The following is a 115343-nucleotide window of genomic DNA, read 5'->3' on the forward strand; positions in this document are numbered from 1 at the left end:
GCTTTCCGCTTCCACGGTGATGGTGGCACCAGTCGCTGGTGGTGGCGGTGGTGTGCTGTCATCCTCGGTTTTGGTAAAGCGTATTTCATCGCCGTTCCACTGCCAGGCACTGCCACCAGCGCTTTGTACACGGATGGTGTGGTTGCCTGCTGAAGCAATATAAATCGTGCTCGGCAGGGTAAATGTGTTGTACAGCTCCCAGTCACCGGTACTGCTCAGGGGAATGGTACCTACGTAGCTGCCGTCCACCTGCACATCCGCTGCGATGCCGGACGTGGTGGGGGAGGCGGCGAGCAATTCCACGTTGTAGTTACCCGCTTCCGGGAAGTTTACGGTGTAGTCGCCCCAATCCCCGAGGGTGTTGTAGTTGATGTTGTCGCCATTGGCGTTGAAGCCAGTAACGGTGTCGCCGGCAACGGCAGCGCCTGCTTTACCGGTAGCGGAGAAGCTGCCCATTTCAACGCGAATGGTTTCGCCGCTTCCCGGGTTGCCCCCATTACCTGGATCACCGCCATTGCCTGGGTCGCCGCCCCCGTTGTTGTCTGCCACTGGCTTGTAGAAGCGTACCCAGTCCACCAGGAACTTGTTGCGGCTTGGGTCAGCGAGCTCTTCATCGGTGGGTGGCAAGGTTCCCTGCGCATCGCGCCAGGGCTGGTGCTCCGCATCAAAGATGACCTGCATCGGCTTGCTGAGGCCATTGCCGTTGGTGTAGCCATAGGGGTCAATCATTTCAACACCGGAGACGGTGCGCACGTGCTCACCATTTACGTAGTACTCCAGTGTCCACGGGTCGATCCAGTAAACGCCAATACGGAAGAACTGGTCACGCCAGTGGCCGCCATCGGGGTTCGGATACCAGCTCCCCGCATCTTTCGGCTGGTAGTCCTGAAACGGCTCGCGGATAAATACGTGATGGCTGAGGTGCAGGCGCTCGTCAAACCAGGTCTCGCTGGGGCGGTCACTGCCGTAGGACTCCAGTACATCGATCTCTTCCGTGGAATCCGAGCTCAGCAGCCAGAACGCATTGGCCAGCGTGAGGTTGGTGATTTTTACCCGCGCTTCCATAAACAGCGGATAGGTCATGCTCTCCTTCGAGTGGATGGCGCCTGTATGCACTTTGATGGTGCCGGGCTTGCGGCTGGCCTTGATGACCAGGTTACCGCCTTCCACATAGGAGTTGGGGGCGTAGTACTCGGTTTCACCCGGGCCTAGCCAGGGGTTGATAAAGCCTTCGCTCCAGCGCTCAAAAAAGGTCGCACTCTTGCCGACGGGTGGTGCGGCGTAGTTGAAATCGTCAGAAAGGTTGTGGAGTTCCCAGGTATTTCCGGCTCCGGCATCGGCAGGAACAGGAATATTGTCCCAGTCCGCAGCCAGCGCGGAGGATGACAGCGCAAGGGCCGCCAAAGTGAGAGAGGTGGTTTTCATCGCGTCTCCTTGTGCCCCCGGTTTGAGGGGCGGTTATTGTTATGCCGAGGAGAGTAATGTAAATTGTTAACAATTGTAAGGGGCGACCTTGTTCTCGTGATGGTGTAGCCAGCGATTGCTCGATCACGTCACAAAATAATAAGAGTGTTGATAAGCGCATTAACAAGAGTAACCAGGCAGATGAGCGGCGGGACCAAAGGACGGAGCGGCAGTGCTAGCGTAAAGAGCGGCAAGTTTGGTGTGCTCGCACTGATTTTCATCAGTGTGGTGATCAACTACATGGACCGTACCAATATTTCGGTTGCGGCCAATGCGATCTCACAGGACCTGGAGCTCTCTCCGGTACAAATGGGGATTATTTTTTCGGCGTTCGCCTGGACCTATTCCATCATGCAGATTCCCGGCGGCATGATCGTCGATGCGGTGCGTGTACGGATCCTGTACCCCTTTATCCTGATCGCCTGGTCGTTGGCGACGGTTGTGCAGGGGTTGGTTAGCTCCCTCGCGGCCCTGGTGGGCTGCCGTATGGCGATCGGGCTGTTTGAAGCGCCCTCGTATCCTGCGAACAATAAAATTGTTACCCATTGGTTCCCTGAGCGTGAGCGCGCCAGTGCTATTGCGGTGTATACCTCTGGGCAATTTATTGGATTGGCCTTTCTGATGCCCGTGCTGGCGGTGATTCAGGAGTGGTTTGGTTGGCGTGGGCTGTTTATCGTGTCGGGCCTTATCGGCATCGTCTGGGCGGTGGTTTGGTATTTCCTGTATCGCGAATCGGGAGAATCCCAAGACGTCGTCAAGGAGCGGGAAGAGGATGCCGGGCAAGCAGAAACCCATTCAGTGGCGGCGAAACCTGTACGTGGGGCCCCGCAACAGGCGGCAATTAATTGGCAGAGCCTGCGCCTGGCGTTTTCTAGCCGCAAACTGTGGGGAATTTACATCGGCCAGTTTTGCCTTGGCAGTACCCTGATTTTCTTTTTAACCTGGTTTCCTACCTATCTTGCGGAGTACCGCGGTATGGGTGACCTCAAAACCGGCTTTCTTGCTTCCATTCCTTTTCTCGCTGCTTTTTGCGGTGTCTTGCTCTCCGGCTTCACCTCCGATTGGCTGGTGCGGCGTGGGTTCTCCAATGAATTTTCACGTAAAACCCCGGTCATCATTGGGCTTATGCTCTCCTGCTCGATGATTGGGGCAAATTATGTGGAGTCTACGGCCGCGGTGACATTTTTCCTCTCTCTTGCCTTTTTTGGCAATGGCCTTGCCTCTATCACCTGGGTATTTGTCTCCTTGATTGCGCCCAAGAATATGGTCGGTCTTGTAGGGGGTTGTTTTAATTTTGTTGGTGGCATGTCCGCCGTAATTATCCCGGTCGCAATCGGGGCGCTCGCACACGATGGTGATTTTCGTCCTGCCCTGGCATTGATTGGTGCGCTTGCCATGGTGGGGCTTTGTTCCTATTTATTTCTCGTTGGAAAAATCGAGCAAATTGCGCTGCACGAAGGCGAAAAAGGCTCCACGGTCGAGCCCCAGACTGCGTAAACACCCAAATTTTCATAATCAATCAGGTGGGGACCCACAATGCGGTATCGAATCTTGTTGCTGGTTTTAACTTGCCTTGCGGGAGCGCTGCTAGCTGCCTGTAGCGAGCGTTTGGATGGACAGCAGCAGACCAGTGCGGCGCAATTGGATAAGCATCCGATTGGCGAAGCTCTATGGGATTTCGAAGACACTGCGGTACCGCCAGAGATCAAATTACATAACGCGGTGGCCACGTTGGTTGGAGGCACAACTGAGAATAGTGGGCAGGCACTGAATATCAAGCTGCACACGGAAAACCACTACACCGCCGGCTTTTCCTTTTCACCCCAATCGCCATGGGACTGGAGTGAACTGGGTACATTTGCATTTGCACTGGATATCGCCAATCAACAGCCATCTTCCGTGCATTTTTATGTGAAAGCCCACGATCAACAGGGTAAGACCCATAACCGCAGTTTTGTCGTGCCAGAACGCTCGGATAACACCTACTTCTTTGAGCTGAAAGGTCCGGATCTTGGGGTAGAGACCGGCATCCGGTCCAACCCGCCTTCGTGGGATAGTGAGTACCAAGACATCATCTTTCGCTACGGCGCGAAAGATTTGGATGTGAGCGCAATTGCGCGTATCGAATTCAACGTTGTCGGAGTGCTGGAAGACAAAGAGATTCGCATCGACAATGTTCGTTTGATTCAACCGCAATCGTTGGATCAGGACTACCTGAAAGGTTTGGTTGATGCCTTCGGGCAAAGTGCCAAGCGCGAATTCGCAGACAAGGTAGATTCGGTTGCAACTTTACGCCAGCAAGCTGAGGCAGAAGGTTCCATCCTGCGTAAGCAACCACTGGAGGGGCGCTCTCGCTTCGGTGGTTGGACCCAGGGGCCAAAGCTTGATGCCACCGGCTTCTTTCGCACACAAAAGGTCGATGGAAAATGGACGCTGGTGGACCCAGAAGGCTATCCCTTTTTCTCTACCGGTATCGCCAATGTGCGCCTTGCCAATACCTCCACCATTACCGGCTACGACTTTGATCAGGGTGCGGTTCCCCAGCGTGCACCGGGTGATTTAACCCCTGAAGATTCCCTTGGGCTTAACCCAGTGCCGGACGCTGCGCTTCCTTCGCGCCATATCAGTTCTTCCCTGCGCGCAGAAATGTTCACCTGGCTACCGGATTACGGCGATCCACTGGGCGAGAATTTTGGCTATCGTCGGGAAGTGCATACCGGCGCGATTCCGCGCGGTGAGACCTTCAGCTTCTATCGCGCAAATCTACAGCGCAAGTACCAGGTTGCCGACGACGAACAGCTGATGGCGAAATGGCGCGAAGTCACCATTGATCGCATGCTCAGTTGGGGCTTTACGTCTTTTGGTAACTGGATTGATCCCGATTACTACCAGATGGATCGCATTCCCTATTTTGCCAATGGCTGGATCATCGGCAACTTCAAGACCGTCAGTAGTGGCAATGATTACTGGAGTCCACTGCCCGATCCCTTCGATCCATTGTTTAAGGAGCGCGCATTCATTACGGCCGAGCAGGTCGCAAGGGAAGTGCAGGGCAGCCCCTGGTGCGTTGGGGTTTTTATCGATAATGAAAAGAGCTGGGGCCAGGAAGGTTCTACCGAAACCCGCTTTGGTATCGTCATCAACACCCTGTCGCGGGATGCCGTCGAGAGCCCGACTAAAGCCGAATTCGTGCGGTTGATGCAGGAGAAATATACCTCCATAGAACAGCTCAATAGCGCGTGGGATACCCAGATCTCTTCCTGGGAGCAGTTTTCTGGCGGCGTGGCATTGGCGAGTTTTAACCCTGCGATGGTGGAGGACTTTTCCGCACTGCTTGAACACTACACCGGCCAGTACTTCAAAGTAGTGCGTGCAGCAGTGAAGCACTTTATGCCCAATCACTTGTACCTGGGCGCGCGCTTTGCAGATTGGGGCATGACCCCGGAGGTGCGTCGCGCTGCAGCCAAACATGCCGATGTGGTGAGCTACAACTACTACAAGGAAGGCGTTAGTGACAAGTTCTGGCATTTCCTTGAGACATTGGACAAGCCGAGCATCATCGGTGAGTTTCATAATGGCGCGCTGGACTCCGGTTTACTTAATCCCGGTTTGATTCACGCGAGTTCGCAAGTGGATCGAGGGAAGAAGTACACCGAGTACGTGCACAGTGTGATCGACAACCCCTGGTTTGTGGGAGCCCACTGGTTCCAGTACATCGACTCCCCGCTGACCGGCCGCGCATACGATGGGGAGAACTACAACGTGGGTTTTGTGAGCGTTACCGATACGCCTTACGCGCCCTTGGTTGATGCCGTCACCCGCGTGAACAAAAGCCTTTACCAGCGCCGCTTTACCAGTGGCAAACAAGCTGTCGAAGAGGGTGGAAATCCGTGAGTAAAGCGTTGCCAGTCATTGCAGTACTTGCCGGGTGGATATTGCCAATCACCGTTAGTGCGGGTGGCTCTGCAGAAATTTTTGACCCGCAGGTATTGTCACTACTGGATCCCAAAGCGGAAGTAGAAGTGGTCAGCGAGGGCTATGCGTGGGCGGAAGGGCCTGTGTGGGTGCCGCCGGCATCTCGAGTTAGCCGGGGGCAGGGGGCGCGCGGAACCAGTACAGATGGAAGCACGAACACCGCAGCCACCGGCTATTTGCTGTTTTCGGATATTCCCACGCATCGTGTGTACCGTTATGTCCCGGGCGAGGGTGCAAGCGTTTATCTCGAAGACAGCGGTTACGCCAACGGCCTGTTACTGGACCGGGACAATAGCTTATTGCTCCTGCAGTCCCGATCGCGGCGCGTGGCCAAACTCACTGCGCCGCTCGACACACCACAACCAAGGTATACAACTCTCGCCGAGTCATTTGAAGGCCAACGCCTGAATAGCCCGAACGATGGTGTGCTGCACCACACCGGTATCCTCTACTTTACCGACCCGCCATACGGGTTGCCCGCACAACTGGAAGACCCGGCTAAGGAACTGGATTTCCAGGGTATTTATGCGCTTGCACCATCCGGGGAACTGACCTTGCTGGATGACAGCATCTACCTGCCCAATGGCATCGCACTTTCTCCCGATCAGCGCCGCCTATATGTTGCGGCTTCCGATCCCAATACACCGGCGTGGTACCTATATGAGCTTGACGCCCACGGCGTGCCGGGTCCGCGTCGCGTATTCCACAAACTGGATAGTAAAGGCCTTGGCGCCCATGGAAGCGGTTTGCCGGATGGGTTGAAGGTACACAGTTCCGGTGCGGTGTTTGCCACCGGCCCCGGTGGTGTGTGGGTGCTGGATGAGGAGGGGAAGCACCTCGCTACTATCCCGACACCGAGTGTTGCGGCTAACCTGGCATTTAATGCCGACGAATCGGCAATCTATATCACTGCGCACAAAACCCTGTTGCGCTACCAACTGCGATCCCAACCCGTGCGCTTCACGGATGTTTCCGCAGCCCGCGGCCTGGTTACAGAACCCACGTGGAAATATGGCGGTCCCGCGGTTGCCGACTTGAATGGCGACGGGCGCTACGAGCTGCTTCTGGGTAACCACGATAAGGTCCCTGCACAGCTTGTTTGGGCCACCGGTGAGAATCACTATGCATTGGATCCCGCACCCTTGATGCGCTGGGATGTCCACGGCATTGCCGCTGGTGACTACGACCTGGATGGTGATCAGGATGTGGTGGTCGCACTCGGTGGTGGCAACGGCAGTAGCCCCCAGCCACCACGAATTTTAAAAAACGACGATGGGAGTTTTGTCGATATCACCGAAGGCAGTGGTATCGAGCACATGGGCGCGCGGGGCCGCTCTGTGCGTTGGATTGACATGGATCTCGATGGTGACCTGGATCTGTTGCAGATCAACGCCATGATGATTCCCGGAGAAACAGGACCGCGCAATATCCTGTTCGAAAATATCGGCCAGGACCAATTTCGCTACCGCAGCCATCCGCAGTTCGAATCACTCGACGCCGAACGCGTACTGGTTACCGATTTTAATGGCGACAATGTGAGTGACCTGATCACCTTCGCACCGCTTGGCTTATGGGCAGGGGACGGTGAATTTGGGTTTGAAGATGTCACAGGTGAGTGGTTGCCGAAATCGGTGGAGCAGGACTTTGTGATGGCGGTGGCAGAGGCAGACATCGACAACGATGGTGACCTTGATTATTACCTTGCCCGCGGTAAAACCTATTATCAAATTGCTAACAATGCCGTCGCCTTCGATGCGCGGTCACGGCGATTGGACTTGCGCGATGAAGGTAATAGCGGGCAAGACGGTATTAGCTTCACCGCGGATGGGGAGCTCCAGCTCAATCATTTTTTCCACTGGCACCGCGGTGTAAAGGTGACACTACCTGTGTACCTCGGTGAAGCGGGGGTGGCACTGGACACACCTGCAGGTGCTGACCGCGTTTCGGTGAGCCGGGAACAGGCTATAGGTTTCCCGGCGGACCTAACGAAAAACGGCTGGTATCTGGGCCACGTGGGTGACGGCCAATGGCGGCTTGAGTGGCGCCTCAATGACAACCTGGCGTGGGATCTCCGCGCAAGTATTCACGGGGTAACTTCCGTAACACCGGATTGGCAGCCGCAGGAGCTCGGAGTCCCAGACCTGCTGTTGCGCAATGAGGGAGACCGGTTTAGCGATGCAAGCCAGCTGCTGCCCGTGCAAACCATCGATAATAATTGGGGTGTGGCAACCGGTGACTTTGATAACGATGGCTTTGAAGACTTTTTCGTATATCGGTTTGGCGCGCTGCACCAGCGCAAGGTTGACTTGCTACTGCGCAATCGCCAAGGCAAGGACTTTGGGCTGCAATTAATGCATGGCGCCACTGCCGTGTCGCAGTCCGGGCATGGCGATATGGGGGCCGCGTTCGACTACGACCTCGACGGAGATGTCGACCTGCTAAGTGGCGACGACGATCAGGGTCGTTGGCACTTGTTTGAAAACCAGCTACAACAACAAAAAGCATCGCCCGCGAATGACTTTTTATTGGTCAACGTAGGTTATTCACCAAAGGGGGCGGATGCTTCTGCGGCAACCGTGCGCCTGACAGTTACCCACGGGGAAACTGAGCTCACCCGACTCAAGCGCGTTGGTTCTGGCAGTGCCACGCACTCGCAAAGCCAACTGAATCTTGTGCACTTTGGTCTCGGCCAGGGAATGCTGCCGACTCGTCTGGAAGTGGTATGGCGAGACGGTTCCCAGCAGCAACTTGAACATCCCGTACCTGGTTCCACCATTGCTCTTGGCGAACGCCGCCAGTGAGCTTCCGCCAGATATTATTGCAGGAAATACCGTGAAAACTTCAGTCTCAATTCCGTCGTTTGTCCTTGTTACATCGGTCCTTTTTTTGTCCGGCCTAGTATCAACCGCGCTCGCTAACCCCTCTGCATCGAGTAGCACTTCAATACATGGCGGGGAGGTTGGGCCTGTACGCTCCACCGATTTTAATTTCGGTTGGAAGTTCAAGCTGGAAGACAGTAGCGACTTTAGGCGCGCTGATTACGATGATAATGGATGGCGAGCGCTGCGCTTGCCACACGACTGGAGTATCGAACAGGATTTTGACCCATCGCTAGACGGCGCCACTGCATATTTACCCGGAGGCATTGGCTGGTACCGGAAGTCTTTCGTTATCCCGAAAAGTGCAGGTAAGAAACGCTCTTTTCTATATTTTGATGGCATTTATAACCATTCAGAAATTTGGCTGAATGGGACCCGCGTCGGTGGCCGCATCAACGGCTATACCCCGTTTTACATCGATATCACGGATCATCTGCTTGATCCGGGTAAGCAGAACCTAGTGGCCGTGCGCGTCGACCGCAGTCGCTACATCGATAGCCGCTGGTACCCCGGTGCAGGTATTTATCGCGATGTGAAGCTGGTTTCTGTGGACCCATTGCATATCCCCATCTGGGGGGTATTTATCAAAACACCAGTAGTCACGGAAGAGCGTGCCGAAGTAACACTGGATGTTGAGGTTGCCAACCAGCGCGATGAATCTGCGCAATTTACCATTCACTCGGTGATTCTGGATGGGCAGGGACGTGAGGTTGCAAGAGCGGATTCCAGTAGCAAACTTGCGGCGGATCAATCTGGCACCTTCATGCAGGCTTTGTCGATTAAGTCGCCCAATCTTTGGAGCCCTGACACACCCAACCTGTATCGTGCGCAAACCACGATCTCGTTGGGCGATGTGGTAGTGGACCGCCTGGAAACGCGCTTTGGCGTGCGCGAAATTCGTTTTGACCCGAATACCGGCTTTTACCTGAATGGTGTGAACACTGAAATCAAAGGCGTAAACCTGCACCACGATGCCGGAGCTGTCGGTGTCGCGGTGCCAAAAGACGTCTGGCGGCGCAGGCTGGAAAGTTTGAAGCGGGCGGGTACCAATGCCATCCGCACCGCACACAACCCAGCCTCTCAGGAATTTCTCGACCTGTGTGACGAAATGGGTTTTCTGGTCCAGGCCGAAATTTTTGATGAATGGGATAACCCCAAGGACAAGCGGCTCAACCAATGGGAGCGCCATGACGACCGGATCAGCCGGGGCTACGCCGACTATTTCCAGCAGGAAGCCGAATCCGACCTCAAGCTCTCGGTAAAGCGCGATCGCAACCACCCGTCGGTGATTATGTGGAGTATTGGCAATGAGATCGAGTGGACCTACCCGCGTTACAAGGATGCCACCGGATACTTCGATATGAACGCATCCGGCAATTACTTCTACAACCCGCCGTTTATCACCGAGCAGGAAATCAAGGATCGTTTTCACGGCAGCGAAGCCGGGCAATACGTGTTGGCGAAAACGGCGGCCAAACTCTCGGGCTGGGTTAAGGAACTCGACACCAGCCGTCCGGTAACCGCGAACCTGATTCTGCCTTCGGTGAGTCATATCTCCGGTTACACCGATGCGCTGGATATTGTCGGCTACAGCTACCGTCGCGTGATCTATGACTATGGGCACGAGAAATACCCCGAGAAAATGATCATGGGTACCGAAAATGTGGTGCAGTGGCACGAGTGGAAGGCCATCGAGGAACGCGACTTTATTCCCGGCACGTTCTTATGGACCGGTACCGACTACCTGGGCGAAGCCCATGGCGCTTGGCCGCGCAAGGCGGTGCGCAGTGGCCTGCTGGACCTTGCAGGTTTTGAGACCCCCGCCTATGACCTTTACCGCACCCTGTGGAATCCAGCTCCCTATGTGGCAATCACTTCCCAGGTAGAAGAAAAATCCCTGTATCGCCGCGATACAGACGGCAAGGTGGTAGAAAAAGCGCCGGGTGCGTGGGAGCAGCGTGTGTGGGGGTGGCAGGATATTAACCGACATTGGAATTACGCCAATGGCGAGCCAGTGATTGTCGAGGTGCTGAGCAACTGCCCGCAAGTAGAACTGTTCCTGAATGGAAACTCGCTGGGCGCTCGGGCTCTTGCTGACAACCCTGACCGTCTCCTCAAGTGGGCAGTCCCGTTTGCTGGGGGCAAACTATCCGCCCGCGGTATCGATGGTTGTGCAGCGACTTCTGAGGTACAGACGGCAACGCAACCGGTGTCTATCGAACTCTCCTTTGATCGCCACCTGCTGTCGGGAGATAAAGACAGCGTGGCGCATGTGGAAGCACAACTGGTGGATAACAAGGGCCGCCCGGTGCGACATCTGGATGCGAATATTGAATTTGTGCTGCCGGAAGGGTTGGAACTACTCGGTACCGACAACGGCCGTTCGGCGTTTATGGAACGCTACAAAAGCGAACGCTTGCGGACCAGTGAAGGCCGGGCACTGCTGATTGTGCGTGCCGCTCAGCATTCGAAGCCTATTGCCCTGGATGATGAGGTGGTGTCGGCGAAGATAATCAGCCTGCTGCAAACACCGTAATTTTTGCGCCGTGCAAAAGACAAGTAGTTTGAGAATTTGAGGAATACACGTGAGCGATCAACTGCTGAATTCAGCGACTAGGGAACAGGGCGGGGAAACTGTTGCCGCCGAGGTTTTCGATGAACGGATATGCAGCCTCGGCGAGGGTCCGCTGTGGCATCCACTGCGCAAGACCCTGTATTGGGTGGACCTGTTGAATAACAAGGTGTTGGCCAAGGGCCCCGATGGCACGCAAGCCTGGGATATGGGCGAAATGCCTTCTGCCATTGGCTGGGTGGATCGCGACCGTGCACTGGTTGCCTGCGAGAGTGGTTTGCACCTGATGGATTTAAATTCCGGCGAGAAGAGCCTGCTGTGCGAATTGGAACCTGATATGCCGGGCAATCGCAGCAACGATGGCCGCGCCGACCCCTGGGGTGGTTTCTGGATCGGTACCATGGGCGTCAATGGTGAGCCGGACCAGGGGAATCTTTATCGCTGGTACAAAGGCGAACTGCGTCGCCTCTGTTCAGGAATGACTGTACCCAATGGCATCTGCTTTGACCGCGAACGCTGTTATGGCTACTACGCAGACTCCGCAAAAAATACCGTTTACCGCGTACTGCTGAATACCGCTGATGGCTGGCCCATGGGTGAACCCGAAGTCTTCCTGGACCTGAGTACACAGGGGCTGATTCCCGACGGCGCAGTAATGGATGGGCAGGGCAATATGTGGTCTTCACTGTGGGACAGTGCGCGCACCCAGTGCTTTGACCCGAGCGGCCGGGAAATCGCGGCGTTGGAAGCGCCAGTGATTCGCACCACTTGCCCGGCGTTTGGCGGTGAGGACTTTACCGATATGTATGTGACCACCGCTGCGGTTGGCTTGGAAGACCGCCCCAGGGCGGAAGTCGCCAACGGCGTCACGCTGGTCTACCGCAATGCGGTGCAGGGACAAGCTGAACCCGCGGTTATTGTCTAGATCCACTCGGTTACTCCTTGGCTATAGTTGAGCAAAGCCCTCAGACCGTCAATGGAGTGACGCACATGACAACAAGCAAATGTCCTTTTGGCCATGCAGCCGGTGGTGGTACGACGAACGAGGATTGGTGGCCGAATCATTTGCGGCTGGACATTCTGCGTCAGCATGCGGACAAATCGAACCCGCTGGATAAGGACTTTGATTACGCCGAAGCATTCCAGCAGCTCGATTACGAGGCGGTAAAGAAGGACCTGCACGCGTTAATGACGGATTCGCAGGACTGGTGGCCGGCAGATTTCGGCCACTACGGGCCTCTGTTTATTCGCATGGCATGGCATAGCGCCGGTACTTATCGGGTACGTGATGGGCGCGGTGGCGCCAGCACTGGCAACCAGCGTTTCGCGCCACTGAACAGTTGGCCGGACAACGTCAACCTCGACAAGGCGCGTCGCCTGTTGTGGCCCATCAAGCAAAAATATGGTCGCAACATTTCCTGGGCGGACCTGATGATTCTCACCGGTAATGTGGCGTTGGAATCCATGGGGTTCAAAACCTTTGGTTTTGCCGGTGGCCGGGAGGATGTGTGGGAGTCGGAGAAAGATGTCTACTGGGGTGATGAGAAAGCCTGGTTGACGGACGCCCGCTATAGCGGCGATCGCAACCTGGAAAATCCATTGGCCGCAGTGGAGATGGGTTTGATTTATGTAAATCCCGAGGGCCCCAATGGCAATCCCGACCCATTGGCTGCAGCCAAGGACATTCGTGACACCTTTGGCCGTATGGCAATGAATGACGAAGAGACGGTGGCGCTGATTGCCGGCGGCCACACATTTGGTAAAACCCACGGAGCCGGTGACGCTGCATTGGTTGGCCCCGAGCCGGAGGCCGCGGGACTGGAAGAGCAGGGGTTGGGTTGGCACAGCAGCTTCGGTTCGGGCAAAGGCGATGACACCATCACCAGTGGATTGGAGGTTATCTGGACCAGCACGCCTACCAAGTGGAGCAGTAACTACTTCTGGAATCTGTTTGGGTACGACTGGGAACTCACCAAAAGCCCGGCAGGCGCGCACCAGTGGCAGCCCAAGCATGGTGCGGGGGCCGACTCGGTGCCCGATGCCCACGACCCGAACAAGCGCCATGCGCCCATGATGCTCACCACGGACATCGCGCTGCGCGCAGACCCGGATTACGAAAAAATTTCCCGGCGCTTCTACGAACACCCCGATGAATTTGCCGATGCATTCGCCCGCGCCTGGTTTAAATTAACCCATCGCGATCTCGGGCCCAGAGCGCGCTACCTGGGTCCCGAAGTACCGGATGAAGCGCTAATTTGGCAGGACCCGGTACCGGCGGCAGACTACTCGCCCGTTGACGACCGGGATGTTGCCGAGCTGAAAAAGAAAGTGCTGGCCTCCGGGCTCGCCATTGGCGATCTGGTGAGCACCGCCTGGGCTTCCGCCTCGACCTTCCGTGGTTCTGACCGGCGCGGTGGGGCCAACGGAGCCCGTGTCCGCTTGGCACCGCAAAAGGATTGGGCTGTCAACAAACCGCAAACACTTGCCAAAGTATTGGCGGCGCTGGAGTCGATTCAGGTTGACTTCAATTCCGGCGCCAGTGGCGGCAAACAGGTTTCATTGGCGGACCTGATCGTGCTCGCCGGTTGCACCGCTATTGAGAAAGCAGCAGCGGATGCGGGGCATCCCGCCAGTGTTCCCTTTACCCCAGGTCGCACCGATGCCATTCAAGAACAAACGGAAGAGCACTCATTTGATGACCTCGAACCCATCGCAGATGGCTTCCGTAATTACCTGCGGGGTGATATCGAGATTCCCGCAGAGCAGTTACTCATTGACCGCGCGCAGCTACTGACATTGTCGCCACCGGAGCTGGTGGTGCTGGTTGGTGGCATGCGGGTGCTCGGGACCAACTTTGATGACAGCCAACACGGCGTATTCACAGATCGGGCGGGTGCCCTAACCAACGATTTCTTCGTCAACCTGCTGGACATGTCCACGGTCTGGGCACCCATGACCGAAGGTAATGGACTCTATCAGGGGGTAGCGCGGGATAGCGGCGAGCCCCGCTGGACCGGCACTCGGGTTGACCTTTTGTTTGGCTCCAATGCTGAGCTTCGCGCCCTCGCCGAGGTCTATGCCAGTGACGATGGGAGGGAGAAGTTTCAGCAGGACTTTATTGCCGCCTGGAATAAAGTCATGCAATTGGACCGCTTTGACCTGCATCGTTAAGTAAACGGGTAAGGCGATCTATAAGCGAGTAACAGTCGGGTTAAATCGGTCAACGGGTGGGGTGGTGTTGGCAATGCCTTATTGAATGCGTGTTGTTTTATAGGGTCTGGATGATGAGTGAAGCGGTATACTGCCCGGGCTTTTATTCATCTAATTTTCCAGAGCCGCAGCATTCGTATGAAATATATACTAGGCGCTTATGCCACCGCCCCGGTAACCGACTCCTGGCAACCTGAAGTTCAGGAACAATACCTGAACCGTATTAAGCAGCTGGATAATGTGCGGGGGCTGGAACATCCGTTTACCGGCAGCTTGCACGGCCACGATGATGACTGGTTTTTGCGCAACATCGATCCCCAGTGGAATTACGTGTTTACCGGTGTACCGGGTGTAATGGGAAGCCTGGCTAAAAACCCGGCTTTTGGTATTGCGTCCGACGATGAGGATGGCCGTGCAGCCGGCATCGAGTTTTACCGGCAAATGCATGCTGCGGTGCTGAAGCTGAATGCCCACCTGGGGCGCAAAGCGGTGGACTATGTGCAGCTGCACACCAGCCCAAATCGCACCAAATCCAATTCTTCTACAGACTCGCTCAATGGTTCCCTGCAAGAGATTGTTTCTTGGGATTGGGATGGTGCCGGTTTGGTGATCGAGCATTGCGATGCGTTTATTGATGGCTCTGAGCCGGAGAAAGGCTTCCTGACCCTGCAGGAAGAAATCGCAACTATCCAAGCCGTGAATGCCGCGAGTGGTAGCAAACTCGGCATTTCCATCAACTGGGGACGCTCGGCACTTGAGACCCGCAGTGTTGAGGGGCCATTGGAGCACCTGCGTCTCGCCCGCGAAGCGGGGCTGCTGCGTGGCTTGATGTTCTCTGGTATCTCCGATGTGGAAACGCCCTATGGCGTTTGGCGCGATACCCATATGCCGCCAGCAGAAATCTTTGCTGAAGGTTATTTCGCGGAGGGCTCCCTGCTGACCCGCGAACAAATGGCGCTCACCCTTGAGACCGCAGGTTGGCAAGACCTCGATTTTGTCGGTGCCAAACTTGGCGTACGCCCGAGAGATCTCGACGTCGATTCCCGTGTTGCGTACAACCGCGATTGCCTGAACGCCATCGACTTGCTGACTGCCTGAGGCGGTACATAATTGGCTCGGTTCTAGTTGTTCACGCAGTTTTTACAAAGGCTATCTGGGACTTTTCGTCGCCATTTTTCCATCCATGTGGGGTGTTGGGTTTAAAGGTAATGAAGTCCCCAGCCCGATAGTCCACGCCTTGCGTGCGATTTCCATTTGCGTCGCCCGCATACAGGGTGCCGTGGCCGCTTACCACGTAGGCGAGCCACGCCTCATCCGAAGTGTGAACCGGGTATTCGACGGCGTTGGGTTCGATTGCAAACTGAAACATAAAAATACCGGCGTCTTCTACTGCCCGGGCTTTCCAGCCGGACATATTTTCATGACTGGTGAAGGAGGGGGCTTCCGCAACTTCGATCGTGCTGGCGCCCTGGTGTTCGAACATCGTCAGGTGTCTGGACATTTTATTTTCTCGAATTTTTATATTTGGAAAGTTATAGGAGCTAGCGGTTCGCTGTGCTTGTTCATGCTTGCGGTCAGGGATTGCTTTTATGGAAACGGGGGCTGGGCCCCCGTTCTGCTATTTTTTGTCGCATTAGTTATAGTTCAGGTACACCGCGCGTTTTTGCAGGTATCCCTCGATGCCGTAGATACCATCTTCGCCGCCGATACCACTGCGCTTGTGGCCGGAATGGTAACCTTGGATGTAGCCGACAATTTGCTTGTTCACAAACACCGTGCCTACTTCCAGTCGGGCAATGCCATCCATAATGATGCGGTAGTCGTTGCTCCACAGGTAGCAGCTCAGGCCGTCGTTGCGGCGGTTGGTGATGGCAACCGCTTCGTCAAAGGACGAAATTTTGACGATGGGCAATACCGGGCCAAAGATCTCTTCGCGGGCCGCCGCCATGTCTGCCGTCACCTCGGTGAGTACGGTGGGTTGGTACCAGTTGCCGTTTTCAAACTCGCTACCTTGTGGGCGGCCACCACCACAGGCGACATTCGCGCCGGCATTAATGGTTTCCTGCACAATGGATTCCACCCGGTCCAACCCCTGTGCGGTCACCGATGGACCCATGCTGGGGTTGTCCATGGGGTTGCCCACGGTAAGTGCTTTTACTTTCTCCAGTACCTTGCGGGTGAATTCGTCAGCAACCTTTTCGTGTACCAGCACCAGTTCTGCACAGATACACACTTGTCCGCAGTTTGCGTAGCGGGAGATCACCACCGCATCCACGGCTTTGTCGATGTCGGCATCGTCCAGCACGATAAAGGACGCTTTACCGCCCAGTTCCAGGGATACCGCGGTTACGTTTTCTGCCACCGCACGACAGATCGCCTGGCCCGCGCGGATACTCCCGGTGAGTGTCACAAGCTGGGTAATCGGGCTTTTTACCAGGTGCTCGCCAACCGCAATGCCGCTGCCGCTAATGATGTTGATCACACCTTTTGGAATACCAGCTTCCTCGACAACCTTGGCAAACTCCATGGCGGTAATCGGTGTCGCTTCGTGGGGTTTGACGATCATGGTGTTACCGGTTACCAGCGCCGGGCCCACTTTGCGGCCGATCAGGGCGAGCGGGTAGTTAAACGCGCACAGCCCGACGGTTACGCCGTAGGGTACCTTCTGAATCCACAGCTGTTCACCTGCGTTATCGGAGGGGAAGATATTACCTTCGATGCGGCGCGCAGCCTCTGCGGAGTAGGTGAGGTAATTCAGTGTGTCGTCGAACTCGCCGTAGGCTTCGTTCAGGGTTTTGCCCTGCTCTAGTACCAGCAGGCGGGCAAACAGATCGCGCTTTGGTTGCAGTGCTTCAATCAGGCGAAACAGATGGCGGCCACGTTCGATTGCCGGCAACATTTTCCAGCTTTGCAGTGCAGCCTGAGAGGATGCCAGTGCAGCGTCTGCGTGTTCCAGAGTACAGTCGGGTACGCTGCTGAATACTTCGCCGGTCGCGGGGTTTTCCACCGACAGCTTTTGTGCGCTGTCTACCCAATTGCCGTCGATATAGCACTGGTAATGGGTTTGCGCGGTAGTACTCGATGTACTCATCATCTTCTCCTTGTATTTTTTATATCTGGGTCTGATCGATTGATTTGGGACTGATTGTCTCTACGGATTACGTTTATTGATTAAACACGGGCGAACGCTTTTCCAGAAAGGCTTGTAAGCCCTCTACGGCGTCAGGTGTTTCATAGAGCGCATCTGCCAACTCAGCTTCCAGCGCCAGCCCCTGGGCGAGTGGCAGTGAGCTGCCTTCACGCAAGGTACGCTTGGTGGCGGCGATGGCGCGGCCCGGGCCGCGTGCAATTTCGTTCGCGAACTCACGCGTTCCCTCGGTCAGGGAATCGCGGCTGTAGATACCGTCCAGCAAGCCCAGTTCTTGCGCCTGGCTCACCCCAAAAGTATCGCCGGTAAGCAGGAGTTCCATGGCTGCCCGTCGGCCAATACGGCGCACCAGACGCTGGGTACCGCCATTGCCGGGGATCAATCCAAGCTTGATTTCCGGCAGGCCAAACCGGTAGTTGCCCTCCGCCGCGAAGATAAAATCGCAGGCCATCGCGATTTCCAGGCCGCCACCGAGACAGTGCCCGGAAATCTCGGCGATATAGACTTTGCTGCTGTTTTCAATCGCATCCGCGTTGATCCGTGCGGCGGTAACCAGTGCGAGATTTTGCTGTACGCTATTACTCGCGAATACCTTGATGTCCGCGCCCGCACAAAAGAACTTTTCCAACCCACTTTTGATCACCACCACGCGCACGCTATTGTCTTGCTCCAGTGTGCGAATGACCACGCCAATTTCCCGTAGAAATGCTTCGTAGTAGGCGTTTGCGGGGGCCAGGTTCAGTGAAATGTACGCAACGCCTTCCGCAGACTTGGTGAGTGCTACTCGAGCTGGCGTGGCCGTTGTCTTTACCGTTGTCTTTATCGTTGTCTCGCCGAGCGGTGTGTGACCTTCACTCATGGCTCTTTCCTTTCAATGCGTTGTGGAAACTTTGTATTTCCTGGTTAATTGTTGCTTGGTGTTGCCCCAGTTGTGGCGCAGGTTGGCTCCCCCAAAGGCACTGTTCATCAATCCGGATGGGGCAGCGGCTGGTGGTTAACGCGTTGCCTCCGGGCATGGGGAGTGACTGCAACATGTCGAGGGTTTTGAATCCCTCGTGTGCCAGTAACTGCTCCCAATCGAGTACCTCGGCACACCAGATGTCTGCGGGCTCTAGCAGTGACAGCCAGTGCGCAGTGGTCTGGCAGGGCAGGTGGTCGGCGAGAATTTGCTTGATGGCATCGCGCTCTGCGAAGGCGAGTGCTGGGTCGGAAAAGGGCAGTAATGCGGGGCAGTCGAGCAGGCGCGCGAGATCCTCCACCCGTCCCATCGACAGCGCTATATAGCCGTCCTGGGTGCGGTAAAAACCGTAGGCGCCGGCAACCAGCGCATGGGCGCCATTGACGGCCGCGCGCTCGATGGATTGCTCCGGGTCGTGCAGGGCAATGGTGAGTGGCTCGAACTGAAAATCCAGCATCGCTTCCAGCATGCTGATCTGCACATGGCTGCCTTCACCGGAAAATTCCCGCGCAAAGACGGCGGCGAGAATACCCTGTACCAGTTGCGCGCCGGTAAAGATGTCGGCAACGGGGACACCCATGGCGACGGGGCCGTCTGCCCGGCTGCCGGACAGCCAGGTGAGGCCGGAGAGTGCCTGTAGCAATAGATCCTGCCCGGGGCGCTCCGCCCACGGACCAACGAGGCCGTAGCCACTGATTTCCCCGTAGACGATTCCCGGGTTCAGGCTTTTTACGGATTGGTAATCGAGGCCCAGCCGGTGCATCACCCCGGGTCGGAAATTTGCGATGAGGATATCCGCCTGCTTAATCAGTGTATTCAGCGCATCCCGTTGGGTGGGGTCCTTCAGGTTCACACAAAAGCTTTCCTTGTCGCGGTTGATTGCGTGGAACAGCGTGGACTCACCTTCCAAAACACAATCCGACAGGTAGAGGTTGCGGCCGTCTTCACCGCGCTCCGGGCGTTCGATCTTGATCACCCGGGCGCCCAAGTCGGCTAGCCTCAGTGCGGCGGAGGGGCCAGATAGAAACTGGGAGAAGTCGAGTACGAGTAAGCCATCAAGCGGTCGCTGCAGTTCACTCATTGTGCAACCTCCTGCTTTGCCAGCAGTGTTTGCCGGATGTGTGCGGTATCGGCACCCAGTACCGGAGCAGCTCTGTGACTGGCAAAGCGCTGCCCGTTAATCTGTAGCGGGCAGCGGGTTGTTGTCACGGTGACTTCGTTGCCGCGCGCATTTTGCGCGGGTCGCGAGACCTGTAGCTCCATGGCTACTGCCTTGAACGCGGGGTGCTGCAGCAGGGTGTCGTAGTCCACGACTTCTGATGCCCAGATGGCGGCGGCGTTGAGGCGCTGCATCCAGTAGTCGGTTGACTGGGTGCGCAGGTGCTCTGCGAGTGTGGCCTTGATGGTATCGCGCTGACTGAACGCTTCCTTGTCAATATCGTTTCGGTTGAGCGCCGGGCACACCAGTGCTTCTGCCAGTGGTCCCAGCGGGCCCATGGAAATTGCGATCCAGTGGTCTTTGGTCTGGTAGATCCCGTAAGGGGCGCCGAGGAATGCGTGGGCGTTGGCGATTTCACTGCGGCTTGGCGACTGCTGGCCGTTGTTCAGGTAGGTAGTAAGCCCTTCAAACTGAAAGTCGATCATAGACTCGAGCAGGCTTACCTGTACTTTTGCACCGGTATTTCCCGTTTCTATTTCTTCTGCCCCTTTGTTCACAGAGTCATTTCCAGAGCGCTTTGTGGCGCGCTGCCGGCGCACCAGGGCGGCGAGAATACCTTGTGCCAAATGGGTACCGCACAGCATGTCGGCAATGGCGAGGCCCAGCGGCACCGGCCCTTGGTCGCGATTGCCCGAGAGCCAGCCGAGTCCGGACACCGCTTGCGCCAGTAGGTCCTGGCCGGGCTTGTGTACCCAGGGACCTTCGTTGCCGTAACCGGATACTTCCCCATAAATAATGCGCGGGTTAATTGCCTGCACACTGGTGTAGTCGAGCCCGATTTTTTCCATTACCCCTGGACGGAAGTTGTGGGTCATCACATCCGCCTGACGGATCAGTTGGCGGACCGCCGCCAGGTCACCCGGGTTTTTCAGGTCTGCACAAAAGGACTCTTTATTGCGGTTGATGGTGTGGAACAGCAAGCTGTCACCATCCACCCATAAATCCTTGGTGGCGAGATTGCGGCAGGCATCGCCGCTGCCCGGGCGTTCTATTTTGATTACCCGCGCACCGAGGTCTGCCAGGCGCAGGCCCGCATAGGGGCCTGCCAGGTACTGGCTGAATTCGAGAACGGTGATGCCTTTGAGTGGTTGCGTCATGAATTAACCCTGACGAGATTTCACATACAGTGCATTGAGTTGGTCGAGCAGTGCGTTGGCGTCGCCGCCGTGCATCAGGTAGTTGCGAATAGGTGCGCCCGAGTTGTCCTGGAAGAACATATGCCCGTGGTAGCGCGGCCGCAGGAAGGCGCGGTCGAGTGTGGGCAGGGTGTTGGCGAAATAGTCGTTGGTGAGCTGGTTCGCCGGCTCGGCTTGCCAGGCGGCGCGGTGCCCTGGTTGGCCGCCGTACTGGATATAGAAAGACCCCTGAAAGTCCGGGTTGCCGGCAAACTCCACAAATTGTGCGGCCACTTCTGCGTGTTTGGTCTGGGCGGAAATTGCCAGGCCGGTGCCACCGAGGGTGGTTTTCAGGTGTTCTGCCTTGGGCCCTGCAGTGACCGTATCGCGGAATGCCAAGCGCTTGCGTGCATAACCCGGCTGCGCGTAATTCGCATAGCCATAAGCAAATGGGCAGTACGCGAAGTCGTCGCTGAGGGTCATTGCCTCGTAGACCTTGATCGGGTTCCAGTCGAAGCAGCGGCGGTCGAGGTTATCGGACAGGGCCTTCAGCATACCCAGCGCTTCCAGGCCCACCGCACTACTGACCACTTCCTCTTCGCCCACACAGGGGTCTTCACCCATGGCCGAACACAACATGTAGAAGTTCATCAGGGTGTCTTGGGGAATGCTCGGCACAGCCACCAGGCCTTTCTCGGCCAGAGCCATTAAGTCTTCCCAGGTTTTTGGCTCGTCCAGCCCCTTCTGTTGCAGCAGGTCGGGACGCAGGGAAGCGACGGGCGTGGCGGCATCCAGGGCGAGGGCCCACTGCTGGCCGTCGTAGTTGTAGGAGTTATGGGACTGGCCCACGGCATTGTCTGCCTGATCCTGCAGGAAAGCGGCTGGCAGGTAATCATCCAAAGGCAGAATCACTTTTTCCCGTGCAGCAAACCCGGTCCAGGGGTGATCGATCACCAGCAGGTCGTAACGGCCAGCAAGGTCATCGATGGGGTGGTCGGCGAAAGCCTGCAGTGAGCGCTTGTCCCACTCGATGGTGACGTGCGGATTCAATTCTTCAAAACGCTGGGCGGCCGCCACCATGGGGGTGAAACCCCGGGTGTGGTTCCAGGTCATACCGCGCAGAACAATTTGTTCCGGGCTGCTGTTGCTTGTGGAGCTGCTCATGATTTTCTCTCGGTAACTCCCGTCGGTGTTGGTCGACAGGTTGCGGGCTGTGTTTGCCCGCTGGTTGGCGGCTCATCAGGATTTTTATATATAAAATTATTGTTCAAGTATAAAAATCGTTTTTTGCCGGTGTCAACCTGTGCTTAAATGCGCGAATCATCAAAAAGGTTTGCAGAAGCCCGGACAGCAATGGCTTGAATGCAACCGGTTGATTGTTTTGGGTTGATCGGAACGGGTTTAAGGGGAAAGCGGTGCCCGCAAAAGACAAAGACAAGAGTGCAGGCCAGAAGAGCGATAACGGCAGTAAATATGCGGTTCCGGCGCTGGATAAGGCGCTGGAAATACTCGAATTTCTGGCGGCGGAGTCATTACCGCTGTCGCAGTCCGATATAGCCCAGGGTATTGGGCGTACTAACAGTGAGATCTTTCGTGTTTTGGTTGGTCTCGAGGCCCGTGGGTACCTGTTGCGGGAGGAGGTGTCCGGCAAATACCGGGTCTCCCTCAAATTACTGGAACTGACGCGCACACTTTCCCCTGTCTCCCAGTTGCGCTTTGCCGCACAGCCGGAGATGGAGGCACTGGCGGCGCGACTCGGGCAGTCCTGCCATTTGAGCGTGATCCACCAGGGGCAATTGATGGTGGTGCTGCAGGTACAGAGCCCGGGGCCTGTATCCCTGTCGTTCAATGAAGGTACTCTGTTCCCGCTGCTGCAGACGGTTTCCGGCCGGGTGCTTCTGGCTAATTGCGATCCTGGGCGTCGTGCGGATTTGCTGCGCGGCGTGCATAAACTGAGGGAGGCTGCCGAAGTGGAGCAGTCGTTGTTGGCAGTGCGTGAGGCGGGGTTCGAGCTGCGTACCAGTGAACTAACCGATGGCGTTACCGACTGCGCGGCGCTGGTGGGTCGGCCCGAAGGCGCGACTATTGCTGCGTTGGCGGTGTCCAGCCTCACTTCGGTGGTTGGCAAGAAACTGGAGCGTGAAGAATTGATTCGCGCGGTACGGGAGTCTGCCGGCCGTATCAGTGCGTCGCTCGGGCTTTGATGGTGTTTGAGTGCGTTGAACTTTGGGGTGTGCAGACCTAGCGGGCCTAGAAGGCTTACTAGAAGATTTAAACGGCGCGCTCTTTCCAGATATAAAAAAAGCGCCCCAAAAGAGGCGCTGAAGCGAGAGAAAATGCCCTGTATGCCACAAATGGCGTTGTGGCAGGGCAAAGATTGCGAAGAGTCAATCGCAACTGACAACGTGTATTGATGCTTGGTCAGGGCCGCCGAGGTTAAGGCCACGGTTGCATAACCACACATCGATACGGGGAGAAACTAGTCGCCGAGCGCCTGGGCGCGCTTGGCTGCATCGACCATGATGCGCGCCTTGTCAGCAATCTGGCTGGCGTTATCGCCCGCCGCATAAATGTTGGACCCCAGGCCAAAGCCGCGGGCACCAGCCTGCCAGTACTCATCCATATTGGTGTCGGTGATGCCGCCTACCGCCAGGGTAAGCACATCTTTTGGTACCACCGCGCCGAGGGAGGTCAGGTACTGTGCTGGGAAATCTGCCACCGGGAACATCTTCAGCACCCGGGCACCGGCCTTGAGTGCGCTGAAGGCCTCCGTGGGGGTGAGGCAACCGGGAACGGAAATCAGGTCACGGTCGATGGTGGCCCGGATAATTTCCGGGTCGCAATTTGGCGAAACAATGATCTTTCCGCCGGCATTTTGTACACTCTGGACCTGCTCTTCGGTGAGCACGGTACCAGCACCACAAATGGTGGTTTCGCCGAAGTTGTTCATGATGTTGGCCAGCCGCTCGATGCTTTTGAGCGGTTCCACAGGGGAGTTCAGCGGAATCTCGATAGCGCGTACACCGGCGTCTAGCAGGGTGTTGGCGATCATGTCGACTTCATCTGGGGTAACGCCGCGAATAATGGCGATCAGTGGGCAGGCTTCCAACGCCTGATGAAACTGCTGGCTCAGCATGTTGTATTCCTGTTGTTCTTACTGGTCTTTTCCCGCAGGGGGTCAGGATGGAGCCAGTATAAGGGGCTACAGGAATATTTGTATATAGTTAATTGTTAACAAAAAGGGAATGGGGTTGTATGATGGGCCTACATCAAGTGGTGCCCGTTCCAGCAACCTGCGGTCGGAGTACCCATAACAATAAAGAGGGTCGTCCGATGAGAGGATTTCAATTAACCGCCTTCAAATTTGCCGCAATTGTGGCGTTTGGCGGTTTCATCTTTGGTCTCGACGCGGCGCTGATTTCCGGCACCGTGCGCTTTATTACCGCTGAGTTTACCCTGTCTGACCTGCAAGTGGGTACCGTGGTAAGTGCGCCGGGTTTTGGGGTGATCTTTGCCCTGCTGGTTACCGGGCGTATCTGCGATGCCTGGGGCCGCAAGACGGCTTTGCTGATCATCGCTGCCTTATACCTGTTATCGGCGATTGGCTCGGTCCTCGCGCCCAACTTTGAAATGCTGGTGGCCGCGCGATTCCTCGGTGGTTTGGCATTTACCTCTCTGTCCCTGGCCTCCATGTATATTGGTGAGATAGCGCCGGCGAATATGCGCGGCAAGCTGGTCTCGATGAACCAGATCACCACAGTGGTGGGGCTGTCTGCCGCGTACTTCGCCAACTACCTGATCCTACAAGCTTCCAATGCCGACGCCGCCTGGGTAACCACCTTGGGTATCGATCAGTACACTTGGCGCTGGATGCTGGGGGTGGAAGTGGTGCCGGCGCTGATCTGGTTACTGATGCTTCTGATTATTCCGGAGAGCCCGCGCTGGCTGGTGCTGAAAGGTCGACTTAATGAAGCGCGCGCAGTCATGGGTAAGCTGATGCCTGCGGGTCATATTGAGCCGCAGATTCAGGAGATTCAGGAGAGCGCTGCCGCTGCGCCTAGCGGTAGTTTCCGGCAGCAAGTTGCCGAGATTTTCAAACCGCGCTTGCGCACCGCCTTCTGGGTAGGCCTCGTCATTGCGGTGGCCCAGCCGATTACCGGCATTAACGCGATTATGTTCTATGCGCCCACTGTATTTGAGCAGGTGGGTATTGGTACCGATGCGGCCTTCCTGCAGGCGGTCGTTGTGGGGGTGGTGAGTGTGATGTTTACCATTCTGGCGTTGCTGCTGATCGACCGCCTCGGCCGTCGCCCGCTGGTGCTGTTTGGCTTGGCTTGGGGTGGTGCCAGCCTGTTCCTGTGTAGCTGGGCGTTCAACCAGGCGAGCTACGAATTAACTGCGGCCTCGCTGCTGGCGCTGGCAGATGCGAATATTGATGTGTCGGCAATGCAGGCGCTGGTGGGCACTGTGTTCGAAACGGACGTGGCCTTCAAGCAGGCGATGTATCAAGCATTGGGTGAGGCCACAGCCCGTGCCAATGAAGGCCTGTTGATCCAGCAGGCAATTCAAATTGATGCCACGCTGGTGCTTGCGGGAATCATGTGTTTTATCGCGTCCTTTAACCTGTCTATCGGGCCGGTTATGTGGGTGTTGTTCTCGGAAATCTTCCCCACCCATGTGCGCGGTGTGGCCATTCCATTCTTCGCGCTGATTGTGAGCACCGTCAGTTACTTCGTGCAGCAGTTCTTCCCCTGGCAGTTGAACAATATGGGTGCTGCGGAAATCTTCCTGTTTTATGCCGCTTGCATCACCGTGAGCCTGGCGCTGTTGTTCCGCTTGCTGCCGGAAACCAAGAATAAATCCATCGAAGAGATTGAAGCCACCATGGTGCGCGCGTAAGCGCGCACCGTAAACGGCGATAAGCGACGATTAAATAAGTGAGTAGTCTTCATGTCTAAAGCCTTGCTGGATCAGAAGGTAGTTGTAATCACGGGCGCTGCCGCGGGCATCGGCTGGGGTATCGCACAGGTGTGTGCCGAGGCAGGTGCCACTGTTGTTCTGGCGGATATCAACGATGCTGGCAATCGCGTTGAAACACTGCGGGACCGAGGTTTTGAGAGTGCTTATTTTCCGTTGAATGTGGGCGATGCCTCGGCGATAGACCCATTTATTGAGTCGGTGGTAGCGCGCTTTGGACGTATCGATGGTCTGGTCAATAACGCTGGTGTGACCATCGAAGGCGACTTTCTCGATTTTGATTTGGACAAGCTGGACTGCTTGTGGGAAGTCAATCAGCGTTCCGTATTTCTGTTGTGCCAGGCTGCGGCGCGGCGTATGCAGGCCGGTGGGGCGATTGTAAACATCGCTTCCAATCACGCCGGTGCCAGTGTGGCTGGCTACGAAATGTATGCCGCAACCAAAGGCGCCATTGTGGCAATGACCCGCGCAATGGCCTGGAGCCTGGGCAAGAAAGGTATTCGCGTAAACAGCTTGTGCCCGGGCCTGACGAAAACCGAGGCGGTTGCCAAGGTCGCAGATGAGAGCCCTGCGCTGGCCGCATCCTTTGACAAGATGCACGCGGACAACAAGTACAACACGGTCGAGGAAGTGGGGCATATCGCCGCCTTCCTGCTGTCTTCCTGTTCCGGGGCCATGACTGGCTCCAACATCACTGCAGACCATGGCCTCAGTGCCAGTCTGTGTCCCACCGACGACCTGAAGTAATGGCTTCAAAGAAGGGCTGGCTGCGATGAAGATTTCCGATATCAAGGTATACCCGGTTTGGGTTGGGCACCGTAACTTGTGCCTGGTAAAGGTGGAGACCGATGAGGGCGTTTACGGTTGGGGTGAATCCGGCCTTTCCAGTCGTGAGTTGGCGGTTGCGGGTGCGGTTAAACACTATCGTGACTTTCTGATTGGCCGCGACGCGCGCAATATTGGCGCGCTGTGGCAAGAGATGTACCGCAGTCAGTATTTCGAGGGCGGCCGCGTGCTGACCGCTGCAATTTCCGCGATTGATATCGCTTTGTGGGATATCGCCGGCAAGGCGCTGAACGTGCCGACCTATCAATTGCTGGGTGGCAAGCAGCGCAACGAAATTCCGTTGTTCGTTACGTCTACCAAGCCCATGGGGCAGGCGCTGATGGATGACTTCCGTGCATTGCGCGAGCAGGGTTGGGAAGTGATTCGTGCGACTACCGGTGAGCACGGCAGCCCTACCGAGCCCACCACATTCGATGTGCGCAAATCGATTGCGGCAGCGGCCGGTAGCTTGAAAGAAATTCGTCAGGAACTCGGCGAAGAACTGGTGCTGGGCATTGACTACCACCACCGGCTCTCCGTGGCGGAAACCGCAAGTTTTTGCCAGAAGTTGGGAGAAGGGGTGCTCGACTTTCTTGAAGAGCCCATTCGCGACCAGTCGGTGACTGCCTACCAAGGGCTGCGCAAACTGACGAATGTGCCGTTTGCAATTGGTGAAGAGTTTGCCAGCAAGTGGGACTTCATGCCCTACATCGAGAATGACCTCACCAATTTTGCCCGTATTGATGTATGCAATGTCGGCGGCTTGACCGAGGCCATGAAGGTGGCGGCAATGGCGGAGAGTCATTACATCGACATTATGCCGCACGACCCGTTGGGCCCGGTGTGCACCGCCGCAACCATCCAGATGTGTGCCGCGGTGCCGAATCTAGCGTGGTGCGAAATCGCTCCCTACGATAGCAACAAGTCTGATCACGACAAGTACTTTATCAACCGGCCACAAGAAGTGAATCGGGTTTACCAGGTGGGTGACGCGCCCGGTCTCGGTATCGACGTAAACGAAGAATTGATTGCCGAGCAGTCGTTTAAATTTTGGGAGGCACCGCGCCTCTACAAACCTGACGGTAGCTATACCAATTGGTAAGAAATCGTTTATTGGCTTTTTTCAATTGAAAAGAGTAATCGCGATGCGAACGACGATTTCTTTAGGAAATAAATATCAATAATTAGACGTGGAAAAGACGATGGAAACCAAAAAAGCAGCCGCTAAAGCGTCGGCCGCCGTGTCACATTCAACACCCTTGATTCGTTCGGTACCTTTAATTCGCTCAGTACTGGCCCTCGCCATAACCGCGGCGACATTGGGCGGTTTGGTCGCCTGTTCCGCGGAGCAGGGCGATAGTGCGCAAAAAGATGGTGCGCAAAAAGATGGTGCGCAAAAAGATGGTGCAGTGTCTGGTGCGGATTCCAACCTGCTGGCAGAGGACTTTGTGCTGGAAGGATTTGATAAGAGTGATGTGCCCGCGTCGGTGCAGGTGAACAACGGTACCGCGGCTCTGGTGGATGATGGTGTCGGTGGCAAAGCGCTGCAGGTCAAGCTGAAACTTGCCGAGCACAACAACGCGGGGCTTGTCATTAAACCGGCAGAGGCCTGGGACTGGAGTGAGTTTTCCGATTTTAACCTGGCCTTTGATGTTTCCAACGATGGCAAAGAGTCTGTCCAAATCGACGTCACCATGGCTGACAAAAACGGGGATTTCTACACCCGTGGATTGGTTGTCCCAGCGGACGGCGTAGCGCGCACTTACTACGCGAAGTTGCACGGGCACGATCAGGAAGACCCCAAGGCCGCAGCACAGAATGAATTCAACTTTGCCTCCGGCCTCCGATCCAACCCGCCCACTTGGCAGTCTGATGACATCATGCTGCATTCCTTCTGGGGCAAAAAACTGTTGGATTTGAGCGGAATTACCCAAATTTCCTTTGGCTCCGATGGCAGCCTGAGCGACCGCCAGTACACCATTGATAACCTGCGCCTGCGTGCGAACCCGGAAATGGATAAGAATTTCCTGAGCGGGCTGCTGGATCAATATGGTCAGAATGCCAAGGTGGATTACGTCGGAAAGATTCACTCTGATGAGCAATTGCAGCAGGTTGTTGAAGCGGAACTGGCAGGCTTGTCCGGTGAGCCGAACGTAGATCGCTCAAAGTTCAGCGGCTGGAAAAATGGGCCAAAGCTCGAAGCGACTGGTTACTTCCGTACCGAAAAGGTCAATGGCAAGTGGGCGCTGGTAGACCCGGAAGGCTATCTCTATTTCTCCACCGGTATCGATATTATCCGCCTGTCGAATTCCTCCACCATTACTGGTTATGACTACGACCAGGCGCTGATCCCAAAGCGCAGCGCAGAAGACGTTATTGCCGAAGATGACCAGCCGCTGAATCGTGTGGATGAGAAGGCCTGGGCCACCCGCGAGCTGATCTCCCAGACCCGCTCGGATATGTTCGAATGGCTGCCGGGCTATGACGACCCACTGGGGAATCACTACGGTTACCGCCGCGAAACCCAGTCTGGGCCACTGAAGCACGGGGAAACCTTTAGCTTCTACAGTGCCAACCTGGAGCGTCGTTACGGCGAGACATATCCCGAGTCTTACCTGGATACCTGGCAGAAAGTTACCATCGATCGCATGCTGGACTGGGGCTTTACATCCCTGGGTAACTGGGCGGCGGATTCCTACTACAAGGAAGAGCGTATTCCGTTCGTTGCGTTTGCAGACATCATCGGTGAATTCAGCACGCTTTCTAGCGGCTTTGATTTTTGGCATCCGGTACCGGACCCTTACGATCCGCGTTTTTATGCCCGCGCAGTGGTTGCGGCGGAATCCGTCAGCGAGCAGATTAATGCCAGCCCATGGTGTATGGGTATTTTCTTCGACAATGAGCAGAGCTTTGGCCGTCTGGAAACCAATGAGCTGCATTACGGCATTGTGATCAATGCACTGTCGCGGGACGCGGCAGATACGCCGGCCAAGGTTGCCTTCAGTAAAGTTCTCAAAGAAAAGTACGGAAACATTGACGCGCTGAACAAGGCCTGGAACAAGCAGGTCGCTTCGTGGGAGGCGTTCGACAAGGGCATGGACTCCAGTGTGAGCACCGATGCGCAGCTGGAAGATTACGCCACTCTGTTGTTCGAATACGGCAATCAGTACTTCGGCACGATCAACAAGGCGATGAAGTCTGTGCTGCCCAACCACCTGTACCTGGGCTCCCGTTTGCCAAGCTGGGGCATGCCTCCGGAAATCGTCAAGGCGGCGGGTAAAAACGTCGACATTATCAGCTACAACCTCTACGAAGAGGGTCTGGTCCCGTCCAAGTGGGCGTTCCTGGCGGAGATCGACAAGCCGAGCCTAATTGGCGAGTTCAGCTTCGGCTCCGATGATCAGGGCCACTTCCACCCGGGTATCGTTATCTCCGCGGATCAGAAAGATCGCGGCCGCATGTTCAAGAACTATATGCATTCGTTTATCGACAACCCCTGGTTCGTCGGTGTGCACATGTTCCAGTACATGGACTCGCCGATTACTGGCCGCGCTTACGACGGTGAGAACTATGCCAACGGTTTTGTGTCGGTTGCGGATGTCCCATATGTGGAAATGGTCAAGGCGGCCAAAGAAGTCCATGAGGGGCTTTATGAGCGTCGCTTCGGAGATGCGCAGCCGGAAGACTAGTCCCACTGGTTCGATCGGGTAGGACGATCTGTTCCTAACCGTGTGTCCTTTGAGAGCGCGCTGCCCGCCGGGTAGCGCGCTTTTTTTGTTTCAAAACAAGCAGTTATGCCTGAGAGGGCCAACAATAACGTTTACATTTCAGGTGGATGACTGTAGATTGTTGACAAAATAACTGTATGCCAGCCTCGAGTAGCCCTATGGCCAGAAAGCTCTTCTCCGCCCAGTTCCGATCACACAAGGCGCGCTCCTTCGCCCTTTGCGTGTGCGCGGTTTCTGTGCTGTTGGTGGGGTGTGGCGCCCCCAAGGGGCAGCAGGTGATTGATGACGGCGGGGTGAAGCTCGCAGGAATCCCGAACCTGGCCGAAGGGCGGGAGATCCCCTCCGGCGTGAAGGGGGTTGGTGTTTCCTTGTCCCGGGTGGTGGATGGAGAGGCTGCATCTTTATCTGCTGCCTTCTCCAGTAGTTCTTACGAGCCTCGGCTGGAGTTCAATCCCGAGTCTGGGCAGGTTTGGGACTGGAGCGCAGCGGGAGAGAACATAGGCCTGGCGCTACGCGTCACTAACCCGGGCGATCATTCCGCACAGTTATTTGTCTCGGTCTACGATGCGAAAACGTTTGGTACTCGTTCCTTCAACCTACCTGCCGGTAGCAGCGGGAACTTCTATTTTGACCTGAACGGTCCCGCGCTGGCGCTGGATACCGGCATGCGCGATGCGCCCGCCCTGTATGACAATGCCGCCACTGCCATGACCTGGATGTGGGGCAATAAAGCGTTGGACCTGACCAGTATTCGTCGCATTGAGCTGAATATGAAAAGTATCCTCAGTGACCGCACCCTGGTGTTTGAGGATATTCGGCTTGCCGCGAACGGCGCATTTCAGGCGCAAAACCTGCAAGGCATTTTTGACCAGTATGGTCAGTACGCACCGCAAGAGTACCCGGACAAGATTCACAGTGATGATGCGCTTCGTGCAAGCGCTGCAGCGGAAGCGGAAAAGTTTGCTGAACAATCCGGTTTTCCCGACCGCTCGACCTTTGGTGGGTGGTTAAACGGACCAAGGTATGAAGCCACGGGCTTCTTCCGTACCGAAAAAATTGATGGGCAGTGGGCACTGATTGATCCCGAGGGTTATCTGTTTTTTGCCACCGGTGTCGACAACATGCGAATGGATAATACGGTCACCATGACGGGTATTGATTTCGCAGAGCCGGGTGAGCGCGATGGTGCGGTGGTGGCTTCAGAGCTACGCAAGCAACTGTTTCAGTGGTTGCCTGACGAGCAGCACCCTCTGTCAAGTCATTATGTATACCGCCCTGTAGTGCATACCGGCCCCGTGGCAAAAGGTGAGGCCTTCAGTTTTTATCGCGCAAATCTAGAAAGGAAATACGGTGCGGATTATTTGCAGCGTTGGCGTGAAGTGACGATTGATCGCCAGCTGGACTGGGGGTTCACCACCCTGGGGAACTGGGCAGATCCATCCCTGTATGACAATGGCAAAGTTGCGTATGTAGCGAACGGTTGGATTCGCGGTGAGCATAAGCGCGTGAGTAGCGGTGATGATTACTGGGGGCCGCTGCACGACCCATTCGACCCTGTCTTTATTGAATCGGTAAAACGCACCGTCGCTCAGGTCTCCACGGAAGTGCAGGACGACCCCTGGTGCATGGGCGTATATATTGAAAATGAGCTGAGTTGGGGTAACACCAAGTCTGATGCCGGACATTTTGGTCTGATTATTCACACCCTCTCCCGCAACTCGAATGAGAGCCCGGCCAAGTCGGCGTTTGTCGAAATCCTAAAAAACAAATATTCCACGGCGGAACAGTTGTCCCAGGCATGGTCTCTGCCGGTGGCATCCTGGGATGCGTTCGCGACTGGGTTTGCAATGCCTGAACCGGGCGAGGGCAGTCTGCAAATCGAGGGCGCATTGCGGGAAGATTTTTCTCTATTGTTGGAATCTCTCTCTGCGCGCTTTTTCTCGGTAGTGCAACAGGAGCTCGCGGCCGTGATGCCCAACCACTTGTTCCTTGGTGCCCGTTTCGCAGACTGGGGCATGACGCCCGAAGTTATTCGCGGTGCCGCTGCACATGTGGATGTGGTGAGTTACAACCTCTATACCGAGGGGTTGGCTGCAGACAATTGGGCGTTTTTGTCCGAGATCGACAAGCCGTCGATTATCGGGGAGTTTCATATGGGGGCGACCGATTCCGGCAGCTTCCATGCGGGGTTGGTGTCTGCTGCGGATCAGCAGGAGCGCGGTGAGATGTTCCGTGACTATATGCACACCATTATCGATAACCCCTCGTTTGTGGGTGCCCAGTGGTTCCAGTACATCGATTCGCCCGCGTCGGGCCGTGCCTGGGATGGGGAGAATTACAACGTGGGCTTTGTCACCGTTGCTGACGAGCCTTATGGCGCGCTGGTCGCAGCAGCCCGGAAATTGAATGCCGAGCTGTACCCGCGGCGTTATGGGCAAAAAAATGATTGACGTCAATTGTTAACAATCTACAATGGTCATCATTGTATCAATGAAGTTCTAATAACAAGACACGGATTTTGGGGTTCCTCCATGCTGATGGAAGTGCAAGAGCAGGCGTCCGCGCTGCTATCCGCGAGCACGATTGCCGCTACAAAAGTCGAGTACTACCAGATACCTCTGGCCGAGGTGCTCACTGACGCCCGTCATGGTGATCACACCCATTTCGAGCTGCTGGTATTCCGTGTGCGCTGTAACGATGGACTGGAAGGGGTTGGCTATACCTACACGGGCGGGCGCGGTGGCCGTGCCATTTATTCCCTGTTGCAAGACGATATTCAGCCCTTGCTAGAAGGCAAGGATGCCAACGAAATCGGTGCTGTCTGGGAAGAAATCCAGTCGCACCTGCACTACGTGGGTCGCGGTGGTCTGCTGAGCTTTGCACTGTCTGCCGTGGATATCGCCCTTTGGGACCTGCGCTGCAAACGCCTGGGCATGCCGCTGTGGAAGGTGGCCGGTGGTGCGGACAACACCACCAAGTGTTACGCCGGCGGCATCGACCTGAATTTCAGTGAAGCCAAACTACTCGACAATATTTCCAGCTATCTTGCGCGCGGTTTTAACGCGGTCAAGATCAAGGTCGGTAAGGATGATTACCGGGAAGATGTGGCACGGGTGGAAGCGGTACGCAAGCTGATCGGCGACGATGCCATTTTTATGGTGGATGCCAATTACTCCATGACCGTGGAGCAGGCCGTTCGTTTCGGGCGCGCCATCGACCACTGCGATATTACCTGGTTTGAAGAGCCCACCATCCCCGATGACTATCTAGGTTATGGCCGTATTGCCGAGGCGATCAATATTCCGTTGGCAATGGGCGAAAACCTGCACACCATCCACGAATTTACTTACGCGATTGCGCAGTCGAAGCTCGGCTTCCTGCAGCCGGACGCATCGAATATCGGCGGTATCACCGGTTGGCTGAAAGTTGCCGAGTTGGCCTACGCCCACAACCTGCCAGTGTGCAGCCACGGTATGCACGAGCTGCATGTGTCACTGATGGCGAGCCAACCGCACGCAGGCTACCTGGAAGTTCACTCTTTCCCAATTGATGAATACACCACCCGTCCCATCGTGTTGCAGGACGGCCGTGCTGTCGCCTCCAATGAGCCCGGCACCGGCGTGGTGTTTGATGATGCACTGCTGCGACCACATCTGGTCAAGTACACATAACAGGTAATTTTCATGCAAGTTCAAGCCGCTCAGTATGTTGGCAACAAATCCTTTGAAGTTGTGGAAGGGCGCTGCGAAGCGCCTGCAGCCGGCGAGGTGCGCCTTAAAGTGGGTTATGTCGGTATCTGCGGAACCGATATGCACATCTATCACGGTGTGATGGACCAGCGTGTACAGCCGCCTCAAGTCGTTGGCCACGAGATGTCTGGGGTGGTCGACGCTGTTGGCGAAGGCGTGGAAGGGTACTCTGCCGGAGACCGCGTAGTAGTGCGCCCACTCGACTTTTGCGGTGATTGCCCGGCCTGTAATGAGGGCCACAGCCACGTTTGCCACAATCTGAAATTCATGGGTATCGACTCTGTCGGTGCGTTCCAGAGCTTCTGGAATGTAAAAGCCCGCACCCTGCACAAGTTGCCGGAAAACGTTTCGTTAAAGCAGGGCGCGCTGATCGAGCCGCTGGCCGTTGCGTGCCACGATATTTCCCGTGCACGCCTCAAGGCGGGTGAGAAAGCGGTCATTCTAGGCGGTGGCCCTATCGGGCAATTGGTGGCGCAGGTTGCTTTGGGTATTGGCGCTGAGGTGATGGTGTCCGAGCCGAGTCCAGAACGTCGCGCATTTGCGGAGCAGACCGGTGCACTGGCGGTTAACCCGCTGGAACAGGACCTCACCGCCGCGGTGGAAGACTGGACCCAAGGCAAGGGCGCCGATGTGGTGTTCGAGGTCTCTGGTGTGCAGCCGGCAATTGACGCCATGACCGAAATTGCCGCCGTGCGCGGGCGAATTTGCATGGTTGCGATCCACAGTCAAAAGCCGCAGCTGGACCTGTTCAAGTTCTTTTGGCGTGAGCTGGAGCTGGTGGGTGCACGTGTGTACGAAGCGCAGGATTTTGAACAGGCGATCGACATGGTTGCCAAGGGCAAGATTGACCTGGTGCCGTTTATCAGCAAAGTGGCGCAACTAAACGATATTGGCAGCGCCTTCGCTAGTATGGATGGTAATCCATCTGGCATGAAAGCTCTGGTTGCGTGTGGTGCTGAGGACTGATCCTCCAGAAATAATTTAGAGAGTAAAACGATGTTGCAGCAATTTAGCCTCGCCGGTAAAAAAGCCCTGGTTACCGGTTGTAATCGCGGTATTGGTAAAGCCATGGCGGTCGCTCTGGCAGAAGCGGGTGCGGACGTGATCGGCGTATCTGCCAACCTGGATTTGAGTGACTCTGAAGTGGGTCGCGAGGTGGCAGCCGCAGGTCAGCAGTTCTTTCCCTACCAGTGCGATTTTTCAGACCGCAACTCGCTGTATGGTTTTATCGACAAGGTTAAAAGCGAACACCCGCAAATCGATATCCTGGTAAACAATGCCGGTACGATTTTGCGCGCCCCGGCGGCAGAGCACGGGGACGACCTGTGGGATAAGGTGATCGAAGTTAACCTGAACGCACAGTTTATTTTGAGCCGCGAAATCGGCAAGGAAATGGTCGCACGCGGCGCTGGGAAAATTATTTTCACCGCGTCGCTGCTGACCTTCCAGGGTGGTATTACTGTTCCGGGGTACGCCGCGAGTAAAGGTGCGATTGGGCAAATCGCCATGGCGCTGTCCAATGAATGGGCTTCCAAGGGCGTTAACGTGAATGCGATTGCCCCGGGATATATCGCCACCGATAACACCCAGGCGCTACGCGAAGACAGTGAGCGCGCAGCGAGTATCCTCGCCCGTATCCCGCAGGGGCGCTGGGGCGAACCCGCAGACTTCAAGGGGCCGGTAGTCTTCCTGGCCTCCGAAGCCTCTAACTACATGAATGGCAGCGTCCTGTTGGTGGACGGTGGCTGGATGGGGAGATAAGCCCATGTCGGTAGAACTGAAAAACAATGTGAACTTTATCAATGGCGAATACGTTGCCTCCGAGACAGATGGCGTCATTGAAGTATTAAACCCGAGCACCGGTGAGGTACTGGGTAGTATCCCCAAGGGCTGTGCTGAAGATGCCGAGCGCGCACTTAGCAATGCCAAGCAGGCGCAAAAGGCTTGGGCCAAGCGCACGGCGCGCGACCGTGCAGCGCTGCTGCGCAAGTTTGCTGCGGCAATTCGCGCAGAGGCCGAAGGCCTCGCCGAGCTGCTGGTGAAAGAGCAGGGCAAGCTGATTGGCGTTGCCCGCGACGAGGTGAATGCTACCGCGACGTTTATAGAGTACGCCTGTGACAACGCGCTGACGCTGGAAGGCGATATTCTGCCTTCCGACAACGAAGACGAAAAAATCTATATCCACAAGGTACCTCGCGGCGTTGTGGTCGCGATTACTGCTTGGAACTTCCCATTGGCGTTGGCAGGCCGGAAAATTGGCCCGGCATTGATTACCGGTAACAGCATCGTTATCAAGCCTACGCAGGAAACACCGCTCACCACCATGGAGCTGGGGCGTATCGCTAACGACGTGGGTATTCCCGCCGGTGTGTTGAATATTGTTAATGGCCAGGGCTCCGTTGTTGGCCAGGCGCTCTGCGAAAGTCCGCTCACCGCCATGATCACCATGACCGGCAGTACCCGCGCCGGCCAGGTGATCCATCAGGCCAGCGGCAAGCACATGATTCCCGTTATGCTGGAACTGGGTGGCAAGGCGCCGTTTATCGTGATGGAAGATGCGGACCTGGAGAAAGCTGCGGAAGCGGCGCTGTGGACCCGTTATGCCAACTGTGGCCAGGTGTGTACCTGTGCCGAGCGTTTGTATGTCCACGAAAGCGTGTACGACGCGTTTATGGACAAATTCCTGCCGAAAGTAAAAGCACTGAAAGTCGGCAACCCGCTGGATGAAGCGACGCAGATGGGACCGAAGGTCAATGCGCGTGAAATCGAGCATATCCACGAGCTGGTGCAGCAAAGTATTGCTCAGGGTGCGGAGCTATTGATCGGTGGCAAACCTGCGGATGTCGCTGGTTTCGAAGGCGGCAACTGGTATGAGCCGACGGTATTGACTAATGTGCAGCAGGACAACGTGCTGGTACACGAGGAAACCTTCGGCCCGATTCTGCCGATCGTAAAGATCTCCAGTATCGAGGAAGCCATCAACCATACCAACGACAGTGAATACGGCCTATCCGCATACTTGTTTACCGAAAACCTGCGTTACATCCATCAGGCCGTGGCCGAGATGGAAGTTGGTGAGGTTTACGTGAATCGCGGTATTGGTGAGCAACACCAGGGTTTCCATAATGGTTGGAAGCTTTCCGGCATCGGTGGCGAAGACGGCCGCTACGGGCTTGAACAGTACGTTGACAAGAAAACGGTTTACTTGTCAGAGGCGTGAGCGCCTCTGTTCTCTTCCTTTCATCTCATCAGGATGAACATCTTTGCGCGAAGTTTTGCTTCGCGCTTTTTTTGCCCTGAAAAAACGTTGTGGGGTGTTGGAAACATAAACTGTTGGTAATAAAAAAGCCCGGCACTAGGCCGGGCTTTTGCGAATCAAACGATATCAATCGACCGTAGTGGGTCGCGAGACACTTATTTGATATTGCTTAACATTACTTGATATTGGCGCGCAGTGCGGTGGTGGCCACGTTGATCTTGTTGGCCTTCAGCGCTTCCAGGATTGCGCGGTGCTCGTCCACACAATCTTTTGGTTTGGAGATCCGCTTGTAGTTCATACGCATGCGCAGCACGATGGGGTACCAGAGGTTGATCAGTTCGTCGCCACCGGCCGCGTGCACCAGATAGCGGTGGAAATCGATATCGGCTTTGGTCACCTCATTGAATTCCTGAGCATCAAAGGCATCTTGCAGGCGCACCAGAATATCTTCCAGTTCGGCAAAATCCATTTCGGTCAGTTTGCCCTTCAGCTGTGAGATCGCAAACACCTCGATACGACGGCGAATATCGACCATCAGCTCCTGCATGGACGGATCCAGCACGCTGTTTACGGAAACACCGCAGTTGTTCTTGGCGACCAGCAGGCCTTCTTTGGTGAGCTGCAACAGGACGTCGCGCACGGGACCGCGGGATACGCCGAACCGATTTGCCAGCTGCTGTTCGTTCAGTTTGGTAGTGGGCGCCAGGTCTCCGGAAATGATATCGGAGCGCAACTGATCCGCGATCTGTTCGCGGACTGGAATAATTTTTGTGGCTTCACGCATGATCGATTCTGCTCACCAATTTATCTTTGGGTAGGCGGAGAGGCCCCGCTTACCGTATTTCGTTCAGTTCATTCGCCGCCTCTTGCAGCCCGTCTGGAGTAGAGGAGGGCAAGGACTTCTGGCGGATATGTCCGGGCTATCTTGGTCACCAGCTGTTTCTGCGGTAACGCATGGGTTGCAACAAATTTACAACGGACTCCCGATTTGCCGATAGTACCCCAGACCACAAGAAAAATCCCCAACAAACTGTTAACAATCAACAATTATGCTGGTTAAATTTACCCTTACGAGGGCGATAGTGTGCTGAAAAGCACTATTTATCTGCGATTTTGGCGTGAATTAGCGCCCCCGGTCAACAATTGACCAGTTGTATAAGAATCTGTTTTGGAGTGTCGCAATGGGTGAAATTTTGGTGTGTGACTGGGGAACCAGTAGCTTTCGGTTAATGCGTGTTAGTGCGTCGGGTGAAATCCTCGCTCAGGTGGCTACAGATCAAGGCGTCAAGCAGCTGAATCCCGAAGATATGGAGGCCTATCTCAAGGCACAAATGGCGACGCTCGGCAGCACTACGGCTCCTGTGGTCCTGTGTGGCATGGTGGGGTCCGGTATTGGCTGGTACGAGGTGCCTTATGTAAGCTGCCCAGCCTCCGTCAAGTCACTGTCCGCGGCATTGGTACGCATCCCGCAGACTGACCTGAATGCCTGGTGTGTACCGGGTGTAAAGCTGACGTCTTCGCAAGGTGATGCGGATGTGATGCGCGGCGAAGAGACCCAAATCATTGGCTGGCTTACGCAGGCGAGCGAGCAGGAACGCACCAATAGCACTCTGTGCCTGCCGGGTACACATAGTAAATGGGCGCATGTAGAGGGAGCGGAAATCTGTGAATTCAGTACTGCATTCACCGGCGAGATGTACGCGCTGCTGAATGACCACAGTGTGCTCGTACAGGGCGCCCAAGTAGCTTGTGATAGCGCGTTTGACGCTGGTCTTGCGGCAAGCACAGATGGTGCTGGGCTTATTCATCAGTTGTTCAATGCCCGCAGCAGGTCGGTACTGGGCCTGCAGCCTGCCTCTGCAAGCGCGTCTTACCTTTCTGGTCTATTGATCGGCAGTGAAGTTGCGGGCGTGGCGAAGAAGCTGTCGCCCGGTGCAGTCGTGCACCTGATTTGTGGTGATTACCTGGCGGAGCCTTATCTGAAAGCGCTAACGCATTTTGGACTTAGGGGTATGCACTACTCAGGTAGCACCTATTCCGCACTGGGGCTGCGCGCTATTGCCGAGGCTCGCGGCCTGATGTAGCTAGGTATATTGTAACGAGGCCGATGATAATTTCCCGTCTGTAACAGTTCCTCTATCGCTTTGCCCGATGGCTCCCGCTTTACGTTTTCTTCTCCCTTTGACCAATATCCGCCCATTATGTCAAAGGGTTGGAGGGAGCAATGGTGAGTATTCTGGGCAAGTTACGGAGTTTTTTCGCAGCGGTAATGACGGTCGTCATACTAGTCGGTTGTGGCGGCTCCAGTGAGAGCGAACCGCCCGCACCAGAGGTTACCGAGGATGTTGCCGACGGTGGTTCCGATGGTGGCGGTAATGACGACGGTGACACGAACACCACTGAAGACCCGGTAACCGTTGCAGAAAATAAACTGGGCGCCTGGATTTGGTACATCGACGAGGCCGGACTCGTACGTGGCGATCACGCGAGCATGGCTCAGTACCTCGCTGGCCTCGGCGTGAAGCGTGTGTTCATCAAGATCAGTGATATCAACTACCAGTGGGAAGCCAACAAAATTACCTTCCAGGGTGACGATGTTGATTGCGGTGTATGGCAAGACGCCTGTGAGCCTGAAAACCTCCAATTCTATCGGGATGCGGGCATTGAACCCTGGGCGTGGACCTATAACGATGTACATTCCTTCGCAGAGCAAGCGGATATGCTCGAAGCTGCGGTGCGTGTAGGTTACGCCGGTTACGTATTGGATATTGAAGAAGAATATAACGGTGTCTCCGACGATCTTCACACGCTGCTGTCCGCCCATCGCAATCGTCTGGAAACACTGGGTGATATCGTTTCAGAAAATTTCTTATTGACTGCTACAAGCTGGGGTAACCCGCAATACCACGGTATGCGCATTGATATTATCGATGAGTATGTGGATGCGCACATGCCGCAGACGTATATAGAAAAGTGGGGGAGTGATTTTATTCTGGATATCCCCGGGACCATCGCTCAGGGAGATTGCGAATACCGTGAGCTTGGGGCGACCAAGCCCGTGTGGCATATTGTCTCCCATGAAGACAAACTGCTCACCGCGGACCAGTTAAACGAATTTGTCCGTCATGCCGGCCCGCATGCGTCCGTGTGGCGTATGAGCAGTGATTATCTGCAAGAAGAGATTGAGGCTGTGGACTGGGATATGAAAGAGTTCCAGCCCAATGAATGTACTCAAACGAACTTCGATATCGATTGAAATCGATAACGTAAAAATTAGGGCTGACTACTCGCAGAGGAAAGTACCATGTTTGGAAAACAGTATTTTTTATTTCTATGTGCAGCCTTGTGGGTTTTCACTGCCTCAGCCCAGGTACCACAGAGTAGTCAGCAGTTATTGATAACCTTGACTGATGATTGGGGTGCGACGACCGGAGAACTACGCGCTTTCTCGCGTGGAGAAAAAGGTTGGATCTCAGAGTTTTCCCCGATTCCGGTAAACCTTGGCCGCACTGGGCTGGCTTGGGGAATAGGACTTCATCCACAATCTGTGATTGGCGAAGGTGCCCCTCACAAACGCGAGGGCGATGGCAAGGCGCCGGCGGGTATCTTTCGTTTGGGTGATGCATTTGGCTACCCTGAGACATTGCGCACCGGTCTTGATTACCAGCCCATGAGCTCTTCCCACTACTGTATCGATGTACCCACTTCGGCGCTGTACAACCAAACTGTGGATGCTGCTGTTGTGGGTGAAGAAAAGGTGAAAGGTTCTTCCGAAGGGATGCGCCGGGACATTCACTACGGAGATCAGCAGTATAAAAAGGGGATTTTCGTGGCCCATAACCCGGCCAATGTGCCCGGGGCTGGTAGTTGTATTTTCGTACATCTCTGGAAGGAGCCTGGTAGCCCAACTGCGGGCTGCACGGCGATGGCGGAGCCGCAAATGGATGCTGTTCTCGCATGGCTAAAGTCTGGAGAATTGCCAGTATATGTTGCATTGCCCAAGGCGCAGTACGTTGCGCTACGGCAGCAATGGGGTCTCCCGCCGTTGTAGTCTACGTTGAAAAACCTTATGTATCGGCGTTATCGATAGTTACAAACTGTCACTGACAAATAAGCGCCTTACACTGAGCTCATCGCCCGTCCAATCTAGGCGGGTTTCCAATATGGTTGAGAATGAGCAAGGTTATGAGTAGCAAAAACTGGCAGGCTGATAAGCGCCACTGGATGCATCCCTGGACCCATTTTGATTCCTTCAAAGATGAGGGGTCATTGATGTTGACCCGTGCCAAGGGTGCGCGTCTTTGGGATGAGCAGGGTACGAGCTACTTTGATGCAGTCGGTGGCCTCTGGTGTACCAATATTGGCCTCGGTCGGGAAGAGATGGCTGAAACCATCGCCGAGCAAGTCCGCGAAATGGCTTACGCTAACCCCTTCGTAGACATGTCCAATGTGCCTGCTGCGCAGCTGGCGAAAAAGCTGGCGGAGTTGGCCCCTGGCGATGTGAATCGCGTTTTCTATAGCTGTGGTGGTTCTACGGCAATTGATACTGCCTTTCGTCTGGTGCACTTCTACCAGAACTGCCGTGGTAAGCCGGCGAAAAAGCATATATTAGCCCGGAAGGGCGGCTACCACGGCAGCACCTATGCGGCCATGTCTATCACTGGCAAGTCAGGTGATAAGATTCCCGAATTCGATTATATCCAGGACACCATCCACCATTTGAGTTGCCCGAATCCTTACCGGGCACCAGCAGGGATGGATGAGCAGCAGTTCTGCGATTTCCTCGTTGATGAATTCAAGCAGAAGGTTGCCGAACTTGGAGCGGACAAAATCGGGGCATTTTTTGCCGAACCGATTCTGGGATCCGGCGGCGTGATTGTGCCACCTGAAGGCTACAATCGCCGTATCTGGGAGCTGTGCCAGGAAAATGACATTCTGTTTGTGGCCGATGAAGTGGTTACCGCATTTGGCCGTGTCGGCCACTGGTTTGCATCAGAAGATCTCTTCGGTGTGCAGCCGGATATTATTACCTGTGCCAAGGGACTGACTTCCGGGTATTTGCCGTTGGGTGCCACTCTGTTCTCTGATCGTATTTACGATGTGATCGCTACTGGCGATGCCGATCGCTACTTTGCCGGTGGGTACACTTATTCCGGGCACCCGGTGGCTTGTGCTGCGGCACTGAAGAACATCGAGATCATCGAGCGGGAAAGCTTGTTGTCACGTGTTGTGGAGGTTGGTGCTTACTTTGAGCAACGCCTGCAGACTCTGCGTGAGCTTCCGCTAGTAGGTGACGTTCGTGGCAAGCGGTTTATGATGTGCGTGGAGAATGTTGCCGATAAAAATACCAAGCAACTTTTGCCGGACGAGCTCAATATCGGTAAGTGGATCTCTGATCGCGCTGAACAGAATGGATTGATCGTACGGCCGATCGTGCACCTGAACGTGATGTCGCCACCTCTGACCATGAGTCGCAAGGATGTTGATTTTGTCGTGGACAAGCTAGGCGCGGCGATCGAGCACACCTATCACGACCTGCAAAAGGAGGGGTTGATTGCAGCCCCTCGAAAGCTCACGGCTTAATCAGGGCATATACCGGCCCGACGTTCAGGCGGGCTCCGGCGCTGTCGCAGAGAGAATATTTGAAATTTCGTCGATCAACCTTTGACCGGCAGGGCCGAGTGTTTTGCGGCGAGACCAGATCAGGTCGGTACAGTAAGGGTAGGGCGTGAGCTGGAAGTCGGTGTTCAGCACGGTAATTGCCCCGCTTTCGATATGCGGGCGTGCAATATGCAGCGGGGTAAATGCCCAGCCGAGCCCTTCCGTCAGCATCGTCATAAACAGCGAATAGCTTTCCAGGTACCAAACCCGGTCACTAAGGTCGTTCTCCGGCAGGGAGGCCGGGTCACTGCTCGCGCTGATGCGTAGGTGCAGATGGTTATGCAGGTCCTGGATACTCACCTTGTCCAGCTCAGTAAGCGGGTGATTGGCACCGGCAACGAGCATAAAGGAGCAGTTGCCCACGCCACGAAAATCAAAGTCTTCGGGGTAGTCCCCCTGGCTCAACACAATACCAATATCCGCTTTGCCTTCTCGAACCAGCGATGCGGCAGTGTCCCCGGATGCGTGCAACAGGCTTACTGTCACGGTGCCGAACTCCGCATAGAACTTTTCTAGTCCCTGCGCCAGCGCGCTCAAATTGATTGCCGATTCATCCACCGCAATGGTTAGCGACTCCTCGAGCCCAGCATTCAGGCTGCGGCTTTTTGCCTCAAAGCGGGAGTAAGAGCTGAGCAGAGAGCGTACGTCGTGCAGTAGCGAACGGCCTTGTGCGGTGAGCTTGGGTTCGCGACCAGAACGGTCGAATAGAGTCAGACCTGTATCGATCTCAAGGTTGCTGATTAGCCCCGAAATCGTTGATTGCGCCTTTCCCAGGGACCTTGCGGCCGCAGAAAAGGATCCACTACGTGCGGCAGCCTCGAAGGCTTCCAGCTGTTCTGGAGCAATAAAGAAGCGTGATTCCATAAATCCCCCGTCAGGCAGTGATCGCCATTGTTGTTATTGGGTGTTGTCAGCGTTGCATCTGGTTCGGATATAGCTCTGTGGGGCCATTGTGCCCTCGAATACCCGTTGAGCGGCGAATACCTTGTATCGGTTTGGCCTATGGAAATCACTTTATCAGAGTCCACTCTACTGTAAAGTGGTGCCATCCATGTTTAGTGTCGTGGTCTTATTTTAACCGGTTTTGTGGCCGCTATTGACCGAGTTGCCCGGAACGTAATACGCATTATTTATCGGTAACTCGATCTCGGCTCGCCAAAAAGTTGGCTGTTTGACCTTTAGGCCGCAGTATTTTCTGCAATCATCATCCGATATGCCGGTAAGCTCGGCGAAAAGATTTTGCACCCATCTGGTGCAAGTGGCTGAAATTAGTTCGGTTTGCGAATACTTTTGGCGCAGATTCGGCGAGTAAGCCTCTCTTCGGCGACTAATTTTGTTTTGTCTCCCATCTATCGTCATTACCGATGGTTGATATTTTCCATTTAGTGGTGGAAAGCGAGATGCTGATCGCAGGGTGGATGAGTTCGCGCGCCCACGAACAGAGTCTCAGTTAAATAATAAGGATCTAGGGTATGTTCCAATTTAAGAAAAAACCGCTGGCTTATCTTGTGCCGATGTTTGCACTGAGCCTGGCTCCTGCGGCCTTTGCACAGGACAGCGTTGAAGACAATAAAGAACTAGCGAATGAGGGTAGTCAGGAAGTCCAGGCGCTAGAGAATGTGGTTGTTACCGCAACGCGCCGTGAAGCCACTGTTCAGGATATTCCAATTAATATCTCCGCTATCGGAGAAGCGGAAATGCGCAAGCGCGCCATCACTGATCTGAAAGACTTGATCAGTGATTCCGTTACTATCAGCGCGCCTGGAAACTCTGCGCGCTTCGCGGACTCAGTCACCGTTCGTGGTCTCAACGTATCCCCGGTAAACCAGAACAATCTGGAGTTCTTTGTGCGCTCTACTCTGGCGTATTACCTGGATGAGACACCGCTGCCGCATATTGGTTACCGCATTAAAGATATTGCACGGGTAGAAACCCTGCTAGGTCCACAAGGTACTCTCTACGGCTCCGGGAGCCTTGGTGGTACCGTTCGCTACATTACCAACCAGCCGAACTTTGATGAGTCTACGGTTCGCCTCAACACCGGCATGTATCAGACCCAAGGTGGTGGCCTGAGCACTGATACCGATGTAGTGATTAACCAGCCATTGAGTGAGAATGTTGCTATTCGCGCATCTCTCGCCTACTTGGATGAGGCGGGATATACCGATCGTGAAATTTCTCCATCCTTCCGCTCCGAGAATCCTTGGACTAATGTGGATGGCTCCAATAAAACCCGCTACGAAAATGATGACTATCAGTATGTGACCACTGGCAAGGTCGCCCTGGCTTGGCAGATGAATCCAGATGCGAAGCTCACATTGACCCATGCCCAGCAAAGCCAGCTGGCAAACGGCTCTGGTGGTAGCACCATTGATCCCACGCAGGATGGTGATGTACTGCAGTATGGTCAGGATGTTGTTGTTGGGCGTTATCGCGAATTTTCCGATCGCTCGTTCATGCTCGACTCCGTCGATCTTGAGTGGGATTTTGATGCGTTCTCGATGAAGTCCAGCACTTCTTACTTCGAGGATACCCGCGAAGGTCAAGCCAACTACGGTATTGGCTACTTATATTACGGTGACTGGGGGTGGAGCGCTCTTACTCCGGATAATACCGATGAAACCCCGTATATGGTGTTTGACAACACCTATTCTGGTTTGAGTCATGAAACCCGCTTTGTATCCGAAGGTGATAGTGCGTTGAGCTGGATCGGTGGTATCTACTACACCCAGCAAGAGCGCGCTCTAACCTTCTCCGAGATCTTCCCGACTCTGGATTCTGTTGGTGGCATCGATCGATCTGTGACTGGCGGGGCTTTAGACGCTGGCTACTCCGAGGATATCAACTCTGACTACAGCGAGCTGGCTCTATTCGGTGAGCTCACTTACGCTGTGACCGATCGGTGGGATGTAACTCTGGGGGCGCGTGTCTTTAACTTTTCAGATGAAGCGGATCCTCAGATTACTGACTATGCATTTGGTGCGGTTGATACCAAAGGTGCAACTGACACCTCCGAGTCTGGCGAAAAGTTCTTCAAACTCAATACTTCCTATGATCTGACAGATGATCTGCTAGTTTATGCGACCGCATCGCAAGGTTTCCGTCGTGGTGGTGTGAATGGCTTTAAGAATCTGGGCGATCAGCAAGTTGCTGATAGCACTCAAAATTACTCGCCTGATTCGGTTGATAACTTTGAGCTCGGTTTGAAGGGTACTTTCTTTGATGATGTGCTCTACGTTGAGACAAACGTTTATCAGATTGCTTGGGAGAACACTCAGACTTATTACTCCCAGAGCATTAATTTCTTTCCCTTGAATGGTACTGCGAATGGTCCTGCAGCAGAGTCCCGTGGCTTTGATTTCAGCAGCCGTTTGAAGCTTACCGACAACATCAACCTGAAGTATGCGACGGCAACTACTGAGGCGAAATGGGCAGAGACTAAAGAGGTTTGCCTGTATACAGATGGTTCTAGCTGTCGTACCTGGGAGAAGGGAGGTCTTCTCGGTGGTGCGCCAGAATGGCGTCACAATTTGGGAGCGGACTTCTTCTATGATCTCAGTAATGGTCTGAACCTGTCCGCGAATGTGCGTGGTTCCTATACAAGTGAGATTCAAAGTAACCGTGCTGATTCTCCGGATGAGGAGCCTCCTCGCTACGATTCTTACACTCTTTACAGTGCCAACCTGGCTCTATCAGGTGACGATTGGACTGCGGGGCTTTGGGCTCGAAACTTGACCAATGAGCGTGCCGAAGTGTCATATCAGTCAGAGCACTACGTAGGTGAGCGCAAGATCTACACTGCGCCTCGAACCATTGGCTTGAATGTCTCTTACGATTTCTAAATAGATCGTTTCATTGTGGATTGATGGGGGCGTTTTTCGCCCCCTTTTTTTTCTGATCGAAAACTTCCGGTTGCGTTACCGCGCTAAATGTGAAGAATAAATTATTCGCCAATTTCAATTATCTAATAATTGGTTATTATTTATGCTAGTTAAACCGTTGCTCGTAAAAACGCTGAAATCTTGTTCGCTCGCGGCACTTATTGCCACGTTGGGCGCCTGTGGCCAGTCCAGTAACGCCGGTCAGGCATCTGTAGATTCATCGCTGGATCTGCGGCAGAAGATTGCGCAGAAGCTGATGCTGGATATCCGCTACTTCTGCCCCGAACTGCAGCGCCCGGTGGAAGGGCAAACCGGTGCCGCACACTGTGCACAACCGGTAACCTCGTTGCCGCCGGAACTGGCGACGTTGATTTCCGAGAGTGATCTTGGTGGCATTATTTTGTTTGCGGATAACCTCGAAAGCAGCACGCAGATGGTGAAGCTGAATCGAGCCCTGCAGACGGCTGCCGCGCAATCCCGCTCTGGTTTACCTCTGCTCATTGGTATCGACCAGGAGGGTGGCCGGGTTAACCGCTTGCCCCGTGAAGAGGCCGCTGCGTTTGCTGGCAATATGGCGATTGGTGCGACCTATACCCGAGAAGGGGACCGTTTTGCGCGCGCGACCGCCGAGGTAATGTCCGATCAATTGCGTGCGCTTGGTTTTAATGTGAACTTCGCGCCGACACTGGATGTAAATAGCAATCCGGATAACCCGGTTATCAATGTGCGCTCCTACAGTGAAACTCCACAGGTGGTGGCCGATCTTGGAGCAGCGAGCGTCGAGGGGTTTCAGCAGCGCGGCGTTGCGGCCACCGTAAAGCATTTTCCTGGTCACGGTGATACGAGTGTTGATAGCCACACCGGACTTCCCCGCGTAGAGCGCACGGAAGCAGAGGCGCAAGCCGTCGATTTGCTGCCGTTCAAACAGGTGATCGCGCGTGCACAACCTGCGCTCACTATGACGGCGCACATCCAATATCCCTCTCTGGATACCACTATGCTCACATCTCGCTCCGGTGAGCAGATGCTGGCGCCGGCGACTCTTTCCCGCGAGATCCTGACTGGAATTTTGCGCGAAGACATGGGCTATCAAGGGGTCATTGTTACCGATTCTCTGAATATGGCGGGTATCAGTGATTACTTCACCCCGGAAGAGGCGGTGGTAAACACCTTCAAAGCCGGCGCCGATATTGCACTCATGCCGATAAAAATTCGCTACCACGAAGATCTGGTGTTGCTGGATAAGCTGGTAGATCGTGTTGTTTCCGCGGTGGAAGGTGGTGAGCTGTCCCTCGAGGAGCTCGATGCTTCCCTTGCGCGTGTGCAAAAACTTAAGCAGCAGTTTATTGATGACGACTGGGTGGAGCTGGCTGAGGCGGCAGCGATTGCCCAAGCGGAGCAGGTGCTGGCAACGGAAGAACATCGTACCTTGGCGGATGCGCTCGCGAGTGCTGCGCTCACCAATATTTTCACCCCTGATCCTTCCGTGTTGCCAGTCATCGATAGTTCGGTAAAGCGTGTACAAGTGCTCGCGCCACACCCTGCAATTGGTGAAGCCTTCCGTATCGCACTGATGCAGGTTAGTGATGTTGAGGTGGAGGTACTGGATACGGACTCGGCGGTAAATGCAGTTAACGAATCCGATGCCGATGCGCTGGTTGTTGCAAGTATTGTCCCTTCTGAAAGCGCCGTCGAGCTTGGTGGTATGGAGGACTTGGCTGTCCTGCAGCACCGAGTGATTGATTTAGAGCAGCGTTATGAAATCTATGTCGGTGCGCTGAAGGCCGCAAGCGCTCGTGGTGCGAAAACAGTATTTGTAAGCATGCGTTCTCCCTACGAAGCTGCGCGGTTTGAGGCTCTTGCCGATGTCCACCTGGCGAGCTTTGACTACAAAGCGTACCTCGGCGATGGACAGCAGCTGGAGGGGCCAATCTACCACGCGCTTGCTCGGGCATTGTTGAGTCCTGAAATCTCTGCGGGAGCGTTGCCAGTAACGGTGTCTTCTGCGGAAACAATTCATACGGGAAGCGCGACTGTGAACACGGAAGGTTGATGAGTCACGTTGCTATGCCTATCGGTCCTACCTGTGGTTAGTCATTTAATTTCAATCGGTTGGACCGCCACACTAGTGCTTTCGAAGTTAGAAAAATAAAAGGTGCACCATGCGGATGGACGTGTGTTACATGGATGCCTGTGAAGTGCGTGAGCACTATATCCGTCGGGAGTTATCACCGGTGGAGGCGCTCGCGGCACATATCGAGCGATATGAGCAGATTGGCCGTGAAATCAATGCATTTACCCAGTGCCAGTTTGAGCGCGCGATGGACCAGGCACGCTTGGCTGAGCAGGCATATATGCGTGGTGAAGCTCGACCGCTAGAAGGCATTATCACCGCGATTAAGGATGAGACCTACGTTCGCGGTGAGGTGACCACCAATGGTTCCCGGCTGTTGAAAGACAACGTGGCAGAGGTGACCGATCCTGTACCGGAGCGACTGCTCTCGGCGGGTGCGATTTTCCATGCACGTACGGCAACTCCAGAGTTCTCCGTTGCGTCCTATACCTGGTCGGACCTGTGGGGCGTGACGCGTAACCCCTGGAACACAGAGATTACACCCGGCGGTTCCTCCGGTGGCTCTGCTGCAGCGTTGGCCGCAGGTTTTTGCACCATCGCCAATGGTACGGATATGGGGGGATCAGTACGCATCCCCGCATCTCAGTGTGGCCTTGTGGGACTGAAAGCGTCACATGGGCGCATTCCCGAAATTCCTCCGTACAACGTAGACCCCTATGTCCATCACGGCATGCTCTCACGTAGTGCCCGCGACATGGTGTTCCTGTACAACCTGATTTCCGGGCCGCACCCGGTCGACCTCGTATCCCAGATTGCGAAAGAGTCGGTACCGGCGGCGCCACTTAAGTTAAAGGGATTAAAAATCGGCCTGTCACTGGATCTGGGATTTTTTCAACTGGATGAGGATGTGCGCCGCAATACGGTTGCCTATGCAGAGCAGTTGCGCGCGCTGGGTGCGGAAGTTGATCTGGTCACTCTGGGGTGGGATGAGCGCTGCATTCGTACTGCACAGATTCACCAGGGTGCATCCATGGGGCACATGCTGCGGAAGAAATACGATAATCCAGAATGTCGTGACCAATTAAGCAGTTACGTACGTCACTATTTTGATCTCTCATCTGCGGCGTCGCCAGAGCGAATTCAGGAAGCGAACGACTATGCACAGCAAATGTGGCAATCGTTAGAGCAGGTCTTCCGCTCCTATGACTTCCTGCTGTGTCCTACAGTGTGTACTACCCGTGTACCGGCGGATTTCGATTACGCCCGAGATACGCTTGAAGTAAATGGTGTCACTGTGGATCCGGTGAAGGGTTGGTTTATGACCTATCCGTTTAATACCTTGAGTCGTTGTCCTGTGCTCTCGCTACCCAGTGGCCTGGGCGACAACGGCGTGCCTACCGGTGTGCAGCTGGTTGGGCATCCGTATGCCGATGCTGCCTTATTGCAACTAAGCCTCGCTATAGAATTGGAGCTCGGAAAATTCATTCATGCGGACAATATGCCGCTGAACCCTGAGGCACAAGTCGCATGATCAAGCAGTGTCCACGTGTCATTCGCTCAGAGATCCGGGCAGGGCGTTTTTGCGGTCCAACGTCTGGTCTTGCTGCCGGCTATGTACAGGCGAATATCGCGATAGTCCCTGCTGAGTACGCGGATGAATTTGCGCTTTTTTGTGAACAGAACAATCGTGCTTGTGCACTGCTGTATCGCGCGGAACCTGGACAATTTTTAATGTCCGGTTTGGGGCAGGATATTGATATCCGCAGCGATGTGCCCCGCTACCTAGTGCATCGTGCCGGGCAGGCCGAAGAAGAAATCACGGATATCAGCGCCCTGTGGCGAGAAGACCTGGTGACCTTTGCTTTGGGATGTTCGTTTTCATTTGAAGAAGCGTTGATCGCCGCGGGTTTGGAAGTACGGAATATCGTCGAGGGACGCAACGTGCCTATGTACCGCACAGATCGGGAGTGCACGGCGGTGGGACGATTCCACGGAAAATTGGTTGTCAGCATGCGTCCCTTTAATGGCGATGCGACCGAGCGGGCCTGTGAAATTTCCGGCCATTATCCGCTCGTACACGGCGCCCCTATATTTTCTGGTGATGCGGCCGCATTGGGTATCAATGAATTGCATGAACCAGATTTCGGCGACGCTGTGCGTGTTGATGAAGAAGAGGTTCCCTTATTTTGGGCGTGTGGTGTTACAGCGATTGAAGCGCTACGAAATGCAAACTTGCCGTTTTGCATCACCCACGCGCCCGGCCATATGTTGATTGCCGATAGGCTTAATGCTGAACTGGAATTGGTAACCGATATCCAGTCGCTCGATTGGCACTAGGCGGGCGTGATGTTCCAGATCGTGGACTCAGGTGATACAGCGATCACGGTATATCTTGCGGACAGGCCGAGCCAGCATTCGCTTTCTCGTGTGCTCACCTTTGTCGACCGCCTTAAGCAGGTTGTCGGAGACACCTTGCAAGATATCGTTCCTTCTTATTGCGGTGTCACACTGTACTTTGACGTTTTGCGTTGTGATTATTTTCTGCTGCGCAAAAAGATTCGTGATATCGGACAAGCGCTAAATGCAGAGCAATCATTGTTCTCAGCGGATGAGGATACCCAGATCATCTCGCTGCCAGTGTATTACGGTGAAGAGTCAGCGCCTGACCTGGCAAGGGTGGCTCAGGCCTGTAATTTGACTCAAGCCGAAGTTATCCAGCTACATTCCTCCCAGACCTATTGTGTTTTTGCGCTTGGCTTCCGCCCCGGTTTTGCTTTCATGGGCGACGTACCCGAGGTATTGCGGGTTCCGCGTTTAGATTCCCCGCGTAAGCGCGTCCCTGCCGGCTCAGTGGCCATTGCCGGTAACCAGGCAGCGGTGTATCCGTCAGCGAGCCCAGGAGGCTGGAATCTTATTGGCCGTTGTCCAACGCCGTTGTTTTCCTGCAGGGATGGACAGCCAGAAGTATTGCTTTCGGTAGGTGCGCAGGTGCGCTTTGAGGCGATTTCCCGAAGTGAATATATTCAGTTAGGCGGGCGCTTTGATGAATAGCGTGGATTTATTTTCGTCTGGTCCTGCGGTGAATAGCTATCACGCAACCATTCTTAATCCGGGTGCTCTCGCGCTTATTCAGGATCGTGGTCGCATGGGTAGTCAACATCTGGGTATTTGCACCAGTGGGGTGGCTGATAGTCATGCCGCCGGTTGGGCCAATCGACTTTTGGGAAATCCCAGTGACGCGGCAGTGATTGAGCTGTGCCTGGGCAATTTTCGTATGCAATTCGAATCCGAAGGCAGATTTGCGATTACCGGTGCTGAATTAGGTTGGCGGCTGAACGGTAAGCCATTAGAGAACTGGCGTTCCTATCATGCGGATGCCGGCGCGACTTTGGAGGCAGGGATCGCTAGCGATGGGTTGCGAGGATACCTGGCGTTTTCTGGTGGCATCGAGGCGCCGCTTGTCTGTGGAAGCCGTTCGACGAGTCAGGGCGATGGCCTCGGTGGTTTGGATGGGAGTGGCAAGCCTCTTGCAAAGGGGGACGGTCTGACTTTTGAGTGCCCCGCAGTTTCAGAACCCTACCAAACTGCTGTCCGCTTTGTTCCCAATCAGTTTCGACGTACCTATGGCACGGCGGTAACACTGCGCATCGTTCCTTCCAATCAGTTTGATACCTTTTCTAAGGAGTGCGTGTACCGATTTTTTAGTGGTTGCTACACGGTTGCCTCCGATTCCGATCGAATGGGAGTACGTCTTACTGGCGATGCGTTACCTGAACCGCCCGGAAATTTAGTTTCTGAAGCGGTGAGTCCTGGCGCTATCCAGGTCCCCGCCAACGGCCAGCCGATAGTGCTGATGCACGATTGCCAGACCATTGGTGGTTATCCAAAGCTGGGGCATGTTTACCGCGTAGACTTGGATCGCCTGGCTCAGGCCAGGCCAGGTACTGAGGTGCGGTTTGTCTTAGGCAATAGGGCGGAATCACAGCACGAGTGGTTACTGCAATCTCAATTTTTTTCCAGCGCAACTCAAACTCAAGGTTAGGTGCAAATGGACAATCTGGCATTTGAAAAAGGACTTCGTCCCAGTACCGCGCAATTGGCTATGCAATTGGAAGCCTTGATGGTCGCGGGTAACCTGCGAGGTATGGGAACAGTACGCGACAGTGGTTACCGAGGCTTCTTACGCGATTCAGTACAGGCGTTTTTACGTAATGCGGAACGGGTTGCAATTGTGAGCGGTTTTCCCGTGGGCGACCACTTTGAAACCGATGGTCCAGCAGGGGCGGTCGCTCTCGCCAATGGTCTTGAGCAAATGGGGGCGGAGGTCGCCTTGTTGGGCACGGCGCCCTACGCGGAGGCTCTAAGTAAAGCGCTGCCTGCTGCAATTACTAATGGTGATCAACTCGCAGCACGTATTGTCCCTATTCAAAAAACTCAGTGCGAAGCACAACTCAAGGAGTTTGTAGGCAACTTCAAGCCTACACTGGTTATATTTATTGAGGTGCCTGGTGCGGGATCCGATGGCACCCACCGAAATATGCGCTTTGAGGACATCAGTGAGCAAACCCTATCGTGGGAAACATTGCTGCCACTGGTTGCCTGCCCAACCATTGCCATAGCGGATGGCGGTAATGAGCTTGGTATGGGGCTTGTCGGTTCGCATCTGGAGCAGCTACCCATCGCGTGCGCGTCAGCAAGTACCGATCATCTGGTGCTGGCCGATGTTTCTAACTGGGGTGCTTACGCACTACTGGCCCTTGCGTCTGCATGTGTTGGACGGTCGTTGTTGGAAGGGTTTGAACTGGAGACATGTTTGAATTCCCTGGTAGAGGCAGGTTTTGTGGACGGGGTGACCCAATGTAGTGTCGCTACCGAAGATGGACTGCCGCTGGCTCGCAGTGAGTCATTTATCCAGGGCGTACAAGCACTCGCAGCGCCTGTCATCGCCGAGCGGTATGTGAGTGAGCTTATGGGTACAGATAATCTGGCCTCTGGATATGTATGACGCGTCCACTGCAAGCCATCATCAATCTGGATGCCATTCTCAGCAATTATCGGTACGCAAAAACGCTAGCCGGAGGCGCAGTCGTTGCGGTCATCAAGGCCAATGGCTATGGTCATGGCCTGACCAACGTTGGTAAATTCCTCACGCCGCATGTTGATGCGCTGGCCGTCGCAACCCTAGAAGAGGCGGTTGAACTCCGGGCTGCGAATGTCACGACTAGACTCCTCGTTCTGGAAGGCGTGTTTGATGCCGAAGCGCTCGACACAGCCATTCAGCTAAATCTTGATCTGGTTGTACACAGTGATTATCAAGTCGCGCTACTGGAGCAGTACCAGCAGGGTACTATTAATACCGCACTAAATATCTGGCTGAAGATTGATACCGGTATGGGGCGCTTGGGCTTTTGCCCGCGTAGGGCAGCTGAACAGTACAAAAAACTGTATGCATTGAGTGTGGTTAAGTCCGTGACACTGACTAGCCACTTTGCCTGTGCGGACGAACCGGCACGCCAAGAAAATGTGTTTCAGTTGAGCGCCTTTGACGCCGCGGCTCGCAGTGTGCAGCAGGCACACAATGACCTCTGCGATTCTCAATCTGAGACGACATTGGTACCTCAAAGTATTGCGAACTCGGCCGCTATTATCGCGTTGCCAGCGGCACGTCGGCAGTGGAGTAGGGCTGGCATCATGCTGTATGGCAGTGATCCCGTGGTGCGAAGCGCTGATAGTTCAGTCGATAAGCATTCTTTGGCATGCACTATGACATTGCAATCGGGCTTGATTGCCGTTCGTTCTGCGGCCAAGGGTGAGTCGATTGGCTACGGTGCGGATTTTCGATTTGCGCAAGACGGCCGTTATGGGATCGTCGCATGCGGATACGGCGATGGTTACCCTCGTCACGCGGGTACGGGCACGCCAGTGATGGTCGGTGGTGTGCGCACATGCCTGATCGGACGGGTTTCCATGGATATGCTGGCGGTTGATCTTTCCTGCGTTCCGGAAGCGGCTGTGGGTACTGACGTAGAGCTTTGGGGCCCCGGGATACCAGTATCTGAAGTGGCAGATTGCGCAGGCACGATTCCCTACGAACTGTTTACCGGCCTAACCCAGCGTGTTCCTCGTGTGTATTGAACTGTAACCCCATAAACCGGGAAGACACAAAAAAAGCCAGCGGCAATTAAATGCGGCTGGCTTTTTTTGTTTTGCACCATGCGCTTAGTTTGCGGTAGCTGCGATTGCCCCCGTAGGTATCTCGGGGTAGTTACTCAGCTTACTCGGAAAATACTTCTCTAAAAGCGCGAGCATAATGGCCCGAGTCTGGTTGTCTGCTTCGCCGTCGACCTTCCATGGGCGGAAGTGATACTGGAAAGCGCGTGTAAACAAGGAAATTTCTTCTTCGCTCGCCTTTTCCGGATCAATTCCATATCCGTAATCATTCATCCACTGTACAAAGCGCCGGCGTACGCTCTCTCTGTCACTGGTGGTATTGCCGTTCAGGTACTCAAGATGGCGGTTCACAGTCTCGTCGTCGTACCAGGCACCTACACCAGCTTCCGCCAGTTTTTGCCAGGGAAATTTGGGGCCTGGGTCAATTTTGTAATGGGGAATGATGTCACCATGGCCGACCACACGGGTAGGGGTGATAGCGGGGTAGCGCGCCAGGATATCTTTGGATAGCGCGATGACAAGATCAATTTGTTCAGGGTCGAAATCGGGAAAAAAGCATACCTGCTCGGCTTCAATACCGGGCGTTGATTCGCTGGGTGGGCGGCAGTAGCTCTTGTTCACAATTTCGATGCCGATGGAGTGGTCGTTTAGTTGTGAGCGGTCCTCCCACCAGCTTGGGCCTGCATGCCAGGCGCGTCTGTGCTCATCCACCAGCTGATAAACGCGAAGGTCATTGTGGGGGTAGCTGGGATCATCACTTTCCGGAATAAGGTAGTGGGAGCTAACCGGAGATGAACTTGGTTGGGTTAGCACACGCAGGGAAGTGTCAAAATCAATAGCGGTAAAGTGCATCACCAGAAAGCGAACCCGCTCACTGGCATTTTGTGATTCAACAATTTCGATCTTGTAGGCATCACTCTCATGATTTAGGCCTGCACCGGTGGTGCCGCAACCACCGCTGAGAGTGGCTGCGGCTAAAGCTACAGCCATAGCCAGCCGCTTGAAAATAGACAGGTTTACTGAGGTTGGCATAGGAACTCCTTCAGGCGAATACCAGAGTCAAAATCGCCTTGCGGAATCGCTTGGACTTTGACAAAACCATCATTGGAGGTCATACGATGGATATATTTTCCATCCCCCAGTGCGATACCAACGTGAGTCAGTACGCCTTCTGCCCAGTTGCCATAGGTATTTTTTAGGAATACCAGATCGCCAGGTTTTAGTGCTTCTATAGACTCGATTTTTTGTCCAAACTCATCGGCGGCGAGCGAGTCTACATGTTCTGGCAGCAACTTATCGTTAGGTCCCAGCAGGTGCGCGTCCCAGGGGTTCTGCGTTTCAAGTGTTTTAAAATGCTGGCCGCACGCGGCCACAAGAACTTCCCGGGTCCAGTTCATACACTGCTCGGCCTTGCCAACGCGATACTCCTTGTTCTCCCACGGAAGTGCTTCCTTGATGAGCTTGGAGGCCATGGGCTCGATACTTTGCGTACTGGTGTTTACGTTTGATTCACCGCAGGCGGTAAGCGGCAACATTGCAGCCAGGGAGAGTGAGACAATGAGTTTCTTCATGGATTTTCTACTTCCACACAATTATTTTTTCGATTGGTATCCGGGGTAAGCCATAAGGGGTCGACACAGATTGAGACCAGCGGGCTTCCCACCGGTAGCTCCAACTGCACGGCACCATTCTTCGCATTCATCCAGGCGTATGCTGGTATCGTCAAACTCTGGGAAGACGCGTTGTGAAAATCGAGTCGCAACGGAATCGGCAACAAGCCATTCCCATGGTTTTCAATAGTGAGCGTATACCACTGCGTATTCTGTTTCGGATGATCCGATCCCAAAGTGCCTGTGGTTGTATCGAGTAAATCTTGGGGTAATACCGTTGTATAGGTGTCGATCAGTGTGGAATCCTGATCAACTACAAAATCACGTATGTTGCCGACGGTATAGGCCATGGCTGGTGGTGAGCGCATGTCCTTGGGCGAGACGACGAGCGGGCGGTCCTCTAATGCGATCGCACTAATTGCCAGGTCAATGTGTTGGTTTTCATAGAACCAGCTACGCCAGAACCAGCTCAAATCGTTGCCCGAAGCAGATTCAATAGCCCGGAAAAAATCGCCAGGCATCGGACGCTTACCCTCCCAAGCTTTTGCGAAAGCAGAAAGCGCCGGGTCGAACACTTCTGGGCCCAAAACGAGATGTCGCAATGTGTTGAGCATACTCGCAGTTTTGTTGTAAGCATTGTCAATTTTGCGGTGTAAGCTATCTGCACTGCTCATAATTGGCTGGTGCAGAGGGTGGTCAGTGTATCTGGCGATTGTACGTGGCTCACCGTAGATCACATCGAAGCTGGCTTCCCAGCTGTGTTCTGCGCGGTATTCAATAAAGCTCACTAAGCCTTCATCCAACCAGGCCCATTCGCGCTCGTCTGTATTGATTTTCATCGGCAAGTAATTGTGACCAACTTCGTGAATCACACTGCCGATGAAATCGTACTTGGTAAGGCGGTCCCATGCAGGAAGCTCTTCGGTCGCCACTTCGCGCTCTGGGCGAGTAGCGACGGTAGCCAGCCCGGGGTACTCCATACCAATGCCTGCGGCGTTTACGACGCTAATACTCTGCATGTTGAGCGGCATAAGAGCGTCGTCATAGACACTCAAGGTGTGGTCAATTGCAGCAAGGCCAAATCGCTCCCAGAGCGAAGCGGCTTCTTGCGGGTAGAACTGCTGCAATTTTCTACCTTGCGCATCCTCTTTGGCCTGCCAGAGGAAGGCTGGCGAGGCGGCAAATGCGAAATCTCGCATTGCTTCACCGCTGAACGTCCAGCGCAAACGTTTGTCGCTAGAGCCTTTTCTACGTTGGATGGCGTCTTCATGCCCAATAACCGCGACTGCTTCCTGAGACGTGTTTTTCCAGGCGCTGAATTGGTTTTTGTTCAATACATGCTGAGGGTTTTGCAGACCACCGCTGGCGGCCACCGTATAGTTTTCCGGAACGGATATGGTGACGGAATAATCGCCAAATTCGGTAGAAAATTCGCCTTGCTGCAGGAAGGGCTTCAATTGCCATCCCGCATAGTCGGTATAGGCTACAGCGCGGGGAAACCAGTGTGCGGCCACATAGATTCGCGTATTGTCCGTGAGGGTTTCATATCCGCTGCGCACGCCGGTAGCGACCTTATCCGTGAGCGGAAGTGTCCAGGATATCTGCAGCTTTTGATTGTCTCCGGAGCGCAACGGTTTGGGCAGGGTAATTTGCAGGTTGGTGCCTCTCTCGCGCCAACTGAGTTCATTGCCCCGATTGTCTCTGATATCAGTAATGTTAAAGCCACTGGCAGCCTTACGCGCTTCGTTGCGAGAGCGGCTATTTGATTTTCCGGAGGTCAGGAGCTGGAAAGACGCATCTGACTCGGGGCGAAATGCATTGTGATCCAATGCAAAGTAAAGGCGCGATAAGGTGTCCGGGGAGTTGTTCTGGTAGTCAATGGTCGCAGTAGCAGTAATTTCATGGTCAACCGGATTAAGTATCGCGTTGATTTTGTAATCAACGGCTTGTTGCCAGTAGTTAGCTGCTGGCAAACCGTTGGCACTGCGGTATACACCCAGGTTTAAATCGGTTTGGGTTAATTTGAGGAAAGGATCTGCAGACGACTCTCCAGAGGCGGCTGCATTAGCCCCACTGATATTTACCAACAGGGAACAGCCTAGCCCCCAGACAGCCAGGTTTCGCCATGAGTAGCGCTTTGCGCCTATTGCAGAGCCTGCAATTTGATCCTTTGCGCTCATGATATTCATGCGGATTGTGCTACCAGCGGGGTAGATTCAGCTTGTCGCCGTTCGGTGAAAAGCGCCATCACGAGTGTTGCCGCCATACAGGCCATACCAAGCCAGAGTACCGCAGTAAAATCGCTGGCACTGATCAGTGCCGCGGCCAAGGGCGGGCCGGCGATTTCGCCGACTTTGAAAGCACTGGCGCAAAGGACGATAAAGCGCCCCGTGCCATCGACTCGGTTGAACTGGTCCATCAGCAGTGGCAGTGAGAAACTCCAGAAGAACTGGAAAACAATGGAAGTACTTGCGTACAGGGCATAGGCGCCACCGGAGTATTCTCCCGTGAGGACCGCCATGGTGAGAATCTGAATGGTGAATGCAATCAGCAGGGTAAGTGCGCGACCCACAAGCTTGCTAAGCCAGGGTGTCGCCAGGGACCCTAATCCGCTAATGGCAAATCCGATACCCAGCAAGTCGCCAACATCCGCGCTGCTCAAACCTAGATTAATGCCGATGCGCTCGAGGTACGCCCAAACTGAGGATACGCCGCAGTAGTAAACCACTGTGGTAGCAAACACCAGCAGTGCTTTGCCAGAGAGCAGGGTAGTGAAAACATTGCCACTCTCATGGGATGGGGACTTCTGGGATTTGGGGAAGCTGAGGAAGCATAGGAGTAGGGTGGCCAGTAGCCAGCCGTTTAGGTAATGAAAAAATGGGTTAATTTCGGCTTCGCCCATCAATCTGGGCAGCACAAAAAAGCCAATGGTGCCGAACACGACCTGTGCGGTAACCATTAAACCAAAGGCCATTTGAGGGTTTTTGCGATCACCAAGACCAGCCAGAGCAATTGCGTAGGCAGAACCGCAGCCGATACCCGCGATGATACGGATCATCATTAGCGTGGTGAAGTTATCCACGGAAAGACTCGCCAGGTTACCGGCAACGAACAGCCCTAGCCCGGCGAGTACCACCGGCCGCCAGGACAACTTGCGTACCCAGAATATCGCTGACGTAGAACTCAGGAAAATCCCAATTACGTCCGCTGAGGCTAACCAGCCAATCTCCTGGCCGGAAAAGTGTCCCCGATCAGTGAGTGCACCGACCCATAATGGTAATAAGGTCAGGATGGAGGCCCCCATCATTGCAACAAATAGCAGGCTCACAAGATTTTGCAGGGAGTGTGGCTGATCGTATTTTGCGTTCATGTTTTGTTACTTATTCTGCTTTTTGTGCTGATCAAATTATGCCCTGTTACGTACAGGTAATGGCACTTTGATTTTATGTCAGCGGTTTTTCCCGGCGAATGACTGTCAATCGGTCCGGGCGATAGACGGCGAGCCATTATGTAGTCATCTGTTCTCTAAACAGTGCTCCCGCTTTCGGCTATCTAAAGGAATATTTTATTCCATCTGGCGCGTAATTTATCTTGAGTGGCGATTTTCGTCGTGTTCCTTACCTCGTTCTGTCGATTCTACAAATAAATAATTCCTCATTTGTAGTCATTTTGGAATTTTTTAGGTGCTCTAGGCCTAGTTTATTAAAACTGAGACAGTATCCGAAGCCATGTCCGCAGGCGGATAAGGGATATCCCTCTACAAAGCCGCACCGGATACGGCAATGTATATCGTGATCAATTTCTATCAGCAAAGGATGCAGAGCAGGAACTGTGTAATCGGCTTGGTGGATAGATGAATTTCAGTGTCGCTATTTGAAAATACGTGTCGGGCGGGTGACGGAGCACTAGTCGGGAAACTGTCTGGGTGTTGGTCTTTCTCAGGTGTTTATTGAAGCATCGGGGGCGGCCGCGCTGATGCTGGTCCAGTTAACCGTTGAGCAGCTCCCCGCTCGTTGCCCGTGGAGGGTATGGCGAACCCAGATGCCCCAATTACAGGTACTGATTTGGACGTACCTCGTGAGCACTTCAATCGCACGATTAACGAGATGTTTACAGGAGTGCGGGATTATGTTGCTGGGCATTATCTGTTGAATACCCGTGACGATAGTCCCTACTGGAAAGCAGTGCGTGATCAAAGTAAACCACCTGGGCGGTTGTTGAAATTGATGGCGTGTTGGGACAATGGGGGTGATTTCCCCGAGCTATTGGGCGCGTTGGGTGCGGACAGGATTTACTCAATGGCCAGTTGGTATTGTTTGTTTTCCGGTATGGGGCGTTTTCCCACAACTACTGGAGTGCTGTCAGCTGAATCGGAGAAATTGATTCGGGAGCTTAAGTCATTTTGTGGCGGTAACTCTGGACGCTTTAACGAGCATCGTGCCTATTTACAAGCGTTAAAATAAGCCAAAAGAGGCCGGCGGCTAAATCTTCCTTTATGACATCTTCAGCTGTCGCCCGTTATTTCCTGTGTGTTATTTATACAATAATTTATTCTTTTCTATTCTTTCGAAAGCCTGGCCAGCGAATAGTACCAATGATTTAAGTGCCACCATCTGTAACTGCACCCGTTTTTTAAGTTGCCTTACCTGTCTTTTTTATCTTTCAAAGAAATTTTCTTGAATTTTTTATGATTTTTAACTCGCCATAAGCGAATTTTTTTCGCAGAATGGCCGTGGAATATCTTATTCATTGCGCTAGATGCGGAAGGTATATTTTATCGGTTGAACCGATAGAAACTATCGATCAACAAACAATAAATTCGTATCCAGTGGGCGCTGATGGGAAGTTGAGAACACCAACAACTTTTCCTTGTGGGGACACACACAATAAATGCCTGGGAGGCCATCCATGTTTGAAAGAAGTAAGCTGAGCAAGTCGCTCGCTGATATCGCAAAACGACAGTTGCCAGCGGCGACTGCATTAGTTGCAGGTGCACTGTTTTCAGCCTCTGTTGCCGCACAGCAATCAGGAAGCATTGAAGGTACTGCGTATCTTTCCGACGACGTTAAAGCTGCTGGTATTACAGTAACTGCGACAAGTCCCGTGATGCCAAAGAGCCGTACCGTCACTACCAATGCGGAAGGTAAGTTCAGACTTCCAGCGCTCATCCCGGGTACTTACTCTCTGATCTTTACCGGTGAAGATGGTGTTTCTCGTACCGTAAAAACACGTGTTTTGCTTGATCAGGAATCCAATCTCTCTGTGACCCTAGTGTCAGATGAGGAAGGTTTGGAAGAGGTTCTGGTTTATGGCCAGGCCGTTGAGATTGTAGGGGGAGGCGCCTCTGTCTCCAATGCAATTGATGCAGATGTTATTGATGCACTGCCGGTAGGCCAAAGCTATCGCGACCTGATTAAGCTTCTACCAGGCGTACAGTTTTCTCAAGACTCCGTTCGTGGCCCCAATGCAGGTGGTAGTGGTCAGGATAACAATTACGCATTTGATGGGGTAAATGTAACTTTGCCCATGTTCGGTACCCTGTCCGCAGAGCCTTCAAGCCAGGATATCGAGCAAGTAGCTGTTGAACGTGGTGGCGCTAGAGCGATTGGCTTCAACCGCTCTGGTGGTGTGAGTATTGATACCAAATCAAAATCTGGCACCAATGAGTTCCAGGGTAGCGTTAATTACAAGTTTCAGCCTGCGAACTTGCGTGCAGAAACCGTTGAAGGCGTAAGATCCCAAACCGAATATAGCTGGATGACAGCGAACTACAGTGGTCCGCTGATCGAAGATACGCTTTTCTTTTATGGTTCCTACTATGGTCCGACTGAATCTCGTGACAATAAAGAAACTGCTTATGGTCCTACCAAGGACTATTTGAGTGAGCGTGATGAGTACTTCGGTAAATTAACTTATGCGGTTACCGAAGACATTTTGCTGAACGCCAGTTACCGTACATCTGAGCGTACCGGTGAAGGTCTTTCGATCTCTTTTGACGAAGCGGATTCTGTGTCTACTGGCGAAAAGTCCAATCAGGACATCGTTACCTTTGATGGTTCGTGGATTATCAGCGATAGCACTACCTTTACTTTCCAGTACAGTGATTATGCGCTGGAAACACTGGGTGTTCCCGATTACTTCGTTTCAACTCAGGCCGCTTATGGATCGGCACTGGATTTGGCGCAGCTCGACCAGGCGGGATACTTTAATGTGCCCAGCCTCGATCCTGACAACCCCGACTACGATAATGATTTAGCCCAGGCTCTGATCGACCTCTATGGTTACGAGGAAAATGGTGAGCGTATTGGTGGCGGTGGTGTTGGTGGCTATAGCTCAATCAGCGATCAATCTTTCTACCGCGAAGGCTTTGAGATGGCTTTGGAGCACAACTTTGATGTTGGCTCGACCAACCATCAGCTGCATATTGGCTATCAGTGGTCTGAAGGCAAAGAAGACTTGTCGCGTATGTCCAACGGTTGGGGTGCTATCAGTTATGTTGGTGGTGAGGAGCTCACTCCAGATGGTGACCCGATTTATTTCCAGGCTTACACCGAGCAGATGAGTCTTGTAGATGCGGACGGCACTTCTGTTCCGACGATCAAGTCAAGCACGGTCACCCATAACTTTGAGATTAACGACTCTATCGAGTGGAACGACTTCACCTTTAATGTCGGTGTTCTGATTAGTCAGGATACTTATTTCGGTCAGGGGTTGAAGGAGAACTCCAACAATTATTCTGGCTTTGAAACCGCTCCAGGCAATAAGTACGAAATGTATCAAATTGACTGGAAAGATATGATTCAGCCGCGACTGGGTGTTACCTGGGCCTACAACGGTGAAGACACCGTATTTGCCAACTTTGCCCAGTACAATCCTTCTGCTAGCTCATTGGCCCGTGCTGCGTCCTGGGATCGTAACTCTGCTCGACAGCTGGATGTATGGTGGGATGCGGACGGGAATTACCTGGGTAACCAGGGCCGTCGTGGATCCTCCGGTAAGATCTTCCAGGAAGGTCTGACACCTCGTCGCGTTGATGAGCTGACTATTGGTACTACCAAAGGTTGGACTGATAGCCTGAATACACGTGCTCATGTACGTTATCGTGAGGGTTCTCACTTCTGGGAAGATGTGTGGAACTGGGCTCGCTCGGATGAAGGTTGCTACGGTGACTTCGATGGTGACGGTATCAACGAACATTGCGTTCCGGCGGATATTGAAGCCTTGGGTCCCTATATCCCAGATCTTCAGGAATACAGGGACGAGATTGGTGGCTCTTCATATGTCATCGCAGAGATGGATGGCGCTTTCACCAAGTACTGGGAGCTGTCTCTGGAGGCGGAATGGTATGGCGAGCGTAGTTACCTGAATGCTTCATATGTTTACAGTGAGTACACTGGCAACATTGACCAAGACAACACTTCTTTTACCAATGATGCTAACTTGTTCATCGGCTCTTCCAGCTACGCAGATGATTATGGTCAGTACACCTGGGACTTGAAGAAGGGCACTCTGCGCGGTGATAAGCCGCATCAGTTCAAGGTGTTTGGTTACTACACTCTGGACTGGAACGCGAATGTCGGTGCATTCCTGACGTATCAGTCTGGTCAGGCTTGGGAAGCATGGGATGGTTCTATCTATGGACGTAGTTTTGACACCATGCGATTTGCTGAGCCTGCTGGTAGTCGCCGTACCGGTAGCCACTGGCAGATGGATTTGAACTACACGCAAGACTTCAATGTGTTAAGCGATTACACCGTGAAGTTCCGTGCGGATATCTTTAACGTGTTCAATCGTCAGACTGGCTATAACCCGCAACCTTCAGTAGATAGTGAGTTGTTTGGTCAGCCGCGCGACCGCTACGATCCACGTCGCGTACAGCTGTCTCTTGGTGTAGATTTCTAATAAGCTTTCTCTCTTAGATCCTACGACTTGCCCCGGCTTTGCCGGGGCTTTTTTCGTGATGGAGTTGTAAAATTTACAATATAAAAAAATATTCGATAAATAGTCGATCGTCTCAAAATTATTGAATAATTTATTCGTAATTCGTGTGCAAAATTATTATTATCTGTTTTCGTAAATGGAAATAACGACCACAAAAAATCATATGAAGTTTGCCTCTTTCGATTCCAAGACAGTGCGAGATTTTGCTCTCGTAATTGTGACTGGCCTGACATCTTTAGTGCTTGTGTCTTGCGACGCTCACTCAGGAAAAGAGAGTGAGCAAAGTGCGCTTGAGCGGAAGGTAGTCGAGCAGTCCGAATATGTTTCGGATGTACCGAAGCTTACCGAAGCCATGCTGGATGTTGAGTTTTGGCAACAAAAGATCGAACTCGACGCTGAGCGGTTAAATGCTGATGAAATTGTCGCGCTGAACTCTAAGAGCTTCGCGCAGGATTCTTACCTGCATAATCTGGCGGATTTTCCTGAACTACTAACCCGGCAGCAGGTGCTCAAGCTGATCGATCAGGTTAGCCGTCCGGCTTCTACGCCGCGGTATCGATTAGATGGGCGTTTAGTGTCGGAGCAGGACTACGCTTCGCTGGAGGAGGCGGTTCAGCGGGCTGCAGTACCGGAATCGGTCGATGTGCAGTGGGGTATGGTAGTCGCGCGTGCCAGCATGCGGAGCTACCCAACGACTATGCGGGTTTTAAAGAGTAGCGATGATACCGACTTGGATCGCTTTCAAGAGACTGGCGTATTCCCCGGCCAACGCTTAGCAATTCTGCACGAAAGTGCCGACGGCGAGTGGTGGTTTGCGGTGAACTATCACTATGCCGCCTGGCTACCAAAGCGTGGAGTGGCAGTTGGAGAACGACAACAGATTAATACTTGGCACGGGCAGTCGCATCGGGTGACAGTTTCCGGGGCGCAGGTCAGAACTAACTACAACCCGGAAGACCCCAGGACATCCGAGGTTATTCTGGATATGGGCGTATCACTGCCGTTGTTGAGTGCCGCGGAAGTTGGCCACAACGTGAATGGGCAGAATCCGCATGCCAGTTACATCGTTTCGTTGCCGGTACGCGATGCCGAGGGCAGGCTGGAATTTGAGCCGACACTGATCGGTCGTGCGCAGGACGTAACGGTGGGATTACTCGAGTATCGCCCCTCTCTTGTTTTGCAGCAGGCATTCAAGTTTCTCGGGGAGCGCTACGGCTGGGGGCACGATTATAACGGTCGCGATTGCACAGGCTTTGTCGGTGAGGTGTACAAGTCCTTCGGTATCTTGATGCCGCGCAACTCTGGGCAGCAGGGTAAAAGCGATTTTGCTCCAACCAAACGCTTTGCTGCGGATGATCATGTTGCCAGAGCAGAGGCGTTAGGTGAGCTGCAGGTGGGCGACCTGATCTATATTCCGGGGCATGTAATGATGTTTATCGGGGAGGTCGATGGTGAGCCTTATGTCATTCACGATGTGACTGGGTTGAGCTATTACCAGAGTGACGAGTCCTTTTATCGAGGCACTTTGTCCGGGGTGTCAATCACACCGTTGACGCCGCTGTATTTGAATAAAGAAAAAAGTTTTGTGGATGGCATCTACGCCATAAAAACCATAATTTGATCGGTAAAGCCATGAAGATTGTTGACGTAAAGCTGGGCATGCTGCGGGTTCCGCTCATTACTCCATTCAAGACCGCGTTGCGGACCGTTGAGTGTGTAGAGGATGTTGTGGTGATGTTGGAAACCGATACCGGGCATATAGGCTACGGTAACGCGCCTGCTACCGCTGTGATTACCGGGGACACGCACGCGTCTGTGATCGAGGCGGTGCGCAGTGTGTTCACGCCGCTACTGCTGGAGCGCAATGTTGCAGATTTGAACCAGCTTACGCGGCAGATTCAGGGTGCGATGATTAATAACACCAGTGCCAAGGCCGCAGTGGAGATAGCGCTGTTTGACCTGTTTGCGCAGAGTCATCAAACACCTTTGTACAAAATTCTGGGTGGCGGCGAGAGCAGCCTAACCACAGACATCACCATTAGTGTCGACTATATCGACAAAATGGTGGCCGATGCGGAAAGCGCGGTGGAGCGTGGTTTTGAAATCCTCAAGTTGAAAGTTGGCAAAGATATCGGCCTTGATATCGAGCGCATTAAAGCGGTTTATTCTGCGGTGAAGGGGCGCGCCCTGTTGCGCCTGGATGCCAACCAGGGGTGGTCGCCAAAAGAAGCCGTACTCGCGATTCAGGGCCTTGAGGATGCCGGAGTGTTGCTGGAGCTGGTGGAGCAGCCGGTAAAAGCCAATAATCTGGAAGGTATGCGCTATATCGCCGAACGTGTAAGGACGCCGATTATGGCGGACGAAAGCGTGTTTGGTCCGCGTGAAGTGATGCAGGTAATCAATCAGCGCGCAGCGGATATCATTAATATCAAGTTGATGAAAACTGGTGGTATTTCTAACGCACTAAGAATCGCCGACATTGCGGATTTGAATGACTTGGACTGCATGGTGGGTTGCATGCTGGAAACCAGTATCGGAGTGTCGGCTGCAGCACATGTGGCGGCGGCTAAGGCGCCGGTAGTCTCTAAATTGGATCTGGATGTGCCTTCTTTGTGTGAATTTGACCCTGTGGTCGGTGGCGCTACCTATAAGGATGCGGATATCATTCTGAATGAAACCCCGGGCCTGGGTATTGAGAAGATTGAGGGCCTGCAGCTTCTGGCCTGAGTGCCAGTGTGACGCGGAGTAAGTTGGTACCCCCATGAACTGTTTGTTGAAAATGCGCGCCATGCGCGAACAGTTATCGGTAAATGAGCGCAAGCTTGCCGATTTTATTCTGGATAATACGCAGTTATTGCGCGATTACTCGTCTTCGCAATTGGCCGATGCCGTAGGGGTAAGCCAGTCCAGTGTGGTGAAGTTCTCGCAGAAGCTGGGCTATCGTGGCTACCCAAGCCTCAAGCTTGCTGTCTATGAATCCTATGCCGGCGCAAGTATTGCGAATGATGAGGATCAATCTCGTCATCTGGGGCAGGCGAACAGCCCGCTGAGCACTTTGGGGCAGAAGAAGCTCGAGGTGCTTGAGAATACCGTCAATATCAATGAGTCGGAGCAGCTGGCAGCGGCTGTTCAGGCCATTCGCTCTGCCCGCTGTATACAGGTTTCGGCGTGCCCGGGGTCTGTTTCCGTCGCTCGCTACCTTACCCATCAATTGCTTGAATTGGGCTGCTGGGCAGTGTTTGACGAGGGCGGCCAGTTGCAGCACAAGATTGCGGACTCGCTCAGCGACGATGATCTGCTGTGTATTTTGTGTGATTTTGGAGGCGAGGAATCTCTGGTAGAGGTAGCTAATCGGGCCCATGAGCACGGTGTAAAAGTATTGAGCCTTACCCGTTATAACTACAATGCGGCGAGTATTCACTCGGATATTCGACTGTATGTCGTGCCTTCCGAAGATGATGAAGCGCTGCAGCGTTTACTGTTTCGCTCTGCGCAGTTGCATGTTATTGAGGGTTTGATTAGTGGCGTGCTGGAAGGAAATGGATAAGTCGCGTTGTGCGATTTCATCGCAGTTTTAGAGTCTTCAAGTAAACTTTCACACGCTGGATGCAATGCGAAGTTTAAAGAATCTAAAGAGTAAATAGGCTGCCCGGTGTTACCTGGCGGCCTTTTTTGTAGGGTAGGTATATATCTGAATTAGTCGCCGGTGGTTTCGACTGGTTTCCAATCCATGTTGTAACTCCACTGGTCAAAGTAGAGGTTGCCTCCACGCCACTCAACTTCGCCGCGCTGGCTGTCAACGGTCTCTGAGCGGAAATGCTGTTTACTCGGGAAAAATGGTTGGCTGTAATCTGTGTTAAAGATCAGTCGATAGCTATCCAGCCCACCGAGATAGAACCAGCGCTCTGCGTTATTCTCGCTATCCAGTACGCCGTGGGTCACGTCCATTGGCATCCAGCCATACGGCGCCAAATAGAATTCCCCCCAGTCATGCATGGTGTCGAAGCCTTCCGGGGAAAATTCCCAGCCAGACTCCCAGCGCGCGGGTATGCCATTTATGCGCATGAGGGTGATTAGCAGTAAGGTCTGTTGTCCGCAGTCTGCATGGCCTGCCTGCGCAGCGTACTGGCTGATATTACGGATCGTGGAATATTCGCGCGCGCCAGCCCAGGGGATCTGGTCGACGTAGGCAAACAGTTTCTGGGCGATGCGATAGGGGTTAGTCTCGTCCCCTACGATTCGCTCAGAAAGCGCGCGTAGTTCCGGGGTGAACTGGATATGCGGTGCGCGCTCTGCGAGGTGTGTTACGAGGTTTTCGTCGGTTGCGGTGTGATTGCTCAGCGGCTTCACTGTGCCTGCTTCAATTTCCGTATAACGGGAAAGGCTATTGAACGCATAACGCACGGAAAACTCGGTTGGAACCCCTTTTTTAGCGGTGCGTTCCATATAAATGGTTCGTTGTGCCTGGGTCTCTGGCGCCAGTTGGTTCTTGGACGGTGAGCTTGAGAGCAGGGCGACCTGTTCCTGGCGTCCGCTAATTTCCTGTGGGAAGGGTAGCCAAGCGCGGACTACTTCACCCGCAGGAACCGCATCGGCATCGACGGTGAGTGAGTAGGTAACCTCAAAGCGTTCTTCCAAGGGGGCTTTGGCTTGTTGGTGAGCGTCTACTACGGCAGCATGGTGCGGGTGCAGGTGATACAGCGGTGCTTTATCCGTAAAGCGGCGGTAGTCATTGGTGCGCGCGGCTGCCTCATTGGATACGTGGACCAGGTTGTAGGCGGCTTTGTGAAAGTAGCGGCGCTCGCCATTGATGGTCTTGTATTCGAGTAATCCATCGGCGTTCCACTGGGCAATATCATCGTCGGTCGCGTCAGGGATATAGCGCTGGATGGAGCCCAGCAGCTCTTCCGGCTTCAGGGTGAACTCCATTTCGATCCTGCGCATGCGTTCCGCTTCGAACGCGAGTGCCGAATCATCTTCCGTGTACCTATCGTTATCTCGCATTTCTTGAATTACCGATTTTGCGCTCTGATAGTTGCCCAGATTTACCTGTGTACGCACGTTGACCAGGCTATAGCCGTTTGTTTCGCTGCTGTGGGCGACGCCAGTGGAGAGCATACTTATTGCCATCGCCAGTGGGCGGGCAAGCTTGCCCAGATTGACGGGGGAAGGTTTGAGATCTTTCACGGCATACTCCGGCAATAATTCGTCAGGAATAATTTATTATTTACATAAAATTTATTGATTGATAAATTATTCGGATGTTGGCGATACGTCAAGGCCATGACGTGTCGATTTGGTCCGTCCTTTTTTATGTTTGCGGAGTACATCGTGACAATGCGCCGGTTTACCACGATCAGCCTGTGTGTTTTTTCATCATTTGGGTTGGGTTTGCTCGGTGGGTGCGTAGATCAGCCGCCTAGCCGCTCCGATACCGTGTCCTACATAGAGAAGGTACTGGACCAGGAGCGGGTGCCTGGTGCGGCGGTTGCTATCTGGCACCGTGGCGAGCCGGTATTGATGGAAGGGTTTGGGGTTACCAATGTAAGCGACCCGCGCCCAGTTGATACGCAGACCTTATTCAAGCTTGCGTCGACCAGTAAGGCGTTTACCACGGCGGCGCTCGGTCTGTTGGTCGAGGACGGCAGACTGGATTGGGACGGCCGTGTGGTGGATTACCTTCCGCAGTTTCGTCTGGGAGATCCCTGGATTACGGCGGATTTCCGCGTAGTTGACCTGCTTACACACCGCTCGGGTCTCGGGCCGGGAGCAGGTGACCTGATGCTGTGGCCACAACCGAATGCGTACAGCCGTGACGATGTGTTGAAAGGATTGGAATTCTTACCGATTACGCGGCGTTTCCGCGCGGACTATGCGTACGACAATCTGCTTTATATTGTTGCGGGTGAGCTGATTGCCGAGGTGTCAGGGCAGAGCTATGAGGATTTTGTCCAACAGAAGCTGCTTGAACCTCTGGGCTTGGAGAACTGCTATGCAGGCCCGGTACCGGTTGATGCCCGTGACAACCTTGCCGACCCGCATCGGTTGGAAACCACTGACAGCGAGGGTGGCAAATTGGTCGTGGATACGCCCAATCTGGCGGGGTTCGAACCAATCGTTCTCGCTGCGGCTGGAGGTATGCATTGTAGCGCCGGCGATATGCTGACCTGGCTGCGTACACATCTGTCAGGTGGGCAAATGCCGAATGGAAGTCAGTTGTTTACTCAGGAGACTCGCGACCGTTTGTGGCGGCCTGAGACATTAATGCCGTTATCGGAGTCGCGGGCTGCCCGCGACGGCGGCCATTTTTATGCTTATGCGTTGGGCTGGCGGGTGCAGGATATGCACGGGAAGAAGGTTGTGCATCATACCGGCTCGCTGTCAGGGATGTACGCCTGGGCAGCGATGGTACCCGAAGAAGACTTGGCAATCGTCGTATTGATGAACCGCAGTGCCGGCGCAGCACGACAGGCGCTGATTTACGGCCTGCTCAAGCCATACCTGCAAGCGCCGGACACCGACTGGCTGGCATATTTTCAGGAACTTTACGGTACGCCTACAGAGGCCGTTGAGCCTGAGGAGCTCACGGCACCGGTAGGTTTTACGCGCGTGTCATCTCAAGAGCTATTGGGCCTCTATCGTGATCCTTGGTTTGGTGACATAAAGATTTCAGGGGGCGATGGCGTCCTGCGCTGGACTGCACTGAAATCTCCTCGTCTGGCTGGCACCGTGACTGCTGCGGGAGAGGGTGTATGGGGTGTGGACTGGGATGATCGCAGTCTCAATGCCGATGCGTGGGTGATGGCAGATCGTGCGGAGTCCGGCGTATTGCTGCTGACCATGCAGGCCAAGTCCCGCGGTACCGATTTTAGTTACGACTTTCACGACCTGAGGTTTGAAAAGGTTTCCGGGCCTGAGTCGGCAGAAATGCCGGTACTTTCCTCAATAGAATAATCTTTCCCAAGATATAAATTGCGAAACTCGCTTTTGTAGGAGGCTGTTATGCAACGGCGCAAGCTTATTCAATCCCTGGTTTCGGCGCCCCTATTGGCTGCAGGGGTTTCCGCTGCTTCTGCGGATGACGCCGATTTGACCAGTACTGGTTTCAGCAACCAAAAGGAAGGTGAGGGACTGTTGCGCCCCAAGCGTCTGAAAGCAGGAATGACCGTTGGCTTGGTGACGCCCGCCAGTAACGCCTGGGAGGATGAAGACATCCGTTTTGCCGGTGATGTGGTACGGTCACTAGGGTTTAAGGTGAAGGAAGCTGCGAACCTGTACCGTCGCTCCCAGTACCTTGCCGGGCCAGACGAAGCGCGTGCGCAAGATCTGAATGCGATGTTTGCCGATCCCGATGTGGATGCAGTGTTCTGCCTGCGTGGCGGCTACGGCACGCCGCGTATCTTGCCGATGCTGGACTACGCACTTATCCGCCGCAACCCCAAGATCCTGCTGGGGTATAGCGATATCACCGCATTATTGAACGCTATTTATCATCGCAGTGGGGTGATGACCTACCACGGACCTATTGCTGCACAGAATTTCACCGATTACACCCTGGCTGAGTATCAAAAAGTACTGGTGGACGCGCAATCCAGAGTGTCCCTCGGTACGCCTCCCGCATTTGAGGTTTCTCCGGGCAGAGTAGAGAACCTTAATCGCATCACCCGTTTTGCCGGTGGTATTGCCCGTGGCCGCCTGATTGGTGGCAATCTCTCTTTGATGGCGAGCCTGGTGGGTACGCCGTTTGAACCAGATTATCAGGGCAAAATTCTGTTCCTCGAAGATGTCGGTGAAGCGCCCTATCGGGTGGATCGGATGCTCACGCAGCTTTGGTTGGCGGGCAAACTGCAGCAGGTTGCGGGTATCGTATTCGGCAAGTTCACTGAAACTGGTACCGATGGCAATACATTCAGTATTGAGCATGTTCTACGCGAGCGCACCGCGAGTTTGGGCATACCGGTTGTCCGTGGCCTTATGATTGGTCATGTTGATGATCAGACGGTAGTGCCTGTGGGCGCATTGGCTGAGCTCGATGGTGACGAAGGTGTCCTGACTCTGCTGGAGCGCCCCGTAGTCTGATAGACCGTCACCCCTGATTTAGGTATCGGTCGCGGCGATAAGTGCCGACATTTCCCCTGTGTGGTCTACTGGTAGCATGCGGTATCTTGCAGTACTTTGCGGTGTATGCCGGTGGGCCCGACACAAATCATAGATAAATTATAAAAAGATGCTTTTAGGCTCCTGCTCCTATGAATGAACTCTCCTGGTTGACGTTACTACCCCCGTTTATCGCCATTGGTCTGGCGCTTCTCACCCGCCAAGTGTATCTGGCCCTGTTTGCGGGGATCTGGCTGGGTTTTTTCCTGCTCAATGGCTCCGGGTTCTTTCCATCCCTCGCGGAGGCACTGGATGGAGTACTCGCGGTCCTGGCGAATCCGGGTGACGCCCGGGTAGTAATGTTTACCCTGGTAATCGGGGCTTTCATTATCACTCTGGAGCGCTGTGGGGCAGTGAGCGGTTTTGTGCGCTTCCTCGAGCGCAGCCGCTGGGTCACAAATGGCAAGCGCGCCCAGTGGATGGCGTGGCTGACGGGAATCGTAATCTTTATCGAGTCCAACATTACCGTGTTGGTTGCCGGTACGGTTTCTCGCCCGCTATTTGATCGGTTTCGCGTGGCCCGTGAAAAGCTCGCTTATATCATCGATTCTACTTCCGCCCCGGTGTGTATGTTGATACCGCTGAATGCCTGGGGTGCATTTAATCTTGGTTTGCTGGATGGTCTCGGCGTGCAAGATCCACTCAAGGTGTTGCTCGCCAGTATCCCGTTGAACCTGTATGCAATCACCGCGGTGTTGCTCACGGCGTACACTATTTCTCGTGACTACAATCCCGGGCCCATGGCAAAAGCACAGGCTCGTACCAGTGGCGGGGATACGGACGGCATTGATATCGGTATTAGCATGGGAGAAAAAAGCCATGTAAAGCCGCGTCTGCTCAATATGTTGTTGCCGGTGCTGGTGCTCATTTTGGCGATGCCGATCAGTCTGTGGATCACCGGCGATGGAAAAATTTTCCAGGGGTCGGGTTCTACCTCTGTACTCTGGGCTTCACTTGCTGCCCTGGCCACGGTTTCATTCCTGGTTTTGCTCCAGCGCACGATGACGCTGGATGAATTGAGCCATACATGGATGGAAGGCGCGGGGCGCATGCTTCCGCTGGCGATTATTCTGATTCTTGCGCTGGCACTTGGCGCTATTTCAAAAGCCCTCGGTACCGGCCAATATGTGGCTGGCCTGGTTGGCGACAGCATCCCACTGGCCCTGCTGCCCGTAGTGATTTTCCTGGTGTCTGGGGTGATTGCGTTCTCTGTTGGCTCCAGCTGGGGCACATTCTCGATCATGCTTCCGATTGCAATCCCTGTGGCGAGTGCGTTGGGCGCCGAGCCGGCACTGTTTGTTGCTGCTGTGTTGTCTGGCGGAATTTTCGGGGATCACAGTTCACCGATATCGGATACGACCATCGTATCCTCGCTTGCCGCTGGCACTGAGCATATCGACCATGTTCGTACCCAATTACCCTATGCCTTGCGCGCCGGTGTGGTGAGTGCGTTCGGCTTTATCGCGCTTGGCTACCTGATGCTTTGATCCATCAATACGTGCATATCTCGTAAGTGCGCGAGAGACCTTTCGGGCAAGCGAAGAACTAAGAGTGTCGAAGCAATGAAAAAAAGTCCATGTGAAATCGTACTGCTGACCATGGATGGCGAATTTGCATCCCGCTGGTTAAGTGAGTTAACCCCCCTGGCTGAGAATGATGCGGAAGCGCCGCTTGCCCTCAAGTTTGCGTATGCGGAATACCAGGCGCTTATTTCGGTCTTGTGCGGCGGCGACACACAGATCCTTGTAATTGATGATGTCAGCCTGGGCGACCAGACGGCTCGCGATGCCTTGAATACGGTACGTGCGCAAAGGGCGGAAATTGACTGTGTGTTGCTGACCGGGGCCAGCGACGCCCAGCAGGAAGGTTTCGAGTGCGTTATTTCTCGCGGCGAATCGAATTATGGCGTTGTGTACCGCACCCTGCGGCGGATTCTTTTGGAACGCATTGCAACACCGTTTGCTGATGCGTTGCGGGAGTACGTTTATGCCGCGCGCGATTCGTGGCACACGCCTGGACATTCCAGTGGCGATAGCCTGAGTAGCAGCCCCTGGATATCTGATTTCCACCGCTTTATGGGCGAGCACGTTTTCAACACGGACCTCTCTGTCAGCGTGAAAATGTTGGATTCATTGATGGATCCAATCAGTGTCATTCGCCAGGCTCAGCAGCTTACCGCCAAAACCTTCGGTGCACAGCATAGTTACTTCGTCACCAACGGCACCTCTACCTCCAACAAAATCGTGCTGCAACATTTGCTGCGCCACGGTGATCGGGTAGTCGTTGATCGCAACTGCCATAAGTCGGTTCACCACGCCATGATTATGAGTGGTGCAGTGCCGGTGTATCTGGAGTCCGCGGTCAATCAACACTACGGAATCTATGGGCCGGTACCGCAGAGTGAAATTTATGCGGCGATCGATCGCACCCCGGGTGCGCGACTTTTGGTGCTCACCTCCTGTACCTATGATGGTCTGCGGTACGATCTCAAGCCCATTATTGAGTATGCGCATGCGGCCGGTCTTTTCGTACTGATTGACGAGGCCTGGTACGCCCATGGTCGCTTCCATCCGGAAATGCGTCCGACTGCACTGGAATGTGGTGCGGATTTCGTCACTCAATCTACCCATAAAATGCTGTCAGCATTTTCTCAGGCCAGCATGATTCATGTGGGTGATTTTGGTTGGCGTGAGGGGGCCGATGATGCGGCATCTTTTGATGCGGCAGGCTTCCGAGAAGACATCAACATGCATACATCCACCAGTCCACAGTACGGCATGATTGCGAGTTTGGATGTCGCGCGTAAGCAAATGAGTATTGAGGGGTATAGCGTACTGGAGCGTACCCTGGGGTTTGCCGAAGAGATCCGGACGTTCGTGCGTGAAAGCACCGTATTCAGCAATTTGTCTGCACGCGATCTGTGCGATGACTCACTTGGCGACGATGGCGTTCGTCTTGACCCTACCAAGGTGACGATCGATGTTGGTTGCGCGGGCTTGAACGCCCCTGACGCACAGGCTCAACTGTTTACCGAGTTTGGTATTCAGGTCGAGAAAAATACTCATAACACCCTATCTTTCCTGGTTACCATCGGTACCACAGAAAGCAAAGTGTTGCGCTTAAAGCAGGCCCTGCGCAGTCTGTCTGAACAAGCTAGTAGCAGTGGCAAGCAAAAGACCAAAGTGGCTTCATCTGAGGAGACTGTCGGACAAAATCTCCCGGCATTGAGCGAGATTGTTGCTCTGCCCAGAGCTGCCTACTTTGCCCGCGGCGAAAAACGTACCTGGGTGGCCGGTGGCCGGGAATCCCTCATCGGCAGCGTGGCTTGTGATGAAGTTGTTCCTTATCCACCAGGTATCCCATTGTTGGTACCTGGCCAGCGAATTACCGCGGAAATTCTCGATGCGATTGCTGCATTTACTTCAGATCGCACAGATCTTGAAATGCATGGACTTCGCACACTCAATGGCGAACCCGCCATCCGTGTCTTAACCGAGCAGGAAACAGAGCGCGCGCTTGTTGAATTTCAGGCGGTTGCAAAAAATGTCGACGGTGAATCCGAAAAGAGGTCCACCAAGCAAAAGCCTGCGCAGAAAGAAAAGGATACAGCGGTTTCTACCGGCACCAAGGAGATTGTATGAACAGATTATGGAAACGTGCTGCGGCAATTATTGCGGTCGCCTGTTTGACAGCAGCCTGTCAAGATAAGCCGGTAGATACACAGCAGAACGACATCGAAGATAGTCAAGATACACCGCAATTTGTTTCGGTTGATGCCAGAAATATCAAGGTGGCAATGCGCTACTTCACCGAAGATAACCTGGTAGGCGAGCCGCTCGATGGTTATCAGGCAAATGTCTGTCTATTGGCTGCTGAGGCGGAGGCTGCACTGCAGAAAGTAGCGATTTCACTTGCCCGTGAGGGGCTCGGAATCGAAGTATTTGATTGTTACCGTCCGCAAAGCGCGGTGAATCATTTTGTGCGCTGGGCTGCGGCGCCTGAAGATCACTCGACAAAGGCCGATTTTTATCCACGGGAAGAGAAGTCACAGATGTTCGAGCGCGGGTATATCGCCGAGCGTTCGGGCCATAGCCGTGGCTCAACGGTAGATTTGACCCTTTACCGTCTCGATAGCGGGGAAGCTCTGGATATGGGCACCGGGTTTGACTTTATGGATGAACGCTCGGCGACCGAGTATCCACTGGGCGATGCCGAAGCTATGTCCAATCGCTTCAAGCTGCGCGACGCGATGACCGCCGAAGGGTTTGTTAATTATTCTCAGGAGTGGTGGCACTATACTTTCAAGCCGGAACCGTATCCGGACCGTTACTTTGACCTGCCGGTGGATCACTCAACCATTGGACACGCACAGTCGAAGTCATTGCGCACCGGTGCAGAGCAGTCGGAGCTGTATTTACCGCTGGTGAAAGATCAGCGGGTTGGCCTGGTTGTAAACCAGACCTCGCGAGTCGGTGGAACCCATCTCATTGATTTCCTGCGTGACAAAAACGTCGGTATTGAGCGCATTTTCGCGCTTGAGCACGGTGTGCGTGGGGATGTGGAAAATGGTGGCAAGGTGGATGACGGTATCGACGGTCCCAGCGGCTTGCCGATTGTCTCTCTGTATGGGGGCAAATATACGCCCAGCCCAGAAAGCCTGGTGGATTTAGACTGGCTCGTTTTCGATATTCAGGATGTGGGAGTTCGCTTCTATACCTATATCAGCTCGTTGCATTACCTGATGCAGGCGTGTGCGGATAACGGCGTTCCTCTATTAGTCATGGATCGACCCAACCCGAACGGTGACTATGTCGATGGCCCGATTCTTGAGAAGGACTTCCAGAGTTTCGTGGGTATGCATCCGATTCCGCTTGTACACGGCATGACAGTTGGCGAGTTGGCGCAAATGATTAATGGCGAGGGATGGCTGGAGGGTGAGAACCAGTGTGCGCTCACCGTAATTCCCGTCGCCGGTTATCGCAAAAGCATGGCATACGGATTGCCGGTAAAACCCTCTCCTAATCTTCCCAATGATCTTTCCATTCGCCTGTATCCATCTCTGGGATTGTTCGAAGGCACAACCGTGAGTGTGGGCCGTGGTACCGCATTTCCGTTTCAGGCCCTGGGACACCCTGCCGATCGCGAAGGGGATTTTTCGTTCACTCCGCAGCCGGTACCCGGTGCCAGTGAAAACCCGAAGCATAAGGGGCTGGAACTGCATGGCGATGACCTGCGCTCCGCGGACCCGCAGAGCCGCTTTAGCCTGGAGCCCTTACTAAGCTGGTCGCAGCGCACCGGGGAGGTCCCGCAAGACTTCTTTTCCCGGGCTGCATTTTTTGACAAGTTGGCAGGTACAGATGCGTTACGGAAAGCGATTATCGCAGGACAGGATGCAGACCAAATCCGTGCGTCGTGGCAGGAAAGGTTGATGGCGTTTCACACGCAGCGGCAGCCCTATCTACTGTATCCGGAGGATTGAGCAATGGGGCAGCATCTCAACAAAATTCTTGCGCAGGTACCCCATGGTCGCTTGATGTCGGTGGATCTGCTACGCGGTATCGCTATTGCCGCCATGGTTTTGGTAAATAACCCGGGAAGCTGGTCATTTGTGTACGCCCCTATGGCGCATGCGCAGTGGCATGGCTGGACACCAACGGACGTCATCTTTCCGCTATTCCTGTTTGTGGTGGGCGTGTCCATGGTGCTGTCTACCGGTAAGAATGGAAGCTTTCCAGCGGTGGGCTGGGCGCAGTGGAGTAGGGCGCTCAAGCTCTTCGCGCTCGGACTTTTCCTCGCTATCTTTTTCTACAATTTTCGCGATACATCGTATAACTGGATAGAAGACCGCCTGGAAGGCATTCGCTGGATGGGTGTGCTGCAGCGGATCGCCCTGGTTTACATTTTTTGTTGCTATCTGGTGCGCTGGTTGCCTACGAAGGGGCTGCTGATCGCCGCTATCGTATGCAGTGTGGTGCCATGGGCGCTGATGTTGATGGTGCCCTATGAGAGTGCCAGTGGTGAGACTTTCCAAGGGCAGCTGGCTTTCGGAAATCACTTCGCGGCCTGGCTGGACCAGTGGCTGCTGGGAAGCGCGCATGTGTACTACCGTGATGCACAACCTTTTGCTTTTGACCCGGAAGGAGTGCTGACTACGTTTTCTGCGGCTTCCACATGCCTACTCGGGGTGCTGGCTGCGTTGGCATGGAAGTCGGCAGGTAGTGGCCGCGATGCGCAGATCGGCTTGTGTCGTAATTGGTTGGTTGCAGGAATGCTTATGGTGCTGGTGGGGCAGCTGTTACATCCTATCGTTCCCATCAACAAGGCATTGTGGTCCCCCAGCTTTGTGCTGGTAACCGCGGGTGTGTCGATGCTGTTAATGGCCGGGCTCTATTATTTGGTAGACATTCGTGAGCGTCGCCGTGAATTAGCCCCACTGTTGGTGTTTGGTGTCAATGCGATTGCGCTGTTTATGCTGGCTGGCGTTGTCGGAAGGATTCTGATCATGATTCCGGTGGGAGATGGTACCTTGAAAGGCTGGTTATTTGGTTCGGTGTTCCAGCCCATTTTTGGTAGTTACGGTGGTTCACTGGCATTCGCAATCAGCTGTCTGATCGCGTTTTACTGGGTTATGTGGGAAATGTATCGCCGTCGAATCATCTGGAAGGTTTAATTGCAGAGGAAACTGTGAGCCATATTGACTCCGTTCGTACAGCTGATGAGCAGGCCTTTATCGCCGCACTGAGAAAGGTATTTCCTGGTGAGCGCCTGTTCGTGAATCGTGAGAATCTCGCGCCCTATGAATGTGATGCCTTGCCGGTGTATACCACTCAGGCACTTGCTGTGGCGTTGGCGGAATCCGAACAGGATGTAGTGGAAGCTCTGCAGCTTTGTAAAAAATTTGGAATTCCTGTCGTTTCCCGTGGCGCCGGTACCGGTCTATCGGCAGGCGCCAAGCCGATAGCGGGAGGCCTGCTACTGGTGACGGCACCGATGAAGCAGATTCTGGAAGTAGATCAGGTTGCGATGACAGCAAGGGTGCAACCAGGAGCGATTAACCAACAGCTTTCCATCGCATCCGCACCCCACGGGCTCTACTACGCACCGGACCCGTCCTCTCAAATCGCCTGCTCGATTGGCGGGAATGTGGCAGAGAATGCGGGCGGAGTACACTGTTTGAAGTACGGCGTTACGGTGCAGAACGTGCTTTCGTTACGGCTGGTGTCCGCTGCCGAGGAAAATTTCGGCGAAGTCATTACGTTGGGGAGCAATTGTCTCAGCCAACCAGGTTTCGATTTGTTGGCGCTTGTGCATGGCAGTGAAGGTGGCCTGGGTATTATTACCGAAGTGACGGTCAAGCTCACACCGGTACCTGAGCAAACCCGAACACTGATGGCGGACTTCGGCAGTGTTCGACAGGCGGCAGATGCGGTATCTGCAATTGTGCGTGCAGGTGTTATCCCTGCTGCGCTGGAAATGATGGACAAGCTCGCCATCTCGGCCACTGAAGCGTTTTGCAAAGCAGGGTACAACCTGGATGCCGCAGGTATCTTGCTGATCGACCTCGACGGTCATCCTCTTGAGGTCGAGGCGGAGCTGTCCATTGTCGAAAGGGTGCTCGCAGAGTCCGGTGCAATCGCTGTGCATCTTGCTTCCGACGATGAACAACGCGCGCGTTGGTGGAAGGGGCGCAAAAGTGCTTTTCCCGCTATTGGCCGTTTAACACCGGATTATTATTGTATTGATGGGACTGTCCCTCGACATCGGATCGGTGACGTGCTGGAGGCCTCCGAGCGCTTTGCAGAAAAATATGCGCTACGTGTTGCTAATGTATTTCATGCAGGGGATGGCAACCTCCATCCCATTATTATGTTCGATGGGCGTGAACCTGATGCACTAGAACGCACCGAAAAGCTCGCGGCGGATATTCTGGAATACTGCATTGAGGTCGGAGGCACAATCACTGGCGAGCATGGTGTGGGTGTCGAGAAGATCAATCAGATGGCGGTGCAATTCAGTGATGCCGAGCTTGCCCAGTTCCGTGCTATCAAATCAGCACTTGATCCTCACAACCTGTTGAATCCAGATAAGCAAATTCCCACTTTGGCACGCTGCCAAGAGTACCGTGCGCTGAGGAGTTGTTGTGGCTGATGTTACTTCTCATACGGTGGCGTGTGATATTTCTGATGCTATCGCTACACAGGTCGCTGCCGCTTACCGAGGTGAGGGCGATGTAGCATCCATATGTCTTGGCGGGAGTGGCTCTCGCGCGGCATTTGGATTGGGCGATCAAGCGACCCTGTCTCTCTCTGGGCACACCGGGGTCGAGGATTACCAGCCCGATGAGCTGACCCTGCGGGCACGTACGGGAACCCCAATCGCTGAAATTGAGGCGTTACTGAACGCAAACAACCAGTGGTTTGCCGCGGAGATTCCCAGCCCTTCTTCGTCTAGTACCTTGGGCGGTGCGATTGCCTGCGGCTGGGATGGACCGGGCCGGGCTTTTGGTAGTGCACTGCGAGATATTGTATTGGGTTGCCAGCTGGTGAATGGCCGCGGTGAAATTGTGCGGTTTGGCGGTCAGGTCATGAAGAACGTAGCTGGATTTGATCTTGCGCGCTTACAAGTCGGCGCTCTTGGCACACTGGGCGCAATGTTGGATGTCACCCTGCGTTTGCAGCCGCAACCGGAGTGCACCAAGTCCGTTGCGTTTGATGTTGCTCCGGAAGGGTTGGATGCATGGTGGCAGCGCACACGCTCACTCCGGCCGCTATTGTCGGGAAGCTGTTATTTCGAAGGCCGCCTGCATTTGCGGTTCAGTGGACGCGAGCTCGCAGTTAGCGACGTATTGCAGCAGCTTGGTGGGGAAGTGAGCCCGCTGGATTGGCGCGCACTTATGGATCTTAACTCAGCATTTTTCCACGGTGAGCGACTGGCCTGTGCTTATTTACCCCGCTATTCCTCGTTACCACTGAACTCGGGGAAGGCGCTGGTCGAATGGGAGGGCGCGCGTGTCTGGGTGCGAGATGGTGATCATCTTGCCCTGGCGCGTGACGTTGCCGCACTCGGAGGGTTTGTGAGAGTGATGCGTGGCCCAGCGGTAAGCTTGCAGGGTGTTACGTCAGCTTGGCATCGCGCTCTGAAGTCGGCATTGGACCCGAAGGGAGTGTTTAATCCGGTTCATTTCGATCGATGTTTCACTGGCGAGGGGTTTGCATAGTGCAGGTCAATCTAATCGATGGATTGTTAGAGGAAGGCGAAAAGCAGCGAGCAGAGCAGGTACTGAACGCCTGTGTGCACTGTGGTTTTTGCACTGCTACCTGCCCGACGTATCTCCAGCAAAGGAATGAGCTGGATAGCCCGCGTGGGCGTATATACCTCGTCAAGGAGATGCTTGAACGCGGTGAAGCGACGAAGGCCACACGCGAGCATCTGGATCGATGCCTGACCTGCTTGAGCTGCGAAACTACTTGCCCCTCTGGGGTGGAGTATCACAAGCTGGTGGCGATCGGGCGTCACACCATTGAGCGCCTGGCACCCCGCGGAAAGCTCGACATCCTTGTGCGCTGGGGTTTACGTAAACTCATGGTAACGCGGGGGCTGTTTGCTAGCTTATTGGGCGTAGGGCGACTCTTTTCCGGGCTTCTACCTGCAAAAATGCGCAGAGTGTATTTCCCCGAGGGGCAGCGGCTCGACGTCAAGCCAGACTTGGAATCGGTGGCTGCCCCGGGTAATCCACTTCAGAAGGGTACCGTATTGATTGTACGTGGCTGTGTGCAACCAGCACTGCGGCCACAAACGGACCTGGCGTTGTCAAAAATCTTGGCGCACTGTGGTGTGCCCATCGCAGAAAGCACTTTTGCCAGCTGTTGCGGTGCTGCGAGTTTCCACACCAGCGGTGAAGAAGAGGCGAGGAGACTGGCGCGGACCAATATTGACGGCTGGTGGAGGCTGAATCAGGGTTCTGATGGCCCGGTATTACGTGCGATTATCTCAACAGCATCGGGCTGTGGCGTGCATCTGAAAGATTATCCGCACTTGCTGCAGGACGATGCGGAATACAGGGACAAAGCAATCCAATTGGCCAGTCTGGTTAAGGATCCTGTTGAGTTGCTGGAAGAGGTATTTTCGGAGACTGCCCCGGTGCTTTCTTCTGCTGCCCTCGAGCAGCGATTGGCCTTTCACTGTCCGTGTACGCTGCAGCATGGGCAGGGACTTAACCAGCATGTGGAGCGATTGCTGGGCGGTTTGGGCATTACGCTGCCTACAATTGCGGACAGCCATTTGTGCTGCGGCTCGGCGGGTACCTATTCGATATTACAACCGTTGATGTCCGAGCGTTTGCGAGAGCAGAAGTTGGCGCATTTGCTGGCTACGGATCCCGATACGGTCATTACTGCAAATATCGGTTGTCAATTGTACTTACAGGGGGGCACCGAAAAGCCCGTGCGTCACTGGTTAGAAATTGTCGCGGATGCATTGCCTGTACCAAAAATGTGAAGAACATCCGTGAAGCGCGCAGGCTGTAAGTGAGGTTGCTATGTCGATGAAAGAATTTTTGCTGTTGTCTGGACTGCTACTGAGCGCACAAGTTTTTGCTGCGTGCCCAGATGCAACGAAACATCCAGAGTTGCAACAGGAATGTCGTGGCGCCCCCCAGCAATCCGAAATCCCATACTGGAGCCAGCTCGACAACGAAAACGAGCCTCTGCGGACCTGTTCAATCACCTCCCTGGCGATGATCACCGATTATTTTGGGATAACCAGTCCGCAAAAATTGGGAATACGTACCCCGGACTATCTTCACCAGTACTATGGTGGTGTTCTGCAAACGGTACCCGCATTAAAGAGCGGTTTTAACCAGTTAGCGGAAGAAATGGGTAGCCCGATCCGCAACCATGGTCGGGAGAATGGCACCATTGATGAATTACGCAGCCTGGCGTCCAAGGGGATTCCCACGATCATTCATGGCTGGTTTACGCCATCAGGGCATATCATTGTGGTAACCGGTTTTGATGGCCATTATTACACCGCCAATGACCCATTCGGACGTTGGGATCTTGAAAAGTGGGGCAGCTACGATTCGGAGGTTTCCGGGGAGGGCGTGCGCTACCCGAGGGAAGCATTTGAGCATGCCATCAATGACAATGGTACCGGTGATGATTTGTGGCTGCATATCTTTAAGTAAGTCGCCTTCGTGGGAAACACCACTGCGATAAAAGCGTCGAATGTATTGTCGAGAAAATAAAAAACCGGGGATTTGCCCCGGTTTTTTGCTTTCTGTCTGTTACTAAGCCAGCTACATTTTTGTATCTAGCCTGCACCTAGGCAGGTGCACGTATCCTTTCTTTCGCGGCAGCAGTGCGGGCAGGTTTGCTATCCTTTTCCGCCAACTGCAATGCCTTGCGTAGGAAGCCATTTGCCTGATCTAACGCCATCTCGGATGCGTTCCTGTCTAGTCCGCTCAGGATAATCATGATGGCGAGCTTCGCATTGTGCTCACAGCTTTGTAGTACGCGATCGGCTTCTTCCAGCTCAACGCCGGTGGCCTCCATAACAATCCGTCGCGTGCGGCTGACGAGTTTTTCATTGGTCGCTTTTACGTCAACCATCAAGTTATAAAAACTTTTTCCAATACGGATCATGCTGGCCGTGGTGAGCATGTTCAGCACGAGTTTCTGTGCGGTACCCGCTTTCATACGGGTAGAGCCGGTAAGGATCTCCGGGCCCACCTCAGGAAGAATGGCGATGTCAGCCTCAGCGGCAATGGCTGCGGTTTTGTTGCAGGAGAGGGCTACGGTAGTGCATCCCTTCGCACGCGCGTGACGAAGTCCGCCGATCACGTAGGGTGTACGCCCACTCGCGGCGATGCCAACGACGACGTCTTCTTTGCGCAGATTGATCTTGTCCAGATCCTCTCCCGCCAGGGTGAAGCTATCTTCTGCGCCTTCCTGTGCGCGGTACACGGCTTCTTCCCCGCCAGCAATCAGGGCCACCACCATGTCTTCCTCGACACCATAGGTGGGCGGACATTCCACGGCATCGAGGATGCCCAGGCGACCACTCGTGCCAGCGCCCATATAGATTAGTCTGGCGCCCGACTTAAACGCTTCTGCAATGGCATCTACCGCGCGCGCGATATGTGGGATTTCACGATGGACGGCTTCCGGCACTTCGCGATCAGCATTATTTATTTTCTCGAGAATTTTTTCGCTCGAGAGGAGATCGATGTCCAGTGTATCTGGGTTGCGTGCTTCGCTGGTCAGCGTTGCCAGTTCATTAAGCAATTGTGCATTCATGGCTTAGTTGGACTCCAATGTCGTCGCCAATTATCAGAAGCCGCTCATTTACGAGTCGTGCTGTATTGAGTTCTTTTCAGTGGTCTCTGCGCTCCGCTCCCCATGTTGACGAGCAAGTATGCAGGCGCCGTCCAAAGCTGTTCCCAGGGCGGGTATTTGCCGAGCCTGATGCGCTGGCCGCAAATGCGGGCCCAGCTTGTCTGCCAGCCCCCCAAGCAGAGCCAGTGGCAAAGAGTCCCCGTTGCTGGCCGCTTCAATCAGTCGGTCCACTTCAGCTGCCGTTTTACGGACAATCTCTCCTGCCAATGCGCAGTGGGGGAGATGCGTGAATACGGTTGGGGCAAGCGCAGCGTATTCCCTGGAGCCTGCGCTTTGCAGCCAGGGTAAGATCTGCGCGCGGTCCTGCCCTACAACCGACATAATCTCTTCGCAGACGGGGCTTTTAGCGCGACCATAGATATCCAGTTCCCATAGCAGTGCGCGCACCACGCTTTTACCGATGGCGGCACCACTGCCTTCATCACCAACCGCCAGTCCCCAGCCGCCAAATTGACGGGTTTTTCCGTCGCGCCCCAGTTGCATGGCAACTGAACCGGTGCCAATCGCGACCATCACGATTGGTGTACCTGCGCCCGCGCCCACTAGCGAGGTTTTGGCGTCGGAGGTTACCTGCACACTTCGGAAGCCCTCCGCTAACAGAGCTTGTTGCAGCTTGGCGGCAGAAGTTGGATTGCCGGCACCTGCCACGCCACAGGCGACATGGGTCTGATCGGCGGTGATTGGTGTACTGGCCAGCACTTGGCGACTGATATCGACAATGCTTTTGATGGCACCATCCAGGTCTTGAGTGAGCGAGCTGGCCCCTGATTTTGCTGTGGCCAGGGGCCCGTTCGCGTCTTCAAGACGCGCCAGGGTTTTGGTGCCGCCGCCATCGATCCCTATAAAGTAGCTGCTCATTTTGAGTGTGCTGCGTTGAGTTCCTTGCTTTCCGCGACAGGTGGTGTCGCTGTGTCGTCGGTTTGAATGAGGGCGGCCGCCGGGCGGCCGAGATTACATACGGCAAAAGAAACGAGCGTGCCGAGACATAGCTGCCATGGGAACGCAATGATGGGCGGTTCGCTGGATCCGGTAATCATGGTGATCATCCAGGGCTGTTGTAACAGGGTGACGGTAAAGCCGGCAGCCAGGGCCCAACCCACGCTGGTCGCGTTGCCGCGGCCAGTAAACAGTGCGGTAAAAAACACGCCGAGAAGACCGGAGTAGGCAAATACCATTACCGACAGAGCAAAAGTAATCAGAGGCAAATCACTGATTTGCTGCCAGTAGAAACAAAGCACTGCCATCAGGCCCAGTGCCGTGGCAACAAGGGTCATGCCCCAGCGTCCAGCGGCAACAAAATGTTGTGCATCTTTCTCAATGCCTCGCTGCTTAAGTCGGTGACGGTAAAGATCTTCGATCAATACACTGGCCATAGAGTTAAGACTGGAATTCAGCGTTGAGAGCGCTGCGGCAATCACGCCGATAGTCACCAGACCGCGCAGACCCGCCGGCATTTCGTGCAGTACGTAATGCATGAATACGGTAACGTCTCCCCCAGTCGGTACTGAAACGGGATTCCCGCCCATGAGTGAAGGGTTCTGGTAGAAAATATGCAACAGAAGTCCGATACCCATGAATACGGCCATTACTGGGATCACCATAACCACTGAAAAAAGTACCGCACGCGCGCCTTCCCGGGGTGTCTTACAGGTGAGAACACGCTGCGTCACGTCCTGGTCCAGGCCAAAGGCGGCAATGTTCAGCAGGACAAAGCCGGTAAGTGTTGCCCATAAATTAAATGGGTCGCTCAGATCCCAGCTGGTATCGATGAGCGTCAGTTTGGACGGGCCCTCTGCGGGGGTGTTCAGTGCAGCAAAGATCTGACCAAAGTCCGCAGGGATCTGTGTGATCAATACTGCAAGCACCGCGAGGGCCGCACTTACATAAACTGCGCACTGTAAAACATCACTCTGAATGACCGAGCGCACACCGCCGATAAAGGTTTGCAGAAGACCCGCCGCGGTTAGCAAAACGACCGCAGCAACCACGTGGTCCGCTGCGATATCGTTAAATAGGATCATCGAAACGGCGATCGCGGCCATATACAAACGTGCACCGCTGGCAAATACACGCCCCAATAGGTAAATACCGCCAGCGCGGTGTTTGGCCTTTTCGCCGAAGCGCGATTGCAGGAGCTCGTATACGGTCGTCACCCGATTGGCGTAGAATTTGGGAATTAAAACGCTCGCCACAATGAACGCCGCGATGACTGCGCCGACGTTGGTGAAGAGGTAGGTGAGGTCGCCACGGTAGCCCAAGTCGGGTCCACCGAGGAAGGTGGCGGCGGATTGGGTGGTCGCCAGGGTGGAAATCGCCACCATCCACATGGGCATACTGTTGCGAGCGAGAAAGTAATCGCGGCTATCTTTTGCGCGATTCTGGCTGAAATACCATGCGGAGGCGGCCAGGATTGCCAAGTACAGCGCAAATATTCCCCAATCCAAACCGGTAAACTGCAATTCCATCGAATGTCACTCGCTTGAAAATAAATGGCCTTCGTGAACACGATACCAATTTTTTATTCCTAATTTTGGTTGCAATTGGTATCATTTATTCTTGCTTTACGCAAAGTATTTTCCATCGGCGCTACCGATAAGCCCCCAGTTTCCGGGGCTTGGCAAGGTGTTTTGAGGGTGTGCGGGTTGATGAATACACCTGCGAAATTTTCCTGTAGCAATAGGGTCCAGCTAGCTAATGAGCACCTTGGTTAAAATTCGCGCCATGCGCGACAGCATGTCCAATCATGAACAGCGCATCGCGGATTTCGTTTTGGAAAATGTAGAATCCGTTCGCGCGCAATCCTCCAAGGCGTTGGCTGAGCAAGTGGGTGTTTCCCAATCCAGTGTGGTGAAGTTCAGTCAAAAGCTGGGCTACAAAGGCTATTCGGACCTGAAGTTGTCCTTGACGGAATCTGTTGCGCGCTCTGCGATGTTGCCAAAGGCCATTCATGGAGATATTGCGGCCGATGACGACCTTGCGACGGTCGCGCAAAAATTGATTGCCCGGAAAAACCTCGCCTTGAACGAAACGGTGATGGCAAATTCAGAAAAGGTTTTGCTGCAGTCTGCCGAGACCCTGCTCAGTGCCAAACGCATTTTGCTGTTTGGTGTTGGGGCGTCCTCGCTGGTGGCGAGAGACGTGGCCTACAAGCTGATGAAGTTGGGTAAATCTGTGCTGGTGGAGAACGATACCCATGTGCAGGTCGCCAATGCCGCCACGCTCGGTCAGGGGGATGTGGTGTTCGCAATTTCCGAGTCTGGGGTAACCCAGGATGTGATCCGTGTTGCGCAGGCTGCCGCATCACAGGGGGCTGAAGTCATTTCATTAACCCGCTTTGCGCGCAACCCTCTTACCGAGCTGGCGACACATAGTCTTTTCTGTGTGGCCAATGAATCAGAAGCGCGTAGCTCCTCTATTTTGGCGCGCACCGCTCAATTTATGATCACAGATTTGCTGTTTATTCTGCTTTCCCAGCGCGATGAAAAAGCGAATGAGCTTTTTGAACGTAGCCGGCAAGCGGTAAAAGTTCTGCGCCGCGATTCTTAACTCTCTAAGAAGCTGAATCCGGGGCTGTAATAAAAAATGCCCGATCTGGGGTTGAATCCGCAAATTAGGAATAATATATTCTGATTTCTCGTGCGGTTATGGAATTATTGTTTTTGATAGCGACAGTACCTGTGACCTCGCGGGCTTTGACGCTGGTTCAGTAAGTGAGAGTTTACCGTTCCGGTGTCATTCACCTTGTACTTCCAATTCTGATTTCCTCTTTTGTTGAATTGGCTTTGGAGCCCTGCAGGGCTCCGATTTTTTCCCTTTCCAACTCTTCATACTACTCGGCACTGATTCGATAGCAGGGCTTGTACGTTGTGCCTGGAAGTTTCATGCGCTGTTGCTTTACGAATGAGTTCAGTAGCGTATCCATACTTTTCATCAGGGATGGATCACCGCGGAGCTCGTAGGGCCCGTGCTTTTCAACGTTGCGGATGCCTTCATCTTTCACGTTGCCCGAAACGATACCGGAGAATGCACGGCGCAAATTGGCGGCAAGTAAGTAAGGTTGCTGGTGATTGTGCAGAGCGAGTTCGCGCATGTTTTCGTGAGTTGGGGTGAATGGACGCTGGAACTCCGTGGAAATCTTGAGCTGCCAGTTGTAGTAGTAGGCATCGCCGGTTTCCTTGCGGAATTGCCGCACTTTTAAGATTCCCGCAGACATCTGCCGTGCGACCTCTTGCGGGTCGTCAATGATGATCTGATAGCGGGAGCGGGCCTCTTCACCGAGAGTCTCGCCAATAAATCGATCGATTTGGAAAAAATACTCTTCCGCACTGGCCGGCCCGGTAAATATGAGCGGGAAGGGCTGGTGCTTGTTTTCTTCGTGCAAAAGAATACCGAGTAAGTAGAGGATCTCTTCGGCAGTGCCTGCGCCGCCGGGGAACACAACGATACCGTGCCCGGTACGCACAAATGCTTCCAGCCTTTTTTCAATGTCAGGCATGATGACCAGTTGGTTGACGATCGGGTTGGGCGCCTCTGCAGCGATAATGCCTGGCTCGGAAATACCAAGATATTGTCCATCACGATCCCGTTGCTTGGCGTGGCCAATGGTTGCGCCCTTCATTGGGCCTTTCATTGCCCCTGGGCCGCAGCCAGTGCAGATATCGAGGCTGCGCAGGGCAAGCTCATAGCCGACCGTCTTGGTGTAATCATATTCCTCGCGCGAGATTGAGTGACCACCCCAGCAGACGACCAGGCGTGGTGCCCGGGTGCGGTCGAAAGTGCCCGCATTCCTGAGGATGTGAAATACCGCATCAGTGACCCCCTGTGCCGATACCAGGTCGTAGCGAGGGTCTCCGGTAATCTCGCTCCTGACATAGATGATGTCTCGCAACACTGCAAAGAGGTGTTCCGCAATACCCTGGATCATGCGGCCGTCGACGAATGCGCCGGCTGGTGCATTACAGACTTTAAGTTTCACCGAGCGCTCTGTGGGAATAACTGAGATGTTGAAGTCGGCGTATTGCTCAAGGAGTTTCTTGCCGTCATCCTGGTAGTTGCCGCAGTTCAGGACGGCGAGGGCGCAGTTGCGGAAAACGGTATTCTCCGGCCCGCGACTGGTATCGGTGAGTTTATGGATTTCGTATTTGGAAAGGATATCGAACTGGCCCGTAGGCGATACGCGCGCGTCAACGAGATCGATAAGTTCAGTGGTCATACAACCCCCGTTAATGCTTGTTATTCAGTAACCGTTTTGTTCAATGCCTGGAGCGCCAGTGTGAATGGGGTGGGTGGCACCTCGGGGCAGAGATTTTATTGGCCGGTGTCAGATTAAGGATAGCTGACGGAGGAGTCGTAGTTGGGCTCGAGGAGAGCAATTTGAAATGGGCAAAATGAAAAAGCCCCGAACTCTTTCGAGTTCAGGGCTTCCTGTATGGCGCGCTCGGGAGGATTCGAACCTCCGACCGCCTGGTTCGTAGCCAGGTACTCTATCCAGCTGAGCTACGAGCGCGTCGTTGTGGTTGCGAACTATAGTGACTTGCCTTGGCTTCGTCAACATTTTTTTTAAAAGATTTTTTAAAAACTCTTTTAAAATCCGCAAGTTACCGAGCTTTCGCTGTTGGCCGAAACCTTTGCTTCAGCTCGATAGGGCGCGCATCATGCCGCGCCTTTTCCTCCAATGCAAGCAGTTTTTTTCACTTTTTCTGCAAGGCTGGAAATGTGGGCTGTGAGGGACCTGTTTCTGGGGTTCAGGCGGCGTTTTCTTCACCTAAGAGGGTTGGTGTGGGGATTCGTGAATTCAGGTGCATGGCAAACGCCTGCTCGATGATGTCGTGGTCCCGGTGTCGTTTGATTTGTTCAAAGAAGCTTTGCGCTTCTGGAAAGCTGAGCTTCAGGTAGGCCAACCACTGCTTGACCCGGTTGCCCAGATATTTGGCTGGGTACAGATCTTTGGTGGTGATGTAGTACTCGTGGAGTATTCCGACCACCTGAGTCCATGGCATCGGGGTCACTTCCTCGCCCGCGCACAGGGAACGAATCTGCAGGCCGATATCCGGGCGCGCCAGCAGGCTGCGGCCAAACATATAAGCATCACACTGGGTAACTTCGCGGCAGCGCTGAAAGTCCTTGAGTGTCCACAGATCGCCATTGGCAATGACCCGGATACCCAGTTGTTGGCGAATCTCACCAATATATTCCCAGTAGGCCGGGGGCCGGTAACCATCGACTTTTGAGCGTGCGTGTACTGCGAGTTCAGAAGCACCACCAGCCTCGGCGGCACGGGCGTTGTCCATATAGGAGCTGCGGTCGTTAAACCCGAGACGGATTTTTGCCGTTACTGGTATTGAGTCGGGTACCGCCTTGCGCACCGCGGCCACAATACCTTCTACCCGTGCCGGAGACTGCAGCAGGCAAGCGCCGCCGTCACTGTTATTCACCTGCTTTGCAGGGCAGCCAAAATTGAGGTCGATAGCCTTTGCTCCGGCTTCCACCGCACGGGCTGCGTTATAGCCCATAGCTTGTGGGTTCCCGCCCAGCAGCTGTAGGCGCACCGGAATACCGGAAGGTGTTTGTGCGCCCCGGTCTAGCTCCGGGCAAAGGCGGGTAAAGACCCGGCGGGGGAGTTTTGTCTGGGTGACCCTTACAAACTCCGTAACACAGACATCCACCCCACCAATTTTCGACAGCAGGGCACGCACGTGGTGGTCTATGACGCCTTCCATTGGAGCCTGATAGATGAGTGGAGCCGGGGCGGAAGATGTAATTGGCTTGGAGTCGGGTTTTGTGGTCATGAAATAGCGTGGCATTGCGGTACAACAGGGTGGCTATTGTACGAGAATTTCCGCGCATTGGTTAGTTATTGTGCAATGCGGTTTGGCTGGTCCTGTAAACCCGTTAATCCTCAGGTGTGAAAAAGATAGATGGTCAGATCTGGCAGGTAAAATGGTCGAAAATGACGCATTTATAGGGGTTCTTGGTTGCTTCTGTAACTAATAAGTGTTTGATTTTGAAAGGTTCTTTTACCGATAATATCGCCCGCTCAATCATTGGTATGAAATACCGCATCAATAATTTACAAAAAACGAGGGAAAAACCGTGCAAGAAGCATTAATGCAGCAGGGCCTGGACATCACACTGTTCGGCATGGGCATTGTATTTACATTTCTGCTGTTGCTGGTGATTTGTACCACCATCATGTCACGCGTGATGACTCGTTTTTTCCCTGAGGCTGAACCTTCCGCATCGTCGCCTGCACCAGCACTGCAATCGGCAGCCGGTAATGCGCGTCTTCGTAAAATTATCGAAGAGGCCATTAAGCAACACCGCAATCGTCGTAAATAATTTTCACATAATGAATGCATCGGTTCGCACCGGTGCACATAACGACAACATTCATTTTTCCAAGATCAATTTTCGAAGAGAGATCAGCTATGACTGAGGTTAACTCTTTAGCTAACAAATCCCCGCTTGGGATTACCGACGTAGTCCTGCGCGACGCCCACCAATCGCTTTTTGCTACCCGCCTGCGCTTGGACGACATGCTGCCGATTGCAGAGAAGTTGGATAAAGTCGGATTCTGGTCTCTCGAATCTTGGGGCGGTGCGACATTCGATGCGTGCATTCGTTATCTTGGTGAAGATCCTTGGGAGCGTATTCGCGAGCTGAAAAAAGCGATGCCCAATACGCCGCAGCAGATGCTGTTCCGTGGCCAAAACATTCTCGGTTACCGTCACTACGCAGACGATGTGGTAGAGAAGTTTGTCGAGCGCGCGGCCACCAACGGTGTAGACGTATTCCGTGTATTCGATGCGATGAATGATATGCGCAACCTGAAAACTGCACTGGCGGCAGTAAAGAAGCAGGGTAAGCATGCGCAAGGCACCATTTCTTATACCGTAAGCCCGGTCCATAACATGGATATGTGGGTAGACCTGGGTCGCCAGATCGAAGATATGGGTGCGGACTCCATTGCCATTAAAGACATGGCCGGCCTGCTGCGACCCTATGAAGGCTACGAGCTGGTAAGCAAACTGAAAGCCGCGGTGGACATTCCGATTCATATGCAATGTCACGCAACTACCGGCCTGTCTACCGCGACCGCACTGAAGTGCGTGGAAGCGGGCATCGATAATATCGACACCGCCATTTCCTCCATGTCCATGACCTATGGTCACAGCCCCACTGAATCGGTGGTGGCAATTCTGGAAGGCACCGATCGCGATACCGGCCTCGACATCAACCTGCTCGAGGAAATTGCGGCGTATTTCCGTGAGGTGCGCAAGAAGTACGCGAAGTTCGAAGGCTCCCTGCGTGGTGTCGACTCCCGAATCCTGGTTGCACAGGTACCTGGTGGCATGCTGACCAATATGGAAAACCAGCTGCGCGAACAGGGCGCTGGCGACCGCCTGGATGAAGTGCTGGAAGAAATCCCGCGTGTGCGCAAAGACTTGGGTTACATTCCGCTGGTTACCCCAACTTCGCAGATTGTCGGTACCCAGTCGGTATTGAACGTTCTGACCGGTGAACGTTACAAATCAATTTCTAAAGAAACCGCCGCCGTGTTGAAAGGCGAATACGGCGCGACGCCTGCGGACGTAAATAAAGAGCTGCAAGACAAGGTTCTGGAGGGCGGTGAGCCGGTTACCTGCCGCCCAGCGGACCTGATTGCACCAGAGCTGGACAAACTGTCTGCAGAATTGCAGCAAAAATCCTCCGAAGACGATATCGCCCTCACTGCAGGTGATGGTCAAATCGATGACGTGCTGACTTACGCACTGTTCCCGCAAATCGGCCTCAAGTTCCTCAAAAACCGCGGCAATGCGGATGCATTTGAGCCAGTTCCCACTGGTAATGAAGGCACCGAAGTGAAAAACGATGCGGGCGAAAGCGTTTATACCGTGTCGGTGGAAGGTGAGAGTTACACCGTGACCGTTGCCGACGGCGGCGATGTTACCGGAATGGTCAAAGTCGGTGGCGAAGCGGTTGCAGCACCTGCCGCTGCCGCCGCACCAGTTGCCGCAGGCACCGGCGAGCCGGTAAAAGCTCCACTGGCCGGCAATATCTTCAAGGTACTGGTGAAGCCTGGTGATCAGGTTGCCGAAGGCCAGACCATCGTTGTACTGGAAGCCATGAAAATGGAAACCGCAGTCAGCGCGCCTCGTGCAGGCAGCGTGACCGGTGTCACCGTGAAAGAGGGTGATGCCGTGGCGGTGGGCGATGACCTGCTGACCATCGCGTAACGGAGGCCACAGTGGAAAATTTAGCAAATCTCTGGCTGTCATCTGGGGCAAACCAGATGACCATCGGGCAGTTCTCCATGATGGTGGTGTGCCTGGGGCTTCTGTTCCTCGCGATTCGTAAGAACTTTGAACCGCTGCTACTGGTACCGATCGGCTTCGGTGGAATCCTGGCGAATATCCCCGGTGCCAATCTAGCGCTGCCAGCGGTGGAAGCGGCCATGTATTCCGGCGACGCTGGAGTGCTAGCGCAACTGTCTCAGGCGCTTGGACTCAGCGGCTTTGAATCGATGGAAAGTCTTAAAGTGGCGTTTGAGAACGCGCCGGCGGCTGCTGCGGAACGCGCTGCTCAGGTTGCGTCCGACGCGGGTTTTTCCAATGGCATGTTGTACAACTTCTATAACGTTGCCATCGCTTCCGGTGTTGCACCGCTGGTGATTTTTATGGGCGTAGGTGCAATGACGGACTTTGGTCCGCTACTTGCGAACCCGCGTACCCTGTTCCTCGGTGCGGCCGCCCAGTTTGGTATTTTTGCCACGGTGCTCGGCGCGGTTGGCATGTCAGCCATGGGCATTATGGATTTCTCCATCGCGGATGCGGCAGCTATCGGTATTATCGGTGGTGCGGACGGCCCTACAGCGATCTACGTATCCAGCCTGCTGGCTCCAGACCTGTTGGGTGCGATTGCGGTAGCGGCGTATTCCTATATGGCTCTGGTGCCACTGATCCAGCCCCCAATCATGCGTGCGCTGACGACCGAGCAGGAGCGTCGCATCGAAATGGTTCAGCTGCGTCATGTGAGCAAAAGCGAAAAGATCGTTTTCCCGCTGGTGCTGCTGATTCTGGTTGCGCTATTCCTGCCGGATGCCGCGCCACTGTTGGGTATGTTCTGTTTCGGCAACCTGATGCGCGAATGTGGTGTGGTTTCTCGTTTGTCCGATACCGCACAGAATGCACTGATTAACATCACCACCATTTTCCTGGGACTTTCTGTTGGCTCGAAGCTAGCGGCGGACAAATTCCTCGATCCGAAAACCCTGGGTATCCTGGCGCTGGGTATTGTGGCCTTCGCGATTGGAACGGCGGCCGGTGTTTTGATGGCCAAGTTGTTGAACATGGTGAGCAAGAACAAGGTGAACCCACTGATCGGCTCTGCGGGTGTATCAGCGGTACCGATGGCTGCGCGAGTTTCCAACAAGCTTGGTTTGGAGGCGAACCCGCACAACTTCCTGCTGATGCATGCCATGGGCCCCAATGTGGCGGGTGTTATTGGCTCTGCAGTTGCGGCGGGCGTCATGATCACCATGGTTCGGGCGATGGGCGGCTAATAGCCTCGCATGCTTCCGAGAAAGAACCCCGCGCATGCGGGGTTTTTTATTACTCGAATTTTGGGGTGACTGGTTAGTTTTGTCTTCTCATGGGAAGCTGGGCGAAATAGGGGGCTTGCCTCCCTCGTGGTAACATGGCTGCCGATTTAGTGTCTGTGGTCCTTTATATGGGGCCGGAAGGAGAGGTTATGTCCTGGTTGGGAGCGGGTATCGGTGCTGGTATCGGCATGATGTTTGGTGGACCGATTGGTGCCGCCCTGGGTGCCTGGGTGGGTAGTTCGTTTAGCTCCGGCCTGAAGAAGCTGAGTGAGCAAGGTATCCCGCTCAATCGCGATGGGGCGCAAACGGTGTTTATCGTCGCGCTTTTCTCTATGCTGGCAAAGATGGCCAAGGCTGACGGCCAGGTTTCGAAGGCTGAGGTCCAGCTCATCGATGACTTCATCAATAACAATCTGCGCCTGAATGCAGAGGACCGCCAGCAGGCGATCAAGATTTTTCAGAATGCCAAATCAGACCAGTTTTCTATTTATGACTATGCCCGCCAATATCGCCAGTTGATTCGCAACCAGGCGATGCGCGAGATGGTATACCGGTTGTTGTTCGCGGTGGCCTTTGCCGATGGTGAATTGCACCCGGCGGAAGAGCAGATTTTGCGCAAAATCCCTGAAGAACTGGGTTTGCATGCCTCTATTTTTACCGCGATGTTTAATGAGTTTGGCCACGGTGGCCCCGCCACTAGTGAGGGCAGCCTCAAGGCGCATTACGATGTACTCGAATGCAGCCCGGATGTCAGTGACCGTGAGCTTAAGTTGGCTTATCGACGTAAGGCCGCGGAATTCCACCCGGACAAAATCGCTTCCAAAGGTTTGCCGGACGAATTTATGCGCCACGCGGAAGATCAGATGAAAAGCATTACCGTGGCATACGACACGATTGTTGCCGCGCGTAAACGCGAAGCGGCGGTGAACCAGGCCTGATATAGGCGATCCCAATTCGTTATCCAAGAGAAGACTATGTCACTTGCACAACAGATTCAGGAAAAATTGTCATCAGAGCTGGCACCCTCGCATATCGAGGTGCAGTGCGAGAGCCATATGCATAACGTACCGGAGGGCGCGGAGATGCATTTCCGTGTCGTTCTGGTGAGTACTGGCTTTGATGGCTTGCGCAAGGTGCAGCGTCACCAAAAAGTGTACGGCGTACTTTCTGAAGAAATGGCAGGCCCCATCCACGCGCTCGCCCTGCATTTGTATACACCGGAAGAGTGGCAGGGGCAGGCCCCTGAGAGTCCGCAATGCCTGGGTGGTGGCAAGGGGTAAGTAGAAGTCAGCCAGCTTCCTATCTCAAAAACATTTCTTTACGTTCATCGTTTTTCCAATTTCAGGATACATGTCGCCTGAATAACTGACGGAAAATTTCCTCTTCTCTCCGCGTGCCAGTTGACGCAATCGCTCCTCTGGCACGATCTTCATCTTCCTCTCGGCTTTTGGCGCCTTTTTTATCGAAAGTGGCGTGTTTTTTATCCTTTATTGTCTCCACTCAGGCCATGTCGATTTATGCGCCCGGCGTGTAGTTATTTCTAATTAACGAAGTGAACGACAGAAACGCGCAAAAGTTCCACAACTGAAGATTTTTTTTGGTTGTTTTTTCTACAGTGGTTCACTTCCGTGTCTAGACTGACAAGTGATTGGGTTAATTGCTGTTTAATTTGCCGAATACGATGGAGTTCTCAATGAAAATGACACGCGTTCTGACACCGCTTGCGATCGCTGTTGCTGCCATGGTTAGTGCCCAGCATGCAGCTGCCGATATGTGGAGTGATGGAGATTTTGTTGTTCGAGTTGGTGCCAGCTGGGTTGATGCCAATGACGACGATAAGCAGTTCCGCCTGAGTGATCGTCACTTTGGTGCAAACTTCGATGTCGATTCTGACACCACCTGGAACATTTCCGGTGCTTGGTTGCCAGCAGAGCACTGGGGGGTAGAACTGATGTACATCGGATCTACCAACCACGATCTGGATATCAGGGGTATTCGTGGTGACGACGGCTTTATCTATACCGATGATCGTTTTCGGGTAGGTAGCTTCGATGCGGATTATGCCAACGCGTTCGTGAATTGGTACCCGCTAAGCCGTGATTGCCTTGGTCAGCCTTACATTGGTATCGGTGTGAACTACACCGACTTCAGTGATGAAAATGTGCGCGCTGCTTTGCGTGACACCATCAACGATCCCCTGATTGGGCTGGGTATTCGCGATGTCAAATATGGCTTGGGGCATTCCTGGGGTATCGCTGGTCAAGCGGGCGTAGACTTCCGTTTTGGCCGTGACAGTGCCTTCCTGGTGAATGCGGCAGTGTTGTACATTGACGCAGACACTGACCTGACCACTTACTACACGGAAGCGGCGCTACAGGGACAGCCACGCCGAGCGGTGACCTCGAGTGTTGACTACAGCCCATGGATCTTCAACCTGGGTGTTGGCTACTCTTTCTAATTGCTAACCGCAGTTAAAAGATAGCGTTCACGGAAGAACGAAAAAGGCACCTGCGGGTGCCTTTTTCTTTGGCAATTTTCAGGGTTAATGGACTGGTCTGTGCATGGAGTACCACGATTACTACCAGATTCTCGGTGTGGAACGCACCGCAGCGCAGGATGAGATAAAGCGCGCCTATCGCAAATTGGCACGCAAGTTTCACCCGGATGTGAGTAAAGAGGACGATGCAGAGGAACGCTTCAAAGAGGTGAGCGAAGCCTACGAAGTATTGAAGGATCCCGAGAAGCGTGCGGCCTACGATCAGCTCGGCAAAAACTGGAATAGTGGTGAGGACTTTCGCCCACCACCGGACTGGGATCAGGGATTTGAATTTCGCGGGGGTGGTTACACCGATGCGGACCCGGAAGCGTTCAGTGATTTCTTTGAAAGCCTATTTGGGCGCGGTGGCTTTCAGCATGGCGGTGCGCATCAGGGCGGTTTTCATCAGGGCGGATTCAGCCAGGGCGGTTTTCATCAGGGTGGGCGGCAGTTTCATGCGCAGGGAGAAAACACGCACGCGAAAATTGCCATCGATGTTGAAGATAGTTATCGCGGAAGTAAGCGGCAGATCTCGCTTAAGCATTCAGAACTCGGTCCCGATGGGCGCCCAGAAATCAAGGAGAGAAAACTCAATATCACGATTCCAAAAGGCGTGACGGAAGGGCAGCAGATCCGCCTTGCAGGTCAGGGACAGCCGGGAATCGGTGAAGGTAAGGCCGGCGACCTGTATCTGGAGATCGTATTCAACTCCCATTCCCGGTTCAGTGTTGAAGGTAAAACGGTGTATCTCGACTTGCCGGTAGCGCCCTGGGAGGCAGCACTGGGCGGAAAGGTACCGGTACAAACCCCAGACGGTACGCTCAATCTTACTTTGCCAGCCAATAGTAAGAACGGTGGCAAACTGCGCTTGAAGGGAAAGGGGTTGCCGGCGAAAGAACCGGGTGACCTGTATGTGGTTTTGGATGTGGTAACCCCGCCCGCAAATACGGATGACGAGAAAGAGGCGTATCGCAATTTTCAGAGCGCCTTCCAGTTTGACCCCAGAAGCGGCGCGTAAGGAGAAGCTCGAAAATGCAATCTGATGATCAATGGGTTGAGGTCGAAATTCTCGATGAACAAAGCCGTATGACGCTCCGCGAGCTATGCGCCGCGTGTGAGCTATCCGCCGAGCAGGTGATGAGCCTGGTAGATCAGGGTGTGATTGATGTGGACACTCAGGGCGGCGGTGTGCGATTCAGTGGGATCTGCGTACGCCGGGTTCGAAGGGTGTACCGCCTGGAAAGAGATTTGGGGGTGAATCATGCGGGTGCCGCGTTGGCGCTGGAGCTACTCGATGAGATCGAGCAACTCCGGGCCAGGATTCGGCGGCTCGAGCGCCGCTAACGCCTATTCAGCCTGTCGCGCTTAGGCGACTGCCTTGCTGGTGATTTCATAGGCGAGATAAGAGGTGTAGGCCAAATAGGCCGCGAGCAGGATTGCGCCTTCCACGCGATTGATGCGCCCTTGGCGCCCGCGAAACCCGTAGCCGAAAACGAAGAGGGCTATGGTCAGGCCCATTACCATCGGCCAGTCCCGGGTGATAAGCTCATGCGGGACATCCGGCATCGGCGCGATGGCGCCAGCAATACCCACCACGGCGAGCAGGTTAAACATATTCGAGCCAACCACATTACCAATGGCGATATCGTGCTGGCCTTTCTTCGCTGCAACCAGGGTGGCTGCAAGTTCAGGTAGCGATGTACCCAGAGCGACGATGGTCAGGCCGATAATAAGATCGCTGACGCCGAGTTGCTGGGCAATGGTTACCGCGCCCCACACCAGCATCCGCGAACTCACGATCAGCAATATCAATCCCACCACGACCCAGAACAGCGCCTTGCCCAGAGGCATATCGTGCTCTTCCAGATTTTGTTCCATGCCACCTTCAATCTCGTCGCCTTTGCCTTTGCCTTTGACCGCAGAATAGATTGACCAACCGATCACCCCGAAAAAGCCTGCCAGTAAGATGAAGGACTCGGTGCGGCTTAGCCCGCCATTCCAGAAAAATGCTGCGGTTAAGCAGGTGATCGCCAACAGCAGAGGCAGCTCTTTGTGGATGATCTTGCTGTGTACGGTAAGAGGAATAAATAGCGCAGTAGTACCCAGAATCAGGCCGGTATTGGCGATATTGGAACCGTAGGCGTTACCCAGCGCCAGGCCCGGGCTGCCGTCCAGCGCGGCCATAGCGGAGACCACCATTTCCGGCGCGGAGGTGCCGAACCCGACAATCACCATACCGATCAGCAGCGGTGGCATACCGGCGTGTTTTGCTGTTGCGGCAGCGCCATCAACAAAGCGATCAGCACTCCACATCAGCAGGATAAATCCGGCAACGATGGCGATCAGGGCGAGAATCATAGCGGTCCTTAAAAGTTCTGAATGTCCATTCGTCACAACCGTTATGTCGACCGTGACTCCAGGGGTAAAACTGGTGGCCGATTGTAACCACAAAGACAAGCAGTTCCAGTGCAAAAATCAAGTTGACACTAATCTGGTGGCTGAAACTGGCGGACTCTACAGTTTGGTCTGATTTTGTCTCGGCAGCCGAGAGTGAATAGGAGGCGTTGGGCGATGAACAAGAAGCTATTGTTGGGTGCCTTGATTGGCGCGGGCATGTCCATGCTGAACAAGAAGATTCGGCAACAATCGGCGCCTGCCCCCGGCACACCGCCTCCGGATTTCTCTAAAGTCCCGCCACCAAAGCAGCCGGGTGCGACCGATGGTTCTCCGAGCTTGGATGACATTCTCGCCCGCGCAAGCCAGCCGGGAGGGTTAAAGCCCGGTAACACCGGAAGTACAGGAGCGCCTGGCGGTGATATTTTTGGCGGCGCGATACCGGCCGGTGCTGGCGCTGGTGGTGCTGCAGTACTGATGGAAATGGCTCGGCGAATATTCGCTCAAATGCAGCAGTCTGGGGGGGCCGTCCCTGGAGGAATGCCTGGGGGAGCTCCCGGTGGTGGCGCACAAGGTGGTTCTCCAGGTATGGGCGGGCTGGGTGAGATACTCGGTCAAATTTTTGGCGGTGCCAGTGGCAAGTTCGGTCAGCAGGGACCCCAGGGGCCGCAAAATAACCCGGGCGGGTGGAACAAGGTGGCACCCCAGGGTAAAGGAGGGCTGTTTGGGTTTGTGAATACCGAGGCCGCAGATAGTGCTGCCGGTGCTGAGCAGGCCGAGGTGATGCTGAAAGCCATGGTCGCTGCGGCACAGGCCGACGGTCGCATTGATGAAGCGGAGCAGAGAAATGTTATGCAGGCCCTGGAGGGCCAACTCGACAGTAGCGAGATGGAAGGCCTGCGCAAGTTCCTGACCACCCCGATAAGTATGGATGAAGTGGTTGAGGCGGTGGACGACCCGGCCACCGCATTTAATCTCTACTTGGTTTCTGCCATGACGATCAATCCCGACAATCCGCAGGAAAAAGCCTATATGGCAGCGCTGGCGGGCAAGTTGGGTATCTCAGAGCAAGCGGCACAAGTGGTTGAAGCACAACTGCCGCGTTAGGCCCTAAGTGTTCTTTACGGCAGTAGCTGGGCAAAATTTCCACCGGTGGGGTAGGTCTTTTTGGACCACCCCAGTCGCACTATTACCGTATTGGTGGATGGTGAAATCATGACGATTTGCTCGCGATTACCCAGCATAAAGTAACTGTCTTCGGGCAATTCCGGGTAGCGCAGTTCATCGCCGCCGCTGTTGAGCCAGAATTGATAGCCATAGCGGGGGTCGTTCTCGCTCTGGTTGGGTTTCTGTGCGTCAGTCACCCAGTCAGGGTTCAGCAGCTGTTCGCCATTCCACTCACCATTTTGCAGCATGAGTAGCCCAAGGCGCGCCCAATCCCGGGCAGAAGCGTAGATATAGGAACTGCCCACAAAAACGCCGCTGCCGTCCACTTCAAACGTGGTATGGCGCATACCGAGCGGGGAGAGAATCTGCTGGTAGAAAAAGTCCACGTTAGTTTGTGGTGTTGCACCGACCCGGTCGTAGATCCAGCGTGACAGCAGATTGGTAGTGCCCGAAGAGTAGGAGAAGTATTCACCGGGGACTTTGGTCAGAGGGCTTTGTAGAGCGATATCCGAGGCGCTATGGGCACGGAACAACATCTTGGTAGCGTCGCTGCCGGGAGCGTAGGTTTCGTCGAACTCCAGCCCGGACGACATCTGCAGCAGATTTTCCAGGCTGATGTTACGGCGGTCATCATTCCACTGAAGGAACAGCGGTTGTGACATATCTACCTGCGGATTTATCGTTTGCAGGCGACCTATCATCATGGCCGTTAGACTCTTGCCCATCGACCAGCCAAGTAGCGGTGTTTCCGGCGAAATGCCCTCATCGTAGGCTTCCGCAACAAGTTTTCCATCCTGAACCACCAATAGCGCTCGGCTGTTAAGCCCAGCGCGATTATCTTTTTGCAGGATTTCTTCCAGACGTTGCTGTTGATTAGGCACGATGCTGGCAACGGTGTTACCCAGGGGCCAGGCCGCGGAAGAATCGGCGATGGGGGTGGTTGTCACGGCGTTCAGAGCGCTGGTATCACCAATATCCAGTGTGCAACCCAGGCCGGGGCGATAAGTAGCGCTGGTCTCAGCCATACCCATCAACGTTGCAGTTACGCGCTTAACCTCATCATCGTAAACGAGGTCCAGCAGCCGGTATGCAGGTGAGTAGGAGGCAAGATCGTCGAGGTTGCGGGTGTGGTTAAAACCGGAAAGGTAGCGCCCGGAACAGGCGAGTTTGGCTCCCATGCCGGTGGAAACGCGCACCGCGTTGCCCAGCTGGGTAACCGAGAAACCGAGCAGAGAGGGGGCTAACAGGGACAGGAGGATGAGCAGCCCCGCAATGATTGCGAGCAGGGTCAGGATAAATTTCTTCATAGATTATTGTTTTCCAAGAACGGTTTGCCGGGGTAACCCCAATGCGCTCCATCATTCCCTATGGCGAGTTTCGATTCTAGGTTATTAAGAGTCGGTATTGGTGACCGTTCCGAATTCCGCCAGTAGTGCCAGAAAGGGTTCACCAAAGCGTGCCAGCTTGCTGTCACCAATTCCCGAGATAGCCAGCATCTCGTCCTCGTTGCGTGGCCTGGCGCTCAGCATCTCCCGCAACGTAGCATCGTGAAATACCACATATGGCGGTACGCCCAGGTCTTCCGCCAGTGATTTGCGCAAGGCGCGTAGCGCATCCCAGAGCGGCTGATCCTCTGCTGCCACCTCTACAGTGGCGCGGGATTGGCTGCCGTCCTTTCCAGAGCGCGCTCCTGATTTTGGTGCCTTGGGCAGGGTGCGGAGGTGCAATGATTCCTCGCCACGCAAGACAGGCCGACACAATTCGGTCAGTTGCAGGGCGTTGAAGGCCTCAGCGTTGACTCGCAAGTATCCTCGGACCACCAGCTGACGCACGACCGCACGCCACTCGTTGGCGCTCAGGTCTGTGCCGATGCCGTAAGTGGATACCTGGTTGTGGTTAAACTGGCGAATTTTCTCCGTGTCTGCGCCGCGCAGTACGTCGATCACGTGAGCGGCACCAAAGCGCTGACCGGTGCGGTAAATACAGGACAAGAGCTTGCGTGTGGCCTCACTAGCATCCCAGGTGATGGGCGGGCTCAGGCAGGTATCACAATTGCCGCAGTCCTGCTCAAGCTCCTCGCCAAAGTAGCGCAGTAGCGCACGTCGGCGGCAGCTGGTGATTTCACATAAGCCCAGCATCGCATCCAGGCGCTGGCGTTCCTGGCGTTTGTGCTCTTCACTGCCTTCTGAGCCGGCATTCATCTGGTTAAGTTTTACGACGTCTTCCAGCCCATACAGCAGTAGCGTTGAGGCCGCCTCACCATCGCGGCCGGCGCGGCCGGTTTCCTGATAATAGGCTTCGATACTCTTCGGCAAATCCAAATGCGCTACAAAACGTACATCAGGTTTGTCGATTCCCATGCCGAATGCGATGGTGGCCACCACGATAACGCCTTCTTCACGCAGGAAGCGGCGTTGGTGTTCCGCGCGCATTTCGCTGGAGAGACCGGCGTGATAGGGCAGCGCGGTGAATCCCTGCTGCTGCAGCCAGCTGGCGGTAGTCTCTACTTTGTTGCGGGACAGGCAGTACACCACGCCGGCATCGCCTTCGTGCTCCTGCTTCAGAAACTGCAGCAGCTGCCGTTTGGGGTTGTCCTTGGCGGCAATCCGATACTGGATGTTGGGGCGGTCAAAGCTGCTGACAAAATGCTGCGCGCTCTCCAGATCCAGGCGCTTGGCGATCTCCTGCCGGGTGCGCTGATCCGCGGTGGCGGTGAGTGCGACCCGCGGCACGTTGGGGAAGCGCTCATGTAGACAGGAAAGGTGCAGATAGTCGGCGCGAAAGTCGTGGCCCCATTGGCTGACACAGTGGGCTTCGTCGATCGCGAACAGGGATATGTCCGTCTGGCTCAAGAGGTCCAAAGTGCGCGGCTGCAGCAGGCGTTCCGGCGCAAGGTACAGGAGGTCAAGGTTGCCCTGTAGCAACTGTGCTTCCAGCGCCTGTGCTTCCTGATAGTCGAGGGAAGAATTGAGAAATCCTGCGGCAACGCCCACCGCACGCAACGCTTCCACCTGATCCTGCATCAGGGCAATCAGCGGAGAGACGACCACGCCGCAGCCCGGGCGCGCCAGAGCAGGAATCTGATAGCACAGGGACTTGCCACCACCGGTAGGCATGAGTACCAGAGCGTCTTCGCCGCGCACCAGCGTATCAATGATGGCCTGCTGGTCACCGCGAAACTCGGTGTAGCCGAAGGTGTGCTCGAGAATATAGTGGGGTGATGTCTGGGGCGGGGGTAGGGCGTCATTCATGGCGTGAGTATACCGCCTGGGTTTGGCCGAATGCGAACTGGTACAGCGGTTTTGATTGATAAAAATTGGCGTTACTTACCTCGTAAGTGGCGCCTGATTTATCCAAAAAATGTGAACCTTGGCTATAATCCGGGCAAGGCCGACATAGACAAGGATAAAGCTATGCGCGCAATGACAATGAAGTCTACGCCTACTTTTTACACACTGGCTGCCTTAATTTTGCTCAGCTTGAGCGGCTGTGTTTCCAATACGCCAGAGCCTATTAATCCCCGTAGCCTTGCGCAGTCTGCAGTGGCAGATACCCATTTGGGGTGGAAGCCTGCCCCCGCCCACCAGCTGAACTACTCCCTGGCGACGTCCTCCGGTATTGCGCGCATGGAAATGCGTGAACTGCCTGTAGACCTGCAGGCCCTGACAATTGAATTGCCGGGAATGCGTAACGTAGAGGGTGTGCAGTGGCGTGCGGCGAATGGTCAGCAGGCGATGCTGTTTGATGGTGATCAGGGAATGGATGGAGTCACGTTGGAGCGCCAGCGGCGCGGCTACCGCTTGCAGATGCGCGGGCCCGCGCTTGAATCCATGCGGAATGGCGGCTTCCTGACGGTGATTGACTATTACCGCAACTGACACCGACACTGGCCTGCCGATAGCAACGAATTCCTGCGCCGATTGCACTTTCGGCGCTACTCTTGCCCGTTAGTTTCATCTGCAGAGTCAAAGCCGAGACCCTGCGGGCGCAGCAGATAAAGGTCTGGCCAGTACTTCCCTGTTACCCAGAGCCCGTTGCGGCTCTCGTCCCAGGCGATGCCGTTGGCAACAGCGTCCACATGCCGGCGGCCTCGCAGGCTCTGTTTCGTGAGTTCTGCGAGATCGAGCCAGCCTTGCACTTCGCCAGTCGCAGGATCGATCGCGATCACCCGTGAATCCTGCCAGATATTGGCCCAGATCAGGCCGTTTACATACTCCAGCTCATTCAACAATGACCACTTCTGCCCACCCCCGGTGACCTTGAGGCGGCGTGTGACCTTGAAACCGTCCGGTGTGCGGAAGGTGAGGGTATCGCTGCCGTTACTCATGATCAGCGATTCCCCATCGCTGGTGAGCCCCCAGCCTTCGCCCTCGTAGTGGAGCAGGTGCACCAGATTGAAGTTGCGGCGGTCGTAGATTTGCAGTTCGCCGGCACGATAGGTCAGCAGGTAGAGATAATCGTTAAACACGGCGAGACCCTCGGCGAAGCGGTTGCCCGCGAGCCACTTGCGTCTTACCGGGTTTGCGCTGGGATCGGTATACTCCGCCAGCCAGGAACGGCCATACAGGCCGCTGCTCTCCAACCAGCGCTCACCGTCAAAGTAGAGGCCCTGGGTAAACCGGTCTGCCGGGCGGGATTTGCGCTCCAACACCTGGAAATCCACCGGGCCCGGGTCGGCAGCGGCGAGTGCCGGAGTAAACAATGTGAGCCAGAGCAGCGCCGCGAGAGTCGTTTTCATGGTTTGATACGGATATTCCAGTGTTCTCTGGTTGTGTCGGTTTTTGTCAGTTTTTGATCAATACAGTTTTATGACCAAAATAAAAGCGTTCATCACATTGACCCTGCTGGGTGGGTTGGCCGTCGTATTACCGATCGCCATTTTTATTTTGCTGTTCCAGTGGCTGTTTGGCCAGATCAGCGAACTGGTGGCGCCGGCTACCCAATGGATGCAGTCGCATACCGAGTTTAAGGATAACTTTGCCCGCCTGATCGTCATAGCCCTGATACTGGGGATCTGTTTTATCATCGGCCTGCTGGTTAAGACCAGTGTTGGGCGCTGGGTGCACAAGCATCTGGATTTCTGGCTGGGCAAGCTGGCACCGGGTTACAACACCATCAAGGATCTGGTTTTGCAGTTTATTGGTGGTGGTGGCACGGAGGGCGTATTGTCCGGGCCGGTGGCGCGGGCGCGGATCCACGGGGCGAACAACCCACTGTCGGTAACCGCGATCGTCACCTCTACCCATGCCAACGGCGATTACACCGTATATGTCCCCACGGCTCCGGTACCTACTTCGGGTTTTGTGTATCACCTGCCACCCGATTGCGTGGAAATTTTGCCCCACGTCTCCGTTGAGGCCGCGATGAAATCGATAGTTGCCTGCGGATCTGGTAGCGGCACTTTGCTACAAGTGCCTGCACTAGCTGAAGAGGGTTAAATTTCCCGGTTTTTGCCCAGTGCGCGGATAGCGAAGCGCATTGGGTGTAACGCCTTCACCAGGTCCTCCGATACCGGCATGGCCTCGCCATTTATCCAGGCCGCGAGCACTTCCGCAGCCAGCGGTGCATAGGTGAATCCTCTCGATCCTAATCCAGCCAGGACGTACAGGTTTGGTTGGTAGGGCGTACGCTTTCCAATCAACTGCTTGCGATTTTTGCGCAGTGCACCATACGTATTTTCCAGCTCTTCCCATCGTGCCACTGGCCCGGCCATGGGCAGATAGTCCGGTGTGGCAGCGCGCAGGGCGGCCCGTCCTCGTAGCGTTTGTTGGGAAAAATCCTGAGCGAACTCCGGCAGCAGTGATGCAAGGGTTGCGAGATTTTCCTGGTGTTCTTCCTGGCGAATCTCTGTTTCCGACTGCTTGAGCTTGAAAGTCGCACCGAAGCTGTGTTGCGCGGCGTCTTCCTTATCAGATCGGGTTCCCGCCGGAGCAATGTAGCCCTCCCCACACAATGCGATCTTCAGCTTCTCCGATGTGGTGGTTGCCCCGGCGAAGGTGACCTGCCCGCGAATCGGCTGTAAGGGCAGGGGCGCCGTCTGGGGAAACTGGCGGTTGAAGTTGGCGGTACACAGGATCAAGGCATCAAACGATTGTGCTCGCTCGACGCCATCAATGCGGAGCTGCCATTGGGCTTTTCCTTCGGGGCCTCCTTCATACACAGCATCACTGATGCGCGTGTGAAAGTGCGTTTGGATATTTGGGTGCCGCAACAGCGTCTCGCAGACTTGGCGCGGGCGCAGCCAACCGGCGTGGGGGAAATACAGCCCCGGAAATTGCAGGGGGACGCCCGCATGTTCAGATGCCTGCTCCGCACTGACCGGTCGCGCCAATAGGCTCTCGGGTTCGAGTTGGAGTTGCTGGCAAATTTGCTGCTGCAATTGCTGTTCTTTTTCGGTCTGCGCCAGCTGCAACAAACCGTCGAAATGTGCCGCTTGCGGGCATTGGCTCGGATAGTAGCGCTGTGCAAACTGCAGTGCCTGAAGATTGAAATCGCCATTTGGGCCCGGTTTGGGCGAAAGCTTCGCGTACAGGATTCCCTGATCATTACCCGAGGCGCCGCTACCGGGGTGCTCTCCCTGCTCGAAGACGGTAACCTGATAATTGCGTGTAGCCAGTGCGTGTGCAGCAGAGGCTCCGGCGATACCTGCACCGATAATGGCCACGGTTTTGGGCTTTGCAGTTGTGCCCAAGTCTGGCGGCAGGTGCCAGGGGGTGCTCTGGTAAGTTGGGGGCGTGCTTGTTGTGGGATCGGTGGCGGTTTCGTCAGCGTCTGCAAAGCTGCCGCGCAGCATTTCCCGTTTGCGCCCGAAGCCGGGCACCTTTTCCAGTGCAAACCCCACAGATTTCAGTCCACGCTTCACAATGCCGGCGCAGGTAAACGTGGCGAAAGTGGAACTCGGTGCGCTTAGCGCGGCAATCGACTGAAACAGAGCTTCGCTCCACATGTCCGGGTTTTTCGATGGGGCAAAACCATCCAGAAACCAGGCGTCGACCCAGCGATCGCGATTGGCGTCATCCAGGGAAAGGGAACGGAAACCATCACTGGCCTCACCAACGACCAGAGTCAAGTGGACATTGGGCGAGAGGTTAATACGGTGCACCCCGCGGGCAAGATAGGGTGGATATTGCGCAATAAGCTGGCGGCTCAACGATTCGAGTTCTGGCCACATCGCCAGCGCCCGAGCCAGATCTTTTGGATGGAGGGGGAATTTCTCTACGCTGACGAAATGCAGGTGTGCCGATGCTGGCGCTATGTCATTCCAAAGTTGCCAGGCAGCGAGAAAATTCAAGCCGGTGCCAAAACCGGTTTCACCGATGGTGAATACTGCGCTTTCTTTTAGCTCCGCCCAGCGTTCCGGCAAATGATTCTGCGCAAGAAAAACGTGGCGCGTTTCTTCCAGGCCCGAGGCCGTAGAAAAATAAATATCGTCAAATGCACTCGATACGGGTTGGCCGTTGTCGCGCCATTCCAATTGTGCGTGGCTTACCGGTTTGTTGTCTGGTTGAGTTTGATCGCCCATGTGGCTGTAAATTACTGTAGCGAACTACTTAACAAGGGATTTTGGAAAAGCGTTACTGCAAGCCGAATTCGCGCATAATCTGTGCACACCACTGGTCCAGGCGCTCATCGGTGCGGTCAAATTCGTTCTCTTCGTCCAGCGCCAAACCCACAAACTTGCTGCCATCCGGGGTCAGTCCCTTGGACTCTTCGAATTCGTATCCATCGGCAGACCAGTAGCCCACGGCTTTTGCGCCTACGGCGATCACCTGCGCGTGCAGGTAGCCAAGTGCGTCCTGATACCACTGAGGGTAGCCTTCCTGATCACCCAGCCCGTAGCAGGCTACCTTTTTGCCGCTCAAATCCAGTGCCGCCAGCTGATCCCAGCAGTTTTCCCAATCTTCCTGGAGTTCTCCGTAGTCCCAGGTCGGGATGCCGAGAATCAGAAAGTCGTACTCCTGCATCTCCGCAACATCATCGCTGGCCACATTGTGCAGGTCGATCCACTCGTCACCGATACGCTCGCGAATTTTTTCCGCGGCCATTTCGGTGTAGCAGGTACTGGATCCATAAAATAGCCCGATCGGGGCGCGTGAGGTGTCTGTTGGTTGCATGATTTACTGAGCGTTCACATAGCCAAGCTGTCGCCAGGCCTCATAAATAACAATCGCCGCGGCGTTGGATAGGTTGATGCTGCGGCTGTTGGCGCACATGGGGATTCGCAGGGTGTGCTCCTGCCCCGTCATGGCGAGAAACTCGGCGGGCAGGCCACGTGTTTCCGGGCCAAAGACAATCGCATCATCCGCGCGGAATTCGATTTCAGAATGGGGTTTACTGCCCTTGGTGGAAAGCGCCAGCACGCGCTTGGGCTGCTCTGTGGTCACAAAAGCTTCCCAATCCCGATGGCGCACCACACGGCTGTACTCGGCGTAGTCGAGCCCGGCGCGACGCAGGCGCTTGTCGTCCATGGCGAACCCCAGGGGTTCAATCAGGTGCAGCTCGGCACCGGTATTGGCGCACAGGCGAATAATGTTGCCGGTGTTTGGGGCAATCTCTGGTTGGTAGAGAACGATTTTGAACATAGCTAATGGGTAGTTAAGGGCACTGCTTGTCGAATTCGTCAGTGTCGGCGGTGTCGACACGGTTATTGCCAGTATCGAGTGCCCAAAACCAAGATCAGCTGGGCCCGCAACCGCGTGGGTGATGACGGGCGCGGATTATAACGCGGAGGAGGTAACTTCGCAGTCTATCTCCACCCCAAGCTCATCGGCGATTTCGTCAAGCTCGTCGTACAGGCCGTCAATACTGACATCTTCGCTGACGCTGATGGTGCATTCGGCGGAAAACAGCGGCTCGCCACTCCACGGGGTGCTGCCGTAGCGGGTATCCAGGGTTTCCACATTGATCTTGCGGGCAGCCAGCGCGCGGGAGATCTCTTTTACGATTCCCGGACGGTCATTGCCCACCAACTTCAACTGCAAGGTCTGGCGGCTGTCTGCTGCCACGGCCAGGGCGTCTTCGATTTGCAGCTTGAAATCGGCGCCGGCCAGGTTTTGCAGGGCCGCTTTCAGGCGCGGGCTGTCTTGTGCGGTGGCACTCAAGCGAACAATGCCGGCGAATTTTCCGGCGAAGTGGGCCATGCGACTGTCTTCCCAGTTGCCGCCGTTCTCTGCCACGACGGCGGAGAGCATCTCCACCACGCCGGGCTTGTCGTCGCTGATAATCGAAATGACGAAGTGCTGTTGCATGAGGGCTTCCTTACTGGCGCTTTTAACACTGTGCAATGATTCGTGTGATGAATTGTAGCCAGTGTGACCCCCGGGGGGCAAAAAACGTGAATAGCGCTCATTTAGTCGATATTCGCGCCGAAGCGACTTTACATGGGGGTGGGCAGGGTGTTGAATCGGGCGGTGAAGAAAATAATTCTAACCAGGCCCAATCGAGGAGACTCCTGATGAAATTGACTCACTGGCTTGCCGGCATCGCATTTGCGGCGACCACCGCTGGCGCTGTACAGGCCGACGCGATCAAGGATGCGGTGGCGAGCGATAAGCGCACCGCAGAATACGCTGCGCGGGACGGATTCCGTCACCCGGCAGAAACCCTCGAATTCTTCCAGGTGAAGCCAACGATGACCGTGGTGGAAATTTGGCCAGGCGGCGGTTGGTATACCGAGATCCTGTCCCCACTGCTGCAGGCTGAAGGCAAACTGTACGCGGCCCACTTCCCCAAAGAGACCGAGGTTGGCTACTTCAAGCGTTCCCGCGAAAACTTCGAAAAGAAACTGGCAGATAACAAGGATGCTTACGGCAAGGTCGTAATGACCGAGTTTGCACCGGGTCAGGACCTGGAAATCGCTCCAGCGGGCACTGCGGACGCAGTATTGACCTTCCGCAATGTGCACAACTGGATGCGTGGTGACAATGAAGCGGCGGCCTTCAAAACCTTCTACAAGGCGCTGAAGCCAGGTGGCGTACTGGGTGTGGTTGAGCACCGTGCCAAACCGGATACCTCCCGTGAGGACATGATGTCCAGTGGTTACATGACCCAGGACTACGTTGTAGATCTGGCGACCAAAGCGGGTTTTGTTCTTGAGGAAGCCAGCGAAGTGAATGCCAACCCGAAAGACACTGCGGTACACCCGAAGGGTGTCTGGACGCTGCCGCCGCGTCTGGCACTGGGTGACGAAGACAAAGAGAAGTACCAGGCCATCGGCGAGAGCGACCGTATGACCCTGCGCTTCCGCAAGCCCAAGTCCTGATCCTTTACGGATTCAGTGATGAACATGCCCCGAAATCTTCGGGGCATTTTTCGTTCTGGGCTTTGTTGAAGTTTGGTAGTGGGCGGCCACCTCCCTTCGATTCGAGACGCATGACTGTCTAATCTGATATGTTCTGCTTCAGAATTTGCCTTATATAGATCCCGATGATTATTCCATTTAAGCAACTACCTCCCGAAACCCTGCAAAACCTGTTGGAAGAATATGCGACCCGTGATGGCACCGACTATGGCGAGCGGGAAGTCAGCCTTGTCGATAAGGTTTCCAGCCTGCGCCGTCAGCTGGAAGACAAAACCATCGTGATTTGGTTTGAACCCGGTGAGGAGTCGGTCAACCTGATTCTTGCGGAAGACATCCCTAAAGATGGTGACCACTGATGGACTTGCCGGATGGTTGGTTGATTGATCAACCGGAAACGCCGCCGATTGGCTGGTTTCTGTTTGCCCACGGTGCCGGCGCACCGATGGATAGTGATTTTATGCAGGCGCTGACGCAGTTGCTGGTGGAGCGAGACCTGGGTGTTGTGCGGTTTGAGTTTCCGTATATGGCGGAGCATAGGGAAACCGGTAAGCGCCGGCCGCCTAACAAGATGGAGGTGTTGCTGGATTCCTTCCAAACGCAGATTGATCGTGTGCGGTCCGAGCTTGCCCAGGCGCCCCTGTATATCGGTGGTAAGTCTATGGGCGGGCGCGTGGCGAGTATGCTGGTGCAGGATAATTTTGACTGCGGGAAAGTGGCGGGGGCCGTCTGCCTTGGGTATCCGTTCCACCCACCGGGTAAACCAGAGAAATTACGCACCGAACATTTGCAGTCGCTAACCAGCCCAACCCTGATTGTACAGGGCACCCGAGACAAGCTCGGTAACCGGGAGGAAGTAGAGGGTTACGCTCTGGCCAACGCGCTTCAAGTGCACTGGCTTGAAGACGGGGATCACGACTTCAAGCCACGCAAGGTCAGTGGCTTTACCCAGTCACAACACTGGCAGGCCGCGGCTGACCAGATGCGACAGTGGATGCGTCTTCAAGAATCGTAATCTTTTCTTCGTGCGCGAGCATGGGGGCGAGCTGGGCCATTTGGTCCCGTCGTTCCTCACTGCCATACCAGTGTTGCCAGTGCAGGATGGACTTCCAGCGCGACATCGTGAAGCGGCGCAGTGGGTTGCCCATTTCGGTATAGGTATGGCCGTCTACAAACCCGGTGGTTTGATAGGCATTGGTGAGCAGCCGGCGCGCGGCCTCCTCGTAAGTAGACTCCAGGTCCAGGGCAATTTCTCGCTCAATCAATACGTAAATCATCGCAATTCATACACCATTCACACTTACATCATTCAAAGTTACGATCGACTTTAGAGTACCAGGCAAGTGACTGGCAAGTACCTGTGCCCAATAGAGTTTATGGGACGTGGTGATCCCGTACACAGCAGTTTAGTCTTCAGTGAACTCAGTTGCGGAGACTGGTCAGTCTGAGCGAAGCGGGTGACGCGGCTCGGCAAATCCCCGACAATAGCCTCTATGAAGTCACAACATACCCTTGATGCCCGCGGCCTGCTGTGCCCGGAACCCGTAATGATGCTGCATACCGCCGTGCGTAAAGTCGGCGCTGGTGAGGTATTGCAGATGTTCGCGACAGACCCATCCACTCAGCGGGACGTACCCAAGTTCTGCCAGTTTCTCGGCTATGAGTTGGTGAAGCATCTGGAAGAAAATGACGAGTTCGTTTACTGGATTAAAAAAGCGGATTCCTGAAGGCGATGCGCGGTGTAAACAGCGGCGGAAATAACAAGGGCGACCACTGGTCGCCCTTGTTTTACATGATTTGTAGGGAAGTAATTTTTTAGGGCGAAGTGACAAGCGCCGCGATCGCAGCAAGGGCCTCCGGGTCCTCAGATTTGATCTTGTTGGCGATGTGGTGTTGGAAGAAGTAGCGGAAACATTCGGACCCTTGAGCCGGGTACAGGCATTCGTCCCCGGGCAGGACCGGCGTGGTCTCCACACTATTGTGATCAATCAGCATGCCGTGGATCTCTCCGCTGGCAAATAGACGCCAGCTCACGACTTCCGTAAGAGTCAGGTTTTCCTTGTCGGCATCCATAAACACCGCGTGGGTGCCAATGGTGTCGGGAACCTCCTGAACTACCTCGTCTGCCTGATTGCTTTCGTACTCGAAGTATTCCGCCGCAGTCTCCAGCTCGACGATTTTATGGATGGGGGCTTCGTGGAAGATTTCCTCGATACCCGGGTCGTAATAGCCTTCAAACCGTCCATCCAGGGGATCCTGAATATCCGGGCAGGCCACAATGGAGTTCAACCAGGGAACCAACCCGACTATCTCGCCGTTGGCACGCAGGCCCCAGCAAAGGATTTTCAGGCTGTAGAGATCTGTCCCACTGGAATTGTTGGAGTAGAGCATTTCCAAGCCGTCGAGCTCCGGAGACAGGCGGATAAACCGCAGGCTCTCTGAAGTTTCGATTGGCTTGCCGGTGAAGAGGTCAACCACGTTGTTGGTACGGTGGTCGGTCATAGAGCACCTCCTTGCAGGGCCGGTAGTAGGGCGGGAAGGTCTTGTACTACTTATTGAGGTGCAACCGGCGTAGAGATACCGTGCGAGGGCCGGGCGGCCATCGCCGAATCCAGACTCCGGGAGCAACTTTTTTGCCTCCCTGGGAAGCCGGTACCGCAACCGAAAACAACCGCTGAGCGCTGCAAAAAACACCGCATTGAACGGAAGTAGGTTTCCGGTATCCCTATGTCCAAAGGTATATTCTGATCCGCAGAAATACAACCAGCGGAATGGGGTTGTTTACTACTAAATGTCTCCTTTTTGATTGAATGGACAGGTAGCGGCTACGGACTTGGTATTCGACCATTTCTTGCCGCCCATGTTCCCGATCTAGCTCCCGGCCTTGATCCAGGCGCACTCACTGATATAGTCCGCGCCAGCCGGGCAGTTCCGTCGGAATTTCACTGCCAGTTTTGAATGAAGAGCAGCCCTTGGCAGCTCAAAGCAGAGAGCAAGCACACGTTTTGTCGAATACGGTTATAGATGAGCAAGTTCCATACCATCCTGAGGTTTCTCGGGAGGAAATAGGTGACGTTTCGCCGAGTTCGGTGACTGAACGTGTGGTCACCGTCTTTAATGCGTGCTTTGCTGCCGTCGATAGCCTCAATACCCGTCTCGAGGGTGGTCACCCTGAACCTTACTATCGCCCTGGAACCTGTGAAGGCGAGGTGCACCGTGTGGAATTCACTCGGGACTACCCTGCCAGCGCGCTACATGAAGCGGCGCATTGGTGCGTGGCGGGCGCTGAGCGGCGCAAGCAACCGGACTACGGTTACTGGTATGCCCCGGATGGGCGGAGTGCCGAACAGCAAGCGGAATTTGAGCGGGTGGAAGTAAAGC

At 54.5% G+C, this 115343-nt stretch carries 92 protein-coding genes, 1 tRNA gene and 2 pseudogenes (2 of these 95 only partly in view); 64 read left to right on the top strand and 31 right to left on the bottom strand.

Going from position 1 to position 115343, the window contains the following annotated elements; genetic code table 11:
* Positions 1-1425: the 5' portion of a carbohydrate-binding protein gene (locus KUV22_RS00635; protein ID WP_222227737.1), read on the bottom strand. 384 nt of this gene lie to the left of the window's left edge; only the first 1425 of its 1809 coding nucleotides appear in the window; it begins with the start codon at positions 1423-1425; its stop codon lies beyond the left edge, outside the window.
* 180 nt (positions 1426-1605) lie between these two features.
* On the opposite strand from KUV22_RS00635, the gene KUV22_RS00640 reads away from it, so the two are divergent.
* From KUV22_RS00640 to KUV22_RS00670, 7 genes are all read left to right on the top strand, one after another.
* Positions 1606-2961, top strand: a complete 1356-nt coding sequence (locus KUV22_RS00640) for an MFS transporter (protein ID WP_222227738.1) — start codon at positions 1606-1608, stop codon at positions 2959-2961.
* Between the two features lie 39 nt (positions 2962-3000).
* Complete coding sequence (locus tag KUV22_RS00645; RefSeq protein WP_261319050.1) at positions 3001-5358, top strand: beta-galactosidase; 2358 nt, start codon at positions 3001-3003, stop codon at positions 5356-5358.
* The gene (locus tag KUV22_RS00650; protein ID WP_222227739.1) at positions 5355-8240 is read left to right on the top strand and encodes an SMP-30/gluconolactonase/LRE family protein; all 2886 of its coding nucleotides are present in this window, start codon (positions 5355-5357) and stop codon (positions 8238-8240) included. The genes KUV22_RS00645 and KUV22_RS00650 overlap by 4 nt, the downstream gene beginning before the upstream one ends.
* Before the next feature lie 31 nt (positions 8241-8271).
* Positions 8272-10854, top strand: coding sequence for a glycoside hydrolase family 2 TIM barrel-domain containing protein (locus KUV22_RS00655; RefSeq protein ID WP_315857482.1), 2583 nt, complete (start codon positions 8272-8274; stop codon positions 10852-10854).
* Between the two features lie 49 nt (positions 10855-10903).
* Complete coding sequence (locus KUV22_RS00660; protein WP_222227740.1) at positions 10904-11815, top strand: SMP-30/gluconolactonase/LRE family protein; 912 nt, start codon at positions 10904-10906, stop codon at positions 11813-11815.
* Positions 11816-11880: 65 nt separating this feature from the next.
* Complete coding sequence (katG, locus tag KUV22_RS00665; RefSeq protein WP_222227741.1) at positions 11881-14061, top strand: catalase/peroxidase HPI; 2181 nt, start codon at positions 11881-11883, stop codon at positions 14059-14061.
* 177 nt (positions 14062-14238) lie between these two features.
* Positions 14239-15198 (top strand): DUF4862 family protein, encoded by a 960-nt coding sequence (locus KUV22_RS00670; protein WP_222227742.1) that lies wholly within the window; start codon positions 14239-14241, stop codon positions 15196-15198.
* Positions 15199-15229: 31 nt separating this feature from the next.
* On the opposite strand, the gene KUV22_RS00675 is transcribed toward KUV22_RS00670, so the two are convergent.
* The 6 genes from KUV22_RS00675 to KUV22_RS00700 form a co-directional block, all read right to left on the bottom strand.
* Positions 15230-15601 (bottom strand): cupin domain-containing protein, encoded by a 372-nt coding sequence (locus KUV22_RS00675; protein ID WP_222227743.1) that lies wholly within the window; start codon positions 15599-15601, stop codon positions 15230-15232.
* Between the two features lie 132 nt (positions 15602-15733).
* Positions 15734-17191 carry an aldehyde dehydrogenase family protein gene (locus KUV22_RS00680; RefSeq protein ID WP_222227744.1) on the bottom strand — a complete coding sequence of 486 codons (1458 nt, stop codon included), beginning with the start codon at positions 17189-17191 and terminating at the stop codon, positions 15734-15736.
* A gap of 73 nt (positions 17192-17264) precedes the next feature.
* Entirely contained in the window at positions 17265-18107 is an 843-nt protein-coding gene (locus KUV22_RS00685; protein WP_222227745.1) for an enoyl-CoA hydratase/isomerase family protein, read from the bottom strand.
* On the bottom strand, positions 18100-19287 hold the full coding sequence (locus KUV22_RS00690; protein ID WP_222227746.1) for a CaiB/BaiF CoA transferase family protein: 1188 nt from the start codon (positions 19285-19287) through the stop codon (positions 18100-18102). Before KUV22_RS00690 ends, KUV22_RS00685 begins: the two co-directional genes overlap by 8 nt.
* Positions 19284-20522: a CaiB/BaiF CoA transferase family protein gene (locus KUV22_RS00695; RefSeq protein ID WP_222227747.1), complete on the bottom strand. Its 1239-nt coding sequence runs from the start codon at positions 20520-20522 to the stop codon at positions 19284-19286. Before KUV22_RS00695 ends, KUV22_RS00690 begins: the two co-directional genes overlap by 4 nt.
* A gap of 3 nt (positions 20523-20525) precedes the next feature.
* Positions 20526-21704 (bottom strand): ABC transporter substrate-binding protein, encoded by a 1179-nt coding sequence (locus KUV22_RS00700; RefSeq protein WP_222227748.1) that lies wholly within the window; start codon positions 21702-21704, stop codon positions 20526-20528.
* Between the two features lie 251 nt (positions 21705-21955).
* Here KUV22_RS00700 and KUV22_RS00705 point away from each other — a divergent pair, with 251 nt between their 5' ends.
* Positions 21956-22744, top strand: coding sequence for an IclR family transcriptional regulator (locus KUV22_RS00705; protein ID WP_222227749.1), 789 nt, complete (start codon positions 21956-21958; stop codon positions 22742-22744).
* A 275-nt stretch (positions 22745-23019) separates the two neighbouring features.
* On the opposite strand, the gene KUV22_RS00710 is transcribed toward KUV22_RS00705, so the two are convergent.
* Positions 23020-23676, bottom strand: coding sequence for a 2-dehydro-3-deoxy-6-phosphogalactonate aldolase (locus tag KUV22_RS00710; protein ID WP_222227750.1), 657 nt, complete (start codon positions 23674-23676; stop codon positions 23020-23022).
* A gap of 197 nt (positions 23677-23873) precedes the next feature.
* Here KUV22_RS00710 and KUV22_RS00715 point away from each other — a divergent pair, with 197 nt between their 5' ends.
* From KUV22_RS00715 to aldA, 9 genes are all read left to right on the top strand, one after another.
* Positions 23874-25439: an MFS transporter gene (locus KUV22_RS00715; RefSeq protein ID WP_222227751.1), complete on the top strand. Its 1566-nt coding sequence runs from the start codon at positions 23874-23876 to the stop codon at positions 25437-25439.
* A 51-nt stretch (positions 25440-25490) separates the two neighbouring features.
* Positions 25491-26264, top strand: a complete 774-nt coding sequence (locus KUV22_RS00720; RefSeq protein WP_077402161.1) for an SDR family NAD(P)-dependent oxidoreductase — start codon at positions 25491-25493, stop codon at positions 26262-26264.
* Between the two features lie 25 nt (positions 26265-26289).
* A complete protein-coding gene (locus tag KUV22_RS00725) occupies positions 26290-27444 on the top strand; it encodes a mandelate racemase/muconate lactonizing enzyme family protein (RefSeq protein WP_222227752.1) in 1155 nt (384 codons plus the stop codon).
* Positions 27445-27544: 100 nt separating this feature from the next.
* On the top strand, positions 27545-30031 hold the full coding sequence (locus KUV22_RS00730; protein WP_222227753.1) for a beta-galactosidase: 2487 nt from the start codon (positions 27545-27547) through the stop codon (positions 30029-30031).
* 197 nt (positions 30032-30228) lie between these two features.
* Entirely contained in the window at positions 30229-32520 is a 2292-nt protein-coding gene (locus KUV22_RS00735) for an agarase (protein ID WP_222227754.1), read from the top strand.
* Positions 32521-32601: 81 nt separating this feature from the next.
* A complete protein-coding gene (locus tag KUV22_RS00740; protein ID WP_261319053.1) occupies positions 32602-33741 on the top strand; it encodes a mandelate racemase/muconate lactonizing enzyme family protein in 1140 nt (379 codons plus the stop codon).
* A 12-nt stretch (positions 33742-33753) separates the two neighbouring features.
* Entirely contained in the window at positions 33754-34785 is a 1032-nt protein-coding gene (locus KUV22_RS00745) for a zinc-dependent alcohol dehydrogenase (protein ID WP_222227755.1), read from the top strand.
* A gap of 30 nt (positions 34786-34815) precedes the next feature.
* Positions 34816-35580 carry an SDR family NAD(P)-dependent oxidoreductase gene (locus KUV22_RS00750; protein ID WP_010133185.1) on the top strand — a complete coding sequence of 255 codons (765 nt, stop codon included), beginning with the start codon at positions 34816-34818 and terminating at the stop codon, positions 35578-35580.
* Positions 35581-35584: 4 nt separating this feature from the next.
* Positions 35585-37039 (top strand): aldehyde dehydrogenase, encoded by a 1455-nt coding sequence (gene aldA / locus KUV22_RS00755; RefSeq protein ID WP_222227756.1) that lies wholly within the window; start codon positions 35585-35587, stop codon positions 37037-37039.
* A 214-nt stretch (positions 37040-37253) separates the two neighbouring features.
* On the opposite strand, the gene KUV22_RS00760 is transcribed toward aldA, so the two are convergent.
* The gene (locus KUV22_RS00760) at positions 37254-37862 is read right to left on the bottom strand and encodes a GntR family transcriptional regulator (protein WP_010133183.1); all 609 of its coding nucleotides are present in this window, start codon (positions 37860-37862) and stop codon (positions 37254-37256) included.
* 397 nt (positions 37863-38259) lie between these two features.
* On the opposite strand from KUV22_RS00760, the gene KUV22_RS00765 reads away from it, so the two are divergent.
* The 4 genes from KUV22_RS00765 (at position 38260) to KUV22_RS00780 (ending at position 42661) form a co-directional block, all read left to right on the top strand.
* The gene (locus tag KUV22_RS00765) at positions 38260-39162 is read left to right on the top strand and encodes a 2-dehydro-3-deoxygalactonokinase (RefSeq protein WP_222227757.1); all 903 of its coding nucleotides are present in this window, start codon (positions 38260-38262) and stop codon (positions 39160-39162) included.
* Positions 39163-39302: 140 nt separating this feature from the next.
* Complete coding sequence (locus KUV22_RS00770) at positions 39303-40334, top strand: hypothetical protein (RefSeq protein WP_222227758.1); 1032 nt, start codon at positions 39303-39305, stop codon at positions 40332-40334.
* Positions 40335-40382: 48 nt separating this feature from the next.
* The gene (locus KUV22_RS00775; protein WP_222227759.1) at positions 40383-41129 is read left to right on the top strand and encodes a L,D-transpeptidase family protein; all 747 of its coding nucleotides are present in this window, start codon (positions 40383-40385) and stop codon (positions 41127-41129) included.
* 134 nt (positions 41130-41263) lie between these two features.
* Positions 41264-42661: an aminotransferase gene (locus KUV22_RS00780; RefSeq protein ID WP_222227760.1), complete on the top strand. Its 1398-nt coding sequence runs from the start codon at positions 41264-41266 to the stop codon at positions 42659-42661.
* Between the two features lie 24 nt (positions 42662-42685).
* Here KUV22_RS00780 and KUV22_RS00785 read toward each other — a convergent pair whose 3' ends face one another.
* A complete protein-coding gene (locus tag KUV22_RS00785; RefSeq protein WP_222227761.1) occupies positions 42686-43603 on the bottom strand; it encodes a LysR family transcriptional regulator in 918 nt (305 codons plus the stop codon).
* Between the two features lie 608 nt (positions 43604-44211).
* On the opposite strand from KUV22_RS00785, the gene KUV22_RS00790 reads away from it, so the two are divergent.
* The 8 genes from KUV22_RS00790 (at position 44212) to alr (ending at position 54829) form a co-directional block, all read left to right on the top strand.
* Positions 44212-46581 (top strand): TonB-dependent receptor, encoded by a 2370-nt coding sequence (locus tag KUV22_RS00790; protein WP_222227762.1) that lies wholly within the window; start codon positions 44212-44214, stop codon positions 46579-46581.
* Positions 46582-46723: 142 nt separating this feature from the next.
* Positions 46724-48673: a glycoside hydrolase family 3 N-terminal domain-containing protein gene (locus tag KUV22_RS00795; RefSeq protein ID WP_222227763.1), complete on the top strand. Its 1950-nt coding sequence runs from the start codon at positions 46724-46726 to the stop codon at positions 48671-48673.
* A gap of 109 nt (positions 48674-48782) precedes the next feature.
* Positions 48783-50225: an amidase gene (locus KUV22_RS00800; protein ID WP_261319054.1), complete on the top strand. Its 1443-nt coding sequence runs from the start codon at positions 48783-48785 to the stop codon at positions 50223-50225.
* The gene (locus tag KUV22_RS00805; protein WP_222227764.1) at positions 50222-51031 is read left to right on the top strand and encodes a putative hydro-lyase; all 810 of its coding nucleotides are present in this window, start codon (positions 50222-50224) and stop codon (positions 51029-51031) included. The genes KUV22_RS00800 and KUV22_RS00805 overlap by 4 nt, the downstream gene beginning before the upstream one ends.
* A 9-nt stretch (positions 51032-51040) precedes the next feature.
* Positions 51041-51745 carry a 5-oxoprolinase subunit PxpB gene (gene pxpB / locus KUV22_RS00810; protein ID WP_222227765.1) on the top strand — a complete coding sequence of 235 codons (705 nt, stop codon included), beginning with the start codon at positions 51041-51043 and terminating at the stop codon, positions 51743-51745.
* Complete coding sequence (locus KUV22_RS00815; protein WP_222227766.1) at positions 51738-52736, top strand: 5-oxoprolinase subunit C family protein; 999 nt, start codon at positions 51738-51740, stop codon at positions 52734-52736. Before pxpB ends, KUV22_RS00815 begins: the two co-directional genes overlap by 8 nt.
* Positions 52737-52742: 6 nt before the next feature.
* Positions 52743-53699 carry a glutamate cyclase domain-containing protein gene (locus tag KUV22_RS00820; RefSeq protein WP_222227767.1) on the top strand — a complete coding sequence of 319 codons (957 nt, stop codon included), beginning with the start codon at positions 52743-52745 and terminating at the stop codon, positions 53697-53699.
* Entirely contained in the window at positions 53696-54829 is a 1134-nt protein-coding gene (gene alr / locus KUV22_RS00825) for an alanine racemase (RefSeq protein ID WP_222227768.1), read from the top strand. The genes KUV22_RS00820 and alr overlap by 4 nt, the downstream gene beginning before the upstream one ends.
* 84 nt (positions 54830-54913) lie before the next feature.
* Here the strand turns inward: alr and KUV22_RS00830 are convergent, their stop codons facing one another.
* The 4 genes from KUV22_RS00830 to KUV22_RS00845 are packed head-to-tail and all read right to left on the bottom strand — an operon-like array spanning position 54914 to position 59845.
* Positions 54914-55897 (bottom strand): N-acetylmuramoyl-L-alanine amidase, encoded by a 984-nt coding sequence (locus tag KUV22_RS00830; protein ID WP_261319055.1) that lies wholly within the window; start codon positions 55895-55897, stop codon positions 54914-54916.
* A complete protein-coding gene (locus tag KUV22_RS00835) occupies positions 55882-56436 on the bottom strand; it encodes a C40 family peptidase (RefSeq protein ID WP_261319056.1) in 555 nt (184 codons plus the stop codon). The genes KUV22_RS00830 and KUV22_RS00835 overlap by 16 nt, the downstream gene beginning before the upstream one ends.
* The gene (locus tag KUV22_RS00840; RefSeq protein ID WP_222227769.1) at positions 56433-58664 is read right to left on the bottom strand and encodes a M1 family metallopeptidase; all 2232 of its coding nucleotides are present in this window, start codon (positions 58662-58664) and stop codon (positions 56433-56435) included. The genes KUV22_RS00835 and KUV22_RS00840 overlap by 4 nt, the downstream gene beginning before the upstream one ends.
* A complete protein-coding gene (locus tag KUV22_RS00845; protein ID WP_222227770.1) occupies positions 58661-59845 on the bottom strand; it encodes an MFS transporter in 1185 nt (394 codons plus the stop codon). Before KUV22_RS00845 ends, KUV22_RS00840 begins: the two co-directional genes overlap by 4 nt.
* A gap of 381 nt (positions 59846-60226) precedes the next feature.
* Between KUV22_RS00845 and KUV22_RS17525 the strand changes: the two genes are divergently transcribed.
* The 6 genes from KUV22_RS17525 (at position 60227) to KUV22_RS00870 (ending at position 67963) form a co-directional block, all read left to right on the top strand.
* Complete coding sequence (locus tag KUV22_RS17525; protein WP_390625224.1) at positions 60227-60328, top strand: hypothetical protein; 102 nt, start codon at positions 60227-60229, stop codon at positions 60326-60328.
* Positions 60329-60503: 175 nt separating this feature from the next.
* A complete protein-coding gene (locus KUV22_RS00850; protein WP_222227771.1) occupies positions 60504-60938 on the top strand; it encodes a tryptophan 7-halogenase in 435 nt (144 codons plus the stop codon).
* Between the two features lie 445 nt (positions 60939-61383).
* Complete coding sequence (locus tag KUV22_RS00855; protein ID WP_222227772.1) at positions 61384-64377, top strand: TonB-dependent receptor; 2994 nt, start codon at positions 61384-61386, stop codon at positions 64375-64377.
* A gap of 175 nt (positions 64378-64552) precedes the next feature.
* Positions 64553-66037, top strand: a complete 1485-nt coding sequence (locus tag KUV22_RS00860) for an SH3 domain-containing protein (protein ID WP_261319058.1) — start codon at positions 64553-64555, stop codon at positions 66035-66037.
* An 11-nt stretch (positions 66038-66048) separates the two neighbouring features.
* Positions 66049-67143, top strand: coding sequence for a dipeptide epimerase (locus KUV22_RS00865; protein WP_222227773.1), 1095 nt, complete (start codon positions 66049-66051; stop codon positions 67141-67143).
* Positions 67144-67177: 34 nt separating this feature from the next.
* Positions 67178-67963, top strand: coding sequence for a MurR/RpiR family transcriptional regulator (locus tag KUV22_RS00870; RefSeq protein ID WP_222227774.1), 786 nt, complete (start codon positions 67178-67180; stop codon positions 67961-67963).
* Positions 67964-68112: 149 nt separating this feature from the next.
* Here the strand turns inward: KUV22_RS00870 and KUV22_RS00875 are convergent, their stop codons facing one another.
* Positions 68113-69603, bottom strand: coding sequence for a transglutaminase-like domain-containing protein (locus tag KUV22_RS00875; RefSeq protein WP_315857483.1), 1491 nt, complete (start codon positions 69601-69603; stop codon positions 68113-68115).
* 150 nt (positions 69604-69753) lie between these two features.
* Here KUV22_RS00875 and KUV22_RS00880 point away from each other — a divergent pair, with 150 nt between their 5' ends.
* From KUV22_RS00880 to KUV22_RS00925, 12 genes and pseudogenes are all read left to right on the top strand, one after another.
* Positions 69754-71370, top strand: coding sequence for a serine hydrolase (locus tag KUV22_RS00880; RefSeq protein ID WP_261319121.1), 1617 nt, complete (start codon positions 69754-69756; stop codon positions 71368-71370).
* A gap of 48 nt (positions 71371-71418) precedes the next feature.
* Complete coding sequence (locus KUV22_RS00885; protein ID WP_261319059.1) at positions 71419-72495, top strand: S66 peptidase family protein; 1077 nt, start codon at positions 71419-71421, stop codon at positions 72493-72495.
* A 170-nt stretch (positions 72496-72665) separates the two neighbouring features.
* Entirely contained in the window at positions 72666-74060 is a 1395-nt protein-coding gene (locus tag KUV22_RS00890) for a Na+/H+ antiporter NhaC family protein (RefSeq protein WP_222227776.1), read from the top strand.
* A gap of 75 nt (positions 74061-74135) precedes the next feature.
* On the top strand, positions 74136-76214 hold the full coding sequence (locus KUV22_RS00895; protein ID WP_261319060.1) for an aminotransferase class I/II-fold pyridoxal phosphate-dependent enzyme: 2079 nt from the start codon (positions 74136-74138) through the stop codon (positions 76212-76214).
* A gap of 98 nt (positions 76215-76312) precedes the next feature.
* A pseudogene (locus tag KUV22_RS17530) lies at positions 76313-76918 on the top strand (M15 family metallopeptidase); the annotation flags it as partial.
* 105 nt (positions 76919-77023) lie between these two features.
* Positions 77024-77593 (top strand): annotated as a pseudogene (locus KUV22_RS17535) (exo-beta-N-acetylmuramidase NamZ family protein); the annotation flags it as partial.
* Entirely contained in the window at positions 77573-78052 is a 480-nt protein-coding gene (locus KUV22_RS17540) for a hypothetical protein (RefSeq protein WP_390625225.1), read from the top strand. The pseudogene KUV22_RS17535 and the gene KUV22_RS17540, both read left to right, overlap by 21 nt.
* Before the next feature lie 3 nt (positions 78053-78055).
* Positions 78056-79243, top strand: a complete 1188-nt coding sequence (locus KUV22_RS00905; protein ID WP_222227777.1) for an acyltransferase family protein — start codon at positions 78056-78058, stop codon at positions 79241-79243.
* A 14-nt stretch (positions 79244-79257) separates the two neighbouring features.
* Complete coding sequence (locus tag KUV22_RS00910) at positions 79258-80721, top strand: FAD-linked oxidase C-terminal domain-containing protein (protein ID WP_222227778.1); 1464 nt, start codon at positions 79258-79260, stop codon at positions 80719-80721.
* Complete coding sequence (locus KUV22_RS00915) at positions 80714-81790, top strand: FAD-binding protein (RefSeq protein WP_222227779.1); 1077 nt, start codon at positions 80714-80716, stop codon at positions 81788-81790. The genes KUV22_RS00910 and KUV22_RS00915 overlap by 8 nt, the downstream gene beginning before the upstream one ends.
* Entirely contained in the window at positions 81790-83070 is a 1281-nt protein-coding gene (glcF, locus tag KUV22_RS00920; RefSeq protein ID WP_222227780.1) for a glycolate oxidase subunit GlcF, read from the top strand. Before KUV22_RS00915 ends, glcF begins: the two co-directional genes overlap by 1 nt.
* Before the next feature lie 40 nt (positions 83071-83110).
* The gene (locus KUV22_RS00925) at positions 83111-83758 is read left to right on the top strand and encodes a C39 family peptidase (RefSeq protein ID WP_222227781.1); all 648 of its coding nucleotides are present in this window, start codon (positions 83111-83113) and stop codon (positions 83756-83758) included.
* Between the two features lie 136 nt (positions 83759-83894).
* Here KUV22_RS00925 and murQ read toward each other — a convergent pair whose 3' ends face one another.
* Genes murQ through KUV22_RS00940 form a run of 3 tightly spaced genes read right to left on the bottom strand, consistent with a single transcriptional unit; the run spans position 83895 to position 87433 of the window.
* Entirely contained in the window at positions 83895-84869 is a 975-nt protein-coding gene (murQ, locus tag KUV22_RS00930; protein WP_222227782.1) for an N-acetylmuramic acid 6-phosphate etherase, read from the bottom strand.
* A gap of 48 nt (positions 84870-84917) precedes the next feature.
* Complete coding sequence (locus KUV22_RS00935; protein WP_222227783.1) at positions 84918-85826, bottom strand: BadF/BadG/BcrA/BcrD ATPase family protein; 909 nt, start codon at positions 85824-85826, stop codon at positions 84918-84920.
* Entirely contained in the window at positions 85823-87433 is a 1611-nt protein-coding gene (locus KUV22_RS00940; protein ID WP_222227784.1) for a sodium:solute symporter, read from the bottom strand. The genes KUV22_RS00935 and KUV22_RS00940 overlap by 4 nt, the downstream gene beginning before the upstream one ends.
* Before the next feature lie 229 nt (positions 87434-87662).
* Between KUV22_RS00940 and KUV22_RS00945 the strand changes: the two genes are divergently transcribed.
* Positions 87663-88514, top strand: a complete 852-nt coding sequence (locus KUV22_RS00945; protein WP_222227785.1) for a MurR/RpiR family transcriptional regulator — start codon at positions 87663-87665, stop codon at positions 88512-88514.
* Between the two features lie 283 nt (positions 88515-88797).
* On the opposite strand, the gene ppnN is transcribed toward KUV22_RS00945, so the two are convergent.
* From ppnN to KUV22_RS00960, 3 genes are all read right to left on the bottom strand, one after another.
* Complete coding sequence (ppnN, locus tag KUV22_RS00950) at positions 88798-90180, bottom strand: nucleotide 5'-monophosphate nucleosidase PpnN (RefSeq protein WP_222227786.1); 1383 nt, start codon at positions 90178-90180, stop codon at positions 88798-88800.
* A 217-nt stretch (positions 90181-90397) separates the two neighbouring features.
* Positions 90398-90474, bottom strand: a tRNA-Arg gene (locus KUV22_RS00955).
* Positions 90475-90712: 238 nt separating this feature from the next.
* Entirely contained in the window at positions 90713-91756 is a 1044-nt protein-coding gene (locus tag KUV22_RS00960) for a tRNA dihydrouridine synthase (protein WP_222227787.1), read from the bottom strand.
* A 304-nt stretch (positions 91757-92060) separates the two neighbouring features.
* Between KUV22_RS00960 and KUV22_RS00965 the strand changes: the two genes are divergently transcribed.
* From KUV22_RS00965 to KUV22_RS01000, 8 genes are all read left to right on the top strand, one after another.
* On the top strand, positions 92061-92306 hold the full coding sequence (locus tag KUV22_RS00965) for an OadG family protein (protein ID WP_224918945.1): 246 nt from the start codon (positions 92061-92063) through the stop codon (positions 92304-92306).
* Between the two features lie 89 nt (positions 92307-92395).
* Positions 92396-94204, top strand: coding sequence for a sodium-extruding oxaloacetate decarboxylase subunit alpha (gene oadA / locus KUV22_RS00970; RefSeq protein WP_222227788.1), 1809 nt, complete (start codon positions 92396-92398; stop codon positions 94202-94204).
* Positions 94205-94215: 11 nt separating this feature from the next.
* Positions 94216-95529, top strand: coding sequence for a sodium ion-translocating decarboxylase subunit beta (locus tag KUV22_RS00975; protein ID WP_222227789.1), 1314 nt, complete (start codon positions 94216-94218; stop codon positions 95527-95529).
* Between the two features lie 188 nt (positions 95530-95717).
* A complete protein-coding gene (djlA, locus tag KUV22_RS00980; RefSeq protein WP_222227790.1) occupies positions 95718-96506 on the top strand; it encodes a co-chaperone DjlA in 789 nt (262 codons plus the stop codon).
* Between the two features lie 36 nt (positions 96507-96542).
* A complete protein-coding gene (locus KUV22_RS00985; protein WP_222227791.1) occupies positions 96543-96848 on the top strand; it encodes a BolA family protein in 306 nt (101 codons plus the stop codon).
* Between the two features lie 413 nt (positions 96849-97261).
* Positions 97262-98026: an OmpW/AlkL family protein gene (locus tag KUV22_RS00990; protein WP_222227792.1), complete on the top strand. Its 765-nt coding sequence runs from the start codon at positions 97262-97264 to the stop codon at positions 98024-98026.
* 103 nt (positions 98027-98129) lie between these two features.
* Entirely contained in the window at positions 98130-99122 is a 993-nt protein-coding gene (locus tag KUV22_RS00995) for a DnaJ C-terminal domain-containing protein (RefSeq protein WP_222227793.1), read from the top strand.
* Positions 99123-99136: 14 nt separating this feature from the next.
* Entirely contained in the window at positions 99137-99448 is a 312-nt protein-coding gene (locus KUV22_RS01000) for a chaperone modulator CbpM (RefSeq protein WP_222227794.1), read from the top strand.
* Between the two features lie 21 nt (positions 99449-99469).
* Here KUV22_RS01000 and KUV22_RS01005 read toward each other — a convergent pair whose 3' ends face one another.
* Positions 99470-100462, bottom strand: a complete 993-nt coding sequence (locus tag KUV22_RS01005) for a calcium/sodium antiporter (protein WP_222227795.1) — start codon at positions 100460-100462, stop codon at positions 99470-99472.
* 213 nt (positions 100463-100675) lie between these two features.
* On the opposite strand from KUV22_RS01005, the gene KUV22_RS01010 reads away from it, so the two are divergent.
* Positions 100676-101605 (top strand): DUF533 domain-containing protein, encoded by a 930-nt coding sequence (locus tag KUV22_RS01010; protein ID WP_222227796.1) that lies wholly within the window; start codon positions 100676-100678, stop codon positions 101603-101605.
* A gap of 14 nt (positions 101606-101619) precedes the next feature.
* On the opposite strand, the gene KUV22_RS01015 is transcribed toward KUV22_RS01010, so the two are convergent.
* Both KUV22_RS01015 and recQ read right to left on the bottom strand, forming a co-directional pair.
* The gene (locus tag KUV22_RS01015) at positions 101620-102972 is read right to left on the bottom strand and encodes a serine hydrolase domain-containing protein (protein WP_222227797.1); all 1353 of its coding nucleotides are present in this window, start codon (positions 102970-102972) and stop codon (positions 101620-101622) included.
* 84 nt (positions 102973-103056) lie between these two features.
* Positions 103057-104916, bottom strand: a complete 1860-nt coding sequence (gene recQ / locus KUV22_RS01020; protein ID WP_222227798.1) for a DNA helicase RecQ — start codon at positions 104914-104916, stop codon at positions 103057-103059.
* Between the two features lie 162 nt (positions 104917-105078).
* Here recQ and KUV22_RS01025 point away from each other — a divergent pair, with 162 nt between their 5' ends.
* Complete coding sequence (locus tag KUV22_RS01025; RefSeq protein ID WP_222227799.1) at positions 105079-105543, top strand: hypothetical protein; 465 nt, start codon at positions 105079-105081, stop codon at positions 105541-105543.
* A gap of 56 nt (positions 105544-105599) precedes the next feature.
* On the opposite strand, the gene KUV22_RS01030 is transcribed toward KUV22_RS01025, so the two are convergent.
* Positions 105600-106403, bottom strand: coding sequence for a glutaminyl-peptide cyclotransferase (locus tag KUV22_RS01030; RefSeq protein ID WP_222227800.1), 804 nt, complete (start codon positions 106401-106403; stop codon positions 105600-105602).
* Positions 106404-106473: 70 nt separating this feature from the next.
* Between KUV22_RS01030 and KUV22_RS01035 the strand changes: the two genes are divergently transcribed.
* A complete protein-coding gene (locus KUV22_RS01035) occupies positions 106474-107103 on the top strand; it encodes a DUF502 domain-containing protein (protein ID WP_222227801.1) in 630 nt (209 codons plus the stop codon).
* Here KUV22_RS01035 and mnmC read toward each other — a convergent pair.
* From mnmC to KUV22_RS01055, 4 genes are all read right to left on the bottom strand, one after another.
* Complete coding sequence (mnmC, locus tag KUV22_RS01040; protein WP_222227802.1) at positions 107100-109187, bottom strand: bifunctional tRNA (5-methylaminomethyl-2-thiouridine)(34)-methyltransferase MnmD/FAD-dependent 5-carboxymethylaminomethyl-2-thiouridine(34) oxidoreductase MnmC; 2088 nt, start codon at positions 109185-109187, stop codon at positions 107100-107102. The genes KUV22_RS01035 and mnmC overlap by 4 nt on opposite strands.
* A gap of 52 nt (positions 109188-109239) precedes the next feature.
* On the bottom strand, positions 109240-109779 hold the full coding sequence (fldB, locus tag KUV22_RS01045) for a flavodoxin FldB (protein WP_222227803.1): 540 nt from the start codon (positions 109777-109779) through the stop codon (positions 109240-109242).
* Positions 109780-109782: 3 nt separating this feature from the next.
* Positions 109783-110247: a tRNA (uridine(34)/cytosine(34)/5-carboxymethylaminomethyluridine(34)-2'-O)-methyltransferase TrmL gene (gene trmL / locus KUV22_RS01050; RefSeq protein ID WP_222227804.1), complete on the bottom strand. Its 465-nt coding sequence runs from the start codon at positions 110245-110247 to the stop codon at positions 109783-109785.
* A gap of 135 nt (positions 110248-110382) precedes the next feature.
* Positions 110383-110913: a glycine cleavage system protein R gene (locus tag KUV22_RS01055; protein WP_222227805.1), complete on the bottom strand. Its 531-nt coding sequence runs from the start codon at positions 110911-110913 to the stop codon at positions 110383-110385.
* Positions 110914-111119: 206 nt separating this feature from the next.
* Here KUV22_RS01055 and KUV22_RS01060 point away from each other — a divergent pair, with 206 nt between their 5' ends.
* The 3 genes from KUV22_RS01060 to KUV22_RS01070 all read left to right on the top strand — a co-directional run bounded on the left by KUV22_RS01060 (position 111120) and on the right by KUV22_RS01070 (position 112977).
* Positions 111120-111926 carry a class I SAM-dependent methyltransferase gene (locus KUV22_RS01060; RefSeq protein ID WP_222227806.1) on the top strand — a complete coding sequence of 269 codons (807 nt, stop codon included), beginning with the start codon at positions 111120-111122 and terminating at the stop codon, positions 111924-111926.
* 164 nt (positions 111927-112090) lie between these two features.
* On the top strand, positions 112091-112321 hold the full coding sequence (locus KUV22_RS01065; RefSeq protein WP_222227807.1) for a YheU family protein: 231 nt from the start codon (positions 112091-112093) through the stop codon (positions 112319-112321).
* The gene (locus tag KUV22_RS01070; RefSeq protein ID WP_222227808.1) at positions 112321-112977 is read left to right on the top strand and encodes an alpha/beta family hydrolase; all 657 of its coding nucleotides are present in this window, start codon (positions 112321-112323) and stop codon (positions 112975-112977) included. The genes KUV22_RS01065 and KUV22_RS01070 overlap by 1 nt, the downstream gene beginning before the upstream one ends.
* Here the strand turns inward: KUV22_RS01070 and KUV22_RS01075 are convergent.
* Positions 112907-113239: an antibiotic biosynthesis monooxygenase family protein gene (locus KUV22_RS01075; protein ID WP_222227809.1), complete on the bottom strand. Its 333-nt coding sequence runs from the start codon at positions 113237-113239 to the stop codon at positions 112907-112909. The genes KUV22_RS01070 and KUV22_RS01075 overlap by 71 nt on opposite strands.
* A gap of 216 nt (positions 113240-113455) precedes the next feature.
* Here KUV22_RS01075 and tusA point away from each other — a divergent pair, with 216 nt between their 5' ends.
* Entirely contained in the window at positions 113456-113689 is a 234-nt protein-coding gene (gene tusA, locus KUV22_RS01080; RefSeq protein WP_222227810.1) for a sulfurtransferase TusA, read from the top strand.
* Positions 113690-113777: 88 nt separating this feature from the next.
* Here tusA and KUV22_RS01085 read toward each other — a convergent pair whose 3' ends face one another.
* Positions 113778-114464 carry a hypothetical protein gene (locus KUV22_RS01085; RefSeq protein WP_222227811.1) on the bottom strand — a complete coding sequence of 229 codons (687 nt, stop codon included), beginning with the start codon at positions 114462-114464 and terminating at the stop codon, positions 113778-113780.
* 587 nt (positions 114465-115051) lie between these two features.
* Here KUV22_RS01085 and KUV22_RS01090 point away from each other — a divergent pair.
* Positions 115052-115343 carry the 5' portion of an elongation factor P hydroxylase gene (locus KUV22_RS01090; RefSeq protein ID WP_224918936.1) on the top strand. The gene runs 245 nt beyond the window's last position, so 292 of the gene's 537 nt are visible here — the first part of the coding sequence; its start codon is at positions 115052-115054; its stop codon lies off the right edge, out of view.

Source organism: Microbulbifer agarilyticus, assembly GCF_019800665.1.
GTDB lineage: Bacteria > Pseudomonadota > Gammaproteobacteria > Pseudomonadales > Cellvibrionaceae > Microbulbifer > Microbulbifer agarilyticus_C.

Bases quoted from the DNA above. Each gene is read 5' to 3' on its own strand.
- fldB (WP_222227803.1), bottom strand. From the start codon at position 109,779: ATGCAACCAACAGACACCTCACGCGCCCCGATCGGGCTATTTTATGGA.
- KUV22_RS00890 (WP_222227776.1), top strand. From the start codon at position 72,666: ATGAATGAACTCTCCTGGTTGACGTTACTACCCCCGTTTATCGCCATT.
- KUV22_RS00845 (WP_222227770.1), bottom strand. From the start codon at position 59,845: ATGAACGCAAAATACGATCAGCCACACTCCCTGCAAAATCTTGTGAGC.
- KUV22_RS00805 (WP_222227764.1), top strand. From the start codon at position 50,222: ATGATCAAGCAGTGTCCACGTGTCATTCGCTCAGAGATCCGGGCAGGG.
- ppnN (WP_222227786.1), bottom strand. From the start codon at position 90,180: ATGACCACTGAACTTATCGATCTCGTTGACGCGCGCGTATCGCCTACG.
- KUV22_RS00720 (WP_077402161.1), top strand. From the start codon at position 25,491: ATGTCTAAAGCCTTGCTGGATCAGAAGGTAGTTGTAATCACGGGCGCT.
- oadA (WP_222227788.1), top strand. From the start codon at position 92,396: ATGACTGAGGTTAACTCTTTAGCTAACAAATCCCCGCTTGGGATTACC.
- KUV22_RS00680 (WP_222227744.1), bottom strand. From the start codon at position 17,191: ATGAGTACATCGAGTACTACCGCGCAAACCCATTACCAGTGCTATATC.
- KUV22_RS00830 (WP_261319055.1), bottom strand. From the start codon at position 55,897: ATGCCAACCTCAGTAAACCTGTCTATTTTCAAGCGGCTGGCTATGGCT.
- KUV22_RS00835 (WP_261319056.1), bottom strand. From the start codon at position 56,436: ATGAAGAAACTCATTGTCTCACTCTCCCTGGCTGCAATGTTGCCGCTT.
- KUV22_RS00775 (WP_222227759.1), top strand. From the start codon at position 40,383: ATGTTTGGAAAACAGTATTTTTTATTTCTATGTGCAGCCTTGTGGGTT.
- KUV22_RS00865 (WP_222227773.1), top strand. From the start codon at position 66,049: ATGAAGATTGTTGACGTAAAGCTGGGCATGCTGCGGGTTCCGCTCATT.
- KUV22_RS00725 (WP_222227752.1), top strand. From the start codon at position 26,290: ATGAAGATTTCCGATATCAAGGTATACCCGGTTTGGGTTGGGCACCGT.
- KUV22_RS00880 (WP_261319121.1), top strand. From the start codon at position 69,754: ATGCGCCGGTTTACCACGATCAGCCTGTGTGTTTTTTCATCATTTGGG.
- KUV22_RS00740 (WP_261319053.1), top strand. From the start codon at position 32,602: ATGCTGATGGAAGTGCAAGAGCAGGCGTCCGCGCTGCTATCCGCGAGC.
- KUV22_RS00795 (WP_222227763.1), top strand. From the start codon at position 46,724: ATGCTAGTTAAACCGTTGCTCGTAAAAACGCTGAAATCTTGTTCGCTC.
- KUV22_RS00860 (WP_261319058.1), top strand. From the start codon at position 64,553: ATGGAAATAACGACCACAAAAAATCATATGAAGTTTGCCTCTTTCGAT.
- KUV22_RS00675 (WP_222227743.1), bottom strand. From the start codon at position 15,601: ATGTCCAGACACCTGACGATGTTCGAACACCAGGGCGCCAGCACGATC.
- KUV22_RS01055 (WP_222227805.1), bottom strand. From the start codon at position 110,913: ATGCAACAGCACTTCGTCATTTCGATTATCAGCGACGACAAGCCCGGC.
- KUV22_RS01035 (WP_222227801.1), top strand. From the start codon at position 106,474: ATGACCAAAATAAAAGCGTTCATCACATTGACCCTGCTGGGTGGGTTG.
- KUV22_RS00815 (WP_222227766.1), top strand. From the start codon at position 51,738: ATGAATAGCGTGGATTTATTTTCGTCTGGTCCTGCGGTGAATAGCTAT.
- mnmC (WP_222227802.1), bottom strand. From the start codon at position 109,187: ATGGGCGATCAAACTCAACCAGACAACAAACCGGTAAGCCACGCACAA.
- KUV22_RS00710 (WP_222227750.1), bottom strand. From the start codon at position 23,676: ATGCTGAGCCAGCAGTTTCATCAGGCGTTGGAAGCCTGCCCACTGATC.
- KUV22_RS00985 (WP_222227791.1), top strand. From the start codon at position 96,543: ATGTCACTTGCACAACAGATTCAGGAAAAATTGTCATCAGAGCTGGCA.
- KUV22_RS00735 (WP_222227754.1), top strand. From the start codon at position 30,229: ATGGCCAGAAAGCTCTTCTCCGCCCAGTTCCGATCACACAAGGCGCGC.
- KUV22_RS00850 (WP_222227771.1), top strand. From the start codon at position 60,504: ATGGCGAACCCAGATGCCCCAATTACAGGTACTGATTTGGACGTACCT.
- KUV22_RS00750 (WP_010133185.1), top strand. From the start codon at position 34,816: ATGTTGCAGCAATTTAGCCTCGCCGGTAAAAAAGCCCTGGTTACCGGT.
- tusA (WP_222227810.1), top strand. From the start codon at position 113,456: ATGAAGTCACAACATACCCTTGATGCCCGCGGCCTGCTGTGCCCGGAA.
- KUV22_RS00935 (WP_222227783.1), bottom strand. From the start codon at position 85,826: ATGAGCAGCTACTTTATAGGGATCGATGGCGGCGGCACCAAAACCCTG.
- KUV22_RS00885 (WP_261319059.1), top strand. From the start codon at position 71,419: ATGCAACGGCGCAAGCTTATTCAATCCCTGGTTTCGGCGCCCCTATTG.
- KUV22_RS01075 (WP_222227809.1), bottom strand. From the start codon at position 113,239: ATGATTTACGTATTGATTGAGCGAGAAATTGCCCTGGACCTGGAGTCT.
- murQ (WP_222227782.1), bottom strand. From the start codon at position 84,869: ATGAATGCACAATTGCTTAATGAACTGGCAACGCTGACCAGCGAAGCA.
- aldA (WP_222227756.1), top strand. From the start codon at position 35,585: ATGTCGGTAGAACTGAAAAACAATGTGAACTTTATCAATGGCGAATAC.
- KUV22_RS00870 (WP_222227774.1), top strand. From the start codon at position 67,178: ATGAACTGTTTGTTGAAAATGCGCGCCATGCGCGAACAGTTATCGGTA.
- KUV22_RS00840 (WP_222227769.1), bottom strand. From the start codon at position 58,664: ATGAATATCATGAGCGCAAAGGATCAAATTGCAGGCTCTGCAATAGGC.
- KUV22_RS00780 (WP_222227760.1), top strand. From the start codon at position 41,264: ATGAGTAGCAAAAACTGGCAGGCTGATAAGCGCCACTGGATGCATCCC.
- KUV22_RS00990 (WP_222227792.1), top strand. From the start codon at position 97,262: ATGAAAATGACACGCGTTCTGACACCGCTTGCGATCGCTGTTGCTGCC.
- KUV22_RS01000 (WP_222227794.1), top strand. From the start codon at position 99,137: ATGCAATCTGATGATCAATGGGTTGAGGTCGAAATTCTCGATGAACAA.
- KUV22_RS00690 (WP_222227746.1), bottom strand. From the start codon at position 19,287: ATGAGTGAACTGCAGCGACCGCTTGATGGCTTACTCGTACTCGACTTC.
- KUV22_RS00645 (WP_261319050.1), top strand. From the start codon at position 3,001: ATGCGGTATCGAATCTTGTTGCTGGTTTTAACTTGCCTTGCGGGAGCG.
- pxpB (WP_222227765.1), top strand. From the start codon at position 51,041: ATGTTCCAGATCGTGGACTCAGGTGATACAGCGATCACGGTATATCTT.
- KUV22_RS00760 (WP_010133183.1), bottom strand. From the start codon at position 37,862: ATGCGTGAAGCCACAAAAATTATTCCAGTCCGCGAACAGATCGCGGAT.
- KUV22_RS00640 (WP_222227738.1), top strand. From the start codon at position 1,606: ATGAGCGGCGGGACCAAAGGACGGAGCGGCAGTGCTAGCGTAAAGAGC.
- KUV22_RS00995 (WP_222227793.1), top strand. From the start codon at position 98,130: ATGGAGTACCACGATTACTACCAGATTCTCGGTGTGGAACGCACCGCA.
- KUV22_RS00855 (WP_222227772.1), top strand. From the start codon at position 61,384: ATGTTTGAAAGAAGTAAGCTGAGCAAGTCGCTCGCTGATATCGCAAAA.
- KUV22_RS00770 (WP_222227758.1), top strand. From the start codon at position 39,303: ATGGTGAGTATTCTGGGCAAGTTACGGAGTTTTTTCGCAGCGGTAATG.
- KUV22_RS00800 (WP_261319054.1), top strand. From the start codon at position 48,783: ATGCGGATGGACGTGTGTTACATGGATGCCTGTGAAGTGCGTGAGCAC.
- KUV22_RS01085 (WP_222227811.1), bottom strand. From the start codon at position 114,464: ATGACCGACCACCGTACCAACAACGTGGTTGACCTCTTCACCGGCAAG.
- KUV22_RS00895 (WP_261319060.1), top strand. From the start codon at position 74,136: ATGAAAAAAAGTCCATGTGAAATCGTACTGCTGACCATGGATGGCGAA.
- KUV22_RS00715 (WP_222227751.1), top strand. From the start codon at position 23,874: ATGAGAGGATTTCAATTAACCGCCTTCAAATTTGCCGCAATTGTGGCG.
- KUV22_RS00670 (WP_222227742.1), top strand. From the start codon at position 14,239: ATGAAATATATACTAGGCGCTTATGCCACCGCCCCGGTAACCGACTCC.
- KUV22_RS00785 (WP_222227761.1), bottom strand. From the start codon at position 43,603: ATGGAATCACGCTTCTTTATTGCTCCAGAACAGCTGGAAGCCTTCGAG.
- KUV22_RS00765 (WP_222227757.1), top strand. From the start codon at position 38,260: ATGGGTGAAATTTTGGTGTGTGACTGGGGAACCAGTAGCTTTCGGTTA.
- KUV22_RS01060 (WP_222227806.1), top strand. From the start codon at position 111,120: ATGAAATTGACTCACTGGCTTGCCGGCATCGCATTTGCGGCGACCACC.
- KUV22_RS00730 (WP_222227753.1), top strand. From the start codon at position 27,545: ATGGAAACCAAAAAAGCAGCCGCTAAAGCGTCGGCCGCCGTGTCACAT.
- KUV22_RS00695 (WP_222227747.1), bottom strand. From the start codon at position 20,522: ATGACGCAACCACTCAAAGGCATCACCGTTCTCGAATTCAGCCAGTAC.
- djlA (WP_222227790.1), top strand. From the start codon at position 95,718: ATGTCCTGGTTGGGAGCGGGTATCGGTGCTGGTATCGGCATGATGTTT.
- katG (WP_222227741.1), top strand. From the start codon at position 11,881: ATGACAACAAGCAAATGTCCTTTTGGCCATGCAGCCGGTGGTGGTACG.
- KUV22_RS00940 (WP_222227784.1), bottom strand. From the start codon at position 87,433: ATGGAATTGCAGTTTACCGGTTTGGATTGGGGAATATTTGCGCTGTAC.
- KUV22_RS00745 (WP_222227755.1), top strand. From the start codon at position 33,754: ATGCAAGTTCAAGCCGCTCAGTATGTTGGCAACAAATCCTTTGAAGTT.
- KUV22_RS01025 (WP_222227799.1), top strand. From the start codon at position 105,079: ATGCGCGCAATGACAATGAAGTCTACGCCTACTTTTTACACACTGGCT.
- KUV22_RS00700 (WP_222227748.1), bottom strand. From the start codon at position 21,704: ATGAGCAGCTCCACAAGCAACAGCAGCCCGGAACAAATTGTTCTGCGC.
- KUV22_RS01030 (WP_222227800.1), bottom strand. From the start codon at position 106,403: ATGAAAACGACTCTCGCGGCGCTGCTCTGGCTCACATTGTTTACTCCG.
- alr (WP_222227768.1), top strand. From the start codon at position 53,696: ATGACGCGTCCACTGCAAGCCATCATCAATCTGGATGCCATTCTCAGC.
- trmL (WP_222227804.1), bottom strand. From the start codon at position 110,247: ATGTTCAAAATCGTTCTCTACCAACCAGAGATTGCCCCAAACACCGGC.
- KUV22_RS01065 (WP_222227807.1), top strand. From the start codon at position 112,091: ATGATTATTCCATTTAAGCAACTACCTCCCGAAACCCTGCAAAACCTG.
- KUV22_RS01070 (WP_222227808.1), top strand. From the start codon at position 112,321: ATGGACTTGCCGGATGGTTGGTTGATTGATCAACCGGAAACGCCGCCG.
- KUV22_RS00820 (WP_222227767.1), top strand. From the start codon at position 52,743: ATGGACAATCTGGCATTTGAAAAAGGACTTCGTCCCAGTACCGCGCAA.
- KUV22_RS00960 (WP_222227787.1), bottom strand. From the start codon at position 91,756: ATGACCACAAAACCCGACTCCAAGCCAATTACATCTTCCGCCCCGGCT.
- KUV22_RS01005 (WP_222227795.1), bottom strand. From the start codon at position 100,462: ATGATTCTCGCCCTGATCGCCATCGTTGCCGGATTTATCCTGCTGATG.
- KUV22_RS00790 (WP_222227762.1), top strand. From the start codon at position 44,212: ATGTTCCAATTTAAGAAAAAACCGCTGGCTTATCTTGTGCCGATGTTT.
- KUV22_RS00945 (WP_222227785.1), top strand. From the start codon at position 87,663: ATGAGCACCTTGGTTAAAATTCGCGCCATGCGCGACAGCATGTCCAAT.
- KUV22_RS00925 (WP_222227781.1), top strand. From the start codon at position 83,111: ATGTCGATGAAAGAATTTTTGCTGTTGTCTGGACTGCTACTGAGCGCA.
- KUV22_RS00905 (WP_222227777.1), top strand. From the start codon at position 78,056: ATGGGGCAGCATCTCAACAAAATTCTTGCGCAGGTACCCCATGGTCGC.
- recQ (WP_222227798.1), bottom strand. From the start codon at position 104,916: ATGAATGACGCCCTACCCCCGCCCCAGACATCACCCCACTATATTCTC.
- KUV22_RS01015 (WP_222227797.1), bottom strand. From the start codon at position 102,972: ATGAAGAAATTTATCCTGACCCTGCTCGCAATCATTGCGGGGCTGCTC.
- KUV22_RS01010 (WP_222227796.1), top strand. From the start codon at position 100,676: ATGAACAAGAAGCTATTGTTGGGTGCCTTGATTGGCGCGGGCATGTCC.
- KUV22_RS00685 (WP_222227745.1), bottom strand. From the start codon at position 18,107: ATGAGTGAAGGTCACACACCGCTCGGCGAGACAACGATAAAGACAACG.